The following is a 114,107-nucleotide window of genomic DNA, read 5'->3' as shown; positions in this document are numbered from 1 at the left end:
GCTCCGGCGTCCCGGTCGTCCTGAAGGCGGGCGGCCAGGAGATCCGCCTGCACCTGCGCACCGAACTGCGCGACCTGCGGGGCACGGTCGGGGAAAGCGGCCTGTCGTTGACCCGTTCGGCGACGCACACCGCCAACCAGGCCGTCGGCGTCGGCGGCCAGGTGTCCTTCTCGGTCACCGGCGGCGGGACGCTGCGGATCGGCACCGGGGAGAAGTCCCGGATCGAGGTGCCCGGAGTCAAGGTGGGCGGCGGCGCCACGCTGTCGAACGTCAAGGACTCCGTGACCGCCACCATCAAGGCGTCCCGCGAGCAGGAGACCACCGGGGAGCACACCGCGTTCACCTACGCGGCCGTCCACCATCTGACCGCCACGGTCCACGACGGCAGGGGCGACCTGGTCTCCGGCTCGTCGCTGCGCGTCGAGGGAGACGACGTGTCCGCCGTGGTGCGTGTCGCCGACGAGCACCTGTCGGACACCACGACCGCCCATCGTGCCTCCACGGGCACCGTGACGGTGTTCCCGCAGGCCGACGCCCCGGGCTGGATCGACGACTCCGCCGTCCCGGAGTTCACCCTCCCGCGGGGCGGTCTCGGCGGCGTTCATCCCGAGTTCCTCGGCACCCGCCGGCTCACCGCGTCCGCGAGCGCACTCGTCGCCGAGCACGGTGGCGGAACCCCGCCGAAGGCCCGGGACGACGAGTTCGGACGGCACTCCGAAGACACGGTGGGCACCCTGCGCCGGGGCCTCACGCCGGAGATCGAGGACGCGCTCACCCCGAACTTCCTCCAGTCCCGGTTCGAGCGGCTCACCGGCCCCGACGGCGCGGTGTTCCCCCTGCCGCCGGACGCCGACGGCCGCGCGCAGGCGCTCGTGGTCCGGCTGAGGCTCGGAACACCGGTGCACGAAGGGACCGGTACGGGCACCAGCCTGGCGTACGGCGCGGAGACCGGCACCAAGTCCGCCACGGCCGACACCGGTTCGTACAACGTAGGCGTCGGGCTCGGTCTCGGCGGCTACGCCTCGCTCGACGGCGCGACGGTCGTCGCGAGCGGGTCGGTGGACGCCACCCGGACGCGCACGGACGTACGGACCGTCTCCACGGCGAGCACCGCCACCTCGACGGTGACGTACAAGGGCACGACCCACCGCTACCGCGCCGACGCCTACTACGAGATCAGCCACCACACCTGGAAGCCCGACGGGCGCCTCTCGACCGGCCCGTCGGCCCATTCCGCGCGGACGCTGCTCGTGAAGGTGGACGGCGGCGTGGAGCTGACGGTGCCCGACCACCGGGCCCGTGCCCTGGACATCACCGTCCCCGGACCGCCGCGGACCGCCGAGACCCCCGAGACCCGCTCGTACGTCAACGCCGATCTGGCCAAGGCCGTCGCGCACGTCGAGAAGCTCGACGCGGACGCCGTACTGCCCGAGGTCAGGAGGCTGCTCAGGACGCTGAAGGGGCTCCCGGACGGCCTGGACGACGGTATTCCCACTGACTTCTCGCGCGGTCTGGCCTCGGTGTTCTCCCCGGAGTCGCTGCGCGCCGGCTTCACCGCGCTCAACACGACGTCGGTGCGTCAGCTCGTCAAGCTCCGGCAGCTCGGAGGCGGCACGCGGCTGATCGGCGTCCGGGTCACGGCCACGGTCGGGGACCCGGTGTACGTGGGACCCCGGGACCAGGTCACGTTGGCCGCGGCCGACACCGCCACACGGTCGGCGGCGTCCGCGTCCGGAGCGTCGGACAAGGCGGGCGGGCAGGTCACCGTCACCGTCAAGGGGACGGACGCGACGGGGACGCCGCGCGGCGGGATCAAGGCCGGCGGCGGGGCGGACACGTCCGTCGGCCGTACGGTGACCGACACCGTCTCGGAGCGTGACCAGCACAGTCTGGAAGTCACGGGTACCGCTCAGGAGTTCCGCCACCCGGTCACGTACACCGTGGACGTCTTCGACTCCTCCGAGCCGCACCAGACGGTACGGATGGCGGGGGCCGCCCTCAACGCCCCGGCGCAGTGGGTCGACCGGGCCACGGACGGCCGTGCCGGGCGGTGGTTCGCCGCGCAGTGGGGCGGCCAGTGGGAGAAGCTGTTCCCCTCGGGGCACGCGCCGACGGCGACCGGCACGCTCCTCGGCGGCGAGGCCCGGCTGCTGGTGCCCGATCACCTGACGCGGCCGGGTGCGGGCCTCCCCGCCGAAGCCGTGCGGGTGTCCGGCCACGTCCGTCCGAACGGCCCCACGGCCGTGCCCCGGCAGGTCGAGGACCTCAACGGGGACCTGGCCCCCGCGCTGCAGGCCCTCTCCCTGCCCGGTCTTGACCGGGTCCTCCGGTGGCTGCCCGCCGCCGCGTCCCTGCCGCACCGGGTCGCGGAGGGTGACACCGGGGCACCCGCTCGCAGGGACCTGGCCCCGGCGACCCTGGAGGGTCTGCGGACCGACGTGCTGACGACCGAACAGAACCTGCGCGCCAACGTCAGGCGGCTGCTCGACGGCGGCTACACGGTGCCGGTCGCGGGCGGCGAGGAGATCACCGTGCGCATGGTCGTCCACCGGACCCGGCACCTCGCCTCCGGGGAGTTCGACTCGAACGTCGAGACGGGGGTACGGGAGCGGGAGACGGAGCGGGAACGGGAGAGGGCGACCTTCGGCTGGTCCGGCTCGCTCACTCCCGACGGCCGGGTGCACAGCACGGACACCGGTACGCCGGAGGGCCCGGGTGTCTCCCACGTCACGACGAACCTGGGCGTGCCCCTGGGCGTCGGAGGCGAGCGCGGGCACGGCTTCAGCACCACCCGCGGCGAGACGGTCGACGAGCGCGACAAGAAGAAGGGGACCCAGCACTACTACGAGGCCGACGTCACCTGGATCCTCACCGGCAGCCGGAGGACCACGGTCGAGGTCGTGGTCGACGGCGGCCTGATCGGACTGCTGCACGACGACGCGGTGGACGGAATGCTGCGGAAGCACGCGGATCTGTTCGGGCAGAAGCCGGGGCCGGTGGCGCAGGTGGAAGGAGCGGGCCAGGGCGCCTCCGAGGGCCGGACCGCGGACCGGAAGCGGAGCGTGGAGGAGGACCAGAAGCAGGAGCAGGACGCGGCAAAGGACCAGGCTCCGCCGAAGGAACAGGCTCCGGGCGACGATCAGGCCGGGCCGATCCCCGAAGTGAAGACCGGGCAGGAGCGGGAGATCCGGCCGAAGGTGGTCGGGCCGCCCGTCATCACCGTCACCCCGCCCAGCGGCGCCGACGCCGAGAGCACCCCGGACACCGTCCCGGCCCCCTCGGATCCGGCCCGCCTGGCTCCGCCGGCCACGCCCCCCGGGCCCGTTCCCGCCGTGACCGTCACCCCGCCCGCCGACCCGGCCGCCCTGCCGGCTCCCCCGGCCCCACCGCCCGCGCCCGCCTACCGGCTCACCGACTACGAGACGGCGGGGACGACGTCGCACACCCGCCGCGTCGGCGAGACGCGCGTGGTGGCGTTCGCGGACGGGGAGGACCCGATCGCGTTCGCTCTGAACGGCCCGTCCAGGGACGCCGCGTCCTTCCCGGCGTTCCGGCCCGTCCGCCCGGTCGAGGCGGTGGAGCGGCCCGCCCTCCGGGTGTCCGCCGACCACCGGCTGGCGGTGCCGGACCACGACGATGTCCGCGCGTTCTACGCGACGGCGGACGTCGTCGAGGAGGCACGGACCCGTCTGGCCCCCGCCGCCGCGGTACGGCTGGACGTCGATCCGGAGGCGTACGTCCGCTTCACTCGGGACGGTGTGGAGCACACCCTGCTGCGGGTCGCGGTGCGGGGCGCCGGCGCCTCCGGCTCCGCGCCCCTGGTGCTCGCGGGTGACCCCGAGGGACCCCACATCGCGCTCCGGGACGACGCGCGGCCCGCCCGGCGGGACGCCGACATGCGACGCGCCGTGGACGCCAACCTGGCCCACTACGGTCCGGCGCTGGAACGGATCGCCGAAGAGTCGGAGCGGTCCGATCCCGGGCTCTCGGACCCCCGGACGGTGCTGGCGCGTGCTCTGGCAGATCTGCGCCGCGTACGGGACGGGGGCGATCCCGCCGCCCTGGCGCGGGCCGAGGCCGAGGCGGCGCGGGCGTTCGCGGCCGCGGCGGGGGACGCGTACGGGTCCCCGGGGGACGACTGGCACGTACGCCTCGGTCAGGGGCACGCCGCCGTCACGCTGCCGGCCGTGGACTGGTCGTTCTGAGCCGGCCGCGCCCGGTCTGAACCGTGCCCGGCGTTCCGTACGTTCTCCCGGGGGCGTACGGCCGCCGGGCCGCCCCGATCCAAGGACAGGACCTCGCCATGACCGACCCGGAGTTCCGACTCGCCTCCGTCTTCGACCACGCGGGACCGGAGACGGGCCCGGGGTTCGGCCTCGACCACCCGGTGGTCGAGGACCCGGACCTGCGCGCCTTGCTGGTGGAGCGGCTGAACGCCGGCACGCCCGTCCTGATGACGCCGGTCCTCATGGACGACGTGCTGGACCCCTCCCGGGTGGCGGAGGTGCCGCTGAACTTCCGCACGGACGGGCGGTGGGTGTGGACCGACACCGTCACGTACTACCTGGAGCAGTACGCGCTCGCTCCCGAGGCCGGTCTGCTCGCGCACCTGGACAGGCCCGGCTACACCGCCCCGGGCCCCCTCGGCCAGGACGTCGTCGAGCGCGCCGCCGCCTTCGTGCTGACCCCCGCGCCGGAAGGGACGGAAGTCCACCCGCCGAGTTGACCGGTCCGGTGAACCACGGGACACCGCCGGTCCGTTCGTACGTGTCGCGGGGGGTCCGCGACGACCGAGGGGAATCACGGTGGACAACAACGAGGCACGGGCCGGGGGCACCGCCGCGCGGGCCGCGTCGGCCATCAGCCTGCCGACGGTCGCCTGGCAGGCGGCGGACGACGATCCGGACGGGGCCGGCGCGGCGCCCGAGCCGCGTACCGGCGCCGCGCGGGCCGCGAACGGATCCGGACCGGGGACGGACCCGGCCGGCGCCGGGTCGGAGCAGGTCGCCGAACCGGAGACGAGCGCCGGAACCGCGGCCGCGCCGGTCGGCACCGTCGCTGCGGCCGGCCCCGACACCCCGGGGACCACAGCCCCCGAAGGCGAGGCCGAGACCGCCGGGGAGGACGCGCCGGACGGCGGACGGGAGGGCGAACGACAGGCCGCCCCCGACGCGGACGGCCTCGCCGCGGCCGCCACCGCCACGACGATCCCCCGCACCGTCTCCCGCCCCGGCAAGCGGCTCTCCAAGCCGATGATCGCGGCGGCGGCCACCTCGGGCGTGGTCCTGATGGGCGTACCCCTGCTGTTCTCTCAGCTCGGCGGCGGCTCCGGCCCGAATCCCGTGCCCCCTCGCCCCACCGGGTACAACCAGGCCGGCGGAGGCTCCGACGGCTACGTGCCGGGGGTCGACGCGCCGGAGAAGGGTTCCGCCCTGCCGGGAACCGGCGCCCCGGGGGCGGCCCCCGGTTCGCGGGACGGCGGTCCGGGCCCCGCGAACAACCCCCTGGCCAAGTCCGCCGCCGGTCTCGGCACGGGAGCCGGGGTGGGCAGCCTCGGCGGCGGCCCCGGGCCGACGGCCACGAAGAGCCCCGGCACCGGCTCCGGCGGCTCCCGGCCCACCACCGGTCCGACCTCCGGCGGGTCCAGGTCCACCTCCGGCGGGTCCAGGTCCTCCTCCGGCCCGACGCCCACCACCCGGCCCGGCCCGACGCCCACCAAGACCCGGGGGACCGTGACCGCGCCGCAGCAGACGCCGGCTCCCCCGGCGAAGGCGCAGTACTCGGCCGTGGCGGGCCCGGGCTGCGCGGGCTCGGGCGCCACCTTCACGTACAGCGGCTGGTACACGGACGGCAAGGAGGGCTGGCAGCGGTACGGCACCGGCGGCTACGGCAGCTCCGGCTGCAACGGCGACTTCTACTCCCTGCCGATGTCCGGACACTCGGGCAGCGACGCCGGGAACGCGCTGCGCTGGACGTTCCGTACCGGCGACGTCACCTCCGGCACCTGCCAGGTCTCGGTGCACATTCCCAACAACAGCGACATCAAGGCGGTGGGCGGCAAGCCGTCGTACTACACCGTGCACGCCGGTGCGACGGGCAACGACCCGATCCTGAAGTCCTTCACCGTCGACCAGGCCTCCCGGCGGGGGCAGTGGATCAGCGCCGGCAGCGTCAACGTCACCCGTGGCCTGCTGACGGTGAAGCTCCACGACCGGGGTCTCGACTGGTCGGGGTCGAAGCGGACCTACGCCCATCACGCGGGCGACGCCGCCCGTGTCCAGTGCACCGCCTCCTGAAGCGGTCCGGCCCACCGAGGCCACCGGCCCACCACGAAGGGAACAACCACGCATGTCGCGCCATGTGCTGACCGTGAGCGCCGAGGCGCAGACCGACCGGCCGTCCGGCTCCGGCGGCCAGTTCCGCACGATCGGCGCGGCCTTGGAGGCGGCGCGCAACGGCGCGGTGATCTCGGTGCGGCCGGGGCGGTACGAGGAGAACCTGGTCATCACCAAGATGGTGACCATCACCGCCGAGGACCGGCGCGGAAGCGTGCGGATCGTGCCGCCCCGGGGGACGGTGGTCCAGGTGGTGGCCGAAGCGGTGCAGCTGACGGGGCTGGTGCTGCAGGGGCTGGACGACGAGCTGCCCGCGGTGGACGTGCCGCGCGGTCAGGCGGCGCTCCAGGACTGCGAGGTGGTGGGCAACGCCTGGGCCGCTGTACTCACCCGCCAGCAGGGTTCGCTGGCGATGCGCGGCTGCCGGGTGACCAACCCCGGTGGCGCGGGAATCGTGGAGACGTCCACCGGCACCAGTGTGATCGACGACTGCGTCGTGGAGCATCTGGGCACCTCGGCGGTGGTCATCGGCGAGCGGGCCAATCCGACGTTCCGCAACTGCGTGCTGCGTGACGCCCGGGGCAACGGGGTGTGCGCCAACGGCGAGGGCCGGGGGGTGATCGAGGACTGCGAGATCTCGGCCACCGACAAGCCGGCCATCGCCCTGGAGCAGAACAGCTCCACCCAGGTGCTGCGGACCTCGGTGCGGGACTGCCTGCTGGGCGTGTTCATCAGCTCCAAGGAGCGGGTGGTCCTCGAGGAGTGCTCGGTGACCGGCACCAAGGTGCACGGCATCGCCCTCGCCGAGGGCACCGACCCGGTGTTGCGCCGCTGCCGCACCTCCCGCACCAGGGGCAACGGCATCCATGTCACGGGCCGTTCGCGCGGCACCTTCGAGGAGTGCGAGGTCACCGGGGCCGAGGGCAACGGCATCTGGGTGGAGGAGACCTCGGGGCCTGCGTTCAAGCGCTGCTCGGTGCGGGACGCGAGGGACGCCGGGGTCGTACTGACCGGGGACAGCGCGCCGGACTTCGACCGGCTGGAGGTGTGCGGCGGCGCGGGGGCGGGAGTGCGCGTCCTGGAAGGGGCCAACCCGATGCTGCGGCGCGTGACCGTGTCGGACGTCGCCGGACCCGGCGTGGAGGTGACCCGCGACGGGCGTGGCCGGCTGGAGGGCTCGGAGGTCTCCGCGACCGGACAGGCCGGGGTGCGGATCGCCGACGGGGGCAACGCCTACGTCGGCAACACCGTGGTGCGGGAGACCGGTGGGGTCGGCGTGTCGGTCGGCGCGGGCGGGGTGGCCACGCTGCGGGACTGCAACGTCGCCGAATCGCCGCAGGAGGGCGTACTCGTCGAGGACGGCGGGGAGCTGACCGCGACCCGCACCCGCGCACGGTCCTGCCGGCGCTACGGCTTCCGGGTCGCGGCGGGCGGCCGGGCCACGCTCAGCCGGTGCGAGGCGGTGGACAACACGGCCGACGGCATCCGAGTCGACTCGACGGAGGCGGTGCGGGTGCACGACTGCACGGTCTCCGGCAACCGGGGTTCGGGGCTGCGCCAGCTCAAGCCGTCGGTCCGGCTCGCGGTGGAGAACCTGACGAGCGTGGAGAACGACCTGCCGGACTCGTACGGGGAGATCACCGCCTCGGCCGCCGGTCAGGGGAGCGAGTCGCACGGGACGCGCGGGGACACGGACGGCGAGGGCGCGGAGGACGGTCCTTCCGGCGGGGCCTCGGGCCCGATGCCGTCCGCCGCGCCGCGCAGGCCGGACGGGCCGCTGGAGGCCTTGCAGGCGCTGGTGGGCCTGGACGGGGTGAAGGAGCAGGTCTCCACCCTGGTCAACCTCAACAAGCTGGCCAGACGACGGGAGCTGGCGGGCATGCCCGCGCTGCCGATGAGCCGCCATCTGATCTTCGCGGGCCCACCGGGCACCGGCAAGACGACCGTGGCCCGGCTCTACGGCTCGATCCTCGCCGAGCTGGACGTCCTGCCGTCGGGTCATCTCGTCGAGGTGGCCCGCGCGGACCTGGTGGCGTCGATCATCGGCGGTACGGCGATCAAGACGACGGAGGTCTTCCAGCGGGCGCTCGGCGGCGTGCTCTTCATCGACGAGGCGTACACGCTGTCGCAGGGCACCGGGGGCAGCGGGCCGGACTTCGGCAAGGAGGCCATCGACACGCTGGTCAAGCTGATGGAGGACCACCGCGACGAGGTCGTGGTCATCGTCGCGGGGTACTCGGAGGAGATGAGGGGCTTCCTCGACTCCAACCCCGGGCTCGCCTCGCGGTTCAGCCGCACGGTGGAGTTCGAGAACTACTCGGACGACGAGCTGACGACGATCGTGGCGATGGCCGCGGCCTCGCACGGCTACCAGCTCGCCGACGGCACCCGTGAGGCGCTGGCGCGGCACTTCGAGGGCGTGGCCAAGGGCGCCGACTTCGGCAACGGCCGGGCCGCGCGCAAGGTCTTCGAGGAGATGGTGGACCGGCAGGCCTCACGGCTGGCCACGCTGCCGGAGATCGGCAATGCCGACCTGGCGCTGCTCACGCCCGAGGACGTGGGGGTGACGGTGGCCGCCGGGGAGCCCGCAGAACGCCGGACGGAGCTGCTCGACGAGCTGCGCGCGATGATCGGACTGCCCGCCGCCAAGGAGCAGGTCGAGGACCTGGTCAACCTGATCAAGCAGGTCAACCGGCGCAAGGAGGCGGGGCTTCCGACCGCCACGATCAGCCATCACCTGGTGTTCTCGGGACCGCCCGGAACCGGTAAGACGACGGTGGCACGTCTGTACGGCCGGTTGCTCGCCGAACTCGGGGTGCTGCCGGGCGGCCAGCTGATCGAGACGGCGCGGGCGGACCTGGTGGGACGGTTCGTGGGGCACACCGCCCAGTTGACGAAGGAGGCCTTCGACCGGGCGCGCGGGGGCGTCCTGTTCATCGACGAGGCGTACACCCTGACGCCCCGCGGCGGTACGGGCAACGACTTCGGCCAGGAGGCGGTCGACACCCTGATGAAGCTGATGGAGGACCACCGCGACGAGGTCGTGGTCATCGTGGCCGGGTACGCCGACGAGATGCAGGGCTTCCTGGACTCCAACCCGGGTCTGGCCTCCCGGTTCTCGCGGTCCGTCTCGTTCGGGCACTACACGGACGAGGAGCTGGTGCGGATCGTCGAGGCGCTGTCCGAGAAGGCCGGTTACGTGTGCCCGCCCGAGACGTTGTCGGCTCTCGGCGAGTTGTTCGCCTCGGTGCCGCGCGACCGTACGTTCGGCAACGGCCGCTTCGCCCGCCAGACCATGGAGTCGATGATCACCCGGCAGGCCGGGCGGCTCAGCCGGCTCGACATCGACGACGTGGCGGAGCTGAGCCTGCTGCTGCCGCAGGACGTGCCCTGGGACCGCGTGCCGGGCGGTGTCGCGTGAGCCGTCGGGCGAGAGGGGGTACGACGGTGATCGCGACGGCCCTGCTGTGCGGGGCGGTGGCCCCCCCTCCGGGGAGCGCCGCTGCCGCGACGGCCGGTCCCATCGCCGCGGTGGCCCCGGCGGCGACGGCTCCGGGTACGGACCCCACCTCGCTGCCCGGCCTCACGCAGCGGCTCTCCAGCGACGCGTGCCGCAAGGCATCGAACCGGATGGTCACCCGGTTGCCGTGGCCGCAGGCCCGGTTGCGTCCGGAGATGGTCTGGCCGCTTTCCGAGGGCGCGGGGGTGACGGTGGCCGTGGTGGGCTCGGGTGTGGACGACGCCGCAGGGCTTCTGGGCGACCGGCTGAAGCGGGCACCGCGCCTGTTCGACGCCGGCCCGGCGAAGGACTGCGCGGGTCACGGCACCTTCACGGCCGGTCTGATCGCGGCGGCCCCCACCGAGGGGGCGGGGTTCGCGGGGTTCGCGCCCCGAGCGCGGATACTCGACGTCCCGGTCACCGACCGGCGGGGGAACACCACCCCCGACCTCCTCGCCCGGGGCATCCGGGTGGCGGCCGACGACGGCGCCCGGGTGATCGTCACCGTGGCGGTGGTGGGCCGGGACAGCCCGGCGCTGTCGAGCGCCGTGCGGTACGCCGTCTCCAAGGGCGCACTCGTGGTCGCGCCGGCCGCTCCGGACGGGGCGACCGGGGTGAGCGGCGGCGGCACAGCGTATCCGGCGGCGCACCCGCTGGTGCTGTCCGTGGCGGCGACCGGTCCCGGCGGGGAGGTACCCCGTCAGGGGATCGTGGGCCGGGTGGACCTGACGGCGCCGGGCGAGGCCGTGATGGGCCCCGGACCGGGCGGCAGGGGCAAGTTCACTGCCTCGGGGCCGAGTTACGCGGCCGCGTTCGTGGCCGGAACGGCGGCCCTGGTCCTCGGCTACCACCCGGGCCTGGGCGCCGAGGCGCTCGCGCACCGGCTGCAGGCCACCACGTCGAGTCCGGGCGGCCGTCTGCCGGACCCGGTGCGGGGGCACGGACCCGTCGACCCGGTGGCCGCCGTCACGGCCGTCCTCCCCGAGGAGGGGCACGGCGCCTCGCCCTCCGGTGTACGCGCGACGGCGCCGGGGGTGGCGATGCCGCCTGGTGCCGGGCCCTCCGCCGCGGGATCCGCCTGGTGGGTGTCGGCAGGCTGTCTAGCGCTGCTGGCGGCGGTGACGGGCGCCGCCGCCGTGGTGCCGCGCGGGCGCCGACGGCGGTGGCGGCCGGGTGGCTACCGGGCCCCGGAGGCGGACCGGAACCGAGGCCCGGAGCCCCTTTAGGAGACGCAAGCGAGGCGTTACCACGCGGGGCGCGAAAGGCACCTGATCGTTAGCAAAGCATTAGCCAAGGTTGCGATTCTGCCGGGACGAGCCCGACGAGCCTTCAGAGGCGGTCGGTTGGTGTCGCCGTCGAGCGCCGAGGAGCCGTCGACGGCGCAGCGCGGGAGGAACCACCGGGATGGGAATGCAGGGGGACAGTGCCGACGGCGCACCGGCGGGCGCGACCCGTGCGGGGGCGGGGCCGGGCACACGCGCGGAGGCGCGCCCCACGATGGACCGGGACACCCTGGCGGAGTTCTACCGGCTCCACTCCTCCGCCCTGCTCCGCACGCTGCTCCGCCTGACCAGCGGGGACCGGGGCAAGGCCGAGGACATGCTCCAGGAGACGTTCCTGCGCGCCTGGCAGAACCCCCAGGCCCTGGTCCGCGGACCGGAGCACGGCCGCCCCTGGCTCTTCACCGTCGCCCGCCGCATCGCCATCGACCACTTCCGGACACAGTCCGCCCGCCCGAAGGAGCTGGGCGACGAGACGCCGGAGGACCGGGCGGCCCCGGACGACCCGTTCGAGGAGGTCCTGTCGGCGCACGCCATCGGCGACGCGCTCGCCGAACTGGCCCCGCACCACCGAGACGTGCTGGTGGAACTGCACCTCAACGACCGCTCGACCGCCGACGCGGCCGTCGCGCTCGGGATACCGCCGGGCACGGTCAAGTCCCGCAACTTCTATGCCGTACGGGCGCTACGCCCCGTCCTGGAACAGCGCGACCTCGCCCCGGCCTGACCGGCCGACACATCCCCCGCCTGAACCGGTCGCGTCCGCCGACCCGTTCCTCCGGACGACCGACGAGAGGGGACCGCCAGGTGATTACCGTCGTAGCCAGAAACGACATGGACGAACCCGGGCATTGGACGGACGCACCCGACTACAGCCCGGAGGAGTGGCGTACGGGCCGGGGCGAGCGCCTGCCGGCGGCGAGACCGCCGAAGGGCGACGGGGACGACGGGGCGACGCACGGGGAGGGCCAGGGGGGCGCGGGAGGCGCGCACCCGGGTCCGGCGGACGACGAAGACCTGCCCACGGCCCCGGCGACCGACGGAGACGGCGACAGCGACAGCGACACCGACACCGACACCGACACCGACACCGACAAGCCTACGGATCCCGAGAGCGACGGAAACGTACGCGCGGACACGGAGGACGACGGAGACGTCACGGCGGCCGCCACGACGACGGACCCGGGCGAAGCGACACTCCCGGACCCCGCCCCGACGGCGTCGGAGCCCGACGCCGAACACTCCGTACCGGAGCCCGACGCCGAACACTCCCTACCGCAGCCCGGGGCGACGGGAGCGCGGCCCGCGGAGGCGGCGGACCCGAACCCGGCGACACCGCCCCCTCCCACGGAACCCGCCTCGGCACCGGCACGGCGTATCGGCTGGGCCGCGGACCGGGAACTGTCCGGCGAACGTCTGGTGCGCCGCACGGCCCGCGAGCGTTTCCGGGTCGGTCTCCGCCGGGCCCCTGCCCATGTGCCCGACGCGCTCCACACCCCGCTGCTCCGCAGCCACCGGATCGCGGTGCTCAGCCTGAAGGGCGGCGTCAGCAAGACCACCACCACCCTGGCGCTCGGCGCGGTGCTGGCCCGCGAGCGGGCCGACCGGGTCGTGGCCGTGGACGCGAACCCGGACTCGGGCACCCTCGGCCGGCGCGTCCCGCGCCAGTCCGGCGCCACCGTACGCGACCTCGTCACCGCGATCCCCGACCTGCGCACCTACATGGACATCCGGGCGTTCACCTCGCAGGCGCCCAGCGGTCTGGAGGTGATCGCCAACGACTCGGACCCGGCAGTCTCGCAGACCTTCGGTGACCAGGACTACCGGCGGGTCGTCGAACTTCTCAGCGGCCACTACCCGATCGTCCTCACCGACTCCGGGACCGGCATGCTGCACGACACCATGCGCGGCATCCTGGACCTCTCCGACCAGCTCGTCGTCGCGGCGACGCCGAGCGTGGACGGTGCGAGCAGCGCCAGCGTCACCTTCGACTGGCTGGCCGCCCAAGGCTACGAGGAGAAGGCGCGCGAAGCGGTGACGGTCGTCTCCGGAGTGCGGTCGTCCTCGGGACGGCTGATCCGGGTCGACGAGATCGTCGCCCACTTCCGCCAGCGCTGCCGGGCCGTGGTCAGCGTTCCGTACGACCCGTATCTGGCCCGGGGCGGCGAGGTCGACCCCGAGTGGATGCGCGGCCGGACCCGGGCCGCGTACTACGAACTCGCGTCGCTGGTGGCGCAAGAGTTCGGCCGAGGCTGACGCCCCGCCTCCCCCGCCCCATTCGCGCTCCGCGACCGCAATCACGACTTCCCCGCACAAGAACACCGGAGGACACCCATGGCCTGGTACGAGGGCCCCTGCCGCATCACCGTCGTCGACGTCGACGCCGACCGGCCACAGCGCGCGGTCGTCGCGGTGTCCGGCTCGCGCGGTGCGCGCATCGAGATCCCGGGCGAGGCGGGAACGGTCCGGCACATCGACGCGCCGAGCTGGCACCTGGAGGTGGAGCACCTGCACGAGGGGAAGTGGCGTCCCAACGTCCGCGCGATCCGCAGCCGCTGGGAGACCACGGACGGCGTACGGACGCAGCTGGTCACCAGTAAGGACGTGGATTGGCCCCAGGGCAACCAGCACGAGCGCAATCTGGTGCTGCGCCTGGAACGGATCGGCGAGGTGGACGAGCGCGCCCACGAGGTGGGCAGGGAGGCGCCGGCACGGGCCGCCACCCAGTCGACGTCGACCACCCCGGTCCGCCTCACGGCCGCCGGGCGGGCTCACTCTCCCACGGAGTCGCCCTCGGGCGGCTCCGCCTTCGACGCCCGGCCCACCACCGCTCCGACGCACACGACCTCCCCCGGCCCGACGTCGACGAGCAGCAGCAGCCCCTGGTGAGACGGGGAACCGGCTTGCCGGCCGTCGATGCCTGCACCGGCGCCACGCGATTCCGTACATGACGCCGGCCTACGGCGACCGGAGTCGAACCGAGCGGAAGATACACGAAGGGCCGCGCCCCCGCGGGGAGCGCGGCCCTCGTCATGCGGCGGACGGCGTCAGTACGCCCAGCGGTACCGGCAGGTCGCCGCGGCCCGCCGACCGCCTGTTCGCCTGCGCACCTGCCCGTCTGCGCCGCGCCTCAGTGCATGCGATCACCGCCATCCCGAGCGCACGGGATACCTGTGACTGCACTTGGAGGACGTCTTGGTCGGTGATTCGGCGGTAGCAGATGAGTGCTGCGGCGATGCCGACGAAGCCAAGAAAGTGATCTGACATATGTTCATGGCGGCGATGTAGGCGACGGAATCCGTTCATCCAGGCCACGGTCCGCTCAAACACCCAGCGGTGCCGGCCGAGTCGCTCCGATGACTCGATGCCCTTGCGTGCGATACGAGGCGTGATGTTCCGGTCTCGTAGCCATCGTCGAAGGTGGGGATAGTCGTAGCCCTTGTCTCCGTGAAGCCTCGCAGGACGGCGTCGGCGTGGTCCACGACGCGAGCGAATCGGCGGAATGCCCTGGGCCAGGGGCTTGAGTCCTTGGCTGTCATGGGTGTTCGCCCCGGAGATACCGACTGGGAGAGGCAGTCCGTTGCGATCGGTCAGCAGGTGGATCTTGGATCCCGTCTTGCCTCGATCGGTCGGATTCGGTCCCGTTAGGGCCCCCCTTCGAGAGCCCGGAGACTGACTGAGTCGATGGCGCATCGAGACCAGTCGAGGATGCCGTCGGAACCGAGCTCGTCGAGGATCACCCGGTGAAGCTTCGCCCAGACACGGGCTTCGGTCCACTGAGAGAACCGGCGATGGACCGTCTGCCAGGAAGCCCCGAAGACTGGCGGAAGCTGCCGCCACGTGCAGCCGGAGGTGGCGACGAACAGGATCGCGGCCAGAACACCACGGTCGTCAGCTCTGCGACGTCCACCTCCTTGGGGACGGACCGGTGCCTCAGGCACCACTCGCAGGAAGAGTTCCCACAACTTGTCCGGCACCAGCCGCTGCGTCATCTCCATGCCACCACAACGAGAGACCCGGCTGACCGGAGTCATGAGATGTGGTCGATGCTGTCCGAGACGTTGCCCGACAGCATCCTTGAGGAACCATGACCGACCACCTGCAGGCTGTCTTCGACATGCTCGGTCCGGCGGAGAACCGATATGCCGACCCTGCCGCGTGGCTTCGTCTGGAGCAGGAGCTCGGCAGAGAGCTCCCCACGGACTACAAGGCGATCGTCGACGCCTACGCGCCCGTCCAACTCAACGGCCACCTCTACCTCTTGGCCCATCCGGCTTGCGCAGGAAGGGAGCTGGGCGAGGAGATCCGGTCGATGTCGAGAGCCTGGGCGGAGAGCCTGTGGGAGTCCTATGACCTGGCTCCCGACGAGGATCCCCGTGTGATCTGCAACTGTCCGCAGATCGCCTTCGGCACCCCCGACGGCCTCATCCCACTCGCCGGCACGGACCAGGGAGCCGCCATCTTCCTCGCTCCAGAAGTCCACGGATTTCCCGACGGCGTGGTGGTGCAGGGGTCAGAGGGGGAATGGGCCGGCCACCCCATGACCTTCGCCGAGTGGCTGTATCGCTATCTGATCGGTGAGGAGATGGCCGGCTGGGACAGCGCGACCTTCTACCCCGGCCCCGTCCAGCTGGAGTACCTGCCCACAGGGCCGGGAGAACGCACCCGCCAGACGCACGGCCCAGAGCGCGGCATGTGAGGTCCGCACCAAGTGAGACGACTTCTAAGCCCGGCCTTGCCCTCCGCATCGCCACCGAAGTCCACAAGACGATTTACTGACCTCGGGCACAGTCCAATGCCGACCCGCCTCCGCCTGCGCAGAAAGCACGTGTCCGGACGAGTCTCGGTTGAGGCCTGGAGCGACCCACCTCCGCCTGCGCGGAGAGCACAGGGCGGGCGCCCGGCCCGGGTCCGCCTGGCGCGACCCACCTCCGCCTGCGCGGAGAGCACTTTTCTGGCCCGGCGTCCGAGGAGGCCGCTACCGACCCACCTCCGCCTGCGCGGAGAGCACGACCCGCTCGCCCGCAAGCACCTCTCCGGGATCGACCCACCTCCGCCTGCTCGGAGAGCACTGGCCCATGACCTCGGTCAGCACCTCGTTGATCGACCCACCTCCGCCTGCGCGGAGAGCACCTGTCCCAGCCCTGGCGCAGCGCCCTGGTCCACGACCCACCTCCGCCTGCGCGGAGAACACTGGAAGCCAGCGCCGGACCTGCTGGAGCGCGTCGACCCACCTCCGCCTGCGCGGAGAACACGTGGTGTACGGCTGGATGTCCACGCCGAACCCCGACCCACCTCCGCCTGCGCGGAGAGCACGCCGCCCGGGACGACCAGGGCACGAGCGGCACCGACCCACCTCCGCCTGCGCGGAGAGCACCTGTCCCAGCCCTGGCGCAGCGCCCTGGTCCACGACCCACCTCCGCCTGCGCGGAGAGCACTGCCCGCCGACCGCCTTGGACTGAACGCCGGGCGACCCACCTCCGCCTGCGCGGAGAGCACTTCGCGGTGTCGTCGTTCGTCGGCCACTGCATCGACCCACCTCCGCCTGCGCGGAGAGCACGGTACGCCGATCCGCAGCCGGAGATGCGGCAGCGACCCACCTCCGCCTGCGCGGAGAGCACCCTGTCGCGGAGACTCGTCCGCCGGCCACGGACGACCCACCTCCGCCTGCGCGGAGAGCACAAGGTCGAGGTGCCGCCTCCGGACTGGCTCCACGACCCACCTCCGCCTGCGCGGAGAGCACGACGGGCCCTGGTCGAGCAGTCCTTTGCCGTACGACCCACCTCCGCCTGCGCGGAGAGCACGCGTCTGGTCGGGCTCGGTGTTGGTCATCGGGCGACCCACCTCCGCCTGCGCGGAGAGCACTGCGCGCCTCCGCCTTCAAGTCCGCCTATGTGGGACCCACCTCCGCCTGCGCGGAGAGCACGGCAGACCGGAGTGTCCGTGACGACCGGCCGGCAGACCCACCTCCGCCTGCGCGGAGAGCACGAAGGCAGCAGGATGAACACCCAGACGACCGACGACCCACCTCCGCCTGCGCGGAGAGCACACGAGCGTTTCGGCTGCTCAGGGGGGTGTCCGCGACCCACCTCCGCCTGCGCGGAGAGCACGAGGCGGTAGGGGAGAGGACCTTGAATGCGTGCGACCCACCTCCGCCTGCGCGGAGAGCACATGCCTACGCGCTTGTTGGAGAGCTGTTCCAACGACCCACCTCCGCCTGCGCGGAGAGCACGACGTCGGCGGCTGGGATCTGAGCTGCGCCGGCGACCCACCTCCGCCTGCGCGGAGAGCACCACCGGCCCTGAACTGGAGGCCCTCGTCCGCAACGACCCACCTCCGCCTGCGCGGAGAGCACCGAAGAAGGCGCCGCACCAGGAGGTGCGGCGCCGACCCACCTCCGCCTGCGCGGAGAGCACGAGGGAGGAGCCGTTTCGTATGTGGCGGGGAGAGACCCACCTCCGCCTGCGCGGAGAGCACCTGATTTCGAACAATCTGTAGGGGCCATTCCGCGACCCACCTCCGCCTGCGCGGAGAGCACGCCGCGAGCCGCGGGTCGGGGTCGAGGTGGTTCGACCCACCTCCGCCTGCGCGGAGAGCACAGCTGTCGTCATGCGCATCGACCGCAACGACGCGACCCACCTCCGCCTGCGCGGAGAGCACCTCGTCGCTTTCGGCATCGGTGTCCTCAGCCACGACCCACCTCCGCCTGCGCGGAGAGCACGACAGAAGCCCCCGGACCGTTAGGCCCGGGGGCGACCCACCTCCGCCTGCGCGGAGAGCACACACGTACCGGGGTACCGCCATGCCTGTTGAGCGACCCACCTCCGCCTGCGCGGAGAGCACCCTTCCTGAGCAGGCATTCTAGGAGGGCTTTACCGTTTCTTGACCACACTTTTCTCGCGAGAGAAACGCCAGCACATCTACCTCCGCGAGCTTGGTCACAACGGTGAAGCCTACGGGACAACAGCCACAGTGATACGCCCTGTTGCAGTGTCCCGAGGCGGTCGCTGCACCACGAGGATTTGTCGATCGGTGCGTTGTCAGTGGCGCCTGCTATCTGTGATGCCATGACAGAACCTGATGTCGTCCCCGTGTGTGCCGCTGGCCCCGACTGCCGGCTGTGGGCGAAGGAACGTGGCTTGGAGCGCCCTTATCCGGTCATCTGCCATCTGCTGGACGCAGCGGCTGTGTTCGGGGTGTTGTGGGATGTGGTGCTGGGTTCCCGGGTCCGTGCGCGTATCGCGGACGCCTTGCAACTGACCGAGTCGGAGGCACGTCAGGTCCTGTCGTTCTGGGCCGGGTTGCACGATCTGGGGAAGATCACGCCGCCGTTTCAGGCTCAGGTACCTGCGGCTTTCGCAGCCATGCGGAAGGAGCCGGCGTACTTCGCCGTTGCGGGAGCTGAGCGTGAGACCTGCTTCCGTCATGAAGTTGCGACGCACTGGGCGGTGACCCTGCTCCTGGACGAGATCGGCTATCCGGGTGATCTCAACCGGATGCGGCGGGCGGTCAGTCATCAGGTGGCCCAGTTGCTCGGTGGTCATCACGGCGTGTTCGGACAGCCGTTGCTGAAGCGGAAGCTGAGTGCCGGTAGCGTGCACGCGCCGGGACTTGGTGAGCAGGGCTGGGCAGAGCAGCGTCGTCAGCACTTCATCGAGCTGAGGCGGGTGGTGGGGGCGGTGGCCTTGCCGAAAGGCGGACTGCCGGCTGAGCTCTCGGTTGTCGTGGCCGGTCTGATCGTAGTGGCGGACTGGCTGGCGAGCCAGACCGACTGGATCAAGCCGCTCTTGCCGGCGACGGGGTGGAAGGCGACGCCCCAGGCACTGAACGAGCACTGGGCGCGAGCGTCTTACGCCGCTTCCGGCGTGGTCAGGGCCGCACATCTGGGCCGGGCGGATTTCGCCCTGCAGCAGTTTGAGGGGATGTTCCCGTTCTCGCCCAATCCCCTGCAGCAAGACCTGGTGGAACATCTCCCCCGGCTGGCGGCGGAGCGTGGTTCCGGTCTGCTGTTGGTCACGGCCCCTACCGGTGACGGAAAGACCGAGGCAGCGCTGTATGCGGCCGCGGTGCTCGGACGGGTGTCGGGGGCACGGGGACTGTACTTCGCGCTGCCGACGATGGCGACGGCGGACGGCATGTTCCCTCGGGTGGCCGCCTTCGCCAATCAGGCGTTGTACGGGGAGCGTGCGCTGACGCTTCTGCACTCCATGGCATGGCTCAGCCCCGCCTACAACGACCCCTCAAACCCGGCTGCCACGAAGGTCAGTGATGATGCGGTGGTCGCGGAGCGAAGTACGGCGACTGCTGCCGGAACCTGGCTGCGTGGGCCGAAGCGCGGCCTTCTCGCGCCGTTGGGGACGGGGACGATCGACCAAGTGCTGGCCGGTGTGCTTCCGCTGCGGTACAACGTGCTGCGTCTGCTGGGTGTGTCGGACAAGGTGCTGGTGATCGACGAGGCGCACGCGTACGGGCCGTGGATGCACAGCCTGATGACCCGGTTGCTGGAGTGGCTCGGCGCGTTCGGTGCTCCAGTAGTGCTGCTGTCGGCGACCCTGACAGGTACGACAGCGAGTTCGCTGGTGAACGCCTACCGGCGGGGCGCCGGTTTCCTGGAGCCGGTGGAAGTTAGGCCGTGCTACCCAGGCTGGCTGTTCACGGACGCGGCGAGCGGCCAGGTGTCCACGCCTCGCGCGACGCTGAGCGAGCGGGCGCGGACCGTAGATATCGAGGTCCACGATGTGAGCTGGGACGGTCTGGACGCTCCGGGCTCGGCTGTCCGCAGGGGCGGGAGGCGCGAACGGCTGCGGGCGCAGTTGCGGCCGGTCGCCGACGGGGGCGGGACCGCCCTGGTGTGCTGTACGACGGTTGCCGAAGCCCAGGCGACCTACCGGGATTTGTGTGCGGCGTTTCCCGAACTGGCCCGGCGGGAGGGAGGACTGCGGCTTCTGCACTCGCGCTACCAGGCCCGGGAGCGTCAGCGGATCAGCCGGGAGTGCGAGAAGGCATACGGCAAGCCCGCTGTGGGCGAGGAGATGAGGGTGCGTGCGGGCTCGATCCTGGTGGCGACCCAGGTGGTCGAGCAGTCGCTGGATTTCGACTTCGACCTCGTCGTCAGTGATCTCGCCCCGCTCGCCCAGTTGTTGCAGCGGGTGGGCCGCGGTCGGCGGCACCGGCGGGGACCGGAGGGGCGGCCTTCCTGGGCGCAGGCGGAGGACCGTCCCAAGCTGGTGGTCCTGGAGCCGGTGGACAGTGAGGGCCGTACGAAGGTTCCGCCGACCTGGGGTGCGGTGTACGACCACGGGCTGCTAGTGCGTACCGCGGAGTTGCTGCGCCGGGAGCAGGGGGGCGGGATAGCGGTTCCCGGCGATGTGCAGCGGCTGGTCGACGCCGTGTACGCGGCGGACTTCGTCGACGGTCTGGATGCGGCGGTGAAGCGGGAACTGGTGCGGATGGATCTGGAGCGCGCCGCGAAGGAGACAGCCGAGTCGCATCTGGCCCGGGTAACCACGATCTGCGCGCCGCACGATGTCGAAGGCAATCTCGGCAGGCTCAGCGAGGTTCAGGACGGTGTGACCGAAGAGCTGCTGACGACCCGGCTGGGAGCGGACACCGGACGCGTACTGCTGTTGTACACCCAGCCCGGTGGCGAGCTCACCCTCGACGAGGAAGGCGCCTTGAGCCTGTCCGCCCTGACGCGCAGATCGACGCCCACGCATGAGGAGCTGGGCTTGATCATGTCGTGGGTCGCTCCCGTTCCGGGGTCGTGGCTGCCTGAGGGCGAAGGCCTGCCTCATCCCGCCGGCTGGGAGAAGCAGGCGGCTCTCCGCGAACTCACCCTGGTGGCCGTCAACCGTGAGCCGGACGGTACGAGCTGGCGCGGGCGCCACGGAAAACGATCAATTTCTGTCTCATCGGTGGGCCTTGAGATCAGTTAAAGGCCAGTTACCTCCAAGCGCTTTTTCAGTAGCGGCAGGCTTAGTGAGATTCATTCAGCGCGACACGCATCACCCTTCTGGCCGAAGGGGGGTGCTCCTCCGCCGGATGGTACGCCCGCTCGCGCGGGCAGCGGGGGTGGGTTGACCCGGTCGCTCCGGTAGCAGCAGGCGAGTCACCTCCGTCTGCACGAAGACCCCATCGCATTGTGACTCCTGAGAGGCATTGATGCCCGCACGTTCGCACAGCACAGCGGAAGAACCGCTCTTCCCGGTCATCTGGGCGTCCCACGCGCGAAGCAGTAACTCCGAGCCCCTTCCCGGGATGCTGGGCTTTCGCGAGCTGCTGCTGCGCAGCCACGAGATCACGGGCCTGGCGGTCGCCGAACCGCCCGCGCACTCGGCGCTGCTGCGCATCCTGTACGCCCTGACCGCGCGGGTGACCCGGCTCGACGAGAGGGGCCCCGGTGACTGGGGTGAGCGCCGTATGGACGTGGTCGAGGCGGGACGGCTGCCCGCTGTGGCGGTCGAGGAGTACTTCGCCACGTGGTGGCACCGCTTCTTCGTCTTCGACGAGGAAGGGGGGCGGCCCTGGATGCAGGACCCGCGTCTGGTGGAACAGTGCGACGCCGGCAATACCGCGGGGGTGAACAAGCTGATCGTGACCCGGCCCGCCGGCAACAACCACTCCTGGTTCACCCACGTCAACCCCTCGTCCCCCACGCTCCCGACGGTGTCCGAGGCCGTTCTCAATCTGCTGGTCTGGCACTTCTACGGGCCCTCCGGCCGCTGCTCGGCCCGTGAGGTGGGAGGTGTGAAGAGCGCCAGTGCCACCGCTGGCCCGCTGCGGACCGCGCTTTCCTACCACCCCGAGGGTGAAACCCTCTTCCAGACCCTCCTGGCAGGACTCACCCCGCCCCAGGCCACGGTCCGCCGTGAGGTCGACTTGTGTCCGTGGGAGTGGGAGGAGCTGCCCGACCCCGAGACCCCGCCCGCCGACAGGACCGGCCCGCTGGCGCTGCTCACCGCCTGCTCCTCGCACGCCCTGCTGCTCGTGGCCGATAAGGAACAGGAAGGCGTGGTAGCGGATGCGTTCATCACGTGGGCCTATCGCGGCGAGCGTCTCCCCCGGGACGACGCCTACCTGATCTGGCAGATCAGTCAGCAGGGCAACCGCTACCCGCGGCCCGCCGACTCCGGGCGGGCGCTGTGGCGTGATGTGGACGCCCTGCTGCTGTACGAGGCGGGCGGGCCGGCGCAACCGCGACGGCCGAAGGTGTTCAACACCGCCTTCGAGGTTGCCGAGACACTGCGGGTAAGAGCTTTGGGGTTCGAGCAGGAGGGCCAGGCCAAGGACCGACAGTTCGTCGAGGGGTCCACCCCGCCCCTGCTGGGCTTCGTGGAGGAAGACGCTCCGCGCACCGAAGCTGCGGTGGGCCGACTGCGCCGGCTCGGTGAGCTGTACGGCCGCAGGCTGGAGCGCGCGGTACGCAAAGCTTGGGCCCTCTACGTCAACGACCCCAAGGCGGAGCACTCCACCTGGTCCGCCGAGGCCGGCGCCCGCTACTGGCCGCAGGCCGAGACGGAGTTCTGGGCGCGCTACCGCAGGCTCGACCGCTCCTCGGCCTCGCTCGACGCCGGGCTGGACCGAAAGGCGACACGCGAAGCCTTCCTCGCCCTGGCGCAAAAAAGCTACGACACGGTCACCGCACCTCTCACGTCCCATGTGCGCGGTGCCAGGGCTGTCGCCGAGGCGCGTGCCGAGTTGTACGGGGGCCGGCGCACCACCAAGGGCGCCGGAAGCGGCAGCACAGCCGGTTCCGGCCTTGAGCCCACCGGATCGGATCAGGGAGTTTCCGTATGACCACCGAGTCACCACGAACGGCTGCTGACGTTCGTCGAGAGCACCTGCACAAGTACGTCGCCTGGATCACGGACGCGTGCCGCGACCCCGGAATCCGCAGCGCACTGCGCGCAGGCCTGCGCCGGGACCTGGACCACGTGCGCCCGATGCACCGGATCGTGGCGCCCTGGCTTCCCCGTCAACGCCATGTTCCCGAGACGGAAGAGCGCGCCTACTACCTGGTCGCCTCGATGATCGCCGACCGGCCGCGGTACACGTTCGCCACCGAAGACGACGTGGACGACACCGCCGAAGAGGGGGAATCCGTTCCGGGCCCCGAAGCAGCCGGAGAACAACCGCAGGCAACGGACGCCCCCTCGGGTTCTGTGGCCGATGACCTCGGCTCCGTGGCGGCAGACAGGGGCGGGCAGTTCGAGCCGGCCGAACGCTGGGGCCGGAGCCTGGGCTACTGCCTCGCTCAGGCCGTCGTCGAGGGCCCCGGACGTGAACGCGAGATGCGCGTCTCCGCCGCCGAGGCCCGGCTGCACCTGCTGACCCGGCAGAGCGCCGCCGGGCTCCACCGCCACCTGCCGGCCACCGTGCGCCACCTGAGGCAGACCGACACCGATGTCGACTGGGTCCGGCTGATGGAGGACCTGATCGCCTGGCCGACGTTCTCAGGACGCATCAGCCGCCGCTGGCTCCAGGACTACTACCGGCAGACCGATGAAAACCGCAACAAAAAGAGCAACCAGGAGGACGAGAACGACCTCCTGAACGGCGCCACGTAACTCAACCCCTCGCCGAGCTGTCCACGACCGACCCTTCCACTGCACACCGCCATCACCCTCACCCAAGAATGCGATCAGCCATGACATCGAGCACCGCCCGCTTCATCGACGTCCACGTCCTTCACCCCATCCCGTTCTCGAATCTGAACCGGGACGACGCCAACGCCGTCAAGACCGTGCAGTACGGCGGCACGCTGCGTACGCGGGTCAGCAGCCAGTGCTGGAAGCGCGCGGCCCGCGAGGACTTCCAGACCCACATCGGGCAGGCCGCCCTGCGCACCCGGCGCATCGGTGAGCGGGTCGCGAGCGAACTGCAGGAGCGAGGATGGGAGGCCGGCCTGGCGCTGCGGGCCGGCGGGCACCTCGCGGCGGGCAGCAGCATCAAGTTCGAACTGGCCAAGAACAAGGACAAGGAGATCGTCCCCAACAAGGTCCTGACCAACGCCATGGTCTACGTCCCCGAGACGGCCGTCGGGGAACTCGCCGACCTCGCCGAGGAGTTCCAGCCGCTGCTGGAGGCGGCCAAGGACATCAAGAAGCCTGCGGACAAGAGCGTGCTGCCCAAGGAGCGCATCGAGGCGATCCTGCGCTCCCGCAACGGGGTGATCAACCTGTTCGGCCGGATGCTCGCCGAGGTCGACGAAGCCGGCGTCGACGGCGCCGTCCAGGTCGCCCACGCCCTGACCACCCACACCACCGACGTCGAGGTGGACTACTTCAGCGCGGTCGACGACATCACCGCGGTCTGGAAGGACAGCACCGGCAGCGGTCACATGGGGCACGCCGAGTACAGTGCCGGCACCTTCTACCGGTTCGCCACCGTCGACCTGCGTGACCTGGCGGCGAACATCGGCGACGAACCGGACGCGCTGCGCGAGCTCACCGCAGCCTTCCTGTCCGCCTTCATCGAATCGGTGCCGCACGCCAAGAAGAACTCCACCGCGCCGCACACCCTGCCCAGCCTGATCCACCTCTCCGTGCGGGCCGACCGTCCCGTCTCCTACGCGGCGGCCTTCGAAAAGCCGGTCCGCGCCACCGAAACCAGCGGTTTCGCCGAGCCCTCCGCCGACCACCTCAGCGCCTACGCCCAGGCGGCCAACACCATGCTCGGAAACACGCGGATCCTCACCTCCGGCTTCCTCAGCATCAGCGGCAAGGACCTGCCCGGCCTCGGCATCCGCTACGGCTCCCTCGACGAGCTCCTGGAGACCGCCCTGGCCACCGCGCTCAGCCCCGCACCGTCCGGAGCCGGCGCATGAGCAGCCCCACTCTTCCCCTGCCCGAGCCGGGCCTGCTGCTCCGACTGGCGGGCCCCTTGCAGTCCTGGGGCGAACACAGCCACTTCACCGACCGCGACACCGCCGCCTTCCCCACCCGCTCCGGAGTCATCGGGCTGCTGGCCGCCGCACTCGGCCGGCGCCGCGGCGAGTCCATCGCCGACCTGACCCGCCTGTCTTTGACCGTGCGGGCCGACCGGCCCGGCGTGCGCCTGCGCGACCTGCACACCGTCGGCGGCGGCCTGCCCGCCAAAGCCACCGTCACCACCGCCGAGGGCAAGAAACGCAGCGGCGAGACCACCACCCTCCTCACCCACCGCCACTACCTCGCCGACGCCGCCTTCACCATCGCCCTCACCACACCCCACACCACTGAAATCGAACGCACCGACGCCCACGACCTCCTCGCGCGCTGCGAAAACGCCCTGCGTTTCCCGCAGTGGCCGCTCTACCTCGGCCGCCGCTCCTGCCCGCCGGAAGGCCCCCTTCTCCTGGCACGCACCAACAACGCCCTGCACCACCTCATCCACCTCCCCCTGGCCGCAACCGCCCCGGCGCCGGCCGGGATCGAGTTCATCTCCGACCGGCCCCTGCACACCCTGCCCGTCCCCGAAAACCTGCTCACCGCCGACGCGAGCGACGGCGCCCACCCCTCGGGCCAGGCCACCGACGAACCCCTCACCTTCCACACCACACGCCGCACCTACCGGGCCCGCCCCCTCTACCGGCGCTCCCTGCACCTGCCCGCCGACCAGTACGCGGGGCTGGGCACCAAGCAGCTCGATGCCCTCACCTCGTATCTGACCCGCCACCTGCCGGAAACCGTGGAAGGAAACCGTCTGTGACCGTCTGGCTCACCCGTATCGCCCCCGACCCTCGCTCGGCCCAGGCCCGCAACGACACCACCGGCACACGCATGGGCCTCGCCCTCCACCAGCGCCTCATGGCCCTCTTCCCGACGGACGCCGGAGAGGACCCGCGGGCCCGGTTCAACGTGCTCTTCCGCACCGAGGACACCCCCCACGGCCTGCACCTGCTGATGCAGAGCACCCACCAACCCGACCTGACCCGCCTCCCCGAGAACTACGGAACCAGCCTCTCCCGCCCTCTCGACGCCCTCCTGGACGCCCTGCGTCCCGGACTCACCGTCCGCTACCGCTGCATCGCAAACGCCGTCCGCCGCCCCGGACACACCACCCGCGCCCACTACAACCTCCCCGCCGTCGTCCCCCTCCACGGCGCCGCGGCCGACACCTGGTGGGAAGGCCAGGCACAAGCTGCCGGCCTCACCCCCCACACCATCGAATCCACCTCCCTCGACGCCGCCGGCGGACGCCACGGCAAACGCGGCACCACCACCCACGCCCTCATCCGCCACGCCCGCACCCGCTTCGACGGCACCGCCACCATCCAGGACCCGAAACTGCTCCGCACGAAAATCACCGAAGGCATCGGACGCGGCAAGGCCTACGGATGCGGCCTGCTCACCATCGCCCCCGCCCGAGGCCCCCAGTGACCGCTGCCGATCCGAAGCCGAACGCCGCCCGTTCCCGCGGGCGGCGCCGCCTTGCCGCACCCACCGTCGCCATGCTGCCCCGCATCGCGGACTCCCTCTCCTTCCTCTACCTGGACATCGTCCGCATCCACCAGGACGACACCGGAGTGTGCGCCGAAGTCACCAGCGAACGACGCGGCACGGAAACCGTCTACCTCCCCACCGCCGCCCTCTCCTGCGTCCTCCTGGGCCCCGGAACCTCCATCACCGCCCGGGCGCTCGCCACCTTCGCCCGCCACGGCACCACAGTCCTGATCACAGGCGCCGGCGGCGTCCGCTGCTACGCCGCCACCGTGCCCGACTCCCTCACCACCACCTGGCTGGAACACCAGACACGGGCCTGGGCCGACGACACCCAACGGCTCGCCGTCGCCACCGCCATGTACGAAAAGCGCTTCGGCCCCGGCACCGTCCCCATCGGCAGCAACTTCAACCAACTCCGCGGCTTCGAGGGACAGCGCGTCAAAGCCCTGTACCAACTCCTCGCCCGCCAGTACAAGATCGGACGCTTCCGCCGCGCCTACGACTCGGCCTCCTGGGACACCCAGGACCCCGTCAACCTCGCCCTGTCCTCGGCCAACACCTGCCTGTACGGCATCGTCCACGCCGCGATCCTCGCCCTCGGCTGCTCCCCCGCCCTGGGCTTCGTCCACAGCGGCAACCAACAGGCCTTCGTCTACGACATCGCCGACCTCTACAAGGCAGATCTCACCATTCCCCTCGCCTTCTCCCTCCACAACTCACCCGACCCAGAAGCCGCAGCCCGCCGCTCCTTCCGCGACGGCCTGCGGCTGTTCAAACTGCTCCCCCGCATCGTCAACGACATCCAGACCCTCCTCGCACCCGGCCACCCCATCGACATCCCCGACCCCGAAGAACAACTCGTGGACCTCTGGGACCCGATCACAGGAACCGTCCCCGGCGGCACCAACCACACCCCCAGCCCCTGACCGCCCCCGCAGGAGGACCCCACCACCATGCCCTCGATGATCGTCATCTCCGCCACCGCCGTACCCGACCACCTCCGCGGCGCCCTCACCCGCTGGCTCCTCGAAGTCACCCCCGAGCTGTACATCGGCACCGTCTCCGCCCGCGTCCGTGACGAACTCTGGACCTCCGTCACCGCCTGCACCGCCGACGGCGCCGCCGTCCTTGCCTACCCTGCCGCCAACGAACAAGGCTTCACCCTCCGGACCGTCGGCAACCGACGCCGCGTCCCCATCGACTTCGACGGCCTCACGCTTATGACCTTCAGGAAACAGAGCCAAGAAATGGCAAACTCCTTCTAGAATCGCAGGTCAGGAAGGGTGCTCTCCACGCAGGCGGAGGTAGGTCGCACTACGTGCGTGGGGTCGAGATGGTGAACGAGTGCTCTCCGCGCGAGCGGAAGTGGGCCGCCGGCGGCCCCTGCGGGGTCGCCTTGCCCTGTGCGCTCTCCGCGCGAGCGGATGTAGGTCGCCCACTGACCTCCGCTATGTGTTCGTTTTCGAGTACCCTCCGCGCAAGCGGAGGTGGGTCGGCCACCGGATCGTTGTGTTCGGATGCCTTCGCGTGCTCTCCGCACGAATGGAGATGGGTCGCATTTGACGCCGCTGCGATCGTCCTCCGCTTCGTGCTTTCCGTGCAAGCGGGAGCAGGTCGAGGTCGTCGCGGCGGAGGTCTACGACTCCGTGGTGCTCGCCATGCGAGCAGAGGTGGGTCGCTCGACGGCCGCTGGAGGGGGCCAGGATCAAGTGCTCTCTGCGCGAGCGGAGGTGGGTCGCTCACCAAGCGCGGGTTCGGACCGTGGGCGCGGTGCTCTCCGCGCGAGCGGAGGTGGGTCGGCGACCGGAGCCGGCCGCCCGCCCGAATACTGGTGCTCTCCGCGCGAGCGGAGGTGGGTCGCCGCCGGCGCCAAGGTCACCGTCGACGAGCAGGTGCTCTCCGCGCGAGCGGAGGTGGGTCGAACCCCCATGGCGCCGTCGGCGTCCACAACGTGTGCTCTCCGCGCGAGCAGAGGTGGGTCGCGGCCCTGGCCGGCTACCAGCCCCACCAGGACGTGCTCTTCGCGCGAGCGGAGGTGGGTCGACCGCGGTACGGTCCGCCTCACCCTGACCGCCGTGCTCTCCGCGCGAGCGGAGGTGGGTCGCAGACCTTGCCCACGCCCATGAAGAGGAGGAAGTGCTCTCTGCGCGAGCGGAGGTGGGTCGGGGCGGCTGTCGTCCGGGTCGTCGTCGAGCCGGTACTCTCCGCGCGAGCGGAGGTGGGCCGTACAGCGGGGGCTTGGCGGTCCACGCCGTTCCGTGCTCTCCGCGCGAGCGAAGGTGGGCCGTTGTCCCGCAGCTCGCGGAGCACCTCGGCCTTGTGCTCTCCGCGCGAGCGGAGGTGGGCCGGGTCTAAGAAGCCGTTGCTTTTCCGGATCTCATATGTGTGTTTCCGCAGGTCAGGTGTGATGTGCGCGTTGTCGAGGCAGGCTGGGGCCGTCTGATTCGTCGTGGGTGATGTGAGGTGGCGGATGCCGTCGATGCGGGCTGTGATGGAGAGCCGTGAGAGGGCCGCGCTGGCGCGAGTGGAGGAACTGCATGCCGAATTCGAGCGGGTGCGGGCGGCTCTCGCCGACGCAGAAAAGGTGCTGAACCGCCGGGTGATCGGCCTGGAGGAGTATCTCGAGACGCTGACCCAACTGGGAGGTCCCGAGCCCGCCGAGGCTTCAGGGCCGTCCGAGCCTGAGCCTGTTCGTGAGCCGGTGGTGGACGACGCGGCGGCCACGTCGACAGCCAGGGCTCGGCGGGTGGTGGCCCGCAGGAAGGACGGGGTCGAGGTCGACATTCTCGGCCCGGATTACCGACGGATCATGGCCATGCTCGAAAAGACGGGCGGTGACGGATTGTCGGCGCGGCAAGTGGCGGTGGGCCTGGGCTGGGACGTTTCGGTTCCGGCCCGGGTGGAGGGTGCGCGGGGCAGGCTGAAGCGGCTGGTCAAGCGGGGCTGGCTGGCGGAGAGCCGGCCGGGTATGTTCACGCTGCCGGAGCGAGATTCCGCCGTTGCTGCTGGCGGCGGGTGGCGCGGCGGGCGAGGCGGCGGCTCATGATCATGGTCATCGACCACAGGACGAACGCCTCGCTGGTGTCGGAGCGCCGTTCGTAGTCGCGGGCGAGCCGCCGGCTGCGCATCAGCCAGGCGAAGGTCCGCTCGACGACCCATCTGCGGGGCAGGACGGTGAACCCGCGGCTGTCGTCGCTGTGTCGGACGATGTCCAGGCGCAGGCCGAGCCGGTGGGCGGCTTCGGTGAGGACGTCGCCGGTATAGGCGCCGTCCGCCCAGATCAGCCGGAGCCGGCGGAAGCATTTCCGCAGCGCGGGCAGCATCCCGCAGGCGGCGTTGCGGTCCGTCACCGACGCGGGGGTGACCAGCACCGCCAGGACGAGGCCGAGGCAATCCACGACCAGGTGCCGCTTGCGTCCGTTGACCAACTTGCCGCCGTCGAAGCCGCGGGAGGCCGCGCCGACCACGGCGTCCCCTTTCACCGACTGCGAGTCCACGATCCCCGCGGTCGGCTCCGCGTCCCGGCCCTCCGCCTCGCGGACGCGTTCCCTCAGCCGGTCGTGGAACTCCCTGATCAGAGCGTTGTCGCGCCAGCGTCGGAAGAACGCGTAGACCCGGTCCCAGGGCGGGAGGTCCGCCGGCATCGCCCGCCACTTGATCCCGTTGTCGACCAGATACCGCACCGCGTCGACCATCTGCCGGTGGCAGTAGCTCTCCGGCCTGCCTCCCCGGCCGTCCATCCATGCCGGGACCGGCAGTATCGTCCGCACCACGGCCCACTCCGCGTCCGTCATGTCCGAGGTGTAGCGAGGCCGGCGGCCCGGTTTGTCGGCCGCGTTCCCGAACCTGTGAGCAAGACAGTCACACCCCGGGGTGAACAGGCTGGACGCCACCGGAACGACCACGTACAACTGCGACAACAGGGCCTCCTGGCGCTCGGGCTTCGACAACCACGAGCTGTTCAGGAGGCGCTTCCTTCATGCGCTGCCAACCGCGAACTCACCCGATCCGGCCCCCGTTCGAACCTGCGGGCCGTGCGCCTATCAGTCAGAAGGGAGGTTCAAGATCGCCGCGGCCATCGCTATGTGGCCCGCAGTCCCAGGGCTCCTCCTGGAAAGGTTCAATGTCGGTGACGTCGTGGCCCCATGCTTCGAGGGCCTTCCAGGCAACGCGCCGGTTAGGGTCGTCGCTGCTGGTGTCTAGGATGCGGCGCGCGTGCACGGCGAGGTGATCGCGGTGCTGGGCGAGCGCGGGGTGTTCGGCGAGGATGAGCGCGGCGAGGCCGGCGGCTTCGCGCACGTCCTCGTGACTGTCCTGCAGGAAGGGCGCGACGGCTCGATAAAGCATCGGGCGCAGGTCCCGGAAGGCCGCCAGCGTGGTGTCGTGGGTGAGGAAGCCAGGCAAGTACTGCTCGGTGCGGTCGACAATCTCGTCGGAGGCGTCGTAGGCCGTGGAAACCAACCAGTTCAACAATGTCGCGCGGATGGGGACGTTACGATACGGCCGGAGGGTCATGGCCGCCGGGTGGGTGAGGATGCCGGCGACATACATGGCGACGGGGGCTGTGGCTTCGTAGATGCTGTTCTGGTGGCCGACCAGCTCACTCAGTTCCGACAAAGCGGTGACCTGCACCTTGGGATCAGGCTCCAGCAACCGTGCCAGGACTTCGGGAAGGCACTCACCGTTCCCGAAAGCCGTCTGGAGCGAACCCCAATCAGTCTCCGCTAGGACTACCTGATGCGGCGGCAAGTCAGGCTCGCGGGGCGCCCCGGCCTTGGAGCTGCTGTGGTTCACAGGCCAAACCTAGACCAGACTTCTGACACGATTCCCGTGCGGGCCGGTTAGAAGCCGCTGTCCTTCCGAGAGTGACGGGTTCGTTTACGCTGGTCAGGCATAGGGTCGGTGTTTCGGCGGCAGAGACGAGGTGTTGTGTCGTCTCTGCGGTGGAGGTGCCGGGATGCCGTCGGTAGGGCCTCCTGGTGTGCTCAAGGTCTCGACAACCCCGAGCTGCGCCAGAGGCCCTGTCTTCATGCACGGACAGACCGAAGATTGCCCGACCGAGCCGCCGCATTCGAACCCATGCTCACCAAGATCGGTACGACAACGGCTTCTAAATCACATGTAGGGCCCTGGATAGGAGTGCTCTACGCGCGAGCGGAGATGGGCCGGCCGGCTCCAACGTCGCAGATCGTCACCGTCTCCTTGTGCTCTCCGCGCGGGCGGAGGTGGGTCGAACTCCACGGAGATGTGGACTGTCATTGGTACGGTGCTCTCCGCGCGAGCGGAGGTGGGTTGCTCGGTTCCCTTCCCGTGGGCGTGTGGGTCCTGTGCTCTCCGCGCGAGCGGAGGTGGGTCACATCCTGCACCTGATCCTGGAGGACGCCATCGGTACTCTCCGCGCGAGCGGAGATGGGTCGGCTAGGGTGGTCCGGCGGATCAGGGTCGGTAGGCCGTGCCGGGCGTCGCGGCTCCGGCCATGATCCGCCGGACACACCCTAGTGGGTGGCCGTCTCAGGGCTCGTCAGCCGCGTCCCGTTCATAGCTCGGACAAGTGCGGATACGGCGCGCATCCATCTGCCAGAACTTCACAGACGTTAGGACTACAGCGACAGTCGCCGCATGGCCACCTTGAAAAATCAGGCAGTACTGCAACCATCCAGGTGCTGTAGGCGTTGCTGCGGGGTGTGAACCCCATTCGGATACGTCGCCGCGGCGCAAGGGGCCAGTCAGGTCTGCGCCTGTGGCCTGTCGGCTCTGTACTCGTCCTCGCGTTCCTCGCTGCCATTGCCGTAGCCGGTTCGGTGTTTTACGCGGGATGGGACCTGCTCGGCGTGCAAGGCGTCAAGACTGAACGGCGTCTGGACTCCAAGACGCTCTTCGACCTCGTGAAGCTGTCCTTCGGTGTCGTCGCTGGGTCCGGCGCGCTCGTCGCGCTCATCGTCGCCTACCGGCGGCAAAGGGTTGACGAGGACGGTGCCATGCGCGATGCCACCCGCCTGCACAACGAGCGGTTCGCCACTGCCGTCTCCCAGCTCGGCGAGACTTCTCCCGCCGTACGTCTCGGCGGTGTTCACGCGCTCGCCGGACTCGCCGATGATGCCCCCACTCGCGCACTGCGCCAGACCTGCATCGACGTCCTGTGCGCTTACCTCCGCCTCCCTTACACCCCCGAAGGGCAACTTCCCGATGGGGATGTCGCCGCCCAGCACGAACATCTCGCCCTACGGGAAGTCCGGCACACCATCATCCGTCTCATCCGCGACCACCTCCGCCTCGACGCCGGCCACCCTCACTCCTGGCAGGGCCACGACCTCGACTTCACCGGCGCAGTTTTCGACGGCAAGCACGTGAGCTTCGTAGGATCCGCATTCAGCGGCGGCAACATCAGCTTCGCCGATGCCGTGTTCGCGACCGGTGGGATCGACTTTGGCGATTGTTCCTTCCGGGGCGCCAATGTCAGTTTCGAAGGCTGCACATTTGCCACGAGCCCTGTCAGCTTCGCCGGCGCGACGTTCAGCAGTGGGTTTATCAGCTTCGATGGAGCCACCTTCGCGAGCAGTTCGGTCAACTTTGGAGGAACGACGTTCGCTGGGGGAAGCGTGTCGTTCCTGGGAGCGGCCTTCTCGGGGAGTGCGGTGGGTTTCCTGCACAGCACCTTCAGCGGCGGCCGGATCGACTTCGAGGAAGCCTCCTTCAGCGGAGGCCAGCTGCACTTCGGGTACGCACACTTCGAGGGAACTCGTGTCGAGCTCACCGCGCACTTCACTGACTGTCCAGTGGTGTTCACCGACGCCACTTTCACCGACGGCAACGATCTCAGTCAGACGATCAGAGGTGCGTCGGCCAGTTAGCAGTAATTTTCCGTCTGCCTCGATCCAACAGGCGAGCACAGCAGCGCGTTGCAGTCATCTCTCATTGCTACAGCCGCTCCACACGAAGCCCCGCCGACTACTGCCGACAGAGGCGTCATCTCTCACATGCGTATCACCAACAACCTCGATGCACCTGGACTAAAACGAGTTGACCTGGCCTTATGTGTCTCACATGGACCAGCAGGACGCCCCTGGAAGGTTCTTACAACTTGTGGGACGTAGTACCACCAAAAGAACGCCGTCCCCATTTAGCTCGGCTGTGGTCCGACAAAGCCATCTACCAGCGACCCGCCATCCTCTACGCTCGCCCAAGGCGCCCAGGAGGCGACGGAGGGAGGCGTGCGTGGCACGGATTTCCTCGTCGGAGAGGTCCGCGAAGAGGGAACAGTGCCACTCCTCAGCCCGCGCGGTCACGCGGACCAGCGCATCCTTGCCGGCGGGCGTCGGAGTCAGCAGCGGCGAGGACCGGTGGTCCGGGTTCACCATGAGGTCGATCAGCCCGAGCGCCACGAGGTCGTTGGCGACGCGCTGGACGTTCTGCCGGCTGACGCCCAGGTGCCGCGCGTCCCGGAAGGGCCGTGAGCGGCTCCTCGGACACGGGACGCCCTGCAACTACCACCGCGCCTGATCCGCCACACATGCGGTGTTTCCATTCTCCGTAGTCAGCACCAATCCAGCACGGGAGTCAGCACCGCACCGCCAAATCACCCCGAACAAGGGCAACAGAGACAGCCGCTCCCACAGTCCTTCCGGGCCCTCCGGGAAGGCCGCGAGGCGTTGTCATGGCGGCCGAGCGCACTCGTCCACCTCGAACTATGGTGTCCCACCACATACGCCCCTGACCTGCCACTTCCTACGGTGTGGCGACACCGAAACGTCCCCGCCCTTGCCTGGAAGTGGTGCACATGGCCGCCGCAACTCCCTCCCCGACCCCACCCGGATCCCTCAAGCGGATCGTCGCCGCCAGCCTCATCGGCACCACCATCGAGTGGTACGACTTCTTCCTGTACGGGTCCGCCGCGGCGCTCGTGTTCAACAAGCTGTTCTTCCCCGATTCCGATCCGCTGGTGGGCACCCTGCTGTCCTTCCTGACGTACGCCGTCGGGTTCGCCGCGCGGCCGCTCGGGGCGCTGGTGTTCGGGCACTACGGCGACCGGCTCGGGCGGAAGAAGCTGCTGGTGCTCAGCCTGCTCCTGATGGGCGGGGCGACGTTCGCCATCGGGCTGCTGCCGACGCACGCGACCGTCGGCTCCGTCGCGCCCGTCCTGCTGACCGTGCTGCGGCTCGTCCAGGGCTTCGCGCTCGGCGGGGAGTGGGGCGGGGCCGTCCTGCTCGTGTCCGAGCACGGGGACGCGAAGCGGCGCGGGTTCTGGGCCTCGTGGCCGCAGACCGGCGCGCCCGCCGGGCAGTTGCTCGCCACCGGTGTGCTCTCCGCGCTGACCGCGCTGCTCTCGGAGGCCGCCTTCACCTCCTGGGGCTGGCGCGTCCCGTTCCTGCTCTCCGGCGTCCTCGTGATCGTCGGCCTGTGGATCCGCCTCTCGGTCGACGAGTCGCCCGTCTTCAAGGCCGCGCTCGCCGCCGCCGAGGAGCGCAAGGCGGTCGCCGGACAGGTCGAGAAGATGCCGCTCGTGGCGGTGCTGCGCCACCACTGGCGGGACGTGCTCGTCGCGATGGGCGCCCGCATGGCGGAGAACATCTCGTACTACGTGATCACCGCGTTCATCCTGGTGTACGCGACCACGCAGGTCGGGCTCTCCAAGCAGACCGCCCTGAACACCGTCCTCATAGGGTCCGCCGTCCACTTCGCGGTGATCCCCCTGTGGGGCGCGCTGTCCGACCGGCTCGGGCGCCGGCCGGTGTACCTGATCGGCGCGGTGGGCGTCGGGGCCTGGATGTTCCCCTTCTTCGCGCTCGTCGACCGGGGCACCTTCGGCAGCCTGCTGCTCGCCGTCACGGTCGGCCTGGTCCTGCACGGGGCGATGTACGCCCCGCAGGCGGCCTTCTTCTCCGAGATGTTCGCGACCCGGGTGCGGTACTCCGGCGCCTCCATCGGCGCCCAGTTCTCCTCCGTGGCCGCCGGCGCGCCCGCCCCGCTCATCGCGACCGCGCTGCTCGCCGACCACGGCACCTCGACGCCGATCTCCCTGTACGTGATCGCCGCCGCGCTGCTCACCGTCGTCGCGATCGTCTGTGCCCGCGAGACCCGCGACAGCGACCTCGGCGAGGTCGCCGAGCGGACCCCCGAGGACTCCCGGGTCCGCGCCGACGCCTGATCCGCGGGACGTACGAAGGCCCCGGGCCCGCTCGCCGTGAGCGGGGCCCGGGGCCTTCCCGTACGTCACGTCCCCGCGACCGCGTCCGAGAGGGCGTGCAGCCGCAGCGCCAGCTGGATCTCCAGGGCGCGCGACGGGGACTGCCAGTCGGGGCCGAGGAGCCGGCCGATCCGCTCCAGGCGCTGGGCCACCGTGTTGACGTGGACGTGGAGTTCGTCCTTGGTGCGGGCGGGGCTCATGCCGCTCGCGAAGTACGCGTCCAGGGTGCGGACCAGCTCCGTGCCGCGCCGCCGGTCGTAGGCGACGACCTGGCCGACGGTGCGGTCGACGAAGCCGTCGACGTCCCGCCTCTCGGCGAGCAGCAGGCCGAGGAAGCCGAGGTCCTCGGCGGCGGCGCCCTGACCGGAGCGGTGCAGGAGCCGCAGCGCGTCGAGGCAGCGGCGGGCCTCCTCGTACGCGACGGCCACCTGGTCCGGATGGTCCAGGGGCGCCCGTACGGGGGCGGAGGCGCCGACGGTGACCTGTTCGCGCAGGGTGCCGCCGAGGTTCCTGGCGGTCTGCCGGGCCAGTTCGGCGGCGGTCTCCCCGGGGCCGAGCGGCAGCAGGAGGACCGTGCCGCCGTCGCGCGCGGAGGCCAGTCCGTGGCGGGTGGCGGCCAGGTGGGAGGCGGCCGACCACAGGCGCTGCCGGTCGGCGCTCTCGCGGCGGCCCGCCTCGGTGTCGGCGGCGCCGTCGGCGGCCCGGTCGATCCGGGCGGCGAGCACCACGTGCGGGGCCTCGCTGTCGGTACGGAGCCGGGCGGCGCGCTCGCGCAGCAGGCGGCGGTCCCGGTCGGGGGCGTCGAGGAGGTCGTCGAGGAGCTCGCCCCGCACCCGCTGCTCGGCCTCGCCCGCCGAGCGGCGGGCGAGCAGCAGGAGGGAGGTGACCAGGGCGGCGCGCTCCAGGGTGCGCTGGTCGACGGGGTCGAGGTCGGGCCGTCCGCGCAGGACGAGGGTGCCCAGGGTCTCGCCGCCGGCGGAGACCGCGGCGGCCCAGTCGTCGCCCTCGCGGACCGCGTGGCCCTCGGCGCGGCGCGCGGAACCGGCGCCCGCCTCGGTGAACTCGACGGTCCCGCCCAGGACTTCGGAGACGGCGCGGGCCACGTCGTGGACGCCGCCGCCGTGCAGGACCAGTTCGGAGAGGCGGTCGTGGACCTCGGAGGCCCGCTCGATGACGCCGCTGTGCTCGCGGATGATGTCGTTGGCCCGCTCCAGCTCCGCGAGGGCCGTGCGGGTCTCGGCGAGGAGGTTGGCCGTGTCGATGGCGACGGCGGCGTGCGCGGCGAAGGAGCAGAGCAGCGCGACCTGTTCGCGCTCGAAGACCCTGGCCCTGCGGTCGGCGGCGAAGAGGACGCCGATGACCTGGCTGCCGAGGCTGAGCGGCACCCCGAGGATGGCGACGAGGCCCTCGTCCCGCACCGCCGTGTCGATGGTGCGGGTGTGCTGGAAGCGCGCGTCGCCGAAGTAGTCGTCCGTGACGTACGGGCGGGCGGTCTGGGCGACGAGTCCGCCGAGCCCCTCGCCCATGCCCAGCCGCACCTGCTGGAAGCGCGCGGAGACGGAGCCCTCGGTGACCCGCATGTACGTGTCGCCCGCGGCCGGGTCGTTGAGGCTGAGGTAGGCCACCTCGGTGCCCAGGAGGGAGCGGGCGCGCTGGACGATGGCGCGCAGCACCGCGTCGAGGTCGCGGAGTCCCGCGAGGTCGTGGGCGGTCTCGAAGAGCGCGGACAGCTCCGCCTCGCGGCGCCGCCGCCCCTCCAGCTCGGCCCGGACCCGCAGGGCGAGCTGCTTGGCCTCTTCGAGGCCGGCCAGCGCCTCGGGGCCCGCGCCGCTCGCGCGGGCGAGCAGCACGGGCCGGTCGTAGGCCTCCGTCGCGGCTCCCCGTGCGAGGAGTTCCAGGTAGGAGACGTGTTCGTGGGACATGGACACAGGGATACCTGCCGTACGTGTGGTCGCACCACCCCTGTGGACAACCTTCACAGGGGCACCTTCAGTGGGCGGTCCAGCCGCCGTCGAGGGTGAGGGAGGTGCCGGTGATGAACGAGGCCTGGGGGGCGCAGAGGTAGAGGACGGCCTCGGCGACCTCCTCCGGTTCGATGAGCCGCTTGAGCGCCGAGTCCTTGAGCAGGACGTCCGCGAGGACCCGCTCCGGCGGGATGCCGTGGGCGGCGGCCTGGTCGGCGATCTGGCGTTCGACGAGCGGGGTGCGGACGTAGCCGGGGTTGACGCAGTTGGAGGTGACCCCGTGCGGGGCGCCTTCGAGGGCGGCGGTCTTGGACAGGCCCTCCAGACCGTGTTTGGCGGCCACATAGGCGGACTTGAAGGCGGAGGCGCGCAGCCCGTGGACGGACGAGATGTTCACGATCCGCCCCCAGCCCTGGCCGTACATGTGCGGGAGTGCGCCCCGGATGAGCCGGAACGGCGCCTCCAGCATCACGGTGAGGACGGTGTGGAAGACGTCCGGCGGGAACTCCTCGATGGGGCGCACGAGCTGGAGCCCGGCGTTGTTGACGAGGATGTCCGCGCCCGCGGCGGCGGTCTCCGCGGCGTCCAGGTCGGTCAGGTCGAGCAGCCGCGGTTCGAGCTCCCCGGGGAGCCCGGAGGCCTCCCCGGCCAGGGCGTCCAGGCCCTCGGCGGCCCGGTCGACGGCTCTGACCCGGGCTCCGGCGGCGGCGAGCCGCAGCGCGCAGGCGCGTCCGATGCCGCCGGCCGCGCCGGTGACGAGCGCGGTGCGGCCGGTGAGGTCGAGGGCGAGTCCGGCCGCGCGGGGCAGGGGTGCGGCGAGGTCGGTACCGGGGGCGGTGACGGGAGCGCTCATGCTCCGCACCCTATGAAGGGCCCCTTTCCGCACCGATGTGCGTCGGACCCACAGTTCAGCTGGTTGCTGTGGTGCGGAACCATGTGGGTTCGTCGGCGAGCGCCTTCTCGATCCGGAGATGGGAGAAACGCTTCATCTCCGGCAGTTCGTCCACCGCGAACCAGCCGACCTCGGTGGACTCCTCGTCGTTGACCCGCGCCTCCCCGCCGACGGCGCGGCAGCGGAAGGTCACGTCCATGAACTGGCACTGGTCCCCGTTGGGATAGACGACGGGCCTGCGGAGGGTCTCGACGATCACGATCCGCTCGACCTCGCAGCGCACGGCGGTCTCCTCGTACACCTCGCGCACCGCGCAGTCGGCGGGCTGCTCGCCCGGCTCGACGATGCCGCCGATGATCGCCCAGCGCCCGTTGTCGGAGCGCCGGCCGAGCAGCACCCGGCCCCGGTCGTCGAAGACGACGGCGCTCACGCCGGGCAGGAAGAGGAGCTGGTGACCGGCCGTCTCGCGCAGGGTGCGGATGAAGTCAGGAGTAGCCATGGCTCGACCCTAGATCATGTACGGCCGCTCCTCGGCGGACCCCCGGCCACCTCCCGGACGGCCCCCCGGCACTTGCCGGGCGGCCCCTGTCGGCCCTCGGGTCCGGGCCGCTCCCGGTGGCCCCGGGTCACTCCGCCCGGGTGCGGCGGGCCCGTACCGAGCGGAGCGCCGACCAGCCGAGACCGGCGGCGGCGAGCGCCGCGAGAAGGGCTTCGGGCAGGGTGCCCATGCGGGTCGCGGGGGTCTGCGAGGAGCGCAGCGGCACCTTCTCGACCAGGACGTCCGGGGTGAACATCCTCGTCTGCGCGACGACCTCGCCGTCGGGGCGGATGACCGCGCTCACCCCGCTGGTGACGGGCACGACCACGGCCCGGCTGTGCTCGACGGCGCGCACCCGGGACATCGCGAGCTGCTGGTAGGTCATCTCGCTGCGGCCGAAGGTGGCGTTGTTGCTGGGGACGGTGATGAGCTGCGCGCCGTGGGTGACGGTGTCGCGCACGGCCCAGTCGAAGGCCGCCTCGTAGCAGGTGGCGAGGCCGACCTTCGTCCCCGCGAGGTCGAAGACGCCGACTTCGGTGCCGGGGCCGAAGTCGCGGCTCACCCGGTCCACGTTGCTGTTGAAGATCCGGACGAGGGACCGCATCGGGATGTACTCGCCGAAGGGCTGGACGTGCCGCTTGTCGTACGTGGCGACCGGGCCGCGACCGGGCTCCCACTGGATGAGGGTGTTGCGGAGCTTGCCGGTCTCGGGGGCGACGACCGCGCCGATCACGGTGGGCGCGCCGATCGCGCGGACGGCCTCGTCGATGACGTCGGCGGCGTCGGCGTTCGCGTACGGGTCGATGTCCGAGGAGTTCTCGGGCCACAGCACGAAGTCGGGCTGCGGCTCGCGCTTCTCCTTCACCGCCTCGGCGAGCTCGCGGGTGCGGGCGGCGTGGTTGTCGAGGACGGCCCGGCGCTGGGCGTTGAAGTCGAGGCCGAGGCGGGGGACGTTGCCCTGGACGGCGGCGACGGTGGCGGTGCCGTCCTCGGCGGAGTCGTCGACGAGCGGCAGCGCGGCGAGCCCGCCGGTGACCGGGAGGAGCACGGCGAGCGCGGCGGCGACGAGCGGGCCGCGCGGGGCGGCGCCGGTGCGGCGCGGGGCGTTGCCGGTGGCGGGCGGGGTGGCAGCGGTGGCGGGCCCGGTGGCGTCGGCGGGGCTCGAAGCGGTGGCAGGGCTCGAAGCGGTGTCGGACGAGGCGGCTCCGGCGGAGTCCGGAGCGGTGGCGGTGGTGGGCGGGGTGCCCCCGGCGGAGTCCGGAGCGGTGGCGCCGAGGGCGCGCTGGGCGCGCCGGTCGCGGACCAGGCGGGCCGCCTCGTACAGGCCGAAGCCGCAGAGGGCGACGGCGAAGCCGAGCAGGGGGGTGCCGCCGACGGCGGCGAGCGGCAGGAAGAAGCCGTCGGCCTGTCCGAAGGCGACCTTGCCCCAGGGGAAGCCGCCGAAGGGCACGCGCGCGCGTGCCCCCTCCGCGAGGATCCACACCCCGGCGGCGAAGAAGGGCCACCACGGGAGGCGGGAGACGGCCGCGATACCGAGGCCCGCGGCGGCCACGAAGAGGGCTTCGACGGCGGCGAGCGCGAGCCACGGGCCGGGGCCGACCTCCTCGCCGGTCCAGACGAGGAGCGGGAGCAGGAAGCCGAGGCCGGCCAGGTATCCGAGGCCGAAGCCGGCGCGGAGGCGGCGGCCCCGCAGGGCCCAGCCGAGCAGGGCGAAGGCGGGCGGCGCGAGCCACCACAGGGGACGCGGCGGGAAGCTCAGGTAGAGCACGAAGCCGGACAGCAGGGCCGCCGCGGGCCGGGCGAACCGCCGCAGCCGGTGGGCCGGCGCGGGTGCGGTGTCGGTCTCGGACGCGTCGGCGGGGGTGATGGTGGCGCTCACCCTGCGGAGTCTACGGGTCGTGCCCGTCCGCCGGTCGTCCGGTGCGACCCCCCTCTGACCGGCTCGGACGCGGGCGGGCGGGACACGCGGTCCGGGGTCTCCCGAGCCGGGTCGTCGGGCCCGTGTCACGCCCCCGTCGCCGCGGGCGGGCCCGGCGGGGTCAGGCGGCGCAGGCGGTCGCGGATGACGCGGACGGCGGACTCGGCGCCGTCGACGGTGACCGTGAAGGTGTGTCCGTCGTCCAGGCGCAGGACCAGGCCCTCGCCCCGCCGGACGACCACGGCCGTGCCCTTCTCGGGCCGCCAGCGGTAGCCCCAGCCGCCCCAGTGGCGCGGGGTGACGCTCGGGGCGAAGTCGGCGCCGACGACGTGGGAGAGCGGGATGCGGCGGCGCGGCAGGCCGATGTGGCCGCAGCGGACCTCCATGGCCCGGTCGTCGACCTTCACGGCCACGTGGACGAAGGCGAGGGTGCCGAAGAGGACGAGCAGTCCGACCGTGACGCAGCCGATCACCGCCATGAGGAGGGCCGCGATGCCCGAGGTCCACTGCAACTGGACCGCGAGGGCGATCCCCAGGGCCACGCAGGCGGCGCCGGCCGCCGCCGCGACCCACTGGAAGCGGTTGGTGGCGCGGCCGGTCCAGACGGCGGGCGCCCGTTCGTCGGCGCGGGGGTCCCGGGAATATTCCCTCATACCGGAAAGAATACCCAGACCCGGTCCGGACGGCGCGCCGGAAAGGAGCCCTTCCGTCACGCTCAGTGAGCGGGGGCGGTCTCCGTGAGGCCGCGGCCCTCGGCGTAGGCGAGGGCCGGGGCGGGGAGCCGTCCGGGGCGTCCGCTGAGGAGGACGGAGAGGGTGCCGGTGGGGTCGGCGGCGGGGGCGGGCTCGGCGCCGATCCGGCGCAGCGCCTGGGCGGCGACGGCGTCGGCGGAGCCGTGGAAGACGAGGGGCGGGAGGCCCGTCCGGCGGCGTGCCTCCAGGGCGGCGAGGATGCGCCCCTCGACCAGTTCGTAGTGGGTGCAGCCGAGGACGACGGCGCGGACGTCGGGCGGGGTGAGCGCGGCCGCGGCGGCGACGGCCCGGTCCACGGCCTCCTGGTCCGCGTGCTCCACGGCGTCCGCGAGGCCCGGGCAGGGCACCTCGGTGACCTCGGCGTCCCCGGCGAAGTCGCGGATGAGTCCGCGCTGGTAGGCGCTGCCGGTGGTGGCCGGGGTGGCCCAGATGGCGATCTTGCCGCCTCCCGCGGCGGCGGGCTTGATCGCGGGCACGGTGCCGATGACGGGGACGTCCGGTTCGAGGGCGGCGCGCAGGGCGGGCAGGGCGTGCACGGTGGCGGTGTTGCAGGCCACGATCAGCGCCCGCGGGCGGTGCTCCGCGGCCGCGAGCGCGACGGCGAGGGCGCGCCCCGTGAGGTCCTCGGGGGTGCGCGGGCCCCACGGCATGCCGTCGGGGTCGTTGGAGAGGAGGAGATCCGCGTCCGGCCGCAGCCGGCGCACCGCGGCCGCCGCCGGGAGGAGGCCGATTCCGGAGTCCATGAGCGCGATCTTCACCCGGTCACCCTAGCCGATGAGCCCTGTGCGCCCCGCGTTCTGGGGCAGACTGCCGCGAATGAGCACCCTTGCCTGGTTCGCGTCCGTCTCCCTGGCCGCCTGGGTCTGGCTACTCCTCTGCCAGGGGTTCTTCTGGCGCACGGACCAGCGGCTGCCGGTCGCGCGCGGCGGGCACGCGCGCGAGGAGCGGTCCGGGAAGCCGGGCTCCGCCCTCGACGGGCACATCCCCGGCGGGCACGCGCGCGAGGAGCCGGCCGCGTGGCCGCGCGTGGTGGTCGTGGTGCCCGCGCGGGACGAGGCCGGGGTGCTGCCGCTGAGCCTGCCGCCGCTGCTCGCGCAGGACTATCCGGGGGTCGCGGAGGTGATCCTCGTCGACGACGGGAGCACGGACGGCACGGGGGCACTCGCCGTCGAGCTGGCCGGCCGGTGCGGCGGCCTGCCGCTGACCGTGGCGTCGCCGGGCGAGCCGGAGCCGGGGTGGACGGGGAAGCTGTGGGCGCTGCGGCACGGCATGGCGCTGGCACGCGCGCGTGGACCGGAGTTCCTGCTCCTGACGGACGCGGACATCGCCCACGGGCCGGACAGTCTGCGCCTCCTCGTGTCGGCGGCGGTGGAGAACGATCTGGACCTGGTGTCGCAGATGGCCCGGCTGCGGGCCGAGAGCGTGTGGGAGCGCCTGATCGTGCCGGCGTTCGTCTACTTCTTCGCGCAGCTCTATCCCTTCCGCCGGATCAACCGGGCGCGGCCCCGGGCGACGGCGGCCGCGGGCGGCTGCGTGCTGCTGCGGACGGAGACGGCGGTGGCGGCGGGGGTGCCGGAGGCGATCCGGCAGGCGGTGATCGACGACGTGTCGCTGGCGCGGGCGGTGCGGCGGGCCGGCGGGCGGATCTGGCTGGGCCTCGCGGAGCGGGTCGACAGCGTCCGCCCGTATCCGGGGCTCGGCGAGCTGTGGCGGATGGTCGCGCGGAGCGCGTACGCGCAGCTGCGGCACAACCCGCTGCTGCTCCTGGGGACGGTCGCCGGGCTGGTGGTCGTCTATCTGGTGCCGCCGGTGGCCCTGGTGGCGGGCGCGGCGTTCGGGGACGCGCCGGCGGCCTGGGCGGGGGGCGCGGCCTGGGCGGTGATGGCGGGCTCGTACGTGCCGATGCTCCGTTACTACCGGCAGCCGCCGTGGCTCGCCCCGCTCCTGCCGTTCACCGCGTTCCTCTACCTGCTGATGACGGTGGACTCGGCGGTGCGGCACCACCGGGGCCGGGGCGCGGCGTGGAAGGGACGGACGTACGCGCGCCCCGAGGCGGCGCCTGAGCGGTGAACGGGCGCCCCCGTGGAAATGGCATTTTCGATACGGGTAGTAGCGTTTTCAATTACGGGGAGTAGTGCCGTCAATTCGGCGCGTACACCTCCCCCTCCAGGAGCCGGATTGACGGTCAATCAGGCGTGACCGATCAAGGCGCCCAATCATGCCCATGATCACTCCTCGCGCCCCTTCCCGGCACTTTTTCTTTATGTTTTCTTCATGCCGGGGGCGCCGTGCGGCGCGGCCCCGACCCCGACCCACCGGTAACCCCCTCCGAACTCGGCTTTTACGTGATCTTGAGACGCGACGCCGTCCGTTTTTGTCACGTTCGCTCGGATTGCGGAACCAACGCTTCACGAAGCCTGTCAAACAACCTTCTAATCGGTCTCCCCAAGCGGCACATCGTGGGCTTAACTTATGTGCCATGACCTCCCCCCGCTCCACCTATGGAGGCGGTTACCACACCGCGCCGTCCTTCCCGGACACCCCGATCTACGACTCCCTGGTCGCGGAGCGGGGCACGCCTCAGATCGACCCGATCCGAGTGCCCGCCGCCTACGACACCGGCAGCAGCTTCCCCACCGGTGGAAGCGGCTCCTACCTGCCGGCGCTCCCCTCGGCGCTGCCCGCCCTCCCGGCGGCGTCCACCCCCCAGCCCGCCCCCGCCTACAACGGCGGCTACGGCTACCCCCAGCCCTCGCCGCAGATGGCCCCCGTCCCCCTGCAGCAGGCGCCCGCCCCGTACATCCCGCAGCAGCCGTCGGCCCCGCGCGGCTACCAGGGCGGTCCGTACCCGCAGCAGCCCCGTCCGGCGGCCGCCGGTTACGAGGCGATGCGCCCGGCGGCGCCCCGGCCCGCTCCGGTCCCCGCCCCCGCGCCCTACGCGGACCCGTACAACCGGCCCTACCAGGGCGGGGGTTACTGACCGGCCCCGGCCGACCCCCGGCACCGGCGGCACCGTGGCCGGAGCGGCTGGCAGGATGACTCCATGTCCACTCCCGTGCTCCGCTCCGTCCACGTCCACCCGGTGAAGGCCATGCGCGCGCTGACGTACCCGGAGGCCGAAGTGCAGCTCTGGGGGCTGGCCGGAGACCGTCGCTGGACCGTCGTCGACGCCGCGGGCAAGGTCGTGACCCAACGCCGTCACCCCCGGATGGCGCTGGCCACGGCCGAACCGCTGCCCGGCGGCGGGATCGTCCTGTCGGCGGCCGGACACCCGCCGCTGGCGGTCGAGGTGCCGCACCCCTCGGCCACCGTCACGGTGGACGTGTTCGACAGGCCCGTGGAGGCGGTCCCCGCCGGTCCCGACGCGGCCGCGTGGCTCTCGGCGTTCCTGGAGGGCGACTTCCGGCTCGTCCACATGGACGCGCCCGAGCACCGGCGCCCGGTGGACCCCGCGTACGCGCTGCCCGGCGAGACGGTGAGCTTCGCGGACGGCTATCCGCTGCTCGTCACCACCACCGCCTCGCTCGACGCCCTCAACTCCCTGATCGCCCGGGGCGACCTGGCCGAGGAGGGCCCCCTGCCGATGAACCGGTTCCGGCCGAACCTGGTCATCGGCGGGACCGAGCCCTGGGCGGAGGACGACTGGACCCGGATCGCCGTCGGCGAGGTCACCTTCCGGGTCGCCCGGCCCTGCGGGCGCTGCGTCGTCACCACGACGGACCAGTCCACCGCCGCGCGCGGCAAGGAGCCGCTGCGGACCCTCGCCCGGCACCGCAAGAGCGACGGCCGGGTCGTCTTCGGCCAGAACCTCGTCCCCGAGCACACCGGCACGGTCCGGGTCGGCGACGCCGTCAAGATCCTCGACTGAACCCTCCTCCGGGCGGGGCGCGCGTCACACTTCGCCGGCCCGGCGGGCGGGCGACCCGCCCCCGGGGCACACTCGTCGGAGAAGACGGAGAAGGCCGGAGAAGCGGCGAACGACGAGGGGGCCGGGACGTGCGCGCAGCCCTGGGACTCCGGCGCTGGCGGCGCAATCCCCTGCGCCGGACCACCGACCTCGTCGAGGCGTGGGCCGCCCTCGTCTCCGTCGTCCTGCTCTGCGTCGCGGTGCCCCTCGTCGGCTGGAGCGCCGGCGCGTCCGCGCACGACTCGCTCCGGCTCGCGGTCCGCGCCCAGGAGGAGCGGCGGACGCCGGTGACGGCCCGGGTGGTGCGGCTCGCCGAGACGTCCGCGCACGGACCCCGGACCGCCGAGTCCGGCGGGGAGGAGCGGTTGCGCCGCTCCGTGGTGGCCCGCTGGACCGCCCCGGACGGGTCACCCCGTACGGGAACGGTGACGACGTCACGGCGGCACTCGGCGCCCGGCGCCGCCTTCTCCCTGTGGACGGACCGGGACGGGCGTCCGGTGCCGCCGCCGATGCGCGCGGACACCGCCCGCGCGCACGCGATCACCGCCGGGCTCATGGCCGCGCTCCTCAGCGGTCTCCTGGTGGAGACCGTCCGCCGGCTCGTCGTGCGCCGGCTCGTCCTGACGCGGTACGCGCGCCTCGACCGCGCGTGGGCCGCGACCGGTCCCGACTGGGGCCGCGCCGGCGCCGGAAGCTGACCGGGTCCGACCGGTCCCGACCGCTCCGGACCGGCCCGGACCGGCGGTGACGCGCCCCGGGCACCAGGTGCGTTCCCGGTGCGGACGGGGGTACGCGACCCGTCAACCCCACACCGCCGCGCGCGCTACGGTGGGGCATCGGATCAGCGGCGAGGCATGAGGCGGGGGCAGGACACACCCATGGCACAGGGCACGGTCCAGGTGACGCACACCGGCACATCGCGGTGGCGGCGCCGCACGGGTGAGTACCCCTCCCTCGCCGCCGCCCTGGAGGCCGCGGGCGACGGGGACGTGCTCACCGTCGCCCCGGGGACCTACCGGGAGAACCTGGTGGTGCGACGGGCCGTCACCCTGCGCGGCGCCGAGGGCGGGGCCGGACCGGTCCGGATCGCGCCCCCGGACGGGGTCCCGCTGACCGTCCGCGCCTCCGTCGTTCTCCAGGACCTGCACGTCGAGGGCCAGGACGTGGCCGCGCCCGCGCTGCTCGTCGAGGACGGCACGCCCGAACTGCTCGACCTCAGGATCATGACCCGCTCGGCCGCCGGCATCGAGGTGCGGGGCGCCGCCCGGCCCACGGTCCGCCGCTGCACGGTCGACAACGCGGCCGGGATCGGCATCGCCGTGCTCGACGGCGCGGGCGGCGTGTTCGAGGAGTGCGAGGTGGTGTCCGCCGGGCAGGCGGGCGTCTCGGTGCGGGGCGGCGCGCACCCGCGCCTGGAGCGCTGCCGGGTGCACCACGCCTCCGGCGCCGGGATCGCCGTCACCGGCGAGGGCAGCGCCCTGGAGGGCGTGGGCTGCGAGGTGTACGAGATCAAGGGCGCCGGTCTCCAGATCGCGTCCCGCGGCACCGCCCACCTCACCGACTCCTCGGTGCACCGCACGTCGGCGGACGGCATCACCCTCGACACCGACGCCGTCCTCACCCTCTCCGACTGCGACATCCACGACGTCCCGGAGAACGCGGTCGACCTGCGCTCGCGCTCGGTCCTGACGCTCACCCGGTCGACCGTCCGCCGCTTCGGCCGCAACGGCCTGTCGGTGTGGGACCCGGGGACCCGGGTGGACGCCAACCAGTGCGAGATCCACGACAGCACGGGCGACTACCCGGCGGTGTGGGTGAGCGACGGGGCGACCGCCGTCCTCGACGCCTGCCGGGTGCACGACGTGCCCGACGCGCTGTTCGTCCTCGATCGGGGCTCGCGCGTGGACGTGGTCGACAGCGACCTGTCGCAGGTGCGGAACACGGCGGTGTCGGTGAGCGACGGGGCGACGGCCCAGCTCGACGACTGCCGCATCAGGGAGGCGTCCACGGGCGCCTGGTTCCGGGACCACGGCAGCGGCGGCACCCTGGCCGGCTGCGCCATCGACTCCGTACAGACCGGGGTCATCGTCACCAAGGGCGCCGACCCCACGATCGAGCGGTGCACGGTCACCTCGCCCGCCGAGGCCGGCTTCTACGTGTCGGCGGAGGGGCGCGGCTCCTTCCACGGCTGCCGGGTGACGGGCAGCGGCGGATACGGCTTCCACGTCACGGACGGCTGCCGGACGACCCTGCGCAAGTGCCGTACGGAGCGGTGCGCGCGCGGCGGTTACGAGTTCCCGGAGGAGGGCGCGGTCGCCGAGGAGTGCACCAGCGACGAGAGCGCGGTCCGCTCCTCCGTGCCCGACTCCTCCGGCCCCTCCCCCGCCGGTGGCGGAACGGTCCTGGCGGAGATGCGGACGGCCGGGCTGCTCGGCACCGTACCGGCCTCCCGGCCCCCGGTGGCGGCCCCCGAGCCGCAGCCCGTCCCGGCGGCCCGCTCCTCGCAGGACGTGCTCGGCGAACTGGACGCCCTGGTGGGCCTGGAGAGCGTCAAGCACGAGGTGCGGACCCTCACCAACATGATCGAGGTGGGGCGCAGGCGCCGGGAGGCCGGGTTCAAGGCGGCCTCGGTCCGCCGCCACCTGGTCTTCACGGGCAACCCGGGCACGGGCAAGACGACCGTGGCCCGGCTGTACGGCGAGATCCTCGCCTCGCTCGGGGTCCTGGAGCGCGGGCACCTGGTGGAGGTGTCCCGGGTGGACCTGGTCGGCGAGCACATCGGCTCGACGGCGATCCGCACCCAGGAGGCCTTCGACCGGGCGCGCGGCGGGGTGCTGTTCGTCGACGAGGCGTACGCGCTGTCGCCGGAGGACTCGGGGCGCGACTTCGGCCGCGAGGCGATCGACACCCTGGTGAAGCTGATGGAGGACCACCGGGAGGCGGTGGTGGTCATCGTCGCCGGGTACACGGCGGAGATGGAGCGCTTCCTCACCGTGAACCCGGGGGTGGCCTCGCGCTTCTCACGGACCATCACCTTCGGCGACTACGAGCCGGAGGAGCTGCTGCGGATCGTGGGGCAGCAGGCGGACGAGCACGAGTACCGGCTCGCCCCGGGCACGGACGGGGCGCTGCTCGCCTACTTCGCGAAGCTGCCGAAGGGTCCGGCCTTCGGCAACGGGCGCACGGCGCGGCAGACCTTCGAGTCGATGGTGGAGCGGCACGCGGGGCGGGTCGCCGCGCTCGGCGAGCCGAGCACGGACGACCTGACCCTGCTCTATCCGGACGACCTGCCCGAGCTGCCCTGACCGGAGTCCCCCGGGCCCGACGCGTCCCGCTCGGGCGGCTCCCCGGCCTCGCGCTGCCGGGGCAGGGCGGACGGGAGCCGGTCGAGGAGGCCGCCGCGGCAGTGGGAGAAGCACGGGTCGGCCCGGTAGTCGGAGTGGCCCAGGATCGGTTCGGGCAGCGGGTGGTCGCGGGTGCGCCCGTAGGCGACCGGGTCGAGGAGGACCGGCTCGTCGACGGCGGGCCGCCCGTCCTCGGCGACGACCCGGACGGGTCCGCCGATCGGGTCGGTGGCGCGGTAGAGGTTGCTCCAGCAGTGGACCGTGCGGTTCAGGGAGCGCAGTGCCTCGGGGCCGAAGTAGGCGGGGAACCAGCGTCCGTAGAGCCGCTCCAGGGGTGAGCCGTAGGTGAGCAGGGCGACCCGGCGGCGGGTGGCGGGCTTGAGCTGCCAGACGGCGGCGGCGGCCAGGACGCTGCCCTGGGAGTGCCCGGAGATGACGAGCCGGCCGCCGGTGCGCCGGGTCCAGGAGCCCATCCGCCAGGTGAGGTCGGGGACCGCGCGCTCGGCGTAGCAGGGCGGGGCGAAGGGGTGGGCGGCGCGGGGCCAGAAGGTGCCGACGTCCCAGAGGATGCCGATGGTGCGGCGGGCGGAGGGGTCCCGGTAGGCGCGGCGGCCCCAGGTGACGAAGAGGAGGAAGCCGAAGCCGATCATCCAGGAGCCGAGGGCCTGGGTGGCGGAGGCCAGGGCGGCGACGGCGGGATGGGCGCCGTCGAAGGCGCGGCCGGGCACGTTCCCGCTGGCCCAGGCGCCGACGACGGAGGCGGCCCCGAGGAGCAGGGTGGCGCCGGAGACGACGCCGACGAGGACGGGCGCGGAGTCGGTGAGCGCCGTCCGGGCCCGGACGGTCGCGATCCGTTCCGTACGGACCGGGTCGCCCTCGCCGGTGACCCCGTAGTCGGCCTCGACCTCGGGGCGCAGGCGCCGGGCGGCGAGCACGGTCCGCGCGACGAGCAGGGCGGCGGGCACGGCGAGGAGGAGGAGCAGGACGGGGATGACGGACGCCTGCCAGCTGAGCAGGACGGGCGGGCTTATCCGGGGTCCCGGATCGCCCATGCCGGGGGTGGCCGGTCCGTCGAGCCAGTCGGCGACGCGCTGGGCGACGCCTCCGGACATGATCCCGCCGAGGGCGCAGGCGAGCATGGCGACGGCGGGCCCGCCGAGGCCGCGCAGGGCGGTGCGGGGGTCGCGGCGGGGGCGCTGGAGGAGGAGGGCGACCGCGCCGAGGGCGACGACGAGGGCGCCCTGGGCGACGGTGAGGGCGCTGAAGACGGCGTCGCCGGGGAGGGTTCCGGAGGAGGTCCAGCCGGGGTGGGCCCGGCCGGCGTACAGGGCGGTGAGCACGAGCAGGGCGAGGGAGGCGCCGGGCAGCCAGGAGACCAGGGCGCGTTCGAGCCGCAGGTCCAGGCGGTTCTCGCTGCGCCCGCGCCGGCAGACGACCCAGAGGACGACGACGGCGAGGGCGGCGACGGCGGCCTGGAGGATCCGGCCGAGGACGGCCCCGGACCCGGGCGCGGCGGCGTCGTGGCGGGCGGCGGCCGTGACGAGGGCGGCGGCGACGGTGAGGAACCCGGCGGCGGTGTGGGCGGCCCTGAGCCGGGCGACGATGCGGCGGCCGTACCAGAATCCGGGGCGGCCGAGGGCGGCGCGGGACCCCGGCTCGACGGCGGTGTCCCCCGGCTGCGCCGGCGGGGTGTCGTAGCCGGTGGGCGGGCGCTGGGCCTCGTACGCGCTCCAGGTCCGGTTGGACAGGTACCAGAGCAGGCCGACGAGGACGGTCGGCACGAGCGCGGCGACGGCGAGGCGGCGGCCGGGCGCGGACCACCAGCCGCCGCGCTCGACGGAGAGGAAGCCCAGCCAGGAGGCGGAGTCGACGCAGGCGGGGGCGGCGGCGCACTGCCAGGCCGTCAGGTCGAGCGCGACCTCGCAGGCGGCGGCGGTGAGCAGGACGGTGAGGGTGAGGGCGACGAGCCGGACGAGGACCCCGTAGAACCGGACGAGCCGGGATCCTCCCCGGCCGGGCGGGCGCATCCAGTGCGCGAGGTTGACGACCATGAAGGGCAGGAGCAGCAGCCATAAGGCGCGGGTGCCGTCGCCGGAGGTGAGGTTGGACCAGCAGTACGCCTCCGGGACCGGGCGGCCGGCGTACCGCTCGGGGTGGTCCTCGGCGTCGGCGTCCTCGATCCGCCGGTACACGGCGGCGGTGCCGTCGCCGGTGATCCGGACGGTCCTGGGGTCGTCGAGCATGTCCTGGGGGGTGGCTCCGCCGACTCCGTGGACGAGGAGTTCGAGCGCCGCGCCCCCGCTCTCCGGGGCGGGTGTGGCAGGGGACACTGGGGCGGCTCCCTCTCGGAGTGGGAAGATGCGACGTCGGAGACAGGATCGCGGACGGCCGTACGGCCGCGCACGGCCTCTCACCGAATTTCACCCCTCTCCCCACATCCCCCCATCCCTTGTCTCCTGCGGAAGGACCGGCCCCGGCGGTGACTGACAACCAGAACCTCCTCGCGGAGCAGCGGCGCGCCCTGATCCTCGACGAGGTCCGGCGGCGCGGCGGTGTACGGGTCAACGAGCTGACCCGCCGTCTGAGCGTCTCGGACATGACGATCCGCCGCGACCTGGACGCGCTGGCCCGGCAGGGCGTGCTGGCGAAGGTGCACGGCGGGGCCGTCCCGGTGGTCGAGGCGAGCACCCACGAGCCGGGCTTCGAGGCCAAGTCGGTGCTCGAACCGAGCGCCAAGGACGAGATCGCGCGGGCGGCGGCGGCCCTGGTGGCGCCGGGCACGGCGCTCGCCCTGTCGGGCGGGACGACGACCTACGCGCTGGCCCGGCACCTGCTCGACGTGCCGGACCTGACGGTGGTGACCAACTCGGTGCGGGTCGCGGACGTGTTCCACGAGGCGGGGCGGTCGGGCGGCGCGGGCGAGGCCCGGCGGGGGGCGGCGACGGTCGTCCTGACGGGCGGGGTGCGCACGCCGTCCGACGCGCTTGTGGGGCCGGTGGCGGACCGGGCGATCCGCTCGCTCCACTTCGACCTGCTCTTCCTGGGGGTGCACGGCGTCTCGGTGGAGGCCGGTCTCTCGACGCCGAATCTGGCGGAGGCCGAGACGAACACCTGCCTGATGCGTTCGGCGCGCCGGGTGGTGGTGGTCGCCGACCACACCAAGTGGGGGACGGTGGGGCTGAGTTCGTTCGCCTCCCTGGACGAGGTGGACACCTGGGTGACGGACCGGGGCGTGTCCGAGGGGGTGCGGGCGGAGGTGACGGAGTACGTGCCGGGGCTCGTGGTCGCGGGCGAGGAGCGGGCGTGAGCCCCTTCCGCGTCGAGCGGACCGTGCCGCTGGCGCCCGAGGAGGTGTGGCGGCGGCTCACGGACTGGCCGGCGCACGGGCGCCGGGTGCCGCTGACCCGGACGCGGGTGCTGACGCCGGGGCCGAACGGCGCGGGGACCCGGTTCACCGCCCGGACGGGGATCGGCCGCCTCTCCTTCGACGACCCGATGGAGGTGGTCCGCTGGGAGCCCCCGGCGGCGGGCCGCCCCGGCGCGTGCCGCCTGGAGAAGTACGGCCGCGTCGTGCGGGGTTGGGCGCTGATCGAGGTGGCGCAGGCGCCCGGCGGCTGCCGGGTGGTGTGGACGGAGGAGCTGACGGTACGGGGCGTGCCGCGCGCCCTCGATCCGGTGCTCGCGCGGGCGGGACGGGTGGTGTTCGGACGGGCGGTGGACGGGCTGCTGCGCGGGGTCTGAGGCGGGGGCCGCGTCGGCGGGTTTTTGCCCTCCGGGGTGTTCGGCACGGCGACCGCCGGGGCCCTCACTGCGGCATTGGCTTCAACTGCCCCCGCTCCCTGTGCTGTTGACGGAAAGTCAGTTAAGGTGCTCCTTCCGTCCACGCCCCCGGAGGTCCGGTCCATGGCACGCCGACTGAGGCCGGTGGAGCTCGACTTCACCGCGTCCGCGCCCGTCCGCCTGGTGTTCACGGCGACGCTGGCCGCCCCGCCCGCGGCCGTCTACCGCTCCCTGGCCGTGGAGGTGGGGAGTACGCCCTCCTGGTTCACCGCCCTCGTCTCCGCCGTCCCGACGGCCGACGGCGCGGGCCGCAGCGTCCGGCTGCGGGGCGGGATCGTCCTGGAGGAGACGATCCTGGCCGCCGAGCCGGAAGTCCGCTACGCCTACCGGGTGGACTCGACGAACGCCCCCGGGGTGACGGCCATGGCGGAGGAGTGGGCCCTGTCCCCCGCCGGGCGGGGCACGCTGCTGCGGTGGACCATGGCCGCCGACGGCCCGGCCCCGTTCCGCCTCGGGCTGCGGCTCGCGAGGCCGGGGCTCGGACGGTCCTTCCGGGGCGCGGCGGACCGCCTCGACCGGCGGCTCACTCCGGCCAGGCCCCCGTCGCCAGGAAGCTCTCGATAGCGGCGGCGTACGGAGCGATGTCGAGGCCCTGCCCGGCCAGCCAGTCGTCGGAGTAGTACTTGTCGAGGTAGCGGTCGCCGGGGTCGCAGATCAGGGTGACGACGCTGCCGGTGCGCCCCTGCCCGACCATCTCGGCCACGATCTTGAAGGCGCTCCACAGGCCGGTGCCGGTGGAGCCGCCCGCCTTGCGGCCGATGGCCGTCTCCAGGGCGCGGACGGCGGCGACGCTCGCCGCGTCGGGGACCTTCATCATGCGGTCGACGGCCCCGGGCACGAAGCTCGGCTCCATGCGCGGACGGCCGATGCCCTCGATGCGGGAGCCGCAGTCGGCGGTGGCGTGCGGGTCGTGGTGGGTCCAGCCGTCGAAGAAACAGGAGTTCTCCGGGTCGGCGACGCAGATCCGGGTGTCGTGCTGCATGTAGTGCACGTAGCGGGCGATGGTCGCCGAGGTGCCGCCGGTGCCCGCGGTGGCCACGATCCAGGCCGGCTCCGGGTAGCGCTCCAGACGGAGCTGCTGGTACATCGACTCGGCGATGTTGTTGTTGCCGCGCCAGTCGGTGGCCCGCTCCGCGTAGGTGAACTGGTCCATGTAGTGGCCGCCGGTGCGCTCGGCGAGGGCGGCGGACTCCTCGTACATGGTGCGCGAGTCGTCGACGAAGTGGCAGCGCCCGCCGTGGAACTCGATGAGCCGGCACTTCTCGGGGCTGGTCGTGCGGGGCATGACGGCGATGAAGGGAACGCCGATGAGCTTGGCGAAGTACGCCTCGGAGACGGCGGTCGAGCCGCTGGAGGCCTCGATGACGGGCCTGTCCGGCCGGATCCAGCCGTTGCACAGGCCGTAGAGGAAGAGAGAGCGGGCGAGCCGGTGCTTGAGGCTGCCGGTGGGGTGGGTGGACTCGTCCTTGAGGTAGAGGTCGATGCCCCAGCGCTCGGGGAGCGGGAAGCGCAGCAGATGGGTGTCGGCCGAGCGGTTGGCGTCGGCCTGGACCTTGCGGACGGCCTCCTTGAGCCAGGCCCGGTAGACGGGATCGCTGCGGTCGACGTCGACGGTCGCCGTGGCGGTGGCGGCGCCCCCGGCGGTGGCCGCCGAACCGTTGTGCGCACTGTGCTCGGTGGTGCTCATCCGCGCTTCTCCTCGATCGCTTCCCCGGGGGCGCTCCCCCGGGTGCTCCACTGCCGACGATACCGCTCCCACCTGGGCAAACGTTCCCTTTGACCTTCCATAGGGAAGACTTGCGGAAGGGTGTGCGAGAGGGCCACTGGTGCGGTCGCGGACGGCCCGGCACACTTGGGAACGGCGACCCGGGAGAACGGGTGGGGAAGGGGCGGATCGACATGTCGGAACCCGAGTTCAGCGCCAGGGGCGTGGGGATCACCCGCTGGCCCCGTTCGCTGACGCGCGCGGGCGAGGTGCGGATCGAGGACGGGCGGCTCGCCCTGCTCACCAGTTACGGCAGCGAGATCGACAGTGCGCCGGTGACGGCGGTGCGGGCGGGACGCCCGTGGTTCGCGGGGCCGGACGAGGCGGTGGCGACCGTGAACGGCACCCGGTACCGGCTGACCCTGCACGGGAACGGCCGCGACGACGGCACGGCGGAGCCCCGGGAGCCGGAGGGGTCGGAGGAGAGGTCGGGACGCTTCCTGACCGCGCTCAGGCGGGCGGCGGGACGGCGCTGACGCCGGGGGCCGCGCGGCGCCCTCCGGGCCGGCGCGGTTCGCCGTGAGTTGCGGGACGGTCACCACTGGCTCACGCTGGAATCACCTCACCGAGGGTTGACAGGTGGTGACAGTACGTCGTGGTCACCGCCCCCTGGACCGCACGAGAGATCCGAACCTTCGTCTTCTTCCGGACTACTTCGGGGAGTCGCAGCCGTGATCAGCGAACCGAGCAGGTATTACGCGGTGGAGCTCCAGGCCCTGCCGCAGCGGATCGGACAGATCCGCAGGATCGTCTCGGCGCATCTGCGCCACTGGCATCTCGACGCCCTGGTCGACCATGCCCTGCTGGGAGTCACCGAGCTCCTGACCAACGTCCACCGGCACGCCCGGCCGGACAAGCGGTGCACCGTGGAGATCGAGCTGCTGCTCGACCGCCTCACGGTCTCCGTCAGGGATCACGACCCCCGTCTGCCGCGGACCGGCGATCCGGTCGGCGACCGGGCGGGCGATCCGGCCGGCGATCCGGCCGACGGCCTCGCCACCTCCGGCCGGGGCCTCGCCCTCGTCGGGGCGGTCAGCGAGAGCTGGGGCGTCCGGCCGTGCGGGGACGACGGGAAGGTCGTGTGGTTCGTCCTCGCGGCGCCGCCCGTGGGCGGCCCCGTCGGGACGCGCGAGGAAGCCGTGTACGGCGCCGCGACCGAGGGCCCCTTCACCGGGTACGAGCGGGTTCCCGCCGTGCCCCTCGGCATCCCGGCCGATCCGGTCCTGAGCCCCGCCCCCGCGGTGGCCGCCGCCCGCCCGGTCCTGGCGGGCCGGGCGGGCTGAGGGCCCCGGACCGGCGGGGACGCTCAGTCCCCGGCCACGGCCACGAGGGTCAGGTAGGCGATGCCGAGGACGCCCCGGTAGCCGTTCAGCCAGCTGGAACGCTGCCGGTCGACCCGGTCGCGCGTCTCGGCGGCCAGGGGGTGGCCGGGGTTCGCGGCGAGCCAGACCTCCGTGTCGTACCGGTAGCCGGACTCGAACTCCTCCCACTCCTCGGCGCTCGCCGTCTCGATCCACGCGGGCCGGAACCCGGCCCCGATCGCGAGGTCGACGAGGGCGCCGAGGGAGAGGTGGTCGCCGGTGCGGGCGCCGGGCCACATGCCGGCCAGTTCGGTCTCGGTGGGGGTGCGCTCCCAGAAGCCCTCCCCCAGGACGACGCGGCCGCCGGGCCGGACGAGCCGGCGGAGTTCGCGCAGCGCGGCGGCGGGGTCGTGCGGCAGGTCGGGGTCGCAGAGCGCCTGGCTGGACCCGAGGCAGAGGATCGCGTCGACGGGGCCGCGGTCGGTGCCGAGCGCCGACTCCTCGACGAAGGACACGCGGCCGGCGAGTCCGCGCTCCTCGGCGAGGACGCGGCCGCGGGCCAGGTCCTCGGCGTTGATGTCGATCCCGACCCCCTCGGCTCCGGGGGCCCCTTCGAGGACGCGCAGGAGCAACTCGCCCCAGCCGCAGCCGATGTCGAGCACGTCGGCGGGCCCGGAGGCGGCGAGCCGTCCCAGGAGGCGGGTGGCGCGGGCCTCGGAGAGCGGCCCGTGGAAGGTGAGGCTGCCGAGGCGCGGGGGAAGGGCGGAGTCGGAAGAGGTCATGGGGCGGAACGCTACGTCGTACGGCCGGACGGGCCCACCGGTTTTCGGCGCGCGCGCCGGGGAGGATCCGGACCCGGGCGGAGACGCGGACACTCGTGGGCGCCGTGCGGGGCCTTCCGGACATCCCCTAGCCTGGGAAGGGTGTACACCACGCGCGTGTCCCGCCACGTCGACGCCCCGCCCCTGGACGTCTACCGGACGCTCCTCGACCCGGAGGCCGTCGCGCGCTGGCGGGTGCCGTACGGGATGAGCTGCCGGGTGCACGAGTTCGACGCCCGCGAAGGGGGCGCGTTCCGGGTCTCGCTGCGGTACGGGGCGGAGGGCGGCGCCGGGAAGTCGGGGCCGCGCACGGACACGTACCACGGCCGTTTCGTGGAGCTGGTGCCGGACGAACGGGTCGTCGAGATCGTGGAGTTCGAGACGGCGAACCCGCTGCTGCACGGCGCCATGACCCTGACGACGACCCTGGTCCCGGACGGCGGCGGCACGGAGGTCCTGGTCGTCCACGAGGGCGTCCCGGACGCGATCCCCGCCGCCGACAACGAGACCGGCACTCGCATGGCCCTGGACCGGCTGGCGGCGCTGCTCGAAGGGCGCCCGGAGCCGTAGCCCGCGAAGCGGGGACGGCGGGGGCCGGTGGGGACCGGTGGGGGCCGGACGGCTCAGACCGGTTCGCGGGAGAGGGCCGCCAGGGGGTCGTCCAGGACCGGCTGCCAGGCGAGTTCGGCGGCGCCCACGAGGCTGTTGTGGTCCAGGGTGCAGGGGAGGATCGGCACGCCGCCGCTGCGGCCCCAGAGGCTGCGGTCGGCGACGACCGCGCGGAGGCGCTCGGGGTCGGCGTCGAGGAGCTCGCGGTGGAGGCCGCCGAGGACGATCCGGTCCGGGTTGAGGATGTTCACCAGACCGGCGAGGCCGAGTCCGAGGCGGTCGATCAGCTCCCCCACGGCGACCCGGACGCCGGGGTCGTCCCGGCTGGTGCGCAGCAGGTCGCGGGACTGCTGGAGCAGCGAGACCTCGGGGCCGGGGACGCGGCCCGCGACCGTGAGGAAGGCGAGCGGGTCGGTCTCGACGTCGAGGCAGCCCCGGCCGCCGCAGTGGCACGGGCGGCCCTCCGGGTTCACCGTCAGGTGGCCGACCTCCAGGGCGAGGCCCGCGCTGCCCGTGTGCAGGCGCCCGTCGAGCACGAGCGCGCCGCCGACGCCCCGGTGGCCGGTGGCCACGCAGAGCAGGTCCCGGGCGCCGCGCCCCGCGCCGTGGCGGTGCTCGGCGAGGGCGGCGAGGTTCACGTCGTTGCCGGTGAAGGCGGGGCCCTCGATGCCGGCCTCCCGTACCCGCTCGGCGAAGATCTGCCGGACCTGCGCCCCGGCGGGCCAGGCGAGGTGGAGCGGGTTGAGGGCGGTGCCCTCGGGCTCGGCCACCGCGGAGGGCACGGCCAGACCGGCCCCGACGCAGCGGCGGCCGCTCTCCCGGAGGAGGGCCGCCCCGGCGTCGACCACGGCGCCGAGGACCTGGGCGGGGTCGGCGGAGACGGTGACGCATCCGGGGGCCGTGGCGACGATCGTGCCGCCGAGGCCGACGAGCGCGGCCCGGAAGCCGTCCGCGTGGACCTGCGCGGCGAGGGCGACGGGGCCCTTCTCGTCGACGGCGAGCCGGTGCGAGGGGCGGCCCTGGGAGCCCGCCGCGGCACCGGGGTTGGAGTCGACCCTGATGAGGCCGAGGGCCTCCAGCTCGGCGGCGACGGCGCCGGCGGTGGCGCGGGTGACGCCGAGCTCGGCGGTGAGGACGGCCCGGGTCGGCGCCCTGCCGGTGTGCACCAGCTCAAGCGCGGGGCCGAGCGCGTTGCGCCCCCTGTCCAGTCGCGTCCGGGTCGTCGTCGCCTTGCCGTTCATGGGGGCGAGTCTCCCATGATCGGACGACGCCCCCGACCTCACGGCCCGGGGGGCCGAGCCTTCGGCCCGAAGGAACTCGACCCCACGGCCCGAGGAGGCCGAGCCCTCGGCCTGAGGGAATCGGGCCTCGCGGTCCGGGAGGGCTTCAGCCCCGTGACCTCAGGGGACGGGCCTCGAAGCCCGAGGAGGTACGGCCGCGCGCCCCGAGGAGCGACCACGGCTCGAAGGAGCCAGGGCCGTGCAACTCGAAGGACCGACGGCCGTAGGACTCGAAAGCCCCACGGCCGTACGACGCCGAGGGATACGGCGGTGCGATCCGAAGGACCCACGGCCGTACGACACCGAAGGGCACGGCGGTGCGACCCGAAGGACCCACGGCCGCACGACACCGAGGGGGCACGGCCGCACGCTGCGAGGAACCACCGCCGCGCCGGGGGTCGCAGCCGGACAGCCCGGAGGGACCCCGGCCGCACGGCCCGGAGCAGCCGGGCTCACGGCCCAGAGCGGCCGGGCTCGCGGCCGGACTCGCGGCCGGACTCGCGTACCCGTCCACACGGTTGATTCCCCCGCCCCTCGCCCCTATCCTGAGTTTGTGCCGCTACTAAACAAAGTACGGACGGCCGTATCGGGGGGCCCCGGCGGAGACACCGCCACCCGCTCCCTGTCCCGCCTCCGCTCCGCCCTGACCCTCTTCTTCGCGCTCGACGGCTTCCTGTTCGCCGGCTGGGTGGTCCGCATCCCCGCCGTCAAGGAGCAGACCGGTGCCTCCGCCGGGGACCTCGGCCTCGCACTCCTCGGGGTGTCGGCGGGCGCCGTGGTGACCATGACGCTGACCGGGCGGCTCTGCCGCCGGTACGGCTCCCACGCCGTCACCGTCGCCACCGCCGTCCTCCTCTCGCTCTCCGTCGCCCTGCCCGCGCTCACCCGCTCGCCGCTCTCCCTCGGCCTCGTCCTGCTCGTCTTCGGCGCCGCGTACGGCGGCATCAACGTGGCGATGAACAGTGCCGCCGTGGACGTCGTGACCGCGCTGCGGCGCCCCGTGATGCCGAGCTTCCACGCCGCGTTCAGCCTCGGCGGCATGCTGGGGGCCGGGCTCGGCGGCCTGCTCGCCGGAAGCCTCTCCCCCACCACCCACCTCCTCGGCCTCACGCTCGTCGGCCTGGCCCTGACGGGCGTCGCCGGACCCGTACTCCTGCGCCGCCCCTCCCCCGCCCCGCCCGAGGCCCTTCCGGCGCCGTCCCCCGCCCCCGGCGCACGGTCGGGCGCCCCGCGCCGCACGGTCCTCGTCTTCGGGGTGATCGCGCTCTGCACGGCGTACGGCGAAGGCGCGCTCGCCGACTGGGGCGCCCTCCACCTCACCCAGGACCTGCACGCCCATCCCGGGGTGGCCGCCGCCGGGTACTCCGTGTTCGCGCTGACCATGACCGCCGGCCGGCTCTCCGGCACCGCGCTGCTCGAACGCCTCGGCCAGACCCGCACCCTGGTCGCGGGCGGCGCGACCGCCGCGGCGGGGATGCTGCTCGGCGCGCTCGCGCCGACCGTCTGGGCCACGCTCCTCGGCTTCGCCGTGACCGGTCTCGGCCTCGCCAACATCTTCCCCGTCGCCGTGGCCCGCGCCGGCGCGATCGCCGGCCCCGGCGGGGTGGCGACCGCGTCCACCCTCGGGTACGGCGGGATGCTGCTCGGCCCGCCCTCGATCGGGTTCCTCGCCGACTGGTTCTCCCTGCCGGCCGCGCTCACCACGGTCGCGCTGCTCGCCGCCGGGGCCGCGGTGATGGGGTACTGGGCCCGGGACACCAAGCCCGCCCGGACGGCCTGAACGCCCGCTCCCGGGCGGGCCCGCCGGGCCGCCGCACCCGACGCCGGGGGCTCCCGGCAGACGCCGCCGACGACGCACGCGCTCCGGTACGACGAGATGCGCGACGCGGAGCTCTCGGAAGAATGGGTTCCCGATGGCCCCCCACGGGGCCGGAAAGAGGGAACCCTCCATGGCTGCCACCGGCACCTCGATGAACCTCACCCGGGCCGCCCACGTCGGGATCTCGGTCTCGGACCTGGACACCTCGATCGCGTTCTACACGGCCCTGACCAGCCGGGAACCCGTCGCGGAGGGGACCATGAGCAGCGTGCCGTTCGGCCGCTCGCAGGGGCTGCCGACGGCGGACCTGCGGTACGCGACGATCAACATCGACGGCCTCGGCATCGACCTCGTCGAGTTCCGGGACCCGGTGGGCGAGCGCACGGACGGCAGGGCGAACCGCCCCGGCTCCATGCACCTGTGCTTCGAGGTCGACGACTTCGACGCGGTGCACGAGCGGATGAGGGAGGCGGGGTACGACTTCCTGGGCGACGCCTACACGTTCCTCGCGGGCGAGGTCACCCCGGACGCGGCCCTCGGCACCCGGGTCGCCTACTTCAACGACCCGGACGGCACCAACCTGGAGATCATCCGGCCGGAGGGAGGCTTCGCCCGGTAGGACGACCGGCAGTCGTCCGGGCGGACGCGTTCAGGGGCCGGACGGGAGGCCCCTCACTCCAGGGGCGCGAGCGTGAAGTGCCGTACCCGGAGCGGCGCGGCCAGGTACTCGTCCTCGCCCGGCAGGACGACGGGCCGGTCGCGCCAGTGCTCGCCGGCGTAGTCGACCAGGGCCCGCTCGTCGCGCCAGCGGCTGACGTACAGCAGCGCGTCGGGCGGCGCGAGCAGCACCTCGTGGTCCACGAGGCCCGGGTAGCGGTCGGGGAACTCGCGCACCGCGGAGACGATCATGTCGTGGAACGCCTCGAACCGGTCAGGACGTACGCGCGCCTCACTCACCCTGATGATCACACCGCCAGGGTGTCACGCGCGCCGGTGCTTCGGGAAGACCGGTGCTTCGGCGGCCCGGCGGCCCCGCGTGTTCAGCCGCGCGGAAGCAGGCCCACGTCCTGGCCCAGGCGGCGGGCGGCCGCGGTGAAGAAGGCGTCGCGGTCCTCGACGACGCGGTGGAACTGGCCGAACACCTCGAAGGAGACCAGGCCGAAGAGCTGCGACCAGGCGGCGACGAGCGCGACGGCGAGGGCCGGGGGGAGGTCCGGGGCGAGGTCGGCGGCGATCCGCCCGGCCTCGGGCCGCAGCGCGTCCGGGAGCGGAGGGAGGGCGAGGCCCTCACCGGCGTGGGCCAGGCGGACGATCCCGATGAGGGCGAGACCGACGCGGGCGGCGGGGGCCACCGTGTCCCGGGGCGCGGCGTAGCCGGGGACCGGGGAGCCGTAGATCAGGGCGTACTCGTGGGGGTGGGCGACCGCCCAGGCGCGGACCGCCCGGCAGACGGCGGTCCAGCGGTCCAGCGGGCGCTGCCCGGCGGAGTCGGCGGCGGCCTGCTCGGCGGCGGCGCCGACGGCGTCGTAGGCGTCGACGATCAGGGCGGTGAGGAGGTCGTCGCGGCTCGGGAAGTAGCGGTAGAGCGCGGAGGACACCATGCCCAGCTCGCGGGCGACGGCCCGCAGGGACAGCTTGGCGGCGCCTTCCGCCACGAGCTGGGTGCGGGCCTCGTCCTTGATGGCGGCGGTGATCTCGATGCGGGCGCGGGCGCGGACTCCTCGGACGGTCGTCATGGAGAGCAGTGTGTCACTTTCGGAGCACCGGAACGAAACGAGAGCGGTGGAACGGAAAAGGAGCGCCGAAACTAAATGAGAGCACCGCTCTTGAATGTGAGCACCAAGCCGTGCACACTGATCTCAAGCGAGAGCACTGCTCACGATTTTCTCACCGCCGGAAGCCCCGCCCTCGCCCCGAAGCCCCAGGAGGCAGCCATGTCCGCCCAGCCCGCCAGCACCCACGTCATCAAGCCCGGCTGGTTCACCGTGAACGTCTTCAACCGGCTGGTCGCCTGGGCCACCCGCCGCGGCATCAGCGTCTGGGGGTCCCGCGTGCTCGCCGTCCGCGGCCGCAAGAGCGGCGAATGGCGCCGCACCCCCGTCAACCTCCTGACGGTGGACGGCGCCCAGTACCTCGTGGCCCCCCGCGGCCACGTCCAGTGGACCCACAACATGCGGGCCGCCGGCGGCGGACAGCTGCACCTCGGCAAGCACGTGCAGGAGTTCACCGCCGCCGAGGTCGCCGACGACGCCAAGCCCGCGCTGCTCCGCGCCTACCTCAAGCGCTGGAAGGCCGAGGTCGGCATCTTCTTCGACGGGGTCGGTCCCGACTCCTCCGACGCCGAACTGCGCGCCGTCGCGCCGAAGCACCCCGTCTTCCGCATCACGACGACGGGCCCCGCCACTCCGGCCGCGTGAGCGGACCGGACCGGCGGGGCCCGTACGAGTCGATCGCGCTCCCCGGCGGCCGTGCCGAACCGCCGGGAGCGCGCGTCAGGCGTCCGGCTCCGCGCCCTTCGCACCCTCAGCGGCCCGCGGCTCCTCGGACTCCGCGGCCCCCGGCTCCTCCGGCTCCGACACGTCCCGGTCCTTCGCCGTGACGCCCCGGCCCGCCGGGCCGACGCCGGACGAGGTGTCCATCCGCTTGTCCAGGAGCTCCAGGGCCCGCCTGGCCAGACCGTTCGAGCGGACCATGCCGCCGAGGGTGGCCGAGCCCCGGGTGATGTCGGCGAAGGCGTTCCAGGCCGGCCGCACCCCCGTGAGCGTGGCGTGCAGCAGCCCCGGGCGGCGCTCGAAGACGGCGAGCATCCGCCGCCCGACCGCCATCTCCACGCCGAGGCCCGCCTTGACGGCGAAGGCGTAGTTCAGGGCCTGGCGGCGGGCGTCGACCGCGTCGTTCGCCTCGGCGACCCGTACCGCCCACTCGCCCGCGAGGCGGCCCGAGCGCAGCGCGTACGAGATGCCCTCGCGCGTCCACGGCTCCAGGAGACCGGCCGCGTCGCCGCAGACCAGGACCCGGCCGCGGGAGAGCGGCGAGTCGTCGGTGCGGCACCGCGTCAGGTGGCCGGAGGAGACCGAGGGCTCGAAGCCGGCCAGACCGAGCCGGGCGACGAAGTCCTCCAGGTACCGCTTGGTGGCGGCCCCCTCGCCGCGCGCCGAGATGACGCCGACGGTCAGCGTGTCGCCCTTGGGGAACACCCAGCCGTAACTGCCGGGCATCGGGCCCCAGTCGATGAGGACGCGCCCCTTCCAGTCCTCGGCCACGGACGGCGGCACGGGGATCTCCGCCTCCAGGCCCAGGTCGACCTGGCCCATCTTCACCCCGACGTGAGCGCCTATGCGGCTGGCACTGCCGTCGGCGCCGACGACCGCGCGCGCCAGGATCGTCTCGCCGTCGGCCAGGACGACGGCGGCGGTCCGCCGGTCCGGCACCGCCGGTCCGTGCTGCTCCAACCGGGTCACCGTGGCGCCGGTCCGCAGCTCGGCGCCGGCCTTCTGCGCGTGCTGGACGAGCTGCGCGTCGAACTCGGGGCGGTTGATGAGCCCGAAGAGCATCCGGCGCGAGCGGCGGGTGCGGGCGAAGCGTCCTTCGAGGGAGAAGGTGACGGCGTGCACCCGGTCCTGGAGGGGCAGTTCGAAGCCCGGCGGGAGCGAGTCGCGGGAGGGGCCGATGATGCCGCCGCCGCAGGTCTTGTACCGGGGCAGCTCGGACTTCTCCAGGAGGAGCACCCGGCGCCCGGCCACCGCCGCCGCGTAGGCCGCGGACGCGCCGGCCGGTCCGGCGCCGACGACCACGACGTCCCAGACGTCCGCCCCGCCGTCCGGGTCCGCCGCCCCGCCGTCCACGGCGGCGGCCGCGTCCGCCGGGCCGCCTTCCACCACGTCCGCGAGGCCGTCCGCGCCCCCGTCGCCCGCCGCGCCCGGGGTCTCGTCCCTCGCCGCCTCCGCACCCGTGCCCTCAGGAGCCGCGCCCTCGGGCTCGGTGTTCTCCGGACCGGCGTTCCCTGCGTGCTCGCTGCTCACGATGTGCTTCTGCTCCTGATCCGACCGGGGGTCTGCTCCTGACGCATCCTACGGCGCGGTAGCCGGGGCCCCGGCCGTAGGATCGACGGTGCGTTCGCCGCGCCACGACACGCGACGAACGCCCTCCTCCCGTCGTAACGTCGCACCCACCAGGAGCGTGCCCATGACCGCGAATCCGATCGCCGAGACCGTACGGTCCCTGATGCCCCGCGCCAGGACGGAGCTCACGGAGCTGGTGGCCTTCGAGTCGGTGGCGGACGAGAACGTGGCCCCGCGCAGCGAGTGCGAGGCGGCGGCGAACTGGGTCGCCGACGCGCTGCGCGCCGAGGACTTCCAGGACGTGGCGCTGCTCGACACCCCGGACGGCTCGCAGGCCGTGTACGGCATGCTCCCCGGCCCGGCCGGCGCGCCGACCGTCCTGCTCTACGCGCACTACGACGTGCAGCCGAAGCTGGACGAGTCCGCGTGGCTCTCCCCGCCGTTCGAGCTGACCGAGCGCGACGGACGCTGGTACGGACGCGGCACGGCCGACTGCAAGGGCGGGGTGGTCCTGCACCTGCTCGCGCTGCGCGCCCTGAAGGCGAACGGCGGCGTCCCGGTGACGGTCAAGGTGATCGTCGAGGGCTCGGAGGAGCAGGGCACCGGCGGCCTGGAGCGGTACGCCGAGGAGCACCCCGAACTGCTGACCGCCGACGCGATCGTGATCGGCGACGCGGGCAACTTCCGGGTGGGCCTGCCGACGGTGACCGCGACCCTGCGCGGCATGACGATGATCCGGGTGCGGATCGACACCCTGGAGGGCAACCTGCACTCCGGCCAGTTCGGCGGCGCCGCCCCGGACGCGCTCGCCGCGCTGATCCGCGTGCTCGACTCGCTGCGCGGCCCGGACGGTTCGACCGTCATCGACGGCCTGCCGGGCGACGCCGTGTGGGAGGGCCTCCAGTACCCGGAGGAGAACTTCCGCCAGGACGCCAAGGTGCTGCCGGGCGTGGACCTGCCGGGCGGCGGCACGGTCGCGGACCGCATCTGGGCGCGCCCCGCCGTCACCGTCGTCGGCATCGACTGCCACCCGGTGGCCGGCGCCACCCCGTCCGTCCCGAGGACGGCCCGCGCGCAGGTCAGCCTGCGGGTGCCGCCGGGCCAGGACGCGGCCGAGGCGACGAAGCTGCTCTTCGCCCACATCGAGAACCACACGCCGTGGAACGCCCGGGTGACCCTGGAGCAGGTCGGCCAGGGCCAGGCCTTCCAGGCGGACACGTCGAGCCCGGCGTACGCCTCGATGGCCGAGGCGATGGAGGTCGCGTACCCCGGTCAGGAGATGCAGACGGCCGGTCTGGGCGGCTCGATCCCGCTGTGCAGCACGCTGGCCTCGCTGTACCCGGAGGCGGAGATCCTGCTGATCGGCCTGAGCGAGCCGGAGGCGCAGATCCACGCGCCCAACGAGTCCGTGTCGCCGGAGGAGCTGGAGCGCCTGTCGGTGGCCGAGGCGCACTTCCTCGTCAACTACGCGCGCTCGAAGCAGGCCTGACGCGCTTTCGGTTCCTGATCGGGTTCAGCGTTCGGCGAAGCTCGCCGAGAGCGTAGAACCGGGCGGCGGACCTGCGCGGACGCGTAGGTTCGCCGCATGGAACCCCTCATCGTGACTCCGCGGCTGCACGTGCTCGACTACTCCATAGGCCAGGCCTACCTCTGGCGGGACGAGGAGGAACTGACCCTGGTCGACGCGGGGTGGGCGGGTACGGCGGACGCGACGACGGCGGCCGTACGGGCGGCCGGTCTGGACCCGGACCGGCTGCGCCGCATCGTGCTGACCCACTGCCACGGGGACCACGTGGGCGCGGCCCAGGAGCTGGCGGACCGTCACGGGGCCGAGATCGTGGCGCACCGCCTGGACGCGCCGGTGGTCCGGGGCGAGGCCCCGGTCCCCGAGCCCGACCTCCTGGACTGGGAACTCCCGCTGTACGAGCACGGTCTGACCGTGCCGGAAGCGCCGCCGACCCGGGTGGACCGGGAGGTGGAGGACGGCGAGGAGCTCGGTTTCGGCGACGGGGCCGTGGTGGTCCACGTCCCCGGCCACACCCCGGGCTCGATCGCCGTGCACCTCCCCCGCCACGGCGTGCTGTTCGCCGGGGACACGGTGGCCTCGGTGGGAGAGGTGACCTTCGGCGTGTTCCACGTCGACCGCGCCCTCGCCCTGGAGTCGATGCGGAGGCTGGCGGAGCTGGACCCGTCGGTGCTGTGCTGCGGGCACGGCGCGCCGGTGGTCACGGACACGGCGGCCCGGCTGAGGGCGGCGGCGAGGGCCGGAGCGGTTCCGGCCTGAGCGGTCGGTCCCGGTCGTCGCCGCCGTCCCGGCCGGTCACCCCACCGGGACCCCGGCCTCCAGGTTGAGGACCGTGCCCCGCTCCCGCGCGCGCAGGGCCCAGCGGAGGCGCTGGTAGCGGACGGGCGGCAGCAGGTCGGCGGCCTCCTCCTCGGTGACGAAGCGCCAGCCGCGCAGTTCGGCGCCGGGGAGGCTCAACCGCTCGGTGTCGGCGGCGCGGAGGGTGCCCCCGTCGAAGAGGAGGCGCAGCCCCCCGTACCCCGGGGGCGCGGGCCGTTCCCAGTCGACGAGCAGCAGCCGGGGCACGGCGTCGAGTGCGAGGCCGACCTCCTCGGCCACCTCCCGCATCCCGGCCCGGGCCGGGGGCTCGCCGGGCTCGACGACGCCGCCGGGGAACTCCCAGCCGGGCTTGTAGGTGGGGTCCACGAGCAGGAAGCGGTCCTGTTCGTCGAAGAGCAGCACGCCGGCGGCGACGGTCTCGCCGGTCGGTTCGGGCGTCTGGACGATCCCGCAGGGGGCGGCGAGCCCGCCCCGGACCGCGTCGGCGACGGTCCGGGCGGTCTCGGCCACGGTGAGCGCGGAGTTGTCGACGGGGTACGCGTCGGCGGCGAGCCAGCCGAGGGCGGTGCGGTACGGATCCACGTGCGCGTGGCACCACTCCCGGACGCGGGCGTCGGCCTCGGGATCGCCGTACTCCGCCCGGGTGTCGATCCGTTGTCGCAGGATCGTTTCCTCAGGTGAGAGCAGGATGTGGCGCACCTCGATGCGGCGGGCGGCGAGCCCGCCGAAGATCTCGTCCCGGTACTCCTGACGGAGCAGGGTCATGGGGACGACCAGGACGCCGCCGACCTCGGCGAGCAGGGCGGCGGCCGCGTCGACGACGAGCCGCCGCCAGATCGGCAGGTCCTGGTAGTCCTCGACCTCGGCGAGCCGCTTGGCCGGAAGCAGCCGGCCGAGCGCCCCGCCGACGAGTTCGGGGTCGTACAGGGTGCTGTGCGGGATCAGCTCGACCAGTTCACGCGCGGTGCTGGACTTCCCCGCGCCGAACGCCCCGTTGATCCAGACGATCACGTTTCCCCCTCTTCGGTAGCCCCCTGTGGCTTGCCCGCAACACCCTGCCACGGAAACCACGAACGTATGGATCGGCGTCGGTACCGGCATGGGCGTGACACTTCGGGGAAACCGTCGTGGAAAACGCCAAGCACGAGGGGTGTGGACATGAGTCGTACGGTTCTCGAACGCTTTCCGGCCGGCGGTCCGCGGGGCAGCTGGCCCGCGGAGGAGTTCGCCGGCGCGCGGCGCGACGAGGGAGTGCCGGCCCGGGTCGTGATGGACCTGGAGTCCGACACGTTCCTGGTGGTCGTCGAGCAGAGACCACCGGAGCGCAGGACGGCCGAGGGAAGGCTGATCGGTCAGAGGAGGGCCGAGCTGGTACGGGAGTGAGCGGATACGGGAGCGAGTACGAGAACGCGGGGGTACGGGAACGAGCGGGTACGGGAACGAGCGGGTACGAGAACGAGCGGCTACGAGAACGAGCGGCTACGGGAGCAGGCCGGACACGGGAAGACGGGGCCGTCGCGGCCCCCTCCTCCCCCGCGTCGTGCCGCAGCCTCAAGAACCGGTGCCGACACCCGCGTTCGCGTCGGCGCGCGACCCGCGCTCCCGCGTGCGACCGGCGGCCGCCGCCGCGCCCAGGAGGCCCGCGTCCGCGCCCGTGACGGCGGGGACGACCGCCAGGTCCCGTACGAAGGAGAGCGTGGCGTAGCCGCGGAGGCTGCGCCGGAGCGGGGCGAAGAGGACCTCGCCGGCGCCCGCCACTCCACCGCCGACGACCGCGATGTCGATCTCGACCAGGGCCGCCGTGGCGGCGATGCCCGCCGCGAGGGCCTGGGCGGCGCGCTCGAACGAGGCCACGGCCACCGGGTCCCCGGCGTGCGCGGAGGCTGCCACCGCGGCGGCGGAGACGTCGCCGTCGGGCCCCGGCCGCCAGCCGTTCTCCAGGGCGCGCCGCGCCAGGTGCGGGCCGCTGGCGAGGCGTTCGACGCAGCCGCGCCCGCCGCACGCGCAGGGTTCGCCGTCCAGGTCGACCACGATGTGCCCGATGTGCCCGGCGTTGCCGGTGGGGCCCGGGTGGAGGCGGCCGTCGAGGACGAGACCGCCGCCGACGCCCGTGGAGACCACGAGGCAGAGGGCGTTGTCGTGGCCCCGGGCGGCTCCGAGCCAGTGCTCGGCCGCCGTCATGGCGACGCCGTCGCCGACGAGGGTGACCGGCCGGCCGCCGGCGGCCCGGTGGACCCGTTCGACGAGCGGGTAGTCGCGCCAGCCGGGGACGTTGACGGGGCTGACGGTCCCCCGGGCCGCGTCGACCGGGCCCGCGCTGCCGATGCCGACGGCCTCGGCGGCCTCCCACAGCGGAGAGGCGGCGAGTTCGCCGAGGACGTCCTCGACCGCCGCCATCACCGTCTCGCCGTCCTCACGCGCGGGCGTGGGCCGCCGGGACCGGACGCGGACGCGGCCCTCGCCGTCGACCAGGGCGCCGGCGATCTTGGTGCCCCCGATGTCGAGGGCGGCGACGAGACCCGTGGCGAGGTCGGTGTGCATGGGCGGGGAACCTCCGGGGACGGCCGGGGACGGTCGGGCGTTCCGTATGTTCTCACGCCTCATGACAACGTTGTCCAGGCCCTATGCTCGTTCGGAGTCCGAAAGACGGCCCGGCCACGGCGGGGTCCCGACACGACGGAGGAGCCGCAGACCGTGGCCGACACCGCCCACCGCCCCGAGCACCGCTACGGCAACCGGCCCACGATGAAGGACGTCGCCGCCAAGGCGGGCGTGGGCCTGAAGACGGTGTCCCGGGTGGTGAACGGCGAGCCGGGCGTCACCCCCGACACCGAGCGGCGGGTGCAGGAGGCCATCGAGGTCCTCGGCTTCCGGCGCAACGACAGCGCGCGGGTCCTGCGCAAGGGCAGGACCGCGACCGTCGGCCTGGTCCTGGAGGATCTCGCCGACCCCTTCTACGGTCCGCTGAGCCGGGCGGTCGAGGAGGTCGCGCGGGCGCACGGGGCCCTCCTGATCAACGGGTCGAGCGCCGAGGACCCCGACCGGGAGCAGGAGCTGGCGCTCGCGCTGTGCGCGCGCCGGGTCGACGGCCTCATCGTCATCCCGGCCGGCGACGACCACCGGTATCTGGAGCCCGAGATCAGGGCGGGCGTCGCCACGGTGTTCGTCGACCGTCCCGCCGGGCGGATCGACGCCGACGCGGTCCTCTCCGACAGCTTCGGCGGGGCGCGCGAGGGCACGGCCCATCTGATCGCCCACGGCCACCGCCGGATCGGCTTCGTCGGCGACCGCCCGCGCATCCACACGGCGGCCGAGCGGCTGCGCGGCTACCGCGCGGCGATGGAGGACGCGGGGCTCCCGGTCCGGGAGGAGTGGGTCTCGCCGGGCCCGACCGATCCGGAGCGGGTGGACGCGGCGGTACGGGGGATGCTGGCCGCGCCGGAGCCGGTGACGGCGCTGTTCGCGGGGAACAACCGGGTCACCGTCACGGCCGTCCGGGCCCTCGCCGGGCGGGACCGGCCGGTCGCCCTGGTCGGCTTCGACGACATCGAGCTGGCCGACCTCCTGGGCATCACGGTCGTCGCCCAGGACGCCGCCGCGCTCGGAAGGACGGCGGCGGAGCGGCTGTTCCGGCGCCTGGAGGGGGTCGACGGGGCGCCGGAGCGGGTGGTGCTCGGCACGACGCTCCTCGCCCGGGGCTCGGGCGAGATCGCGCCGCCGGCCGTCTGACGCCGGCCGGACGGCCTTCCCCGGGCGACCGGTCTTTCCCGGGCGGCTACTCGGCCGAGGCCGTGAGGTCGCCGCGACGCGGGGCCGCGAAGCGGTCGAGGGCGGCGCGGGTCATGCCGGTGAGCGCGTCGACCTCGGCGGTGTCGAGGGCGCCGCAGTCGATGCCGCGCAGCAGGTAGGAGCTGAGCGCCTTGGCGGTGGCCGGCTCGTCCATGACGTCGCCGCCCGCGTGGTTGGCGTAGGCGGAGAGGCGCTTGGCGGCGGCCTCGAAGCCCTCGCGGTAGAAGGCGAAGACGGCGGCGTAGCGGGTGGGGATGTGGCCGGGGTGCATGTCCCAGCCCTGGTAGTAGGCGCGGGCGAGGGCGCGGCGGGTGAGGCCGTAGTGCAGGCGCCAGGCCTCGTGGACGTGCTCGGTGGAGCCGACCGGCAGGACGTTGGTGGAGCCGTCGGAGACGCGGACGCCGGTGCCGGCGGCGGCGACCTGCATGATCGCCTTGGCGTGGTCGGCGGCCGGGTGGTCGCTGGCCTGGTAGGCGGCGGAGACGCCGAGGCAGGCGCTGTAGTCGAAGGTGCCGTAGTGCAGTCCGGTGGCGCGGCCCTCGGCGGCACCGATCATGCGGGCGACGGCGGCGGTGCCGTCGGCGGCGAGGATGGCCTGGCTGGTCTCGATCTGGATCTCGAAGCCGAGGCGGCCCGCGTCGAGGCCGTGGGCCTTCTCGAAGGCCTCCAGGAGGCGGACGAAGGCGGTGACCTGCTCGGGGTAGGTGACCTTGGGGAGGGTGAGGACGAGTCCTTCGGGGAGGCCGCCGTGCTCCAGGAGGCCGGTGAGGAAGACGTCGGTGGTGCGGATGCCCCGGTCGCGCACGGCGGCCTCCATGCACTTCATCCGGATGCCCGTGTACGGGGCGGCGGTGCCCCCGGCGTACGCCTCGGAGACCAGCCGGGCGGCGCGGGCCGCGTCCCGGTCCTCGTCCTCGCCCCCGTAGCCGTCCTCGAAGTCGACCCGGAGGTCCTCGATCGGCTCCCGCTCCAGCTTCGCCCGCACGCGGCCGTACACGTCCTCGGCGAGGTCGTCGGAGAGGCCGAGGACGGCGGCGAAGGAGGCGGCGTCGGGGGCGTGTTCGTCGAGGGCGGCGAGGGCCCGGTCGCCCCAGGAGCGGACGGTGCCGGCGTCGAAGAGGTTGCCGGGGACGTAGACGGTGTGGACGGGCTGGCGGGTGCCGGGGTCTCCCGGGTAGCGGCGGTCCAGTTCGGCGTCCACCGCGGCGAGGGAGGCGCTGATGCCCTCGCTGACCGTGCCCGCGAGGCTCGTCGACACCTTCTCCTGCTGACCCATCCCACTACCCTCCTGTTTTCCGCTGAACGGAATAAACAATCCGTATGGCGAAGTTAACGGGCGGCCGGAGCTGAGTCAATGGGTGTCCGAAACGGCCGGGGGCCGCACGGTGAGAGTTCACCGTGCGGCCCCCGGTCCGACAGAACCGCAGGTCAGCCCTTGCGGGTCTTGACCTCGTCGGTCAGCTGCGGGACGACCTCGAAGAGGTCGCCCACCACGCCGTAGTCGACGAGCTCGAAGATCGGCGCCTCGGCGTCCTTGTTGATCGCGACGATCGTCTTCGAGGTCTGCATGCCCGCGCGGTGCTGGATCGCGCCGGAGATGCCGGAGGCGATGTACAGCTGCGGCGAGACCGACTTGCCGGTCTGGCCGACCTGGTTGGCGTGCGGGTACCAGCCGGCGTCCACCGCGGCGCGCGAGGCGCCGACGGCCGCGCCGAGCGAGTCGGCGAGGGCCTCGATGACCGCGAAGTTCTCGGCGCCGTTGACGCCGCGGCCGCCGGAGACCACGATCGCGGCCTCGGTCAGCTCCGGGCGGCCGGTCGACTCGCGCGGGGTGCGCGAGGTGACCTTGGTGCCGGTGGCCAGCGCGCCGAAGGAGACCGACAGGGCCTCGACGGCGCCGGCGGCCGGGGCGGCCTCGACGGGGGCCGAGTTCGGCTTGACCGTGATGACCGGGGTGCCCTTGGAGACGCGGGACTTGGTGGTGAAGGAGGCGGCGAACACGGCCTGCGTCGCCACCGGGCCCTCGGCACCGGCCTCCAGGTCCACGGCGTCGGTGATGACGCCGGAGCCGATGCGGACCGCGAGGCGGGCCGCGATCTCCTTGGCCTCGGCCGAGGACGGGACCAGTACGGCGGCCAGGGAGCCCCCGGCGGACACGGCCTCGTAGGCGGCCTGGAGGGCGTCGACCTTGGGGACGACGAGGTACTCGGCGAACTCGGGCGCGTCGGCGGTCAGGACCTTGACCGCGCCGTGCTCGGCGAGGACCGGGGCGGTGTCGGCGGCGCCGTTGCCGAGCGCGACGGCGACCGGGTCGCCCAGACGGCGGGCGAGCGTCAGCAGCTCCAGGGTGGGCTTGCGGACGGCTCCGTCGACGTGGTCGACGTAGACGAGGATCTCAGCCATGGAAATTCAATCTCCTGCGAAGGTGAGGGGGAGGTCTGAGCGGCTCGCGCGGGTCCCCGGCCGGAGGCCCGGCCCGCGCGGCTGAAGCCTTAGATGAACTTCTGGCTCGCGAGGAACTCGGCGAGCTGCTTGCCGCCCTCGCCCTCGTCCTTGACGATCGTGCCGGCCGTGCGGGCCGGACGCTCGGTGGCGGAGTCGACCGCGGTCCACGCGCCCTCCAGACCGACTTCCTCGGCCTCCAGGTCGAGGTCGGAGAGGTCCAGGGACTCCACCGGCTTCTTCTTGGCGGCCATGATGCCCTTGAAGGACGGGTAGCGCGCCTCGCCCGACTGGTCCGTCACGGAGACGACGGCCGGCAGGGAGGCCTCCAGCTGCTCGGAGGCGGCGTCGCCGTCGCGGCGGCCGGTCACCTTACCGTTGGGGCCACCCTCGATCTTGACCTCGGAGAGCAGCGTGACCTGCGGGACGCCCAGGCGCTCGGCCAGGATCGCGGGCAGCACGCCCATGACGCCGTCGGTGGAGGCCATGCCGGCGATGACCACGTCGTAGCCGGTCTTCTCGATCGCCTTGGCCAGCACCAGCGAGGTGCCCATGACGTCGGAGCCGTGCAGGTCGTCGTCCTCGACGTGGACGGCCTTGTCGGCGCCCATCGACAGCGCCTTGCGCAGCGCGTCCTTGGCGTCCTCGGGGCCGACCGTGAGCACGGTGACCTCGGCGTCGTCGGCCTCTTCCGCGATCTGCAGGGCCTGCTCGACCGCGTACTCGTCGAGCTCCGACAGCAGGCCGTCGACGTCGTCGCGGTCCACCGTCAGGTCATCGGCGAAGTGCCGGTCGCCGGTGGCGTCGGGCACGTACTTCACACAGACAACGATCCTCAAGCTCACGCCGGCTCTCCTACTGCATCGTCATAACTGGGCTGCCTTGTTGCTCGCAGCATAGGCGCCTGAAGGGCGGGTTTCCGGTCGGGGCGCCGGACGCCCCGTCCAAAATATTACTCGCCAGTACACCCAGTTCGTTACCACTGAGCAAGCGCTCAGCCGTGTGACCTTGCCAACGCGCGGAGAGCGGCGCGCGCGGGAACCCTCAGTCGCGCAGCGCGTTGAAGCGCCCGTGGTGGTAGAGGAGCGGGCGGCCCGCTCCGTCCGGGTCGCCCGCGACCGCCTGCGCGATCACGATCCGGTGGTCCCCGGCGGGCACCCGGGCCACGACGCGGCACACCAGCCAGGCGAGGACGTCGTCGAGCACGGGCACCCCCTCGGGGCCGACGCTCCAGCGGGTCCCCTCGCCGAAGCGGTCGGCGCCGCTGCGCGCGAAGGTGGCGGCCAGCTCCTGCTGGTGCTCGCCGAGTATGTGCACGCCGATGAACTCGGCCTCGGAGACCACGGGCCAGGAGGAGGACGCGGTGCCCACGCCGAAGGAGACCAGCGGCGGTTCGGCGGCGACGGAGTTGAGCGAGGTCGCGGTGAACCCGACGGGGCGCTCGCCCCGCGCGGTGACGACCGCGACGCCGGCCGCGTGCCGGCGGAAGACGGAGCGGAGCAGATCGGGAGAGGCCTGCCGGGGCGCGCCGATCGTGGGAACGGTGCGGAGTTCGGGCGAAACCGTCATGGAATTGTCCTTCTGCGAGGGCGGCATGAGAGGAGTCCTGGGGTGGGTCAGACGCCCGGACAGCGCGCGCTCGCGTTGCGGGCCAGGTCCACGTGGGCCCGGCCGTAGAGAAGGAGTTCCAGAGTCACTCCGCCAGGGTGACGATCGGTGGAGGGTGCAGTCAAGTGCGTACCGGGATGTGGGAGGAGCGTCACCGCGCGGACCGGACGGGCCGGGCGGGGTTCCGTCGCGCGACCGGGGGGGGTGCGCCGCCGCGCGGACCGGGCGATGTGCCGCCGCGCGGACCGGGGGAAGTGTCACCGCGTCAGACCGCCCGCCCCAGGGCCGCGATGACGTCCGCCCTGCGGGGCTGTCCGGCGGCCCGGCGGACGACGCGGCCGGTCCGGTCGAGGACGAGCACGGTGGGGGTGCGGACGACGCCGAGCGCGCGCACCAGGTCGAGCCGTTCCTCGGCGTCGATCTCGACGTGGCCCACGCCGGGCACCATCGCGGCCACCTCGGCGAGGGTGCGGCGGGTGGCCCGGCAGGGCTGGCAGAAGGCGGTCGAGAACTGGACCAGGGTGGCCCGCTCCCCCAGTTCGGCGCCGAGCGCCTCCGGCCCCAGGACCTCGTCCATCGCTCTCCCGCTTCCCTCCGCCCGCGCACCTGTTTCCGCGTGTCGCGGGATACAGCGCCGCGGGGCGGGTATTCGATTCCCGTTCCGGCCATCCCTAGTGACGAGAATCTCCCCCCACGACGGCGCTCAGGCTGGTCACAGCGTCCCTCATGGGGCACGATCTGCCCAAAGCCGAAAACCTACGGCCGCGTAACTTCGCCGGGAGAACCCTCCCCGGACAAGCAGGAAGAAGGGGTTCCTCTCCGATGGCAGAACTCGTCTATCGGCCGGTCGTCGGCGCCGCTCTGACCATGTTCAAGGCGCTGGACCTGAAGATCGACACGCAGGGTTCGGAGCACATCCCGCGGACCGGCGGAGCCGTCCTGGTCAGCAACCACATCAGCTACCTGGACTTCATCTTCACCGGCCTCGCCGCGCTGCCGCAGAAGCGCCTGGTGCGCTTCATGGCGAAGGACTCGGTCTTCCGGCACAAGGTCTCCGGGCCGCTCATGCGCGGCATGAAGCACATCCCGGTGGACCGCTCCCAGGGCGAGCACGCCTACAAGCACGCCCTGGAGTCGCTGCGGGCCGGCGAGATCATCGGCGTCTTCCCCGAGGCGACCATCTCCCAGTCCTTCACGCTGAAGGGCTTCAAGACGGGCGCGGCGCGCCTCGCGCAGGAGGCGGGCGTCCCGCTGATCCCGATGGCGCTGTGGGGCACCCAGCGGGTCTGGACGAAGGGCCGGCCGCGGAACTTCAAGCGGAGCCACATCCCGGTGACGATCCGCGTCGGCGAGGCCGTGGAGGCCCCCGCCGACCAGTACGCGGGCGCCATCACCCGGCGGCTGCGCGAGCGCGTGCAGGAACTCCTGGAGGCCGCGCAGCGCGCCTACCCGGTCCGCCCCCGGGACGCGGGCGACACCTGGTGGGTGCCCGCGCACCTCGGCGGTACGGCTCCGACGCCGGCCCAGGTCAAGGAAGCCTGACCGGTTCGAGTCCGGCGGGAAGGGTCCGGTCCAGGTGCGGCCGGTCGGGCGCGGCCCTCAGGGCCGCCAGGACGACCGGGTGGGGCTCGGCGTGGAGCAGCGGGTAGTCCACCTCGCCGAGCTCCGGCCGCACGGTCCGGGCGAGGCTCTCCTCCCCGAGGGAGAAGCGGGTGTCGACGCCCGGCACGTTGCCCCTCGGGTCCTGGCGGGCCCAGGCCCGCTCCCCCGGCAGCAGGACGGCGGTGAGGCCGTGCACCACGGGGTGCGACCCGTCGTCGTCGGTGAGCCGCTGGTAGCAGAGGGCGGCCGGGATGCCCCGGGCCCGCAGCAGCGCCGCGTACGCGACGGTCTTGGCGTAGCAGACGCCGGTGCGCAGCGCCAGGACGTCGGAGGCGCGCCAGGTGACGCGGGGGTCGCCGGAGTCCATGGAGTGCGGGACGGCGTCCCGTACGTACGCGAAGGCGGCTTCGGCGTATGAGTATGCGTCGGGGTGCTCGGCGGAGAGACGGTCCGCCACCTCCCGTACGCGCGGGTGCTCGTGGTCGACGGCTTCGCCCGCGGCGAGGTAGGCGTCGACGTCCGGGTCCTGCTGGATGAGTTCCATGCGGGACGACCCTATGAAGACGGCCGGACGGAGTCAATGACTTTCCGTCCGGCCGCATATTCATTCAATCCGGGCTAGCGGGCCAGTTCTTCCTTCAGGGCCTGGAGGAAGGCGTCCACGTCGTCCTCGGTGGTGTCGAAGGCGCACATCCAGCGCACGTCCCCGGCGATCTCGTCCCAGAAGTAGAAGCGGAAGCGCTCCTGGAGCCGGCGGCTCACCTCGTGCGGGAGGCGGGCGAAGACCGCGTTGGCCTGGACCGGGTAGAGGATCTCCACCCCGTCGAGGGCGCGCACCCCGGCCGCGAGGCGCTGGGCCATCGCGTTGGCGTGGCGGGCGTTGCGCAGCCAGAGGTCCTTCGCGAGCAGGGCCTCCAGCTGCACCGACACGAACCGCATCTTCGACGCGAGCTGCATGGACAGCTTGCGCAGGTGCTTCATGTGGCTGACCGCGTCGGGGTTCAGCACGATCACGGCTTCGCCGAAGACCATCCCGTTCTTGGTCCCGCCGTACGAGAGCACGTCCACGCCCACCGCGTTGGTGAACGCGCGCATGGGCACGTCGAGCGAGGCGGCGGCGTTGGCTATCCGGGCCCCGTCGAGGTGCACCTTCATGCCCTTGGAGTGGGCGTGCTCGGTGATCGCGCGGATCTCGTCCACCGTGTAGACGGTGCCCAGCTCGGTGTTCTGGGTGATCGAGACGACCTGGGGCATGGCCCGGTGCTCGTCCTCCCAGCCCCAGGCCTGCCGGTCGATCAGCTCGGGGGTGAGCTTGCCGTCCGGGGTCGGCACGGTGAGCAGCTTGAGGCCGCCCATCCGCTCCGGCGCGCCGCCCTCGTCCACGTTGATGTGGGCGGACTCGGCGCAGATGACGGCGCCCCAGCGGTCGGTGAGCGCCTGCAGGGCGGTCACGTTGGCCCCGGTCCCGTTGAAGACCGGGAAGGCCTCGGCGCTCGGCCCGAAGTGGCTGTGGACGATCCGCTGGAGGTGATCGGTGTACTGGTCCTCGCCGTAGGCCACCTGGTGGCCGTCGTTGGCGAGGGCGAGGGCCGCGAGGACCTCGGGGTGGGCGCCGGCGTAGTTGTCGCTGGCGAAGCCCCGGACCGACGGGTCGTGGTGACGACGTGCGTCGGTCCTGGGGCCGAGGGCCGCGGTCACGGCTTGGGGGTCAGCCACAGACGCTGTCCATTCACTTCCTGGGCGGGCTTGTCCCACAGGCCGGCGATCTCTGCGGCCAGGTCGTCGACGTCGGTGAAGCCCGCGAACTTCGCGTTGGGGCGTTCGGCGCGCATGGCCTCGTGCACCAATGCCTTGATCACCAGGATCGCAGCCGCCGCCTGCGGGCCGTCGTCGCCCCCCAGCTTGCGGAAGGAGTCGGCCATGGCGAGGGTCCAGGCCTCGGCCGCGGCCTTGCCCGCGTTGTACGCGGCGTTGCCCGCGACCGGCTTGTGGGCGCCGACCTGGCTGATCAGGGCGTAGCGGCCGCGGCCGCCCGCGCGGAGCAGCGGGTCGTGGAAGGCGAGCGAGGTGTGCTGGACCGTACGGATCAGGAGCTTCTCCAGGAAGTCCCAGTCCTTGAGCTCGGTCTCCGTGAAGGAGGGGCTGCCGCGCCAGCCGCCGACGAGGTGGACCAGGCCGTCGATGCGGCCGAACTCGCCCTCGGTCTTCGCGGCCCAGTCGCGGGTGGCGGCCGGGTCGAGCAGGTCGACGGTGTCGCCGACCACCGTGGCGCCGCCGTGCGCGTAGCGGGCGGCGTCGACGGCCTCCGCGAGGCGGGCCGGGTCCGCGTCGGACGCGACGACGGTCGCGCCCGCCTCGGCGAGCCGCAGCAGCGTGGCGCGGCCCGCGGGGCCGGCCGCTCCGGCGACCGCGATGACGGCGCCGTCGAGCGGCCCGCCGTTTCCTTCGGCGTTCATGGGCACCGTCTCCTCCGTGCGCTCGGCGTTCCCCGTGTACTCGGCAGGAGCGCTCACGCGGCGGCCCGCTCGGTGCGCGGGGCGCCGGCGGCGGTGATCCCCTTGGTGTCGGCGATCACGCCCTTCAGCTTCTTGGCGAGGGCCTCGAAGAACATGCTGAGCGGAAACTCGTCCGGAAGCACGTCGTCGACGAGCTTGCGCGGCGGCAGGGACAGGTCGAGGGCGTCGGGACCCTTGGCCCACTTCGAGCCCGGGTGCGGGGCGAGGTAGGTGGAGACCAGCTCGTACGCCTTGAACCAGTGGACGATCTTGGGGCGGTCGATGCCGTCGCGGTAGAGCTTCTCGATCTCGGCGCAGAGCTGGTTGGTGACCTGGGGGGCCCGCTGCCAGTCGATCTTGAGCGTGTTGTCCGTCCAGCGCACCACGTCGTGCTTGTGGAGGTACGCGAAGAGGAGCTGGCCGCCGAGGCCGTCGTAGTTGCGGTTCCGGTCGCCGGAGAGCGGGAAGCGGAACATGCGGTCGAAGAGGACGGCGTACTGCACGTCACGGCCGTGCCCGTTGCCCTCGGCCTCCAGCTTCACGGCCTCCTTGAAGGCGGTGAGGTCGCAGCGGAGCTCCTCCAGGCCGTACATCCAGAAGGGCTGGCGCTGCTTGATCATGAAGGGGTCGAAGGGCAGGTCGCCGTGGCTGTGGGTGCGGTCGTGGACCATGTCCCAGAGCACGAAGGCCTTCTCGCAGCGCTCCTGGTCGTCGATCATCGCGGCGACGTCGGCGGGCAGCTCGATGCCCAGGGTGTCGACGGCGGCCTCGGTGACCTTGCGGAAGCGGGCGGCCTCGCGGTCGCAGAAGATGCCGCCCCAGGTGAAGCGCTCGGGGGCCTCGCGGACGGCGATGGTCTCCGGGAAGAGGACGGCCGAGTTGGTGTCGTACCCGGCGGTGAAGTCCTCGAAGGTGATGCCGCAGAAGAGCGGGTTGTCGTAGCGGGTGCGCTCCAGGTCGGCGAGCCACTCGGGCCACACCATGCGGAGCACGACGGCTTCGAGGTTGCGGTCCGGGTTGCCGTTCTGCGTGTACATCGGGAAGAGCACGAGGTGCTGGAGCCCGTCGGCGCGGTCGGCGGCCGGCTGGAAGGCGAGCAGCGCGTCCAGGAAGTCCGGCACCGCGAAGCCGCTCTCGGCCCACTTGCGCAGGTCGGAGACGAGGGCGCGGTGGTAGGCGGCGTCGTGCGGGAGGAGCGGGGAGAGCTGCTCGACCGCGGCGACGATCCGGTCGAGGGCCAGCTCGACGAGGGAGCGGGCGGGGGCGCCCTCGGCCTCGAAGTCGACGGACCCGTCCGCGCGCTGCCAGGCGCGGATCTCCTCCACGGCGTTCTTGAGCTCGGGCCAGGCCGGGTGGTCGATCACTCGGGCGTCGGTGGATATCGCCTCACCGGTCACGTCCTGCACAAGAATTTCCGTCATGCCTCTTCCTCCACAGGAGAACCTCGCGTCAAGACACCGTAACCACCGTGCTTCCTTCCCACAAGGGGAGCAAGAGAAAATCTCCTGCGAGACCCCCCTGGCGACAGAAGTTTTTCCTGTCGGTCAGGGGTGAGGCCACGCTTCCGCCCTTCAGGGCCGTTCGAGTCCGGCCGGATCCCGGGATCCGGGATCCGGGGTCCGGGGTCCCGGGTTCACACCAGCGGCTTGACCAGCAGCTCGAACTCCAGGTCGTCGCGCTGGGGCAGGCCGAAGCGCTCGTCGCCGTAGGGGAACGGCGTCGTCCGGCCCGTCCGCCGGTAGCCGCGCCGCTCGTACCAGGCGACGAGCTCCTCGCGTACGGAGATCACCGTCATGTGCATCTCGCGCACGTCCCACAGCTCGCGCACCCGGCGCTCGGCCTCGGCGATGATCCGCTTGCCCAGACCCGCGCCCTGGAGCTCGGGGCGGACGGCGAACATGCCGAAGTAGGCGGCCTCGCCGCGGTGCTCCAGCTGGCAGCAGGCGACGGCCTCGCCGTCCCGCTCGACGACCAGGAGCCGGCTGCCGGGGGCGGTGATGACGGCGGCCACGCCCTCGGGGTCGGTGCGCTGCCCCTGGAGGATGTCCGCCTCCGTGGTCCAGCCCGCCCGGCTGGCGTCGCCCCGGTAGGCCGACTCCACGAGCGGGACGAGGACGGGGACGTCCTCCAGGACCGCTTCGCGATAGCTGATCCGGCCGGTCTCCTGGGACGTGGCGGTCTCCATGTATGGGGCTCCCCTCGAGCGTCGACGATCGGCGTGCGCGATCGTCCCGAGCCTAACGCGCGCACCTTTCGCTCCCCCTCGTACGCCTGTGCGCAACCGTGCGCCCGCGTACCGCTCCGGGCGGACGGGCATCCCTCCCCGGAGGGGACGGTGTCGAGGGGGAGGTGTGCCGTGCACGGACCGGCTCTGTCCGGGTGGTTGCTGGTCGCCCTGTGCGCGCTGACGGGCGTGTACTGCCTGCTGCGGATGCGCGTGTGTGCCGGGGAGGAGCGGCGGGCCGCGGGCGGCGAGGCGGTGATGGGGTTCGGGATGGCGTTCATGGCGCTGCCCGCGGCGGTCCTGACTCCGCCGGGGTGGAGCTGGGCGGTGTACGCGGCGGTGTTCGGCGCGACGGCCCTGCACGGCCTGCTCGCCGTCCGGCACGGCGCCCACCATCTGCACCACCTGGTGGGCTCGCTCGCCATGGTCTACATGGCGGTGGCGATGGCGGCCCCCGGCGCGCCGGGGGCGCACGCGGGGCACATGACGGCGGGCGCGGGGGGCATACCCGTGCTCACGGGCGGACTCCTCCTCTATTACGTGGTGTACGTGCTGCGCGCGGGGGCGCGGCTCGTTCCGGTGACGGCGCCGGCGGGCGGCCCCGCGGGCCCTTCCGCGCCGACGGGCGGGACGGTCCGGGCGGGTGGGACGGTCCGGGCGGGCGGGGCCGTCCGGGCGGGTGGGCCGGAGATGACGCTGGCGTGCCGGCTGTCGATGGCGCTGGGCATGGTGGCGATGCTCGTGACGCTCTGAGGAGGCGGGAGGGCCCGGAGGGCAGGAGCTGCGGGAATCGGGAGCGGGGGAGGGACAGCCGGGGCAACGAAACCGTGGCGTACGTCACTTGCTCTCCGTGCCCGTACCCCCGACCGGTACCGCGCTCATAGGCTGGCGTCATGTGGGTCTCCCTCGCGCTGTTCCTGCTCGGCCTCCTGACCGCCCTCGTGGCCCCCCGGCTGCTGTCCCGGGCGGACTGGGTCGAGCGAGAACCCGTGGTGGCCCTGTGGGTCTGGCAGTGCGTGGTGGCCGCCGTCCTGCTGAGCTTCGCGCTCTCCATGACGTTCAGTGCGTCGACCGCCTGGCAGGCCGTGCGGGGGCAGGTCTTCGCGCCCGCGCCGAGCGCCGTGGTCGAGGCGTACGAACTCGGTACGACCGGCCCCTGGTCGGCGGTGCTCGCGGTGGTCCTCGCGGCCGGCGGGGTGTGGTCCGGGGCGATGCTGGGCCGGGAGATCGGCCGGGCCCGCGCCCGCCGCCGGCAGCGCCGCTGCGACCTGCTCGTCCGGGCGCCCCTGATGCCCGGGGAGGAGCCGGCCGGCGAGCGCCTGGTGGTCCTGGAGGGCGAGCGGGCGGACGCCTGGTGGCTGGCGGGGCCCACGCCCCAGCTGGTCATCACCACGGCGGCGCTGCGCCGCTTGAAGGGGCGTCAGCTGGACGCGGTCCTGGCGCACGAGCAGGGCCACGCCCGGGCCCGGCACGACTGGCTGCTGCACTGCTCGGCGGCGCTGGCCGCCGGCTTCCCCGGGGTCCCCGTCTTCACGGCCTTCCGCGAGGAGATGCACCGCCTGGTGGAGCTGGCCGCCGACGACGTGGCCTCGCGCCGGTTCGGGCGGCTGACGATCGCGCTCGCGCTGGTCGAACTGAACGAGGACCGCGGGGTGTTCGGGCCCGGTCCGGCCCCGGGCGCGGGCCTGCCCCAGCGGGTGAACCGCCTCCTGACCGCGGCGCCCCGGCTCACCGCCGGACGTCGGCTGCGCCTGACGGCGGCCGCGTCCCTGGTGCCCGTGGTCCCGGTGCTCGTGGCCTTCGTCCCGGCCCTCCGCGCGCTGGGCTAGGGCCTGTCCGGCGGATCGGGGTCGAGTGGGCCGCGGCGCCGGACAGACCCCGGGCCTGTCCGGCCGGGCGTCCCGGGAGGCGCGCGGGGCGTGTGAGGGATCGTGCCGGGCCGATCCTGGGGGAGGATCGGCCCATGCGCTCCTCCGCCGTGGTCTCCGGAGTCCTGTCCGCCCTGTTGCTCGCGCTCGTCGCCGTGGGATGGTCGCCACTGCTCTCCTTCGACCGGTCGGTCGCCGAGGAACTGCACCGCAGCGCCGTCGCCCACCCCGGCCTCACCCGGGTCAACCGCGTCCTGAGCGACTGGGTGTGGGACCCCCTGACGATGCGCGCCCTGGCCGCCGGCGCGGCGGTGCTGCTGTGGTGGCGGGGCGAGCGGCGGCTCGCCCTGTGGGTGGTCGGGACGAGCGCCCTCGCCGTGCTGCTCCAGCAGGGACTGAAGGCCCTCGTGGGGCGGGAGCGGCCCCAGTGGCCCGACCCGGTCGACTGGGCGCGCTACGCGGCCTTCCCGTCCGGGCACGCGATGACGGCGACGGTCACCTGCGGGCTGCTGCTGTGGGTCCTCGCGCTGCACTGGCGGGACGAGTGGCGCGGCTGGGGCGCGCTCGCGGTCGCCGCGGTGGTGTCGGTGCTCGGGGTGGGGTGGACGCGGACCTATCTGGGCGTCCACTGGCCCTCGGACGTCGTCGGGGGCTGGCTGCTCGGCTGGTTCTGCGTGGCCGTGGCGATCCTCGCGTACCGCCGGAGCGAGCGGCGCGGCGTGCCGGCCGCCTCCGGGGCCGGTGGGGGCGACGACGGCCGGGGCGGAACGGGGAGGACACGATGAAGCCGTCTGTTCTGGACGATCCCCCGTGTCGCCCAGAACAGACGGCGTCCCCGGCGGTCCGCCACGGGGGCAGGCCGACGGGATGCGCCGAGTATATTGGCCGGCAGCCAGTCAACGCAGGAGTCCAGCATGTCCCCGCGTAGCCCATCGGTCAATGAAGAGCTCCGACGACGGTCGAGGGAGCGCATTCTGCAGGCCACCGTGGAGCTCGTCGACACGCGGGGCTACGAGGCGACCACGCTCGGCGACATCGCGGAGCGGGCGGGTACGGCGCGGGGGCTCGTCTCGTACTACTTCCCCGGCAAGCGGCAGTTGCTCCAGTCGGCGGTGCACCGGCTGATGCACCTCACCCTGGAGGCCGCGCTCGTGCGCGAGCCGCGCACGGAGGACGGCCGGGAGCTGCTCGCCCGCGCGATCGACGCGATCCTGGGCCTCGCGGTGGAGCGCCCGACCCTGATGCGGACCCACATGGCGGGCATCCTGCAGGCCGAGGGCTTCGTCCGGTGCGAGGAGCAGCAGCGCCTCGCCTTCCTGCTGCGCGACACGGTCGAGCGGTACGGCTCCGAGGACGTGGACACGGACTATCCGCTGCTGCGGGCCCTGCTGATGGGCGCGGTGGTGGCGGTGCTGCTGCCGGGGGCCCCGATGCCGTGGACGCGGCTGCGGTCGGAGCTGTTCGCCCGGTACGGACTGGACTGGGAACTCGGCGTGCCGCCGGACGGGGGTCCGCCCGACGGCACGCCGTCGTTCAGGTCGCCGACGGGCCGCGAGGGCCGCGCCGGGCCGGATCAGTCGAAGTAGTCCGGCTGCGTCTGGACGTTGAGCCCGTCCAGCCGGACCCGTTTGGCGGGGTCGGTGAGGCGGTCGGAGATCTTGAGGACGTCGAAGCCCTTGGCGATGTCGTTCGAGTAGATGTGGCCGTTGTAGTAGTACGCGGACCACGAGCCGCCGACCGACAGGGTGGTGTCGGAGAGCGGGCCGCGCTCGAAGTAGGCGATCTCCCTCGGCTTGGCCGAGTCGGTGAAGTCCCAGACCGAGACGCCGCCCTGGTACCAGGCCTGGACCATGAGGTCCTTGCCCTTGACCGGGATCAGCGAGCCGTTGTGGGCGACGCAGTTCTCGGTGGCGGCCTGGTGGCGCGGGATCTTGAAGTAGCCGCGGAAGACGAGCTTGCGCTTCTTGCCCTTGCCGACGATGTCGTAGATGCCGTCGGCACCCCGGTTCGGGCCGACCTCGGCGTTGCAGGTGGCCGCGCCGCCGCCGCCGAGCTCGTCGGTGAAGACGACCTTGTTCGCCTTCAGGTTGAAGGTCGCGGAGTGCCAGAACGCGAAGTTGACGTTGTCCTGGACCTGGTCGATCACCCGGGGGCGCTCGGGGTCCGAGATGTCGAAGAGGATGCCGTCGCCCATGCAGGCGCCGGCCGCGAGGTCCTCCTCCGGCAGCACGGTGATGTCGTGGCAGCCGGTGGTCTTGGAGACGCCCGGGTTGCTGGGGGCGCCCGGGTTGCCGCCGCCGTCCGGGCCATCGCCCGGGAAGAGGACGGGGAAGCCGACGAGCCTGGCCTTCTCGGGCGCCTTGCGGGGCACCTTGATGACCGAGATGCCGTCGTGCGGGCGCTGGCAGTCCGGGAACGCGTCGGCGGGACCGTACGACGAGACGTAGACGTACACGTTCTTGCGCTGCGGCACGATCGTGTGGGTGTGGGAGCCGCAGGCGGTCTCGACGGAGGCGACGTACTTCGGGTTCCTGATGTCGCTGATGTCGAAGATCTTCATGCCCTCCCAGGACTCCTTGACCGTGGCGGGCTGCGTGGTGCTCGCACAGGAGTCGTCGCTCCGGGAGGAGTCGGTGGAGAGGAAGAGCAGGTCCCCGGAGACCGAGATGTCGTTCTGGGAGCCGGGGCAGAGGACCTGGGCGACGGTCTTCGGGGACTTCGGCCTGCTGATGTCGAAGATCCGGAAGCCGTCGTAGTTGCCCGCGAAGGCGTACTTGCCCTGGAACGCGAGATCCGTGTTGAGCCCCGGCAGGGCGTCCTTGGGGATGTTCGCGAGGTGTTCGATGTTCCGGGTGTGGACGATCTCGTCCACGCCGGGTATCTCGCCGCTCCGGATCGCGGAACGCGCGTCGGCCGCCCGCTCCGAGGAGACCGTGGCCCGCGCGGGGGCGTCTCCGGGGTCGGGGGTGGCGGCGACGGGGCCGGCGGTGAGCAGCGTGGCCAGCAGTCCGGCCGCGGCGGATGCCACGCCCAGGCGTCTGATCCGTCCGCGCGGGTCACGCGCGGCGGTCGTGGTACGCGGGGTACGCAACGAAGTCACTCCGTCCTCCCTGGTGTCCGTTCAGTCTTGAACGGGTTCTGGACCCCGGCAGTATCTTCCTTGCCGTGCACATCTCAACAGATGGCAACACAGACGTAATGAAGGATTCCGATCGGTCCCCCGGAGAAAAGTGCTAGGAACGGTCTCCGTGCCCGCAAGAAGACCTGGAGGTCGCGTTGTTGATCCGCCGTCAGCGTGCCGTCGCCGCCGTGGCCCTGTCCGCCGCCGCCGTACTCGCCCTGGGCGCCTGCGACTCGGCGCCGGACGAGGATGCTCCGCGGGCGGCCTCGACCGGGGGGACGGTGATCGCGCCGGGGAAGCCGGGTGAACCGGCCCGGCGGGTGAGCCCCGAGGAGGCGGCCCGGCTGCTTCCCGACGAGAGCCCGAACGGCGCGGACTTCCGGTACGTCCAGATGATGATCGTGCACCACCGCCAGGCCCTGACGATGACCGGACTGGCGCCGGGGCGGGCGGAGTCCGCCGGGGTCAGGAAGGTCGCCGAACGGATCTCGGCGGCCCAGAAGCCGGAGATCGGCGCCATGGAGGGGTGGCTGAAGAACAACGGCGGGCCGCGCGACCAGGGGGCGCACGACCACCACTCGATGCCGGGCATGGCCACCGAGGCCCAGCTGGCCGCGTTGCGCGACGCCCGGGGCAAGGCCTTCGACGCGCTCTTCCTGAAGCTCATGATCACGCACCACCAGGGGGCCGTGACGATGGCGGCGGAGCTGCTGGGCGGGGGCAACAACGGCCTCGTGGAGGAGATGGCGAACGACGTGATCGCCCAGCAGACGTCGGAGATCAACCGGATGCGCTCGCTGTAGGGACGGCGCCTCCCGCCGGACCGTCGGAGCCGGCAGGTCCTCGCGGCCGTCAGGTCCTCGCGGCCGTCAGGAACGTGACGGCCGCCGGGCTCCCGCGACCGTCACGGGCCTCGCGGCCGTCAGGCCGTCGCGCCCGCGTCCGCTCCCGCCCCCTCGCGGCCGGCCTGGGCCGCCGCCGCCGCGAGGACGGTGTCGAGGAGACCGGGGAAGAGGGCGTCGAGGTCCTCCCTGCGCAGGGCGTTGAGCTTCGCCGTCCCCCGGTACACCTGCCGGACGACCCCGCTCTCGCGCAGCACCCGGAAGTGGTGCGTCGTCGTGGACTTGGTCACCGGGAGGTCGAAGTGGGAGCAGCTCAGTTCGGCGTCCTCGCGCGCCATGTCCCGCACGATCCGCAGGCGCACGGCGTCCGCGAGCGCGTGCAGCACCTCTTCGAGGCGGATCTGGTCGCGCGTGGGGTGTTCGAGGACGCGCGGGCTGGCGGTGGTCGTCATGGCGGCGGCTCCACTTCTCCGGGAAGACGCCCATTGTACGAGGAGTCTCGTAGTTTGACAGGCGCCGTACTACGGTGAGTATCGTACGAGTGTCTTCGCGGCATCCCGAAACCCAGGCATCCCGCAACCCAGGCACCCCGAAACGGAGTCCGTCATGAGCGTCGCCCTGTTCGAGCCCTACACCCTGCGGTCCCTGACCTTCCCCAACCGGGTCTGGATGGCGCCCATGTGCCAGTACTCGGCGGAGACCACCGGCCCGGACGCGGGTGTCGCCCACGACTGGCACTTCGCCCACTACGCCGCCCGCGCCACCGGCGGCGCCGGACTGATCCTGGTCGAGGCGACCGCCGTCTCCCCCGAGGGCCGCATCAGCCCGGCGGACCTCGGCCTCTGGAACGACGCCCAGACCGAGGGGCTGCGGCGGATCGCCGGCTTCCTCAAGGAGCACGGCACCGTGCCCGGCATCCAGATCGGCCACGCGGGACGCAAGGCCTCGACCAACCGCCCCTGGGAGGGCCGCGGGCCCGTCGCGCCCGGCGGCGACGGCTGGCAGCCCGTCGGCCCCAGCCCGGTCCCGTTCGACGAGGGCCACCCGGTGCCGACCGAGCTGACCGAGGAGCGGATCCGGGAGATCACCGGGCAGTTCGCGGACGCGGCCCGCCGCGCCCTGGAGGCCGGTTTCGAGGTGGTCGAGGTGCACGGCGCCCACGGCTACCTCATCGGCGAGTTCCTCTCCCCGCACAGCAACCGGCGCACGGACGCGTACGGCGGCTCCTTCGAGAACCGGACCCGTCTCGCCCTGGAGGTCGTGGACGCGGTGCGGGCCGTGTGGCCCGACGACCTGCCCGTCTTCTTCCGGATCTCGGCCACCGACTGGCTGGAGGAGCAGGGCTGGACGGCCGACGAGACCGTGCGGTTCGCCGCGCTGCTGCGCGAGCACGGCGTGGACCTCCTCGACGTCTCCAGCGGCGGCAACGGCGGGCCGGCCCGGATCCCCGTGGGCCCCGGCTACCAGGTGCCCTTCGCCGCCCGCGTCAGGGCGGAGACCGGGCTGCCCGTGGCCACGGTCGGCCTCGTCACCGAGAGCGCGCAGGCCGAGAAGATCGTCGCCAACGGCGAGGCCGACGCGGTCCTCCTCGGCCGCGAGCTGCTGCGCGACGCCTCCTGGCCCCGCCGCGCCGCCCGCGAGCTGGGCGCGCGGACCCACGCGCCGGCGCAGTACGCCTGGGCGATCTGACGGGTTCCCGGGGCCCGGAGGCGCGTCCGGGGGGCGTTGTCGGTGGGCGGGTGCAGACTGGCCGTATCCGTGACAAGGACGTCCTGGAGGTGGCAGCCATGCCCGACGTACTCCTCACCATGGGAACCCGCAAGGGCCTCTTCATCGGCCGCAGGCACGACGGGCGGTGGGAGTTCGACGACCCGGCGTTCCCCGCCCAGGCGGTGTACTCGGTCGCCGTCGACACCCGGGGGCCGGCCCCGCGCCTGCTCGTCGGCGGGGACAGCGCCCACTGGGGCCCGTCCGTCTTCCACTCCGACGACCTCGGCCGGAGCTGGACGGAGCCGGCCCGGCCGGCCGTGCGGTTCCCCGAGGACACCGGGGCCTCCCTGGAGCGCGTCTGGCAGCTGCACCCGGCGCCGGAGCACTCCCCCGGCGTGGTGTACGCGGGGACGGAGCCGGCCGCGCTCTTCCGGTCGGCGGACGGCGGCGAGTCCTTCGAGCTGGTCCGGCCGCTGTGGGAGCACCCGACCCGTTCGCGGTGGGTGCCCGGCGGGGGCGGCGAGGCCGTGCACACCGTGGTCACCGACCCGCGCGGTCCGGAGGCGCTCACGGTCGCGGTGTCGACCGCCGGGGTGTTCCGCTCGCGGGACGGCGGAGCGGCGTGGGAGCCCTCCAACGAGGGCGTGTCGGCGGTGTTCCTGCCGGACCCGCACCCCGAGTTCGGCCAGTGCGTCCACAAGATCGCGCAGGACGCGGGCGATCCGGACCGGCTCTACCTCCAGAACCACTGGGGCGTCTTCCGCAGCGACGACGCGGGCGCCGTCTGGTCCGACATCGGCTCGGGGCTCCCGTCCGACTTCGGCTTCGCGGTCGCCGCGCACCCCCACCGCCCCGGCACCGCCTACCTCTTCCCCATCACGGCGGACTCCGACCGGGTGCCGGCGGGCCGCCGGTGCCGGGTCTACCGCACGACCGACGCCGGGGCCACGTGGGAGCCGCTGTCGGCCGGGCTGCCCGGGGGCGACCACTACGGCACGGTGCTGCGGGACGCGCTGTGCACGGACGACGCGGACCCGGCGGGCGTCTACTTCGGCAACCGGAACGGCGAGCTGTACGCGAGCGAGGACGACGGGGACACCTGGCGGCTCCTCGCCGAGCACCTGCCGGACGTGCTGTGCGTGCGGGCGGCGGTGGTCTGAGCCGCGCCGCCGCCCGCGCGCCGGGTCAGGGCAGGCGCCAGTCCACCGGCTGCGCGCCCAGGCCGAGCAGGAGTTCGTTGGCGCGGCTGAAGGGCCGGGAGCCGAAGAAGCCCCGGTCCGCCGACATCGGGGAGGGGTGCGCCGACTCGACCGCCGGGAGGCCGCCCAGGAAGGGGCGGGTGTTGCGGGCGTCGCGGCCCCACAGGATCGACACCAGGGGCTTGCCCCGGGCCGCGAGGGCGCGGATCGCCTGCTCGGTGACCTCTTCCCAGCCCTTGTCCCGGTGGGCGCCGGGCTTGCGCGGGGCGGTGGTCAGCGCCCTGTTGAGGAGCAGGACGCCCTGCCGGGTCCAGGGGGTCAGGTCGCCGTTCGACGGCCGGGGCAGCCCCAGGTCGGTGTGCAGCTCCCGGAAGATGTTCTCCAGGCTGCCGGGCAGGGAGCGGACCTCGGGCGCGACCGCGAAGCTCAGTCCGATCGCCATCCCGGGCGTGGGGTAGGGGTCCTGACCGACGATCAGGACCCTCACGTCGTCGAAGGGCTGCTGGAAGGCCCGCAGGACGTTCGGCCCGGAGGGGAGGTAGGTCCGGCCCGCGGCGATCTCGGCGCGCAGGAAGTCCCCCATCGCCGCCACCCGCCCCGCGACGGGACTCAGGGCCTCCGCCCAGCCGGGCTCCACCAGTTCGTTCAAAGGTCGCGCTGTCACGGTCCGTCACTCTACCGGCCTACAGTGACAATCGGCCCGGACGTCCGGCGGGCCCGACTCCGCCCACTCCCCGCGAGGACGGTGCACCTTGGTCTCCGTGAACGACCACCCCTCCGGCTCCTCGGGCAGTTCGGTCGATCCGGTCGATCCGGACGGCCTGGTCGTCGGTGTCGACTCCGGCGGTTCGGGGCTGCGGATCGCCCTGGCCGACGCCGCGACCGGCACGGTCCTCGACGTCCGCGCCTCGCGCGAGCCGGTGCGGACCGGGCCGGGCGGGATCTCCGCCGCCCACTTCCTGGAGCAGGTCCTGCCGGCCGTCCGCGACCTCGCCGGTCCCCTCGGCGGGCGGCCGGTGCTCGCCGCGGCCGTGGGCGCCGCCGGCATGGCGACCCTCGGGGACGAGCTGCGGGCCGGCCTGCCGGGCGCGCTCGCGGAGGCGTGGGGGGTGCGGCGGCTCGCGCTCGCGGCCGACGCGGTCACCGCGTACGCGGGGGCGCTCGGGCAGCGGCCGGGCGCGGTCGTCGCGGGCGGGACGGGGCTGATCGCGCTCGGCACGGACCTGGTGACCTGGCGGCGGGCCGACGGCTGGGGGCACCTCCTGGGCGACTGCGGCAGCGGCGCCTGGATCGGCCGGGCCGGTCTGGAGGCGGCGATGCGCGCGCACGACGGGCGGCGCGGCGGTTCGGCGGCGCTCCTGGACCGGGCCGAGAAGCTGTTCGGGCCGGTGGCGGGCCTTCCGGGCGTGCTCTATCCGCGGACGGACCGGCCCGCGGTGCTCGCCTCCTTCGCGCCCGAGGTGGGGCGCTGCGCCCCGGAGGACCCGGTGGCGGCGGACGTCCTCGTCCGGGCCGGTACGCACGTCGCGGAGGCCGCCGCGGCCGCGTGCCCGGCCGGGCCGGGGGCCGTGGTGGCCCTGACCGGGGGCCTGTTCAAGATGGGCGACCCCCTGCTCGTACCCCTGCGGGCCGCGCTCGGGGAGCTGCTCCCGCATGCCCGGACGGTGGAGGCCGCGGGGGATCCGCTGGCGGGGGCGGTCGCCCTCGCCTCGGCGCTCGCCGCCGGGACGCTCCGGCTGCCGGAGGACTCTTCGCTGCTCCGGCTGTTCGGCGAAGGGGTCTCGTAGCGGGACGTCCGCCCAGGTGGGAGCGGGTGCGGCGGGCCGGGCGCGGGCGGAGGCGGGGCCGGGGGAGGCGGAAGGGGCGCCGGGGACCGGACATAGGGGGACAGAAGGCGCGTGACCGCACCTCAGCGAACGGCGCCGGGGGCGAAACCAGTAGCATGCGGCGCCATGAGCTCCCCCACTGGGCCTGCTTCCGGCCTGCCTGTACGAATGCCTCGACCCCGCCAGTCCGGGCGGCACCGTCGCCCCGAACCCGCGGCGGCGCCCGAGGGCGCTCCCGCACTGGTTCTCGCCGTGCCCGGCGTGCCCTCCGCCGCCATACGCTCGCTCGCCGAAGAGGTCGTGAGCATCGCCCGTTCCGAGCTGCCCGGCCTGGAGGCCGTGATCGGCTTCCTGGAGGGCGACGACGTCGAGTTCCCGTCCCTGGCGAACGTGCTGACGGCCGTCGAGTCCCTGCGCACCGAGCGGTACGAGCTGGCCGTGGCCGCCGGCCGCGAGGTCACCGCCCCGACGGGTCCGGCCGCGGTCGTCGTCCCGCTGCTCGCCGGTCCGGACAGCGCCCAGATGCGCCGGGTCCGCCAGGCCGTGATGGACGGCGGCAACACCGCCGAGCTGACCGACGTCCTCGGTCCGCACCCGCTGCTGGCGGAGGCGCTGCACGTGCGCCTGTCGGAGGCGGGCCTGGCCCGTGCCGACCGCGCCCGCCTGTTCACGGTCACGACGGCCGCCGACGGCATCATCCTGGCCACGGTCGGCGGCGAGGAGGCCGTGCAGGCCGCCGGGATCACCGGCATGCTGCTCGCCGCGCGCCTCGCCGTGCCGGTGATCGCCGCCGCGCTCGACCAGGAGGGCTCGATCGCCTCCGTCGCCGAGCAGCTGCGCGCCGCCGGTTCGGAGCAGCTGGCCCTCGCGCCGTACCTGATCGGTCCCGAGCTGGCCGAGGGGCTCCTCGACGAGGCCTCGAAGGAGTCCGGGTGCGCCGCCGCCGAGCCGCTGGGCGCCTACCCGGCGATCGGCAAGCTGGTGCTCTCGCAGTACTCGGCCGTGCTCGGCATCCCGCCGCAGCAGCCGCAGGGCGCGCCCGCGCTCTGAGGGCCGCGACGCCGTTCGCCGCTCCCACGGAAGGGCCCGCACCGGGCGGTGCGGGCCCTTCGGCGCGTCCGGCCGGGGGCGGCCACTCAGCCGAGGACGACGCAGGAGGCGGCCGGGGCCTCGATCGAGCCCGCGCGGGCCGGGACGCCGGTCTCGGGGTCGACGGCGAACCAGGTGACGTCGCCGGAGCGCTCGTTCGCCGCGTACAGGTGCCGCCCCGAGGGGGCGAGGGTCAGGTCGCGGGGCCAGGTGCCGCCGCAGGGCACGGTGGCGGTCAGTCCGGCCTTCGACCCGTCGGGGTCGAGGGCGAGGACGGCGAGGGTGTCGTCGCCGCGGATCGCGGCCCAGAGGAAGCGGCCGTCGGGGGCGACGACCACCTCGGAGGGGTAGCTGGGGCCGGGGGCGCCCTCGGGGACGACGGGGGTCTCGCCGAGCGGTTCGAGGGTGCCGGTCTCCGCGTCCCAGCGGCAGACGGTGAGGACGGGTTCCAGCTCGTGCAGGACGTACGCGTGGGTGCCGGCCGGGTGGAAGGCGAGGTGGCGCGGTCCGGTGCCGGGGCGCAGCGCGGTCTCGGCGTGGAGGGCGGGCTCCCCGGTGGCGGGGTCGAGGGCGTAGGTCCACACGGAGTCGGTGCCGAGGTCCACGCTCAGGGCCCAGCGGCCGCTGGGGTCGGGGAGGACCTGGTGGGCGTGGGGGCCGCTCTGGCGGTCCGCGACGGGCCCGCTCCCCTCGTGGCGCAGGACCGCCGTGGCGGGGCGGACGGCGCCGTCGACGGCCAGGGGCAGGACGGTGACGCTGCCGGAGGTGTAGTTGGCGGTGAGGACCTGCCCCCCGGCCAGGGAGAGGTGGGTGGGTCCGGCGCCGTCGACGGGGACGGTCGCGCCGAGCGGCCGGGGCTCGGGGCCGGTGACGTCGAAGGCGGCGACGGCGCCCGCGTCGGTCTCGGACACGGCGTACAGCAGGGGTCCCGCGAGGGCGAGGAAGGAGGGGTCGGTCACGGCGTCACTGGCGCCGGTGACGGTCAGCGCGCCCGTCTCGCCGTCGACCTCGGCGGTGAGGACGCCGCGTCCGCCCGCCGAGGTGAAGGAGCCGACGTACGCGCGTACCGCGCTCCCGTGCTCCCGGTCCCGAACCGTCCCTGTGTCGCCCACGGCGTCTCCCCTGTCCCGGTGCCGGTCGCGTTCGGCCGGCCGTTCCGCGGCCGACGGTAGCAGGGGTCTAGACCAAGGGGCCGGAACCGGGGATCGGTTCCAGCCCCGGGTCGGAGCGTTCCGGTTCAGGCGGCCGGGACCAGGGGTGCGCGCGGGGAGGTGCGCAGGGGCGTCGCGAGGTCGACGAGCGCCTGCTCCAGGCCGTGCAGATGGCCGAGGGCGGCCTCGGCGCCGGGGTGGTGGCGCGGCACTCCGGCCGCTTCGGCGACCGAGGACCGTACGGGCCGCGCCGGGGGTACGAGGGCGTGGACGGCGGCCTCGACGCGCCAGGCGGCGGCCGCGAGCCGGGCGTCGTGCGAGGCGTCCGGGTCGGCGGCGACGGCGGCCAGGCCCCTGATCTCGCGGGCGCAGTCGTCCAGGAGCGCGAGGACCCGGCGGGCGCGGGCCTTGCGGGCGCGCAGCGGGCTCAGCGGGTGCACGAGCGGCGCGAGGGAGAGCCGGACCCGGCCGAGGAGGAGTTCGAGCTCGGCGGCGTGCGGCGCCGGGTCGGCGTCCGGGTCGCCGGCGAGCCGGCGGGCGGCGGCCGTGGTGCAGGTGTGCACGCAGGTCACGGCCCGCTCGATCCAGGCGTTGGTGGCGGCGTGGGTGGTCACGGGCAGCAGGGCCACGCCGATCGCGGCGCCGATCGCGCCGACGGCGGTCTCCTGGAAGCGCAGGAGCAGCAGCCCGGGGTGCAGGACGCCGAGCAGCCCGTACAGCAGTCCGGCCATGACGGTCACGAAGAACATCATCCAGCTGTACGAGAGCGGGGCGGTGTAGAAGATCCCGAAGACGGACACGGCGACGAGGAGGGCGGTCGGGGCGGGCGCGCCGCCCAGGGGGACGGCGATCAGGAGTCCGGCGGCGATGCCGGTCACGGTGCCGAGGACCCGGCGGAAGCCCCGGACGAGGGTCTCGCCGCGCGAGGCGGTGTTGACGAAGATCCACCAGGCGGTGCCGACGGCCCAGTACCAGCGCTCGGGGGAGATCAGCTGGCCGGCGGCGAGGGCGACGGCGCAGGCGGCGGTGGCCTGGAAGGCCTGGCGGGTGGTGGGGCGGGCGAGGCCGGCGCCCGGCATCGGGGCGGGCCCGGCGGGCGGCGGGACGCGCCGCTCGATGCACCAGGCGCCGAAGCGGACGGCGCCGGAGGCGAGCAGGGCGAGGGCCACGGCCGCGTACAGCTCGGGCAGCTGCGCGGGCAGGGCGTGCAGGAACTGCGTCACGAAGAACTGCATGAAGGCGAAGATGCCGAGGGCGTGTCCGCGCGGCCCCCAGCGGCGGGCGTAGACCCCGGCGAAGACGACGAGGAGCCAGGTGGCGTCACGGAGGAGGGGGGCGTCGTGGAGGAGGGTCGCCAGGGCGAGGACGGGGAAGCCGGCGGCCGGCAGCAGGGCGGTGGTGACGGCCTGGCGGCGCACGGTCGGGTCGCCCACGGTGAAGAGGGCGAGCAGCGCGGCGAGGCCGGCCGTGATGGAGGCGGTGAGGGAGAACCCCGCGAGCTCGGCGAGCGCGACCGCGAGGCCGATGCCGAGGACCGCCCGCAGGGAGACGCGCAGTCGGACGAGGCCCGGATCCGGGGCCACGAACATCTTCTTCACGGCTAGGGCCGCCCCCTTGTCTTGCCTTTCGCCTGCCGTGCGGTGCCCCGGGGTGGTGGGGTCGCGCGGACACGACGAAGGCGCCGCGGTCCGGACCGGCCTCGTCGCCGCCCCGGCGCTGCGCGGCGCCGAAAGTACGTGGATACGACACAGGAAAACATCCGGAGCCCATTGGCTCAACTCATCCCGGATCCGCTGGTCCATTGGCCCGGCGAGAGGAGGCCGGTGTGCTCCACTGGTGGGCCAACGGACCATTTCCGCCGGAACCCCGTCGTCGCGGCGGGCGGGAACGGCGGCCCGGATTCCGGCGGGACACGGCTCCGGGTCTCGACGCTTCGCCCCGCGCATGCCTATTCTCACTGCTTACTTACCCGTCAGTAACAGTTCCGCGCCGTCGTTTCGGAGGATCCCCATGCCCCGGCCCGCACGTTCCGCCCTCGCTCTCGCCGGCCTGATGGCCGCCGCGGGCACCGCCCACTTCCTCACCCCGAGGACGTTCGACTCGATCGTGCCGCGCGCCCTGCCGGGCAGCCCGAGGACGTGGACGCGGATCAGCGGGGTCGCCGAGCTGGCGCTCGCCGCCGGTCTCGCGGTGCCGGGCACGCGCCGGGCGAGCGCCCGCGCGACCGCCCTCTTCTTCACGGCCGTCTTCCCGGCCAACGTGAAGATGGCGTACGACTGGCGCCACCGCCCGGCGGCGGCCAGGGCCGTCGCCTACGGCCGCCTCCCCCTCCAGCTGCCCCTGGTCCTCTGGGCCAGGCACGCGGCCCGCGCGGAGGACTGAGGAGCGGCGGGACCCGGGAAGCGTAGAGTCGGCCCCGGGCAGGCGGGACCGAAGGAGGCCGGCGGGGCATGGCGGTGGACGAGCTCGACACCCGGATCCTGCGGCTGCTGATCGAGCAGCCGAGGACGAGCGTGCGCGAGTACGCGCGAATCCTGGGCGTGGCGCGGGGCACCGTACAGGCCCGGATCGACCGCCTGGAGCGGGACGGGGTGATCACCGCGACCGGACCGGTCCTCTCCCCCGCCGCCCTCGGCCACCCGGTGCTCGCCTTCGTGCACGTCGAGGTGACCCAGGGACGCCTCGACGAGGTCGGGGACGCCCTCGCGGCCGTGCCGGAGATCGTGGAGGCCTTCTCCATCACCGGCGGCGGCGATCTGCTGACCCGGGTGGTGGCACGGGACGCCGGACACCTGGAGGACGTCATCCAGCGGCTCATCCGGCTGCCCGGGGTGGTCCGCACCCGCACCGAGATCGCGCTGCGCGAGCGGGTCCCCCACCGGCTGCTGCCGCTGGTCGAGGCGGTCGGACGGGGGCCGGGAGCCTCCTGAGCCTCCCACCGGGCTCGCAGATGCGGCGAGAAGTGCCCACTTCTCCTTGCATGTGCGGCAATCAGGCACCTAACCTTGCGCGCATGCAGTCCTACACCATCGGACAGGCGGCGCGCCTGCTGGGCGTGAGCCCCGACACGGCACGCCGCTGGGCCGACGCGGGCCGGGTCACCACCCACCGCGACGAGAACGGCCGACGGCTCATCGACGGCCGCGACCTCGCCGCCTTCTCCGTCGAGGTCGGCCAGGGCGCCGCCGGGGACGGCGAGGAGCCGTACACCTCGGCGCGCAACGCGTTCCCGGGGATCGTGACCGCGGTCAAGCTCGGGGACGTCGCGGCCCAGGTCGAGATCCAGGCCGGTCCGCACCGGCTCGTCTCGCTCCTCACCCGGGAGGCCGTGGAGGAGCTGGGCCTCCAGGTCGGCATGCAGGCCACCGCGCGCGTGAAGTCGACCAGCGTGCACATCGACCTGGCCTGACCCCGCCCCCGGGACGGCGGGCTCAGCGGACGCTGCGGGCGACCAGCATCGCCACGTCGTCCTGGGCGGTCCCCCCGAGGAGCCGTACGAGGACCTCGTCGCACAGCGCGTCCAGGGGGCGGTCCAGGGGCCGGAGCGCCCGGGCGAGCTGCCCCATGCCCTCGTCGAGGTCCCGGTCGCGGGCCTCGACGAGGCCGTCCGTGTAGAGGACGAGGAGTCCGCCCCCGGGCAGGACGACCTCCTCCGTGCCGAAGTCGTGGGCCCCCGTGCCCAGCGGGGTGCCCGGCGGGCCTTCGAGGAAGCCGACGGTCCCGTCCGGGGTGGCGACGACCGGCGGCGGATGCCCCGCGCGGGCGATCGCCCAGCGGCCGGTGGCCGGGTCGTGGACCGCGTAGACACAGGTCGCCATCTCGTCCTCGCCGAGGTCGGCCACGACCGCGTCGAGGGAGCTGAGCATCCGGGCCGGCGGGATGTCGTGGCGGGCCAGGGTCCTCACGGCGGTGCGCAGCTGGCCCATGACCGCCGCCGCGTGGATGCCGTGGCCCATGACGTCGCCGATGACGAGTCCGGTCCTGCCGCCCGGCAGGGCGATGGCGTCGAACCAGTCGCCGCCGACGTCGTGGGAGCTCGCGGGCAGGTAGCGGCCGGTGAGTTCGAGGCCGGTGACGGTGGGGAGCACGTTGTTGGTGAGGGACCGCCGGAGGGTGAGGGCGGCCTCCCGCTGGGTGGTGTAGAGACGGGCGTTGTCGATGTTGAGGGCGGCGCGGGCCACGACCTCGTCGATGAGGACCCGGTCCTGGGCGTCGAAGGGCTCGCGGGACCGCAGCCGGGTCACCGTGACCGTGCCGAGGACCTTGCCCCGGGCCACGAGGGGGACGAGCCGCGCCGAGCCGATGCGGGCGGCGAAGTAGCCGCGCAGCGGCTCGGCGCGCGGGCCGCCGAAGAGGGCCGGCAGGTCGGACGTGTAGAGATTGGTGGGCCGCCCCTGGGCGACGGCCCGCTCGTACGCGGAGTCGAGCGGGATCTGGAAGGTCTGGCCCGGCACGAGCTGGGACGTGGGGGCCGTCGAATCGGGGAACCGGGCGGCGAGCCGCCGCAGCACGCCGCGGGTGGAGGCGGCCGACTCGTCCGGCGCGAGGACCGACTCCAGCATCTGCACGTCGGCCGAGTCGGCGAGCTGGGGCACCAGGAAGCGGACGGCCTCCTCGGCCGTGCGCCCGAGGTCCAGGGTGGTGCCGATCCGGGCGCCGGCCTCCGCGAGCAGGGCGAAGCGGCGCCGGGCCCGCTCGACCTCGTCGTGCGCCTCCTGGCTCTCGGTGATGTCGACGAGGGAGGCGATGAGCCCGAGCGGCCGGCGGTCGCCGCGGTCGAGGAGCGGGGCGTAGGAGCAGGACCAGACGTGGTCGCGGCCGGGGTCGGCGGGGGTGCGGCCGACCCGGCGGGCGTCGACGACGGCGGCGCCGTCGTGGAGGACCTGGCGCATGAGGGCTTCGAGCGAGTCGGCGTTGACGCCGGGCACGACCTCGGTGAGGCGGCGGCCCACGTGCTCGGCGGCCGGGACGCCGTTCATCCGGGCCAGGGCGTCGTTGACGCGCAGGAAGCGCAGGTCGGGGCCGAGCAGGGCGAGGCCGATGGGCGACTGGGTGAAGAGGCTCTCCATCGCGGCCAGGTTCTCGCGCATCCGCAGGACCTCGGAGGTCTCCACGGCGATGAGCATCGCCCCCGTCCGCCCCTCCGGGTCGGCCGCCGGCACGATCCACATCTCCATGGCGACCGTGTGGCCGTCGCGGTGGCGGACGGGCAGCGTGCCCATGATGGTCTCGCCCGCCTGGACGCGGAGGGTGAGCCGGTCGGCGAGCTCCCGGTTGGCGTCGGGGACGAGGAGCGGGGCGGCGAGCCGGCCGAGCACGTCCTCGGGACGGTGGCCGAGGAGGTCCTGGGCGGCGAGGGACCATTCGACGACGCGGCCGTCGGCGTCCTCCCGCCAGAGGGCGATCGGCAGCAGTTCGCGGAGCACGCCCGCGTCCCCCACGACCGCCCGGGGCGGCTGCGGAACCCTGCTCGACGACTGGTGAGTCTCCAATGCATCGCCCTACGCCTCGGCCCGGCCCCAGGGGGCGCAATCCCTACCGAATCACCCTATAGGAGACGGCGACGGCGGGCGCTGCGCGTGCGGCCGTTCGGTGATCCCGGCCGCCCGGGGGCGGGAGGTGACAGTACGGACCGGGAGCGGCGAAGATCTGGACGGACGCCCCCGGGCGGAACCGCGCGGCTCCCTCCCGGAGTCCCGTGCGGACCTCCGGAGGCCGACCGGTGAACGTGTACGGCGAAGCGGGCGGCGGCCCGGCCGGGGGCCGGTACCGCTCCGAGGACCAGAGAACGACCCGAGTACAGGGGTGCGCGCGTGAGCAGAGTGATCGACGGCCGTTTCGAGCTGGTGGAGCGGCTGGGCGGGGGCGGCATGGGAACGGTGTGGCGCGCCCGGGACCTGGCCCTCCACCGCGACGTGGCGCTCAAGGAGGTGCGCCCGCCGGACCCCGCGATGGCCGAGTACGACACCGAGGGCGCGCGGACCCTGCGCGCGCGGGTGCTGCGGGAGGCCCGCGCCCTGGCCCGGATCGTCCACCCCAACGTGGTGACGATCCACCACATCGTGGACGCGGGCGAGGGCACCTATCCGTGGCTCGTGATGGAGCTGGTCACCGGCGGTTCCCTCCAGGACCGGCTCGACCGGGGCACGATGGGCCCCGTCGAGGCCGCCGGACTCGGCCGCGAGCTGCTCTCCGCGCTGCGCGCCGCCCACGGCCTGGGCATCGAGCACCGCGACGTGAAGCCCGCCAACGTCCTGCTGCGGCCCGACGGGCGGCCGGTCCTCACCGACTTCGGCATCGCGGCGATCCAGGAGTCCACCTCCCTGACCGCCTCGGGGTCGATCATCGGCTCGCCCGACTACATGGCGCCCGAGCGGATCCGGGGCGGCACGAGCGGCCCGGCGGCCGACCTGTGGTCGCTGGCCATGCTGCTGTACGTGGCGGTGGAGGGCCGCCATCCGCTGCGCAGGGAGAACACCCTGGCGACCCTGGCGGCGGTCATCTCCGACGACGTGCCTCCCCCGGTCCGGGCCGGCGCGCTGACCGGCGTCCTGACCCGGCTGCTCGTACGGGACCCGGCGGCGCGGCCGGACGCGGAGGAGGTGGACCGGGCGCTGGCGGCCGTCGTGGCGGGGGCGCCGGGGGACGGCGGGGCGGTACGGGACAGGGTGCCGGGCTTCGGGGAGCCGGTCCCGGGGACGCCCGGCTCCGGCTCCGGTTTCGGTCCCGGACCCGGCTTCGGCCCCGGGCCCGGCTCCGCACCCGGCTTCGGTTCCCCTTCCGGTCTCGGTTCCGGGGGGCCGACGTCGTTCCCCCTCGCGCCGCCGTCGGCGGGACCCGCGGGCTTCCCGGGCGCGTCCCCCACGACCGCCCCGGTGGCGGGCGTTCCCGGGCGGCGCGGGCGACGGGCCGTCGTGGCGGCCGCCGCGGCGGCGGTCCTGGCGGTGGGGATACCCGTCGCCGTCGTGAACTGGGACCGGGGCACGCACGAGCCGGACGACGGGCCGACCGCCGCCGCGCCCTCGGGGCGGGGTCCCGGCGCCCAGCGTCCCTCGGGGTCCACGGCGCCCACGACGGCGCCCCCGAAGGAGCCCGCGGCGGAGGCGACCGCCGGGAAGCTCGACCTGCTGACGCCCGCCGGGATCCGGACCGCCGTCGAGGCGGTCCAGGCGGCCTCGGGCGACGCCAAGGTCACCAGCTTCGTCGTGTACCCGGAGTACGCGACGGCCGAGGCGGTGGTCAAGGGCAGCACGAAGCGGTACGACCGGTACATGTACCGGGGCGGGGACGTGGCCGTCCGGCAGGGCCCCGGCGGCACCGCCTTCCCCGGCTCGGTCCCGGTCGACCTGGACTCCTTCGCGTGGGACGCCCTGCCGGCCCTCCTGAAGCGCGCCGACAAGGAGCTGGGGGTGACGGAGCCGACCAGCCGCTATCTGGTCGTCAGCCCGGCCTCGACGCTCACGGGGAGCGGCGCCGGGATGAGCGTCTACCTGTCCGACGCGTACGGGTCCGCCTATCTGGCGGCCGACGCGAAGGGCCGGGTGACCTCCGTCTACCCCCGCGAGGACTGACGGCCGGGGCGGCCTGGGGTGGCGGGATGTCCCCGCCCGCCGACCGCGCCGCCCTGGACCTGATCGACGCGCACCTGGAGGCGCTCCGGGACGGGCGGGACCTCCCGCTCCTCCCGCTCCTCCCGCTCCTCCCGCGAGATCCAGACGGTCCGGACGGTCCGGCCGTCGACGGGGGGGAACGGACTCGTCCGCTGGGCCCTCGACCGGCTCCGGCACGTGCCCCGCGAACCGGCGGACGCCTTCGCGCGTCACGTCGGCGGCCTGCTCGTGGAGTTCCGGGGCCGGCGCTGCCCCTGGAACGCGGCGGCGCTGCGGCTGCTCGACGACACGTACGTCTTCGTGGCCACCGGGCCCCGGCGGCACGAGGACTGGGCGCACGACGTGCACGCCGTGATGCACCGGTCGGTCCCCGACCCCCGGGGCTGGGTCCGCCTGGACGGGGACCGCCTCAACACGGCCCGCCACACGGTGCCCTCGTACCCCTTCGCCCCTCCGGACGCGTCGGAGATCCCGGGCCGCCTCCATCCCCTGGAGGCGGGGGCGGCGGTCGGCGCGCTCGCCGTCATGGCCGAGGAGTGGCAGGGGGAGCCCGCCCCCGTCCGCTCCCGCCCGGACCGGGACGCCCTGCTGGCGGACGCCCGCACCCTGCTCGACCGGTACGGGCCCGCGGCGCGCCACTGGACCAACGCGACGGCCGCCGCCGGCGACCCGGCCCCGGACCTCCTCGCGGCGGGCCTCCGGGGCACCCGGTCCCACAGCTCCCTGACCTCCGCGTACCTCAACGGCCTGGACCTCTTCGAGGACCTGGGCCTGATCGTGGTCAACGACGACGAGGTGGGCGTCTTCTGGTCGTTCGGGGCGTACTGACGGCGTCCGGGGAGGACCGCCGGGCGGGCCGGGGCGGCGCTCCGGGGCGGTGCTCCGGCTCAGGCCCCGTCCTCCGCCACGCTCAGGACGATCTTCCCCTGGAGGTGCCCCCGCTCGGCGCGGAGGTGGGCCCGCGCCGCCTCGCGCAGCGGGAAGACGGCCTCGACGCCGACCCGCACGCGGCCGGAGTCCAGGAGGGCCGCCAGTTCGGCCAGTTGCCCGCCGTGGGAGCGGACCTGCCACCCGCCGACCGTGACGCCGAGCGCGGCCGCGCGTTCCGGGGCGTACGCCCCGAAGAAGACCGGGGCGAGGTGGCCGCCGCGGCGCACCAGCGGCAGGAGCCGGTGGCCGTCCGGGCCGCCGACCGTGTCGACGAGGAGGTCCACGTCGTGGACGGCCTCCGTGACGTCGGTCCGCGTGTAGTCGACGAACCGGTCGACGCCCAGGTCCTTCAGGAAGGCCTCGTGGCGGCCGGAGGCGACGCCGACGACCGTCCCCGCGCCGGCGGCCCTGGCCAGTTGCACGGCGAAGTGGCCGACCCCGCCGGCGGCGCCGTTGACGAGCACGGTGCCCCCCTCGCGGGGGCCGAGGTGCTCGAAGAGGAGCTGGTACGCGGTGAGGCCGGCCATCGGTACGGCCGCGGCCTCCTCGTGGCTCAGGGAGGCGGGCCTGCGCGCGAGGTGGGCGGCGGGCGCGGTGGCGTACTCGGCGTAGGCCGCCGCCCTGCCGGGGAAGTTCACGAGGCCGAACACCTCGTCCCCGATCCGCCACTCGGTGACGCCCTCGCCCACGGCGGCGACGGTCCCCGAGAGGTCGGAGCCCGGGACGAACGGCAGCGGCCGGGCCGGGCGCATCCCTTCGGGGACGTCGACGAAGCCCCTGCGCGCGTACCGGTCGGGCGGGTTGAACCCGGCGGCGCGCACCCGGACCAGGACCTCTCCCGGTCCGGCCTGCGGCCGCGCCACTTCCTCGTACACCAGTCGCTCCGGTCCGCCGAAGGCGTGCACGCGCACGGCCCCCATCGTTCTCGTGCCCATGCCGTCCGTCCCCCGTCGTCGTGCGACGTGCCCCGCCCGGTAGGATCCCGGCAGTAAGCGGAGCACTGCTCCGCCCAGTAAACGGAGCAGTGCTCCGCTTGTCAACGCGGAGGATTTCCCATGCCGGACGAGCCGGTCCCGCCGGGGCGGCGCACCGATGCGCTGCGCAACCGGGAACGCATCCTGGCGGCCGCCGCCGAGGTCGTCGGCGCGGAGGGCACCCAGGCCTCGCTGCGGGACGTGGCCCGTCGTGCCGGAATCGGTCTGGGGACGCTCTACCGCCACTTCCCCACCCGTGACGACCTCCTGGAGACCCTGCTGCGCACCGGCTTCGAGCGGCTCGCGGCCCGCGCGGACGAACTCCTCGCCGACGACCTGCCGTCCGAGCGGGCGCTGGCCCTGTGGCTCGGCGAGTTCACCCTCCGGTCGGGTTCCTTCCGGGGGCTTCCGGCGTCGCTGATGGCGACGCTCGGCGACGAGGAGTCCGCCCTGCACGCCTCCTGCGTGGCGATGCGCGCGGCGGCCGGCCGGCTGTTGCGGGCGGCCCAGGACGACGGGCGGATCCGGCCGGACGTCGACGGCACGGACCTCTTCGCCCTGGTGAACGCGGTCAGTTGGGCCGCCGGCCAGGCTCCCTCGCTGGCCGCCCGGCGCGAGCACCTGCTCGGCCTGGTCCTGGACGGCCTCACGCGCCGGGACGCGCCCTAGGGACGCACGGCTGTTCGCCCTCCCACGCGCTCAGACGCGCCCGCGGGGCCGGGGCGACGGGGCCGCCGCCCTCCTCGTGGACGCCGCAGGCGCGCTCCGGCCGGCCGGCCGGTGGCGCGGCGCGGCGAGGGCCCCGCATGAGCGGCGCGGAGCCCGCCGGACCGCGTCCGGCGCTCGCCCCCCGGGGCGGGGAGCCGGGCGGTCAGGGCTTCCCGGGGGCCGTGAACGTGACGGCGGCGGCCGGTACGGTGACCTCCGCGTCGCTCCCGAGGGCGTACGCCGCCACCCGTGAGGCCGTCGCGGCCGGAACCCCCTCGGCGACGCCCGGCACCGCCGGGACGTCCTGGGTGGCGTGCGCGTCGTACGGCACGACGACCCGGTAGCCGCGCGCCAGGGCCGTACGGGCCGTCGCCTGCACGCACATCTCCGACATCACCCCGCAGACGGCGACCGCCCGGGCCCCCGCGCCGGTGAGGGCGTCGCCCAGCGGGGTCTCCAGGAAGCCGTCGTCCTCGGGCTTGCGGATCACCAGCTCCAGCGGGCCCGGCTCCACCCGGTGGTGCAACTCCCAGCCGGGGGTGTGGGGTTCGTCCTCGGATCCGGGCGGGCCGTCGTTCTGGAGGTGGACGACGAGCGCCCCGGCCCGCCGGGCCCGGGCGATCAGGTCCGCCGTGCGGTCGAGGAGCCGTTCCGCCGCGGGCACGGCCCCGGCTCCGGTGACGAACGCCGACTGCACGTCCACGACGATCAGGGTGTCGACGGGCGGGGTGTCCACGGGCTGCGCGCTGTCGGTCATCCCGCCATCCTCGCCCCCCACCGGGCCGTGCCGCCAAGGGATTTCGGCCGGGTCGGGCGGGCGGTCAGCCGTCCGACCCGCGGGACGCCCTGTTCAGGAGCCACCGGCCGGAGACGCCCGTCGCCAGGAGGCCGGCGAGCAGGGCGACGAGGCAGGCGCCGGGGCCCGACGCCCAGTCGACCTCCGCGGCGTGGACGGCGAGGACGACGGCGGCGGCGAGGGCCACGACCGGGACCGCGCCGAGGGCCGGGCGGAGGCGGGTCAGGTCGTCCTCGGCCAGGGAGGCGAGGACGCCGACGCCGAGGGCGAGCGCCCACACCCCGAGGCCCTGCGCGTCGGCGCGGTTCACCGTCCACGGCACGAGCGGGCCCCAGAAGCCGGGGAAGGCGAGGAGACCGGCGCCGATGCCGAGCCAGCCGGAGCCGAGCACGGCGAGCGGCGGCTTCGACCAGCCGGGCAGCGGGGCGGCGGGCTCCCGCCGGCCCGCGTCCGCCGGCCGGGCCCGCACCCGGTACTGCGCGACGAGGCAGCCGACGGCGCCGAGCGCGAGGACGCCGAGGACGGCGACCCAGCCGAGGCTGAACAGCGCGAGGAACAGCGGCCTCCCCTCGGCCGCCTGGAGGCTGCCGGCGTTCAGGAGGCTCACCGCGAGGAGGCCGACGAGGACGGTCGCGAGCGGCAGGACGAGGCTCCGCGCCTCCTCCCAGACGCGGGCCCGGCCGATCCGGAGGAGGGCGGGTGCCACTCCGGCCGTCGCCGCGCCGAGGAGTCCGGGGCTGAGCGCCTCCGGGGACACCCAGGCCCCCGCCGCGTACCCGGCCAGGCTCGTGACGGCGAGCAGGGCGCCGACGGTGAGGCCGACGCCCCCGACGACACCGCTCAGGACCACGATGCCGGGCGAGAGTTCCCGGCCGTCGGGCGTCCCGCCGTCCACGGCGGTCCGTTCTCCGGTGGCGCTCATGCCCGTTCCCCTTCCCCGGTGGTGACCGGTACGGGATCCGCGGGTACGAGCGCCGGTCGCGCCTCCCGCCGTTTCACGACCTCCCGGGCGTGCAGGACCCGCAGGCTCACCACCGTGACGGCCGCGTACGCGAGGACGCCGCAGCCGATGCCGACGCCCGCGATCAGGGCCGTCACCCGGTCGAGGCCGAGGGTGCGCTCCAGGACCGGGACCGCCACCGCCGAGAACGCGGGGGCCAGGCACAGGGCGGCGAGGTGCAGGCTCCACTCCTCGGCGGGCCAGAGGGCTCCCCGGGCGCGGGCGCGGGCCGCCCGCACGGCGATGACGGCGTACGTCACGCCGTACGGGACGAGGTACGCGAGCAGGAGCCGCCGTCCCGCCGTGCCCCCGTCGAGGAACGAGACCGTGATCCACCCGAGGCCCGCGGCGCCCGCGAGGTGGACGGCGATCCGGACCGGCGCCGGGCACCAGGTGCCGGTCAGGCCGGGGACGGCGGTGCGCCGGTCGAGGGCGCGGGAGGCGAGCAGCGCGCCGAAGGAGACGAGCGCGCCGAGGTGCATGATCGCGACGCGGTTGACGTCGAGGATGTCGAGCCCCGGGTAGAGCCGGGGCAGCGCGCCCCATTCGAGCCGCAGCAGCGGGGCGGTCATCAGGAAGCCGTAGCAGAGCAGCATCCAGCGCTGGTGGAGGTCCGGGAGGCCGCGGACGGCGGCGAGGACGCCGAGGGTCACGCTGCCGACGGTGCCGACCAGGATGGTGGCGAGGACGATCCAGAACGCGGCCCCGCTGAACGCCTCCGCCGGCGGGGTGCGCACCAGGTAGAGGGCGGCGCCCGCCATCGACGCGTACACCGTGACGGCGAAGACGGTCCCGGCGGCCCGGTGCAGCCGGATCCGGCGCCGGACGGCCGAGAGCAGCTGCACGGGTCCGAGCAGCATCAGCAGGCCGCCGAGGACCGAGTGCGCGATCAGCGGGACCAGGCTGCGTTCGTACGGTCCCGTCCGGTCGCGGACGGCCTCGGCCACGAACTCCGGCGAGACGGTCCGGCCGAGGACCCATTCGCCGAGGGCGGGCGCGCCCGGCCGGGCGTACGGCCAGAGTTCGGTCACGGCGATCGGCGCGTACGCGAGGCAGACCGCCGTCACCGCGAGGACGGCCGCCCGTCCCCGCCTCGTGCCCGCCGTACGTCGACGTTCCACGGTGGCTCCCCCCTGTCACCGTCCCCGCGCGCCCACGGTCGCGATAGTCCTGTCTGGACCATGGAGGGACTACGGAGGAAGGTAGGGCCGCCCCGGGGCCGGGTCAACCGGTCGGTGACAACGATCCGCGCCGGCGGTCCACGGCGGCCGTCAGGGCTCGCGGCTCTCGACCCACTGCCAGAAGTCGACCATCATCCGCTCGTAGCGGATGCCGAACTCCAGCGCCTCGCGCTGCCCGCGCGTCAGCAGTTCGCCCACGTCACGGGCGAGTTCCTCGTACCCGTCGAGGGTCCGCCGGTGCTCCTCGACCTGGACGGGGGCGTGGACGCGGGGGCTGGCCCCGAACCACAGCTTGAGGATGCCGCGTTCGCGGGCCTCGACGGGGACGAAGGCCGGGTCGGCGAGCCAGTCGCGCAGGGCGGCCGCCCCTTCCCCGGTGAGGCTCATCAGCCGCCGGTTGCGGCCGCCGGGCTGCCGCACCTCCGAGAGGAGCCCCGCCTCCAGGAGCCGGTCGCACTGCGCGTAGACCTGCGCGTGGGGCATGGACCAGAACGGCGCCACGGTCCGCGCGGCCTCGACCTTCACGTCGTACGGACTGGCCTCGCCCAGCTTGTCGATGATGCCGAGCACGAGGTAGGAGGGCGTGGTCAACCGGACTTCAGACATGCGGCGACCGTACCCCGGCCCTATTCCGCCCGGCGGGCCCTCGCCGGGGCGGCCCCGGAGACCGCTCCGGCCGGGGCGGCCTCCGGGCGGAGGAGGTCGCCGAGCGAGGTCAGGCGGATGAGCCGGAGGATCCTCGGCTGGTCGCAGAGGAGCCGCCAGCGCGCGCCCCGTTCGCGCGTGCGCCGGGCGCAGCGGACGAGGAGGCCGAGTCCGGCGGCGTCGCAGAAGGTGAGCCCCCGGATGTCGAGGGTCAGCGCGTCGGACTCCCGTGCGAGCGCGTCGAGTTCGGGGCGCAGGTGCCGCACCAGGACGAGGTCGAGCTCGCCCCGGAGGGCGGCGACGGTGTGTCCGCCGGACGAACGTGCTTCCAGGTGTCGGCCTTGACGGGGGATCAGCTGCATCGACCTCTCCAGGGGGTGGTTCCGCGTGTCGCACCGAGCGTGACCATCCCCTACCCGGAGAGGGGGTTTAGGCTGTCCGCAATCACCCGAATCGGCGAACATCAGCCCTGTTCGCCGTGTCGGCCGCCGACGTGCCGCCTCCCCCGCCCGGGTCCGTTCACCGCCCGTCCGCCGCGAGGGCCGCGGCGGCCTCCTCCTGGATGCGGCCGAACTCGGCGCCCATGGCGGCGGCGAGCGCCTGGGCGGCGGAGAGGGGGCGGACCATGACGGTGAACTCGTCGATCCTGCCCTCCTCGTCGAAGTGGAGGAAGTCGCAGCCGTTGATCTCCTTGTCCCCGACCTTCGCGGTGAAGACGAGGGCGTGGTCGCGGCCGTCCGCGCCCTCGATCTCGCGGACGTACCGGAAGTCGGAGAAGACGCGGAGGACCCCGCGCAGGATCGCGGCGGTGAGGGCCTTGCCGGGGTACGGCCTGAAGGCGACGGGGCTGGTGAAGACCACGTCCTCGGCGAGCAGGGCCTCGACGGCGTCGAGGTCGCGGTTCTCCACGGCAGTACGGAACGGGTGCACGGCGCGACTCCATAGACAACTAGTTGAGTAGGTGCAGAAGTAGCTAACCGTACGCTCCCCGTCCCGTCCAGAGGCCGTCCCCGCGACGGACGGCGGGCGCCCCCGGGCTGCCGTCCGTCCGGCCCGCCGTGCCGTCAGCCCGCCGTCCTCGCCATCCACGCCTCGACCTCGTCCGCCGAGCGCGGCAGGCCCGCCGACAGGTTCTCGTGGCCGTCCCCGGTGACGAGCAGGTCGTCCTCGATGCGGACGCCGATGCCGCGCCACTCCTCGGGCACGGTCAGGTCGTCGGGCTGGAAGTACAGGCCCGGCTCGACGGTCAGGACCATGCCCGGCGCGAGGACGCCGCCGACGTACTCCTCCGTGCGGGCGTGCGCGCAGTCGTGGACGTCCAGGCCCAGCATGTGACCGGTGCCGGCCATGGTGAAGCGGCGCTGGAGGCCGAGGGCGTACGCGCGGTCCACCGGGCCCTCGACGAAGCCCCACTCCACGAGGCGGGCCGTCAGACTGCGCTGCGCCGCCTCGTGGAAGGCGCGGTAGGGGGCGCCCGGCTTCACCGCCGCCATCCCGGCCTCCTGCGCCTCGTACACGGCGTCGTACACCCGGCGCTGGACGGGGGTGAAGGTGCCGCTGATCGGGAGGGTGCGGGTGACGTCGGCGGTGTAGAGGGAGCGGGTCTCCACTCCGGCGTCGAGGAGCAGCAGGTCGCCGGGGCGCACCGGGCCGTCGTTGTCCGTCCAGTGCATGATCGTGGCGTGCTCGCCGGCGGCGCAGATCGAGCCGTAGCCGACGGAGTTGCCCTCCAGGCGGGCCCGGCGGAAGAAGGTGCCCTCGATCCAGCGCTCGGAGGAGGCGACCGCGCGGGAGAGCTCCCCGACGCAGTCGGTGAAGCCGCGCACGGTGGAGTCGACCGCCTTGCGCAGCTCGCCGATCTCCCAGGCGTCCTTGACGAGCCGGAGGTCGCTCAGCGCCTCCTCCAGCTCCTCGTCGCGGTCCTCGTCGGTGGTGACGGCCGCTTCGAGGGCCGGGTCGACCCCCCGGACGATCCGGGTCGGGACGCCGGAGCCGGCGGCCAGGTCGTCGGCGGCGGTGCGGACGTCCCGGCAGGGCAGTCCGAGGACGGCGCCGGACTCGGCGAGGGAGGGGCGGCGGCCCGTCCACAGTTCGGCCGTGTAGCCGATCCAGAACTCGTCGTCCTCCCGGCTGTCGCGGGGCAGCTGGTAGCAGTACGCGTCGTGGCCGCCGCCGGCGCGGGGTTCGAGGACGAGGGCGCCGTCGCGGGCCTGGTCGCCGGTCAGGTGCACATAGCCCGAGTGGGGGCGGAAGGGGTACACGTCGTCGTTGGAGCGGTACGTGAGGTTGCCCGAGGGGACGACCAGGCGCTCGCCGGGGAAGAGCGCGGAGAGCGCGGCGCGGCGGCGGGCCGCGTACGGGGCCTGCTCGCCGGGTTCGAGTCCGCGCCGTTCGGTGTCCGCCCACCCCGTCCTCATCAGGGCGGAGAGCTCCTCGGAGACGCCTTCGTAGAGGCCGTTCTTGCGACCCTTCGCCACGGTCTGCTCCTTCTTCCGGTTCTTCCCGGTTCTTCGGGGGGCACGGCCGCCGGGCGTCGGCGGCCCCCGGACGGTACTGCGACCGGCGCCCGCCGGTGGCCGGGGTCCGCCAGTGGCACGGATCGGCCACACCGGGTGCGGAGGGCGCCGATAATGCGGTCATGGCGAACGACGCGAGGCTCGGTGACGCGCTCCGGCTGCTGGGGATCGGGGAGGGGGCCCGGCGGCTCTACCCGCGTCTCCTGGAACTCGGGCCCGCGCCGCTGGACGCGATCGGCGCGGCGGCCGGTCTGGCGGGCGGCGGGCTCGCGGCGGCGTACGGCGAGCTGGTCGACGCGGGGCTCGCGAGCGCCGTCGCGGACGGCGGGGACCCGGTGGCGCCGGTGCCTCCGGCGGCGGGCCTGGAGATCCTGGGCCGGCACCGGGCGGCCGAGCTGGACGAGTCCCGGATCACGGTCGGCGGGGCGTTCGAGGCGTTCCGGCGGCAGCGGCTCGCGGCGTACCACGACGACCTGGTCGAGGTGGTGACCGGGGAGGCGGTCGGCCCCCGGATGCGGCAGGCCTGGGCCAGCGCGCGGGAGCAGATCCGGCAGCTGGACTCGCCCCCGTACTTCCCGCTGCCCGGCGCCACCGACGACGCGCTGGCGACCCTGGCGCGCGGGGTGACGCAGCGGGTCGTCTACTCGCAGGCGTCCCTGGAGTTCCCGGGGCAGCTGGAGGAGTCGATCGAGCCGTGCGTGGAGGCGGGCGAGCAGGCGCGGGTGCTGCCGTCGGTGCCGGTGAAGCTGCTGGTCATCGACGAGGCGTACGCGCTGGTCTCGCTCTCCATCAGGGAGGCCGACGTCCACAACAGCATGCTCGTCGTGCAGCCCTGCGGCCTGCTCTCGGCGCTCGTGGCGCTCTTCGAGCAGACCTGGCGGAGCGCGCTGCCCCTGCACGGCCGCTCGGTGCGGCCGGCGGGGCTGCTGCCCGCCGACCGCCGGCTGCTCCGACTGCTCGCGGCCGGGGCGGGCGACGACGTCGTCGCCCGGGAGCTCGGGGTCAGCCGCCGTACGCTCTTCCGCCGGATCCAGGTCCTGATGGCCCGGCTCGGTGCTACGAGCCGGTTCCAGCTGGCGCTCCAGGCGCAGCGCTCGGGGTGGCTGTGACGCCGGCCGTCCCCGGCCCGGCCTTCGCGAGGTTCTGCCACAGGAAGGTGTGCAGGAGGGCGCTGTTGTGGGCGGCCTGTTCGTTGTCCCCCGCGCCCGCGTGGCCGCCGCCGGTGTTCTCGTGGAACAGGACGGGGTGGCCGAGCTCCCGGAGCCGCGCCGCCGTCTTGCGGGCGTGGCCGGGATGGACGCGGTCGTCGCGGGTCGAGGTCGTCAGGAGGACGGGCGGGTAGGTCCGGTCCGCCTCGACGCGGTGGTACGGGGAGAGGTCCCGCAGGTGCGGCAGGTCGGCCTCGTCGTCCGGGTCGCCGTACTCGGCGATCCAGGACGCGCCCGCGAGCAGCTTGTGGAAGCGGGTCATGTCGAGGAGCGGCACCTGCGCGACGATCGCGCCGAACAGCTCGGGGTACCGGGTGAGCATCGCACCCATGAGCAGGCCGCCGTTGCTGCCGCCCACCGCGCCGAGCCGGTCCGGAGTGGTGATGCCCCGGGCGACGAGGTCCTCGGCGACGGCCGCGAAGTCCTCGAAGGCGCGCGGCCGTTCGGCGCCGAGCGCGGCCTGGTGCCACTCGGGGCCGTACTCGCCGCCGCCCCGGATGTTGGCGACGACGTGGGTGCCGCCGCGCTCCAGCCAGGCCGAACCCCGTACGGCGCCGTAGGAGGGGGTGAGGGAGACCTCGAAGCCGCCGTAGCCGTAGAGCAGGGTCGGGCCGGGGCCGGTGGCGGAGTGGTCGGGGCCGATGACGAAGTACGGCACGCGCGTGCCGTCCCGGGAGGTCGCGAAGTGCTGGGCGACGGTCAGGCCGGTCGCGTCGAAGCGGTCCGGGGCCTGCTTGAGGACCTCCGTGTCGCCGCCGACGCTCCCCCGGTGGAGGGTGGAGGGCTGGAGGAACCCCGACACGTCGAGGAAGTACTCGTCGGAGACGTCCGGGTCCGTGTCGACGACGTCGACCGCGGAGAGGGGCGGGACGCCGACGAGGGGCGCCCGCTCCCAGGGGCCCTCGTCGGCCGGGGTGAGGACCTCGATGCGGGTGGTGACGTCCCGCATCGTCTCCAGGATCAGGTGGTGGCGGGTCCAGGCGTGCCCGGCGAGGGCGGTCCGCTCGTCGGGGGCGAACAGGACCTCGAAGGCGCGGTCGCCCGCGAGGAAGGCGTCGAAGCCGAACGCGAGGAGGGAGCCGCTCGGCTGCCCCAGCCACTCGGACCGGAGGGTGACGATCAGGTGCCGGCGGTGCGCGTAGGCGGAGGCGTCGTCGGGCACGTCGATCCGTACGTGCGTCCCGTCGGGCTCCAGGAGGTACGTCTCGCCGCGGAAGAAGTCCAGCGAGCGGCCGACGAAGTCCCGCTCGAAGCCGGGGGTGTCGTCGTGGTACCCCCAGGCCGACACGTCCCCGGCCTCGGCCTCGAAGACCGTCGCGGCCTCTTCGAGGGGGGTGCCGCGCCGCCAGCGGCGGACCGTGCGGGGGTAGCCGGAGTCGGTCAGGGAGCCCGGTCCGGTGTCCGTGCCGACGAAGACGGTGTCGGCGTCGATCCAGCCGATCTGCGTCTTCGCCTCCGGCAACCGGAAGCCGTCCTCGACGAACTCCCGCGTGTTCAGGTCGAATTCGCGGACCACGGCGGCGTCGGCGCCGTCCCGCGACAGCTCCACCAGGGCCCGGTCGTGGTCGGGGCGGCGCACGGTCGCCCCGCTCCACACCCACTTCTCGTCCTCCTCGGCGGCGAGCGCGTCGACGTCGAGGAGGACCTCCCACTCGGGCTCGTCCTTGCGGTACTGCTCCAGGGTCGTGCGCCGCCACACCCCGCGCACGTGCCCGGCGTCCTGCCAGAAGTTGTAGAGGTGCGCGCCGCGCCGGGTGGTGTACGGGATGCGGTCCGAGGCGTCGAGCACCTCCCGCAGGCGCTCCTTCAGCGGGGTGAACCCGGGGTCGGCGGCCAGGGCCTCCGCCGTCTCGGCGTTCCGCTCGGCCACCCACGCGAGGGCGGCGTCGCCGGAGACTTCTTCCAGCCACAGGTACGGGTCGTCATCGTTCACCCCCGTATTGTGCGCGACCGGGGCGCGCGGCCGAAGGGGGCCGTCGGTCTCAGGCGGTCCGGTGGAGCCGTGCGCCCAGGTGGTGCTGGAGCGGGTGGCCGACGGCCGCGAGGTCGTGGACGAAGTCGAGCGCGTCCGCGCCGGCCAGGGTGTAGCGGCGGCGGGTGGCGTCGACCCGCTTGGCGGTGGGGGCGAGGGCGACCTCGTGGGTGGTGAGGTCGACCGCGGTGCCGTCCGCGCGGCCGACGGAGATCTCCGCGATGCCGGTGGGCTGGGTGATCAGCGCCTCGACGCGCCCCTCCGGCTGGAGCCGCCACCAGCCGCTCTCCCGCGCCGAGGGCCGCAGCGGGACGCCGTCCCCGTCGATCAGCCAGGCGCGCGCCTCGTAGTGGAGGAAGGGCCGCCCGTCGTGACTGAGGACGACCTCCTGCTCGTACGCGAAGTCCTCGTCGAGCGACGGGTATCCGCCGCGTCCCCGGCCGGTCCAGGTCCCCAGGAACCCGAGGACGGGCGCGAGCAGGGGATGCGGCGCGGGCGCCGCGTCCGGCCGGAGGGCGTCGGGGTAGGGGCGGGTCCGGTCGGGGTCGGTCATGGCGGGTGCTCCTGGGTCGTGGGCCGTGCGGGTCGGGGGCGCGGGCCATGCGGGTCGGGGGCGCGGGCCGCGCGCCACGGCCGGGCGCGGATCGCACGCGCACCGTAGCCCGTGCGGCCGACGCGGGGGCCGGGCGGCACGCGGGGAAGGACCGGGGCGGGGGCGTGCGGGGG

The 114,107-nt window shown here is 73.5% G+C and carries 98 protein-coding genes, 1 pseudogene and 2 CRISPR repeat arrays (1 of these 101 running past the window's edge); of the genes and pseudogenes, 55 read left to right on the top strand and 44 right to left on the bottom strand.

What is annotated here, in order from left to right; genetic code table 11:
- The 8 genes from ADL08_RS10965 to ADL08_RS10930 all read left to right on the top strand — a co-directional run.
- Nucleotides 1–4,205, top strand: partial view of a hypothetical protein gene (locus tag ADL08_RS10965; protein ID WP_053641891.1) — the 3' portion only. The gene continues 14,095 nt to the left of window position 1, outside the view; the window shows 4,205 of its 18,300 coding nt (coding positions 14,096–18,300); its start codon lies beyond the left edge, outside the window; it ends in the stop codon at nt 4,203–4,205.
- A gap of 98 nt (nt 4,206–4,303) precedes the next feature.
- The gene (locus tag ADL08_RS10960; protein ID WP_053641890.1) at nt 4,304–4,726 is read left to right on the top strand and encodes a hypothetical protein; all 423 of its coding nucleotides are present in this window, start codon (nt 4,304–4,306) and stop codon (nt 4,724–4,726) included.
- 79 nt (nt 4,727–4,805) lie between these two features.
- Nucleotides 4,806–6,296, top strand: a complete 1,491-nt coding sequence (locus ADL08_RS10955) for a hypothetical protein (protein WP_053641889.1) — start codon at nt 4,806–4,808, stop codon at nt 6,294–6,296.
- 52 nt (nt 6,297–6,348) lie between these two features.
- Entirely contained in the window at nt 6,349–9,756 is a 3,408-nt protein-coding gene (locus tag ADL08_RS10950) for a right-handed parallel beta-helix repeat-containing protein (RefSeq protein WP_053641888.1), read from the top strand.
- Between the two features lie 26 nt (nt 9,757–9,782).
- The gene (locus ADL08_RS10945; RefSeq protein ID WP_053641887.1) at nt 9,783–11,060 is read left to right on the top strand and encodes a S8 family serine peptidase; all 1,278 of its coding nucleotides are present in this window, start codon (nt 9,783–9,785) and stop codon (nt 11,058–11,060) included.
- 271 nt (nt 11,061–11,331) lie between these two features.
- Nucleotides 11,332–11,841: a sigma-70 family RNA polymerase sigma factor gene (locus ADL08_RS10940; protein ID WP_053641886.1), complete on the top strand. Its 510-nt coding sequence runs from the start codon at nt 11,332–11,334 to the stop codon at nt 11,839–11,841.
- Nucleotides 11,842–11,921: 80 nt separating this feature from the next.
- On the top strand, nt 11,922–13,370 hold the full coding sequence (locus tag ADL08_RS10935) for a MinD/ParA family ATP-binding protein (protein WP_234352092.1): 1,449 nt from the start codon (nt 11,922–11,924) through the stop codon (nt 13,368–13,370).
- Between the two features lie 78 nt (nt 13,371–13,448).
- Nucleotides 13,449–14,003 (top strand): hypothetical protein, encoded by a 555-nt coding sequence (locus ADL08_RS10930; RefSeq protein WP_053641884.1) that lies wholly within the window; start codon nt 13,449–13,451, stop codon nt 14,001–14,003.
- Between the two features lie 321 nt (nt 14,004–14,324).
- Here the strand turns inward: ADL08_RS10930 and ADL08_RS36535 are convergent.
- Nucleotides 14,325–15,106 (bottom strand): annotated as a pseudogene (locus tag ADL08_RS36535) (IS5 family transposase); the annotation flags it as partial.
- 95 nt (nt 15,107–15,201) lie between these two features.
- Here ADL08_RS36535 and ADL08_RS10920 point away from each other — a divergent pair.
- From ADL08_RS10920 to ADL08_RS10875, 10 genes are all read left to right on the top strand, one after another.
- Nucleotides 15,202–15,813, top strand: coding sequence for an SMI1/KNR4 family protein (locus ADL08_RS10920; protein ID WP_053641882.1), 612 nt, complete (start codon nt 15,202–15,204; stop codon nt 15,811–15,813).
- 100 nt (nt 15,814–15,913) lie between these two features.
- Nucleotides 15,914–17,957: a CRISPR direct-repeat array (repeat unit 29 nt; unit sequence CGACCCACCTCCGCCTGCGCGGAGAGCAC).
- 224 nt (nt 17,958–18,181) lie between these two features.
- Nucleotides 18,182–21,049, top strand: coding sequence for a CRISPR-associated endonuclease Cas3'' (locus ADL08_RS10915; RefSeq protein WP_053641928.1), 2,868 nt, complete (start codon nt 18,182–18,184; stop codon nt 21,047–21,049).
- A gap of 226 nt (nt 21,050–21,275) precedes the next feature.
- Nucleotides 21,276–22,910, top strand: a complete 1,635-nt coding sequence (casA, locus tag ADL08_RS10910; RefSeq protein WP_078968505.1) for a type I-E CRISPR-associated protein Cse1/CasA — start codon at nt 21,276–21,278, stop codon at nt 22,908–22,910.
- Nucleotides 22,907–23,680: a type I-E CRISPR-associated protein Cse2/CasB gene (gene casB / locus ADL08_RS10905; protein WP_063885273.1), complete on the top strand. Its 774-nt coding sequence runs from the start codon at nt 22,907–22,909 to the stop codon at nt 23,678–23,680. Before casA ends, casB begins: the two co-directional genes overlap by 4 nt.
- An 80-nt stretch (nt 23,681–23,760) precedes the next feature.
- Nucleotides 23,761–24,939 carry a type I-E CRISPR-associated protein Cas7/Cse4/CasC gene (cas7e, locus tag ADL08_RS10900; protein WP_053641880.1) on the top strand — a complete coding sequence of 393 codons (1,179 nt, stop codon included), beginning with the start codon at nt 23,761–23,763 and terminating at the stop codon, nt 24,937–24,939.
- Nucleotides 24,936–25,802, top strand: coding sequence for a type I-E CRISPR-associated protein Cas5/CasD (gene cas5e, locus ADL08_RS10895; RefSeq protein WP_053641879.1), 867 nt, complete (start codon nt 24,936–24,938; stop codon nt 25,800–25,802). The genes cas7e and cas5e overlap by 4 nt, the downstream gene beginning before the upstream one ends.
- Nucleotides 25,799–26,473, top strand: a complete 675-nt coding sequence (gene cas6e, locus ADL08_RS10890) for a type I-E CRISPR-associated protein Cas6/Cse3/CasE (protein WP_053641878.1) — start codon at nt 25,799–25,801, stop codon at nt 26,471–26,473. Before cas5e ends, cas6e begins: the two co-directional genes overlap by 4 nt.
- 71 nt (nt 26,474–26,544) lie before the next feature.
- Complete coding sequence (gene cas1e, locus ADL08_RS10885; protein WP_053641927.1) at nt 26,545–27,462, top strand: type I-E CRISPR-associated endonuclease Cas1e; 918 nt, start codon at nt 26,545–26,547, stop codon at nt 27,460–27,462.
- A gap of 27 nt (nt 27,463–27,489) precedes the next feature.
- Nucleotides 27,490–27,801 (top strand): type I-E CRISPR-associated endoribonuclease Cas2e, encoded by a 312-nt coding sequence (gene cas2e / locus ADL08_RS10880; RefSeq protein WP_053641877.1) that lies wholly within the window; start codon nt 27,490–27,492, stop codon nt 27,799–27,801.
- Between the two features lie 1,205 nt (nt 27,802–29,006).
- Entirely contained in the window at nt 29,007–29,582 is a 576-nt protein-coding gene (locus tag ADL08_RS10875) for a hypothetical protein (protein ID WP_053641876.1), read from the top strand.
- Here the strand turns inward: ADL08_RS10875 and ADL08_RS10870 are convergent.
- Together ADL08_RS10870 and ADL08_RS10865 are read right to left on the bottom strand one after the other, a co-directional pair.
- On the bottom strand, nt 29,509–30,330 hold the full coding sequence (locus tag ADL08_RS10870; RefSeq protein ID WP_107092136.1) for an IS5 family transposase: 822 nt from the start codon (nt 30,328–30,330) through the stop codon (nt 29,509–29,511). The genes ADL08_RS10875 and ADL08_RS10870 overlap by 74 nt on opposite strands.
- Nucleotides 30,331–30,583: 253 nt before the next feature.
- Nucleotides 30,584–31,330, bottom strand: coding sequence for a hypothetical protein (locus ADL08_RS10865; RefSeq protein WP_053641875.1), 747 nt, complete (start codon nt 31,328–31,330; stop codon nt 30,584–30,586).
- A 345-nt stretch (nt 31,331–31,675) separates the two neighbouring features.
- Nucleotides 31,676–31,951: a CRISPR direct-repeat array (repeat unit 27 nt; unit sequence GTGCTCTCCGCGCGAGCGGAGGTGGGT).
- Nucleotides 31,952–32,220: 269 nt separating this feature from the next.
- Between ADL08_RS10865 and ADL08_RS10860 the strand changes: the two genes are divergently transcribed.
- Nucleotides 32,221–33,387, top strand: a complete 1,167-nt coding sequence (locus ADL08_RS10860; RefSeq protein ID WP_159043145.1) for a pentapeptide repeat-containing protein — start codon at nt 32,221–32,223, stop codon at nt 33,385–33,387.
- A gap of 926 nt (nt 33,388–34,313) precedes the next feature.
- On the top strand, nt 34,314–35,681 hold the full coding sequence (locus tag ADL08_RS10850; RefSeq protein WP_053641872.1) for an MFS transporter: 1,368 nt from the start codon (nt 34,314–34,316) through the stop codon (nt 35,679–35,681).
- 65 nt (nt 35,682–35,746) lie between these two features.
- On the opposite strand, the gene ADL08_RS10845 is transcribed toward ADL08_RS10850, so the two are convergent.
- The 6 genes from ADL08_RS10845 to ADL08_RS10820 all read right to left on the bottom strand — a co-directional run bounded on the left by ADL08_RS10845 (nt 35,747) and on the right by ADL08_RS10820 (nt 42,542).
- The gene (locus tag ADL08_RS10845) at nt 35,747–37,642 is read right to left on the bottom strand and encodes a helix-turn-helix domain-containing protein (RefSeq protein ID WP_053641871.1); all 1,896 of its coding nucleotides are present in this window, start codon (nt 37,640–37,642) and stop codon (nt 35,747–35,749) included.
- Nucleotides 37,643–37,709: 67 nt separating this feature from the next.
- Nucleotides 37,710–38,537, bottom strand: coding sequence for a 3-hydroxybutyrate dehydrogenase (locus tag ADL08_RS10840; protein WP_053641870.1), 828 nt, complete (start codon nt 38,535–38,537; stop codon nt 37,710–37,712).
- Nucleotides 38,538–38,592: 55 nt separating this feature from the next.
- The gene (locus tag ADL08_RS10835) at nt 38,593–39,075 is read right to left on the bottom strand and encodes an NUDIX hydrolase (protein WP_053641869.1); all 483 of its coding nucleotides are present in this window, start codon (nt 39,073–39,075) and stop codon (nt 38,593–38,595) included.
- Nucleotides 39,076–39,202: 127 nt separating this feature from the next.
- Nucleotides 39,203–40,993 carry an apolipoprotein N-acyltransferase gene (gene lnt, locus ADL08_RS10830; protein WP_053641868.1) on the bottom strand — a complete coding sequence of 597 codons (1,791 nt, stop codon included), beginning with the start codon at nt 40,991–40,993 and terminating at the stop codon, nt 39,203–39,205.
- A gap of 125 nt (nt 40,994–41,118) precedes the next feature.
- Nucleotides 41,119–41,685, bottom strand: a complete 567-nt coding sequence (locus tag ADL08_RS10825; protein WP_053641867.1) for a hypothetical protein — start codon at nt 41,683–41,685, stop codon at nt 41,119–41,121.
- Nucleotides 41,686–41,747: 62 nt separating this feature from the next.
- The gene (locus tag ADL08_RS10820) at nt 41,748–42,542 is read right to left on the bottom strand and encodes a glutamate racemase (RefSeq protein WP_053641866.1); all 795 of its coding nucleotides are present in this window, start codon (nt 42,540–42,542) and stop codon (nt 41,748–41,750) included.
- A 58-nt stretch (nt 42,543–42,600) separates the two neighbouring features.
- Between ADL08_RS10820 and ADL08_RS10815 the strand changes: the two genes are divergently transcribed.
- The 5 genes from ADL08_RS10815 (at nt 42,601) to ADL08_RS10795 (ending at nt 48,996) form a co-directional block, all read left to right on the top strand.
- Nucleotides 42,601–43,854 carry a glycosyltransferase gene (locus tag ADL08_RS10815; RefSeq protein WP_053641865.1) on the top strand — a complete coding sequence of 418 codons (1,254 nt, stop codon included), beginning with the start codon at nt 42,601–42,603 and terminating at the stop codon, nt 43,852–43,854.
- A 409-nt stretch (nt 43,855–44,263) separates the two neighbouring features.
- The gene (locus ADL08_RS10810; protein ID WP_053641864.1) at nt 44,264–44,764 is read left to right on the top strand and encodes a DUF6643 family protein; all 501 of its coding nucleotides are present in this window, start codon (nt 44,264–44,266) and stop codon (nt 44,762–44,764) included.
- A gap of 63 nt (nt 44,765–44,827) precedes the next feature.
- Nucleotides 44,828–45,652, top strand: coding sequence for an MOSC domain-containing protein (locus tag ADL08_RS10805; protein ID WP_053641863.1), 825 nt, complete (start codon nt 44,828–44,830; stop codon nt 45,650–45,652).
- Nucleotides 45,653–45,780: 128 nt separating this feature from the next.
- Nucleotides 45,781–46,389, top strand: a complete 609-nt coding sequence (locus ADL08_RS10800; protein WP_053641862.1) for a hypothetical protein — start codon at nt 45,781–45,783, stop codon at nt 46,387–46,389.
- 180 nt (nt 46,390–46,569) lie between these two features.
- The gene (locus ADL08_RS10795; protein WP_053641861.1) at nt 46,570–48,996 is read left to right on the top strand and encodes a right-handed parallel beta-helix repeat-containing protein; all 2,427 of its coding nucleotides are present in this window, start codon (nt 46,570–46,572) and stop codon (nt 48,994–48,996) included.
- Here ADL08_RS10795 and ADL08_RS10790 read toward each other — a convergent pair.
- On the bottom strand, nt 48,966–51,365 hold the full coding sequence (locus ADL08_RS10790; protein ID WP_053641860.1) for a hypothetical protein: 2,400 nt from the start codon (nt 51,363–51,365) through the stop codon (nt 48,966–48,968). The genes ADL08_RS10795 and ADL08_RS10790 overlap by 31 nt on opposite strands.
- A gap of 149 nt (nt 51,366–51,514) precedes the next feature.
- On the opposite strand from ADL08_RS10790, the gene ADL08_RS10785 reads away from it, so the two are divergent.
- The 3 genes from ADL08_RS10785 to ADL08_RS10775 all read left to right on the top strand — a co-directional run bounded on the left by ADL08_RS10785 (nt 51,515) and on the right by ADL08_RS10775 (nt 53,439).
- Nucleotides 51,515–52,342 (top strand): DeoR/GlpR family DNA-binding transcription regulator, encoded by an 828-nt coding sequence (locus ADL08_RS10785; RefSeq protein ID WP_053641859.1) that lies wholly within the window; start codon nt 51,515–51,517, stop codon nt 52,340–52,342.
- Complete coding sequence (locus ADL08_RS10780; RefSeq protein ID WP_053641858.1) at nt 52,339–52,776, top strand: SRPBCC family protein; 438 nt, start codon at nt 52,339–52,341, stop codon at nt 52,774–52,776. The genes ADL08_RS10785 and ADL08_RS10780 overlap by 4 nt, the downstream gene beginning before the upstream one ends.
- Nucleotides 52,777–52,938: 162 nt before the next feature.
- The gene (locus ADL08_RS10775; RefSeq protein WP_078968511.1) at nt 52,939–53,439 is read left to right on the top strand and encodes an SRPBCC family protein; all 501 of its coding nucleotides are present in this window, start codon (nt 52,939–52,941) and stop codon (nt 53,437–53,439) included.
- Here ADL08_RS10775 and ADL08_RS10770 read toward each other — a convergent pair.
- Nucleotides 53,399–54,562 (bottom strand): PLP-dependent cysteine synthase family protein, encoded by a 1,164-nt coding sequence (locus tag ADL08_RS10770; RefSeq protein ID WP_053641856.1) that lies wholly within the window; start codon nt 54,560–54,562, stop codon nt 53,399–53,401. The genes ADL08_RS10775 and ADL08_RS10770 overlap by 41 nt on opposite strands.
- 212 nt (nt 54,563–54,774) lie before the next feature.
- Between ADL08_RS10770 and ADL08_RS10765 the strand changes: the two genes are divergently transcribed.
- On the top strand, nt 54,775–55,116 hold the full coding sequence (locus ADL08_RS10765) for a hypothetical protein (RefSeq protein ID WP_053641925.1): 342 nt from the start codon (nt 54,775–54,777) through the stop codon (nt 55,114–55,116).
- A 195-nt stretch (nt 55,117–55,311) separates the two neighbouring features.
- On the top strand, nt 55,312–55,923 hold the full coding sequence (locus ADL08_RS10760) for an ATP-binding protein (RefSeq protein WP_063885272.1): 612 nt from the start codon (nt 55,312–55,314) through the stop codon (nt 55,921–55,923).
- A gap of 23 nt (nt 55,924–55,946) precedes the next feature.
- Here the strand turns inward: ADL08_RS10760 and ADL08_RS10755 are convergent, their stop codons facing one another.
- Nucleotides 55,947–56,723 carry an SAM-dependent methyltransferase gene (locus ADL08_RS10755; RefSeq protein ID WP_053641854.1) on the bottom strand — a complete coding sequence of 259 codons (777 nt, stop codon included), beginning with the start codon at nt 56,721–56,723 and terminating at the stop codon, nt 55,947–55,949.
- A 141-nt stretch (nt 56,724–56,864) separates the two neighbouring features.
- Between ADL08_RS10755 and ADL08_RS10750 the strand changes: the two genes are divergently transcribed.
- Entirely contained in the window at nt 56,865–57,332 is a 468-nt protein-coding gene (locus tag ADL08_RS10750) for an SRPBCC family protein (RefSeq protein ID WP_053641853.1), read from the top strand.
- 53 nt (nt 57,333–57,385) lie between these two features.
- Here the strand turns inward: ADL08_RS10750 and ADL08_RS10745 are convergent, their stop codons facing one another.
- Nucleotides 57,386–58,612 (bottom strand): ROK family protein, encoded by a 1,227-nt coding sequence (locus tag ADL08_RS10745; RefSeq protein ID WP_053641852.1) that lies wholly within the window; start codon nt 58,610–58,612, stop codon nt 57,386–57,388.
- A gap of 592 nt (nt 58,613–59,204) precedes the next feature.
- Between ADL08_RS10745 and ADL08_RS10740 the strand changes: the two genes are divergently transcribed.
- Both ADL08_RS10740 and ADL08_RS10735 read left to right on the top strand, forming a co-directional pair.
- Complete coding sequence (locus ADL08_RS10740; RefSeq protein ID WP_053641851.1) at nt 59,205–60,431, top strand: MFS transporter; 1,227 nt, start codon at nt 59,205–59,207, stop codon at nt 60,429–60,431.
- 169 nt (nt 60,432–60,600) lie between these two features.
- Nucleotides 60,601–61,089 (top strand): VOC family protein, encoded by a 489-nt coding sequence (locus ADL08_RS10735; protein ID WP_053641850.1) that lies wholly within the window; start codon nt 60,601–60,603, stop codon nt 61,087–61,089.
- Between the two features lie 53 nt (nt 61,090–61,142).
- On the opposite strand, the gene ADL08_RS10730 is transcribed toward ADL08_RS10735, so the two are convergent.
- Nucleotides 61,143–61,427 (bottom strand): antibiotic biosynthesis monooxygenase, encoded by a 285-nt coding sequence (locus tag ADL08_RS10730; protein WP_234352091.1) that lies wholly within the window; start codon nt 61,425–61,427, stop codon nt 61,143–61,145.
- Between the two features lie 83 nt (nt 61,428–61,510).
- Complete coding sequence (locus ADL08_RS10725; RefSeq protein ID WP_053641848.1) at nt 61,511–62,206, bottom strand: TetR/AcrR family transcriptional regulator; 696 nt, start codon at nt 62,204–62,206, stop codon at nt 61,511–61,513.
- A gap of 198 nt (nt 62,207–62,404) precedes the next feature.
- Here ADL08_RS10725 and ADL08_RS10720 point away from each other — a divergent pair, with 198 nt between their 5' ends.
- Nucleotides 62,405–62,887: a nitroreductase family deazaflavin-dependent oxidoreductase gene (locus ADL08_RS10720; protein WP_053641847.1), complete on the top strand. Its 483-nt coding sequence runs from the start codon at nt 62,405–62,407 to the stop codon at nt 62,885–62,887.
- A gap of 75 nt (nt 62,888–62,962) precedes the next feature.
- On the opposite strand, the gene ADL08_RS10715 is transcribed toward ADL08_RS10720, so the two are convergent.
- The gene (locus tag ADL08_RS10715; protein ID WP_199836989.1) at nt 62,963–64,315 is read right to left on the bottom strand and encodes a geranylgeranyl reductase family protein; all 1,353 of its coding nucleotides are present in this window, start codon (nt 64,313–64,315) and stop codon (nt 62,963–62,965) included.
- Nucleotides 64,316–64,655: 340 nt separating this feature from the next.
- On the opposite strand from ADL08_RS10715, the gene ADL08_RS10710 reads away from it, so the two are divergent.
- On the top strand, nt 64,656–66,020 hold the full coding sequence (locus ADL08_RS10710; protein WP_053641845.1) for a dipeptidase: 1,365 nt from the start codon (nt 64,656–64,658) through the stop codon (nt 66,018–66,020).
- 96 nt (nt 66,021–66,116) lie between these two features.
- Complete coding sequence (locus ADL08_RS10705; RefSeq protein WP_053641844.1) at nt 66,117–66,815, top strand: MBL fold metallo-hydrolase; 699 nt, start codon at nt 66,117–66,119, stop codon at nt 66,813–66,815.
- Nucleotides 66,816–66,851: 36 nt separating this feature from the next.
- Here ADL08_RS10705 and ADL08_RS10700 read toward each other — a convergent pair whose 3' ends face one another.
- A complete protein-coding gene (locus ADL08_RS10700; RefSeq protein WP_053641843.1) occupies nt 66,852–67,886 on the bottom strand; it encodes an NUDIX hydrolase in 1,035 nt (344 codons plus the stop codon).
- Between the two features lie 147 nt (nt 67,887–68,033).
- Here ADL08_RS10700 and ADL08_RS10695 point away from each other — a divergent pair, with 147 nt between their 5' ends.
- A complete protein-coding gene (locus tag ADL08_RS10695) occupies nt 68,034–68,258 on the top strand; it encodes a hypothetical protein (protein WP_053641924.1) in 225 nt (74 codons plus the stop codon).
- A gap of 168 nt (nt 68,259–68,426) precedes the next feature.
- Here the strand turns inward: ADL08_RS10695 and ADL08_RS10690 are convergent, their stop codons facing one another.
- Complete coding sequence (locus ADL08_RS10690; RefSeq protein WP_053641842.1) at nt 68,427–69,416, bottom strand: ROK family protein; 990 nt, start codon at nt 69,414–69,416, stop codon at nt 68,427–68,429.
- Nucleotides 69,417–69,569: 153 nt separating this feature from the next.
- Between ADL08_RS10690 and ADL08_RS10685 the strand changes: the two genes are divergently transcribed.
- Nucleotides 69,570–70,604: a LacI family DNA-binding transcriptional regulator gene (locus ADL08_RS10685; protein WP_053641841.1), complete on the top strand. Its 1,035-nt coding sequence runs from the start codon at nt 69,570–69,572 to the stop codon at nt 70,602–70,604.
- Between the two features lie 46 nt (nt 70,605–70,650).
- Here ADL08_RS10685 and ADL08_RS10680 read toward each other — a convergent pair whose 3' ends face one another.
- The 5 genes from ADL08_RS10680 to ADL08_RS10660 all read right to left on the bottom strand — a co-directional run bounded on the left by ADL08_RS10680 (nt 70,651) and on the right by ADL08_RS10660 (nt 75,291).
- A complete protein-coding gene (locus ADL08_RS10680) occupies nt 70,651–71,940 on the bottom strand; it encodes a DUF6986 family protein (RefSeq protein ID WP_053641840.1) in 1,290 nt (429 codons plus the stop codon).
- A 152-nt stretch (nt 71,941–72,092) separates the two neighbouring features.
- A complete protein-coding gene (locus tag ADL08_RS10675) occupies nt 72,093–73,067 on the bottom strand; it encodes an electron transfer flavoprotein subunit alpha/FixB family protein (RefSeq protein WP_053641839.1) in 975 nt (324 codons plus the stop codon).
- Nucleotides 73,068–73,156: 89 nt separating this feature from the next.
- On the bottom strand, nt 73,157–73,951 hold the full coding sequence (locus ADL08_RS10670; RefSeq protein ID WP_078968507.1) for an electron transfer flavoprotein subunit beta/FixA family protein: 795 nt from the start codon (nt 73,949–73,951) through the stop codon (nt 73,157–73,159).
- A 199-nt stretch (nt 73,952–74,150) separates the two neighbouring features.
- Nucleotides 74,151–74,675 carry a flavin reductase family protein gene (locus tag ADL08_RS10665; RefSeq protein ID WP_053641923.1) on the bottom strand — a complete coding sequence of 175 codons (525 nt, stop codon included), beginning with the start codon at nt 74,673–74,675 and terminating at the stop codon, nt 74,151–74,153.
- Nucleotides 74,676–74,979: 304 nt separating this feature from the next.
- On the bottom strand, nt 74,980–75,291 hold the full coding sequence (locus tag ADL08_RS10660) for a TlpA family protein disulfide reductase (RefSeq protein ID WP_053641837.1): 312 nt from the start codon (nt 75,289–75,291) through the stop codon (nt 74,980–74,982).
- 245 nt (nt 75,292–75,536) lie between these two features.
- Between ADL08_RS10660 and ADL08_RS10655 the strand changes: the two genes are divergently transcribed.
- The gene (locus tag ADL08_RS10655) at nt 75,537–76,256 is read left to right on the top strand and encodes a lysophospholipid acyltransferase family protein (protein WP_053641836.1); all 720 of its coding nucleotides are present in this window, start codon (nt 75,537–75,539) and stop codon (nt 76,254–76,256) included.
- On the opposite strand, the gene ADL08_RS10650 is transcribed toward ADL08_RS10655, so the two are convergent.
- The 5 genes from ADL08_RS10650 to ADL08_RS10630 form a co-directional block, all read right to left on the bottom strand.
- Entirely contained in the window at nt 76,243–76,860 is a 618-nt protein-coding gene (locus ADL08_RS10650; RefSeq protein WP_053641835.1) for a transglutaminase-like domain-containing protein, read from the bottom strand. The two genes, ADL08_RS10655 and ADL08_RS10650, sit on opposite strands and share 14 nt — an antisense overlap.
- 74 nt (nt 76,861–76,934) lie before the next feature.
- Nucleotides 76,935–78,014, bottom strand: coding sequence for a threonine aldolase family protein (locus ADL08_RS10645; RefSeq protein WP_053641834.1), 1,080 nt, complete (start codon nt 78,012–78,014; stop codon nt 76,935–76,937).
- On the bottom strand, nt 78,011–78,772 hold the full coding sequence (locus tag ADL08_RS10640) for an SDR family oxidoreductase (protein WP_053641922.1): 762 nt from the start codon (nt 78,770–78,772) through the stop codon (nt 78,011–78,013). The genes ADL08_RS10645 and ADL08_RS10640 overlap by 4 nt, the downstream gene beginning before the upstream one ends.
- A gap of 53 nt (nt 78,773–78,825) precedes the next feature.
- Complete coding sequence (locus ADL08_RS10635) at nt 78,826–80,232, bottom strand: DUF6421 family protein (protein ID WP_053641833.1); 1,407 nt, start codon at nt 80,230–80,232, stop codon at nt 78,826–78,828.
- Nucleotides 80,233–80,444: 212 nt separating this feature from the next.
- Nucleotides 80,445–80,996: a GNAT family N-acetyltransferase gene (locus ADL08_RS10630; protein ID WP_053641832.1), complete on the bottom strand. Its 552-nt coding sequence runs from the start codon at nt 80,994–80,996 to the stop codon at nt 80,445–80,447.
- Between the two features lie 171 nt (nt 80,997–81,167).
- On the opposite strand from ADL08_RS10630, the gene ADL08_RS10625 reads away from it, so the two are divergent.
- From ADL08_RS10625 to ADL08_RS10610, 4 genes are all read left to right on the top strand, one after another.
- Entirely contained in the window at nt 81,168–81,788 is a 621-nt protein-coding gene (locus ADL08_RS10625; protein WP_053641831.1) for a DUF5134 domain-containing protein, read from the top strand.
- 140 nt (nt 81,789–81,928) lie between these two features.
- Nucleotides 81,929–82,864: a M56 family metallopeptidase gene (locus tag ADL08_RS10620; protein ID WP_053641830.1), complete on the top strand. Its 936-nt coding sequence runs from the start codon at nt 81,929–81,931 to the stop codon at nt 82,862–82,864.
- Nucleotides 82,865–82,998: 134 nt separating this feature from the next.
- The gene (locus ADL08_RS10615; RefSeq protein ID WP_078968544.1) at nt 82,999–83,688 is read left to right on the top strand and encodes a phosphatase PAP2 family protein; all 690 of its coding nucleotides are present in this window, start codon (nt 82,999–83,001) and stop codon (nt 83,686–83,688) included.
- A 129-nt stretch (nt 83,689–83,817) separates the two neighbouring features.
- The gene (locus ADL08_RS10610; RefSeq protein ID WP_053641828.1) at nt 83,818–84,489 is read left to right on the top strand and encodes a TetR/AcrR family transcriptional regulator; all 672 of its coding nucleotides are present in this window, start codon (nt 83,818–83,820) and stop codon (nt 84,487–84,489) included.
- Here ADL08_RS10610 and ADL08_RS10605 read toward each other — a convergent pair.
- Nucleotides 84,477–86,003 (bottom strand): LVIVD repeat-containing protein, encoded by a 1,527-nt coding sequence (locus tag ADL08_RS10605; RefSeq protein WP_053641827.1) that lies wholly within the window; start codon nt 86,001–86,003, stop codon nt 84,477–84,479. The two genes, ADL08_RS10610 and ADL08_RS10605, sit on opposite strands and share 13 nt — an antisense overlap.
- Before the next feature lie 176 nt (nt 86,004–86,179).
- On the opposite strand from ADL08_RS10605, the gene ADL08_RS10600 reads away from it, so the two are divergent.
- The gene (locus ADL08_RS10600; RefSeq protein ID WP_053641826.1) at nt 86,180–86,827 is read left to right on the top strand and encodes a DUF305 domain-containing protein; all 648 of its coding nucleotides are present in this window, start codon (nt 86,180–86,182) and stop codon (nt 86,825–86,827) included.
- A gap of 119 nt (nt 86,828–86,946) precedes the next feature.
- Here ADL08_RS10600 and ADL08_RS10595 read toward each other — a convergent pair whose 3' ends face one another.
- Entirely contained in the window at nt 86,947–87,318 is a 372-nt protein-coding gene (locus ADL08_RS10595) for an ArsR/SmtB family transcription factor (RefSeq protein WP_053641825.1), read from the bottom strand.
- A gap of 154 nt (nt 87,319–87,472) precedes the next feature.
- On the opposite strand from ADL08_RS10595, the gene ADL08_RS10590 reads away from it, so the two are divergent.
- Nucleotides 87,473–88,555 (top strand): NADH:flavin oxidoreductase/NADH oxidase, encoded by a 1,083-nt coding sequence (locus ADL08_RS10590; RefSeq protein WP_053641824.1) that lies wholly within the window; start codon nt 87,473–87,475, stop codon nt 88,553–88,555.
- A 98-nt stretch (nt 88,556–88,653) separates the two neighbouring features.
- Complete coding sequence (locus ADL08_RS10585) at nt 88,654–89,736, top strand: WD40/YVTN/BNR-like repeat-containing protein (RefSeq protein WP_053641823.1); 1,083 nt, start codon at nt 88,654–88,656, stop codon at nt 89,734–89,736.
- A gap of 25 nt (nt 89,737–89,761) precedes the next feature.
- Here ADL08_RS10585 and ADL08_RS10580 read toward each other — a convergent pair whose 3' ends face one another.
- A complete protein-coding gene (locus ADL08_RS10580; RefSeq protein WP_053641822.1) occupies nt 89,762–90,439 on the bottom strand; it encodes a uracil-DNA glycosylase in 678 nt (225 codons plus the stop codon).
- 97 nt (nt 90,440–90,536) lie between these two features.
- Between ADL08_RS10580 and ADL08_RS10575 the strand changes: the two genes are divergently transcribed.
- Both ADL08_RS10575 and ADL08_RS10570 read left to right on the top strand, forming a co-directional pair.
- Nucleotides 90,537–91,562, top strand: coding sequence for a BadF/BadG/BcrA/BcrD ATPase family protein (locus ADL08_RS10575; protein ID WP_053641921.1), 1,026 nt, complete (start codon nt 90,537–90,539; stop codon nt 91,560–91,562).
- Nucleotides 91,563–91,727: 165 nt separating this feature from the next.
- Nucleotides 91,728–92,651, top strand: a complete 924-nt coding sequence (locus ADL08_RS10570) for a sirohydrochlorin chelatase (RefSeq protein ID WP_078968541.1) — start codon at nt 91,728–91,730, stop codon at nt 92,649–92,651.
- An 86-nt stretch (nt 92,652–92,737) separates the two neighbouring features.
- Here the strand turns inward: ADL08_RS10570 and ADL08_RS10565 are convergent, their stop codons facing one another.
- Nucleotides 92,738–93,802: a lactonase family protein gene (locus ADL08_RS10565; protein ID WP_053641820.1), complete on the bottom strand. Its 1,065-nt coding sequence runs from the start codon at nt 93,800–93,802 to the stop codon at nt 92,738–92,740.
- A gap of 125 nt (nt 93,803–93,927) precedes the next feature.
- Complete coding sequence (locus tag ADL08_RS10560) at nt 93,928–95,430, bottom strand: FUSC family protein (RefSeq protein ID WP_053641920.1); 1,503 nt, start codon at nt 95,428–95,430, stop codon at nt 93,928–93,930.
- Nucleotides 95,431–95,851: 421 nt separating this feature from the next.
- Between ADL08_RS10560 and ADL08_RS10555 the strand changes: the two genes are divergently transcribed.
- The 3 genes from ADL08_RS10555 (at nt 95,852) to ADL08_RS10545 (ending at nt 97,250) form a co-directional block, all read left to right on the top strand.
- Complete coding sequence (locus ADL08_RS10555) at nt 95,852–96,223, top strand: hypothetical protein (protein WP_053641819.1); 372 nt, start codon at nt 95,852–95,854, stop codon at nt 96,221–96,223.
- A 68-nt stretch (nt 96,224–96,291) separates the two neighbouring features.
- A complete protein-coding gene (locus ADL08_RS10550) occupies nt 96,292–96,771 on the top strand; it encodes an Lrp/AsnC family transcriptional regulator (RefSeq protein WP_053641818.1) in 480 nt (159 codons plus the stop codon).
- 83 nt (nt 96,772–96,854) lie between these two features.
- Complete coding sequence (locus ADL08_RS10545) at nt 96,855–97,250, top strand: TOBE domain-containing protein (protein ID WP_053641817.1); 396 nt, start codon at nt 96,855–96,857, stop codon at nt 97,248–97,250.
- A gap of 22 nt (nt 97,251–97,272) precedes the next feature.
- On the opposite strand, the gene ADL08_RS10540 is transcribed toward ADL08_RS10545, so the two are convergent.
- The gene (locus ADL08_RS10540; protein WP_053641816.1) at nt 97,273–99,333 is read right to left on the bottom strand and encodes a SpoIIE family protein phosphatase; all 2,061 of its coding nucleotides are present in this window, start codon (nt 99,331–99,333) and stop codon (nt 97,273–97,275) included.
- Nucleotides 99,334–99,711: 378 nt separating this feature from the next.
- On the opposite strand from ADL08_RS10540, the gene ADL08_RS10535 reads away from it, so the two are divergent.
- The gene (locus ADL08_RS10535) at nt 99,712–101,412 is read left to right on the top strand and encodes a serine/threonine-protein kinase (protein WP_234352096.1); all 1,701 of its coding nucleotides are present in this window, start codon (nt 99,712–99,714) and stop codon (nt 101,410–101,412) included.
- 216 nt (nt 101,413–101,628) lie between these two features.
- A complete protein-coding gene (locus tag ADL08_RS10530; protein ID WP_234352090.1) occupies nt 101,629–102,279 on the top strand; it encodes a hypothetical protein in 651 nt (216 codons plus the stop codon).
- 59 nt (nt 102,280–102,338) lie between these two features.
- Here the strand turns inward: ADL08_RS10530 and ADL08_RS10525 are convergent, their stop codons facing one another.
- The gene (locus tag ADL08_RS10525; protein WP_199836987.1) at nt 102,339–103,316 is read right to left on the bottom strand and encodes an NADP-dependent oxidoreductase; all 978 of its coding nucleotides are present in this window, start codon (nt 103,314–103,316) and stop codon (nt 102,339–102,341) included.
- A gap of 120 nt (nt 103,317–103,436) precedes the next feature.
- On the opposite strand from ADL08_RS10525, the gene ADL08_RS10520 reads away from it, so the two are divergent.
- Nucleotides 103,437–104,024 (top strand): TetR/AcrR family transcriptional regulator, encoded by a 588-nt coding sequence (locus tag ADL08_RS10520; RefSeq protein WP_053641813.1) that lies wholly within the window; start codon nt 103,437–103,439, stop codon nt 104,022–104,024.
- Between the two features lie 202 nt (nt 104,025–104,226).
- Here the strand turns inward: ADL08_RS10520 and ADL08_RS10515 are convergent, their stop codons facing one another.
- The 7 genes from ADL08_RS10515 to ADL08_RS10485 form a co-directional block, all read right to left on the bottom strand.
- Nucleotides 104,227–104,820, bottom strand: coding sequence for an isochorismatase family protein (locus tag ADL08_RS10515; protein ID WP_053641812.1), 594 nt, complete (start codon nt 104,818–104,820; stop codon nt 104,227–104,229).
- Between the two features lie 64 nt (nt 104,821–104,884).
- Nucleotides 104,885–105,781, bottom strand: a complete 897-nt coding sequence (locus ADL08_RS10510) for a hypothetical protein (protein ID WP_053641811.1) — start codon at nt 105,779–105,781, stop codon at nt 104,885–104,887.
- A complete protein-coding gene (locus tag ADL08_RS10505; protein WP_234352089.1) occupies nt 105,778–106,980 on the bottom strand; it encodes a DUF2306 domain-containing protein in 1,203 nt (400 codons plus the stop codon). The genes ADL08_RS10510 and ADL08_RS10505 overlap by 4 nt, the downstream gene beginning before the upstream one ends.
- 150 nt (nt 106,981–107,130) lie before the next feature.
- Nucleotides 107,131–107,646, bottom strand: a complete 516-nt coding sequence (locus tag ADL08_RS10500; protein ID WP_053641809.1) for a PadR family transcriptional regulator — start codon at nt 107,644–107,646, stop codon at nt 107,131–107,133.
- Nucleotides 107,647–107,666: 20 nt separating this feature from the next.
- Nucleotides 107,667–108,047: an STAS domain-containing protein gene (locus ADL08_RS10495; RefSeq protein WP_234352088.1), complete on the bottom strand. Its 381-nt coding sequence runs from the start codon at nt 108,045–108,047 to the stop codon at nt 107,667–107,669.
- 157 nt (nt 108,048–108,204) lie between these two features.
- Nucleotides 108,205–108,615 (bottom strand): nuclear transport factor 2 family protein, encoded by a 411-nt coding sequence (locus ADL08_RS10490; protein ID WP_053641808.1) that lies wholly within the window; start codon nt 108,613–108,615, stop codon nt 108,205–108,207.
- 134 nt (nt 108,616–108,749) lie between these two features.
- Nucleotides 108,750–110,162 carry an aminopeptidase P family protein gene (locus ADL08_RS10485; protein ID WP_053641807.1) on the bottom strand — a complete coding sequence of 471 codons (1,413 nt, stop codon included), beginning with the start codon at nt 110,160–110,162 and terminating at the stop codon, nt 108,750–108,752.
- Nucleotides 110,163–110,323: 161 nt separating this feature from the next.
- Between ADL08_RS10485 and ADL08_RS10480 the strand changes: the two genes are divergently transcribed.
- Nucleotides 110,324–111,310, top strand: coding sequence for a transcriptional regulator (locus ADL08_RS10480; protein WP_053641806.1), 987 nt, complete (start codon nt 110,324–110,326; stop codon nt 111,308–111,310).
- Here ADL08_RS10480 and ADL08_RS10475 read toward each other — a convergent pair.
- Both ADL08_RS10475 and ADL08_RS10470 read right to left on the bottom strand, forming a co-directional pair.
- Nucleotides 111,258–113,342: a prolyl oligopeptidase family serine peptidase gene (locus tag ADL08_RS10475; RefSeq protein WP_053641805.1), complete on the bottom strand. Its 2,085-nt coding sequence runs from the start codon at nt 113,340–113,342 to the stop codon at nt 111,258–111,260. The genes ADL08_RS10480 and ADL08_RS10475 overlap by 53 nt on opposite strands.
- A gap of 49 nt (nt 113,343–113,391) precedes the next feature.
- Nucleotides 113,392–113,934, bottom strand: coding sequence for an FABP family protein (locus ADL08_RS10470; RefSeq protein WP_053641804.1), 543 nt, complete (start codon nt 113,932–113,934; stop codon nt 113,392–113,394).
- Nucleotides 113,935–114,107 lie beyond the last annotated feature (173 nt).

This window comes from Streptomyces sp. NRRL F-6492 (assembly GCF_001280125.1).
GTDB lineage: Bacteria > Actinomycetota > Actinomycetes > Streptomycetales > Streptomycetaceae > Streptomyces.
The sequence above is the reverse complement of the archived record's forward strand: the minus strand, read 5'-3'. Positions and strand labels throughout refer to the sequence as shown.

Bases quoted from the DNA above. Each gene is read 5' to 3' on its own strand.
- ADL08_RS10960 (WP_053641890.1), top strand. From the start codon at position 4,304: ATGACCGACCCGGAGTTCCGACTCGCCTCCGTCTTCGACCACGCGGGA.
- ADL08_RS10950 (WP_053641888.1), top strand. From the start codon at position 6,349: ATGTCGCGCCATGTGCTGACCGTGAGCGCCGAGGCGCAGACCGACCGG.
- ADL08_RS10940 (WP_053641886.1), top strand. From the start codon at position 11,332: ATGGACCGGGACACCCTGGCGGAGTTCTACCGGCTCCACTCCTCCGCC.
- ADL08_RS10930 (WP_053641884.1), top strand. From the start codon at position 13,449: ATGGCCTGGTACGAGGGCCCCTGCCGCATCACCGTCGTCGACGTCGAC.
- ADL08_RS10920 (WP_053641882.1), top strand. From the start codon at position 15,202: ATGACCGACCACCTGCAGGCTGTCTTCGACATGCTCGGTCCGGCGGAG.
- ADL08_RS10915 (WP_053641928.1), top strand. From the start codon at position 18,182: ATGACAGAACCTGATGTCGTCCCCGTGTGTGCCGCTGGCCCCGACTGC.
- casA (WP_078968505.1), top strand. From the start codon at position 21,276: ATGCCCGCACGTTCGCACAGCACAGCGGAAGAACCGCTCTTCCCGGTC.
- casB (WP_063885273.1), top strand. From the start codon at position 22,907: ATGACCACCGAGTCACCACGAACGGCTGCTGACGTTCGTCGAGAGCAC.
- cas7e (WP_053641880.1), top strand. From the start codon at position 23,761: ATGACATCGAGCACCGCCCGCTTCATCGACGTCCACGTCCTTCACCCC.
- cas5e (WP_053641879.1), top strand. From the start codon at position 24,936: ATGAGCAGCCCCACTCTTCCCCTGCCCGAGCCGGGCCTGCTGCTCCGA.
- cas1e (WP_053641927.1), top strand. From the start codon at position 26,545: ATGCTGCCCCGCATCGCGGACTCCCTCTCCTTCCTCTACCTGGACATC.
- cas2e (WP_053641877.1), top strand. From the start codon at position 27,490: ATGCCCTCGATGATCGTCATCTCCGCCACCGCCGTACCCGACCACCTC.
- ADL08_RS10875 (WP_053641876.1), top strand. From the start codon at position 29,007: ATGCCGTCGATGCGGGCTGTGATGGAGAGCCGTGAGAGGGCCGCGCTG.
- ADL08_RS10870 (WP_107092136.1), bottom strand. From the start codon at position 30,330: ATGACGGACGCGGAGTGGGCCGTGGTGCGGACGATACTGCCGGTCCCG.
- ADL08_RS10850 (WP_053641872.1), top strand. From the start codon at position 34,314: ATGGCCGCCGCAACTCCCTCCCCGACCCCACCCGGATCCCTCAAGCGG.
- ADL08_RS10845 (WP_053641871.1), bottom strand. From the start codon at position 37,642: ATGTCCCACGAACACGTCTCCTACCTGGAACTCCTCGCACGGGGAGCC.
- ADL08_RS10840 (WP_053641870.1), bottom strand. From the start codon at position 38,537: ATGAGCGCTCCCGTCACCGCCCCCGGTACCGACCTCGCCGCACCCCTG.
- ADL08_RS10835 (WP_053641869.1), bottom strand. From the start codon at position 39,075: ATGGCTACTCCTGACTTCATCCGCACCCTGCGCGAGACGGCCGGTCAC.
- ADL08_RS10825 (WP_053641867.1), bottom strand. From the start codon at position 41,685: ATGAGGGAATATTCCCGGGACCCCCGCGCCGACGAACGGGCGCCCGCC.
- ADL08_RS10815 (WP_053641865.1), top strand. From the start codon at position 42,601: ATGAGCACCCTTGCCTGGTTCGCGTCCGTCTCCCTGGCCGCCTGGGTC.
- ADL08_RS10810 (WP_053641864.1), top strand. From the start codon at position 44,264: ATGACCTCCCCCCGCTCCACCTATGGAGGCGGTTACCACACCGCGCCG.
- ADL08_RS10805 (WP_053641863.1), top strand. From the start codon at position 44,828: ATGTCCACTCCCGTGCTCCGCTCCGTCCACGTCCACCCGGTGAAGGCC.
- ADL08_RS10795 (WP_053641861.1), top strand. From the start codon at position 46,570: ATGGCACAGGGCACGGTCCAGGTGACGCACACCGGCACATCGCGGTGG.
- ADL08_RS10775 (WP_078968511.1), top strand. From the start codon at position 52,939: ATGGCACGCCGACTGAGGCCGGTGGAGCTCGACTTCACCGCGTCCGCG.
- ADL08_RS10770 (WP_053641856.1), bottom strand. From the start codon at position 54,562: ATGAGCACCACCGAGCACAGTGCGCACAACGGTTCGGCGGCCACCGCC.
- ADL08_RS10765 (WP_053641925.1), top strand. From the start codon at position 54,775: ATGTCGGAACCCGAGTTCAGCGCCAGGGGCGTGGGGATCACCCGCTGG.
- ADL08_RS10755 (WP_053641854.1), bottom strand. From the start codon at position 56,723: ATGACCTCTTCCGACTCCGCCCTTCCCCCGCGCCTCGGCAGCCTCACC.
- ADL08_RS10745 (WP_053641852.1), bottom strand. From the start codon at position 58,612: ATGAACGGCAAGGCGACGACGACCCGGACGCGACTGGACAGGGGGCGC.
- ADL08_RS10735 (WP_053641850.1), top strand. From the start codon at position 60,601: ATGGCTGCCACCGGCACCTCGATGAACCTCACCCGGGCCGCCCACGTC.
- ADL08_RS10725 (WP_053641848.1), bottom strand. From the start codon at position 62,206: ATGACGACCGTCCGAGGAGTCCGCGCCCGCGCCCGCATCGAGATCACC.
- ADL08_RS10720 (WP_053641847.1), top strand. From the start codon at position 62,405: ATGTCCGCCCAGCCCGCCAGCACCCACGTCATCAAGCCCGGCTGGTTC.
- ADL08_RS10710 (WP_053641845.1), top strand. From the start codon at position 64,656: ATGACCGCGAATCCGATCGCCGAGACCGTACGGTCCCTGATGCCCCGC.
- ADL08_RS10705 (WP_053641844.1), top strand. From the start codon at position 66,117: ATGGAACCCCTCATCGTGACTCCGCGGCTGCACGTGCTCGACTACTCC.
- ADL08_RS10695 (WP_053641924.1), top strand. From the start codon at position 68,034: ATGAGTCGTACGGTTCTCGAACGCTTTCCGGCCGGCGGTCCGCGGGGC.
- ADL08_RS10690 (WP_053641842.1), bottom strand. From the start codon at position 69,416: ATGCACACCGACCTCGCCACGGGTCTCGTCGCCGCCCTCGACATCGGG.
- ADL08_RS10680 (WP_053641840.1), bottom strand. From the start codon at position 71,940: ATGGGTCAGCAGGAGAAGGTGTCGACGAGCCTCGCGGGCACGGTCAGC.
- ADL08_RS10675 (WP_053641839.1), bottom strand. From the start codon at position 73,067: ATGGCTGAGATCCTCGTCTACGTCGACCACGTCGACGGAGCCGTCCGC.
- ADL08_RS10665 (WP_053641923.1), bottom strand. From the start codon at position 74,675: ATGACGGTTTCGCCCGAACTCCGCACCGTTCCCACGATCGGCGCGCCC.
- ADL08_RS10660 (WP_053641837.1), bottom strand. From the start codon at position 75,291: ATGGACGAGGTCCTGGGGCCGGAGGCGCTCGGCGCCGAACTGGGGGAG.
- ADL08_RS10655 (WP_053641836.1), top strand. From the start codon at position 75,537: ATGGCAGAACTCGTCTATCGGCCGGTCGTCGGCGCCGCTCTGACCATG.
- ADL08_RS10650 (WP_053641835.1), bottom strand. From the start codon at position 76,860: ATGGAACTCATCCAGCAGGACCCGGACGTCGACGCCTACCTCGCCGCG.
- ADL08_RS10640 (WP_053641922.1), bottom strand. From the start codon at position 78,772: ATGAACGCCGAAGGAAACGGCGGGCCGCTCGACGGCGCCGTCATCGCG.
- ADL08_RS10635 (WP_053641833.1), bottom strand. From the start codon at position 80,232: ATGACGGAAATTCTTGTGCAGGACGTGACCGGTGAGGCGATATCCACC.
- ADL08_RS10630 (WP_053641832.1), bottom strand. From the start codon at position 80,996: ATGGAGACCGCCACGTCCCAGGAGACCGGCCGGATCAGCTATCGCGAA.
- ADL08_RS10620 (WP_053641830.1), top strand. From the start codon at position 81,929: ATGTGGGTCTCCCTCGCGCTGTTCCTGCTCGGCCTCCTGACCGCCCTC.
- ADL08_RS10615 (WP_078968544.1), top strand. From the start codon at position 82,999: ATGCGCTCCTCCGCCGTGGTCTCCGGAGTCCTGTCCGCCCTGTTGCTC.
- ADL08_RS10610 (WP_053641828.1), top strand. From the start codon at position 83,818: ATGTCCCCGCGTAGCCCATCGGTCAATGAAGAGCTCCGACGACGGTCG.
- ADL08_RS10595 (WP_053641825.1), bottom strand. From the start codon at position 87,318: ATGACGACCACCGCCAGCCCGCGCGTCCTCGAACACCCCACGCGCGAC.
- ADL08_RS10590 (WP_053641824.1), top strand. From the start codon at position 87,473: ATGAGCGTCGCCCTGTTCGAGCCCTACACCCTGCGGTCCCTGACCTTC.
- ADL08_RS10585 (WP_053641823.1), top strand. From the start codon at position 88,654: ATGCCCGACGTACTCCTCACCATGGGAACCCGCAAGGGCCTCTTCATC.
- ADL08_RS10570 (WP_078968541.1), top strand. From the start codon at position 91,728: ATGAGCTCCCCCACTGGGCCTGCTTCCGGCCTGCCTGTACGAATGCCT.
- ADL08_RS10560 (WP_053641920.1), bottom strand. From the start codon at position 95,430: ATGTTCGTGGCCCCGGATCCGGGCCTCGTCCGACTGCGCGTCTCCCTG.
- ADL08_RS10555 (WP_053641819.1), top strand. From the start codon at position 95,852: ATGCCCCGGCCCGCACGTTCCGCCCTCGCTCTCGCCGGCCTGATGGCC.
- ADL08_RS10550 (WP_053641818.1), top strand. From the start codon at position 96,292: ATGGCGGTGGACGAGCTCGACACCCGGATCCTGCGGCTGCTGATCGAG.
- ADL08_RS10545 (WP_053641817.1), top strand. From the start codon at position 96,855: ATGCAGTCCTACACCATCGGACAGGCGGCGCGCCTGCTGGGCGTGAGC.
- ADL08_RS10535 (WP_234352096.1), top strand. From the start codon at position 99,712: ATGGGAACGGTGTGGCGCGCCCGGGACCTGGCCCTCCACCGCGACGTG.
- ADL08_RS10525 (WP_199836987.1), bottom strand. From the start codon at position 103,316: ATGGGCACGAGAACGATGGGGGCCGTGCGCGTGCACGCCTTCGGCGGA.
- ADL08_RS10520 (WP_053641813.1), top strand. From the start codon at position 103,437: ATGCCGGACGAGCCGGTCCCGCCGGGGCGGCGCACCGATGCGCTGCGC.
- ADL08_RS10515 (WP_053641812.1), bottom strand. From the start codon at position 104,820: ATGACCGACAGCGCGCAGCCCGTGGACACCCCGCCCGTCGACACCCTG.
- ADL08_RS10510 (WP_053641811.1), bottom strand. From the start codon at position 105,781: ATGAGCGCCACCGGAGAACGGACCGCCGTGGACGGCGGGACGCCCGAC.
- ADL08_RS10500 (WP_053641809.1), bottom strand. From the start codon at position 107,646: ATGTCTGAAGTCCGGTTGACCACGCCCTCCTACCTCGTGCTCGGCATC.
- ADL08_RS10495 (WP_234352088.1), bottom strand. From the start codon at position 108,047: ATGCAGCTGATCCCCCGTCAAGGCCGACACCTGGAAGCACGTTCGTCC.
- ADL08_RS10480 (WP_053641806.1), top strand. From the start codon at position 110,324: ATGGCGAACGACGCGAGGCTCGGTGACGCGCTCCGGCTGCTGGGGATC.
- ADL08_RS10470 (WP_053641804.1), bottom strand. From the start codon at position 113,934: ATGACCGACCCCGACCGGACCCGCCCCTACCCCGACGCCCTCCGGCCG.